Below are 114646 nucleotides of genomic sequence, written 5' to 3'. Positions count from 1 at the left end.
CCATGCGCGTTTGCTGGTCAATATACTAACCCGGATTACCGGGCATCTGGGGCAGGCTGGAGTCGATTTCCACCCAGTTCTGTGAACTTTTGGTCCAGAAATGCACTTGCGGATTGAGGTGGCTGGTATCATCCAGCGTCCCTGCTTTCACAAAGGTCATGCCTGGCTGAGTTGGCAGGGTCGAAAACAAGGGCGATCCGCATTTGCCACAAAAGTGGCGCTCAACAGTATTGCCGGTGCCACTCGTATCCTCATAAGTGGTTAGCTCACCTTCCACCGTCAGCTGATCATTGGCAATTGCGAACAATACCGAATAAGCACTTCCGGATTGACGCTGGCAATTCTTGCAATGGCAAACGCCTTCCATTTGCGGTTCACCACTCACACTGTAGCAGACTGCTCCACACAGACATTGCCCTGTCATCGTCATCCCAACACTCCTTCTCAGCCTACCTTCTGCACAAAAACCGTGCCGGCAGAATAGCCTGCACCGAATGAACAGATAAGTCCAATATCTCCATCTTTGAGATCTCTATTGTGTTTGTGGAAGGCTATAATCGAGCCAGCGGAAGAGGTGTTGGCATAGGTGTCGAGTACGGTCGGACTTTCATCATCATTGGCCTCGCGACCCAGCACGCGATGAGAAATCATGCGGTTCATGCCTGCATTGGCCTGATGCAGCCAAAGCCGCCGCAAATCGCTACCCTCAAGCCCCACAGCGTCAGCCTGATCGATGATCATCTGGGCAACCATCGGAACCACTTCCTTGAATACCTTGCGCCCTTCCTGGACAAAAAGCTTGTCCGCATCATCCCGGCTCTCCGGGTGGGTGCGATTGAGGAAACCGAAATTGTTGCGAATATTATTGGAAAACTGGGTTTTGAGCTTGGTGCTCAGAATCTCCCAATGGCTGGCCGGAGCAATGTCCTTTGCTTCCACCAATATGGCCGTTGCAACATCACCGAAGATGAAGTGGCTGTCACGATCGCGCCAGTTGAGATGGCCGGAACAGATTTCCGGATTGATCACCAGAACCGACCTGGCACTTCCCGACCGGATATAATCAGCAGCTGTCTGCAGGCCGAAGGTTGCGGAAGAACAGGCCACATTCATGTCGAAGCCAAAGCCGTCACCCATGCCCAGCGCGTCCTGAATTTCCACCGCTATCGCCGGATAGGCGCGTTGCAGATTTGAACAGGCGCACAATACCGCATCAACGTCTTCCGGCTTCCGGCCGGCTTTGGCCAGCGCCTGCTGCGCGGCCTTCACACCAATCTCGGCGAGGATCGAAATCTCGTCATCTGGTCGTTCTGGAAGCCTTGGACACATGATTTCAGGATCCAGGATAGGCTCTTTCGACAGTACAAAACGCGATTTGATACCCGATGCTTTTTCAATAAACTCGACGGAACTCGGCTGTAGTTCGGCAACGTTCCCCGCCGCTATCGCATCGGCATTTTCCCGATTGTGCAGCTCAACATAGGAATTGAAGCTGGCCACCAGTTCTTCATTGCTGATGCTGTTTTCAGGGGTGAACAGGCCGGTGGTGGATATTACGGGTACAGGGGTATCGGACATGACATTGGATCTCTTGTTTTTCAGCCTTTCAGGATAGCGGTTTACTGCAATGGGTAAAGACGGATTTTTCAAGTCACGAAATTGGATTCGCAAGTTTGCCAATGAGGTGGGGTTTGCTATCGAAAAATCATGACAAAAAATGATCAGGTCAAATTGCATGACAGCTGGAAAATTCCCCTCAGTGAGGAATTTGCCAAACCTTATATGGCCGGACTGAAAGAGTTCCTGATCACCGAAAAAGCCGCAGGGAAACGAATATTCCCGAAAGGTTCGGAGTATTTCCGCGCTCTCGACCTGACCCCCCTTGGTGATGTGCGTGTGGTGATTCTCGGTCAGGATCCCTATCATGGCCCGGGTCAGGCTCATGGACTGTGCTTCAGTGTACAACCCGGGGTGAGACCGCCACCCTCACTCGTGAACATCTACAAGGAACTGGAAAGTGACCTCCATATCCCGAGACCAGGGCACGGATATCTGGAATCCTGGGCACGGCAAGGTGTCCTTCTTCTCAATAGTGTTCTGACCGTACGCAATGGGGAAGCAGCCTCGCATCGTGGCAAGGGGTGGGAACAATTCACCGATGCTATCGTGAACCTTATCGCTGACAAGGCCGAGCCGGTCGTTTTCCTGCTGTGGGGCAGCTACGCACAGAAAAAAGCTGCTTTTGTCCGGAGTATCGATCAGGGCGGTCAGCATCTGGTACTGCAGGCACCCCACCCATCGCCATTGTCTGCACATAACGGATTCTTCGGGTGCCGGCATTTCAGTCAAACCAATGCCTTTTTGGAGTCGCGAGGAATGGCACCGATAGATTGGGCTTTGCCGGAGCTGGATGCTCAGCTAATATAGACTTCTGGAACACATGACAGGGACACCAAAAATGTCAGAAAACCGGAAAAAAGAGCATCAGAGTTTTGAAACATTCTGGCCTTTTTATCTCCAGGAACATGCCAAGCCCGCTACCCGGAACATGCATTATGCGGGAACAAGCCTGGTCGTGGCAATTGCGGTATATGCCATTGTCACGGCAAGCTGGTCGCTACTTTGGCTGATGCCCTTGGCCGGCTATTTTTTTGCCTGGCTGTCGCATTGGCGCATTGAGAAGAACCGGCCTGCGACCTTTACCTATCCGCTTTGGTCGCTGATTGCCGACTTTAAGATGTGGGGGCTCTGGTTGACCGGCCGGCTGGATCCGGAACTTCGCAAGGCTGGTGTCATAGACCACTAGCCTGCTTCCGCTTCGGTGGTCGCTGACTCAGTGGAGGCTTCAACCTCGTCAATCCATATTCGGATATCTCGCGCAACCTGCTCGGGCGTTTCTTCCATCGGAAGATGTCCCGCATCATCGTAAACGATCAGTCTGCAGCCAGGGATTGCCTTTCTAAAGGCCTCGCCATGGGACACCGGTATCACCCTGTCCTGGGCGCCCCAAAGCAATAGCACCGGCATGTCCAGCGATCCGACCTGGTTCCACATTTCCGGTTGTCGCGGCGTCTTTCCGCGCTCAAGCGTAGCGTATCGGTTTCCCGGGAAATGCAACATGTCATGATATCTGGTTACGATTTCGTCGGTGAGACGCTCAGGCTGAGCATAATTTTCCTCCAAAGAAGATCGTACCAGGAACTTGGGCGTGATCTGCGGAAGCAACCACTGACCAATGGTCGACTGGGCCAGTCTGGCACCAAGATATGGCTTGATCTTCTCGCCTGTCTGCGCGCCGGATGAATCGATCAGGACCAGACCGGAAACGCGGTCCGGAACGGCAAGCCCGGCTCTCCAGCTAACCCATCCGCCCATGCTGTTGCCAATCCAATAGGCTTTGTCCACGCCCGTCACATCGAGAATTTTTACAACTGACGCTATGTTGCCATCGGCACTATAATCCCCATTACTACTCGGGCCGGTCAAACCGTGGCCTGGCAAATCCAGAGATATCAGTCGGAACCGATCCCCAAGCAGCCGGACAATCTCTTCCCAGGTTTGCAAATGGCTGTTGGAGCCATGGATCAGCAAAATTACCGGTCCGTCCCTGTTTCCTTCATCACGGTAGTGAATTTCTCCTCCCGCCCCGTCCGGCGCGAAGCGGGATGCCTCGGATCCATATTTGGCGATCATCTCCGCTTTGTCCGCATCCGGCGTCCTGAAAAGGAAGAAGGCCCCAACGAGAAGAATTGCGAGGCCAAGAGCAAGGCGGACTAGAAGCTTCATTATGGGATTCCCATTTGATGATCCTGGCCGCAATTGCACAGGCAATGTGGATCAGACAATAAAAAAGGCGGGCCTGCAATGCAGTCCCGCCCTTTCAGCATTTCTTGCAGCTCAAGCCTGTTGAAGGTTGACTGCAGCTTTTTTGCCGTTGTTGCCGGTTTCAATATCATAAGTCAGACGCTGTTCTTTCTCCAGAGTCTGCATGCCGGCTGCCTGTACGGCAGTGATGTGAACGAAGCTGTCATCACCACCGTCTTCTGGTGCGATAAAGCCATAGCCTTTTTCAGTGTTGAAAAATTTAACTGTGCCTGTGGGCATATTCTTGTTCCAATTCATAGTTTAGTTATGCCCGAACGCTGGCCAAATGGCACCGCTCGAGCGGTAAGGCCAATTTCGAGAAAGGGGAAAAAGAAGTATGCGGATCCACAGGGATGCGCGAAACTGAAATTTCGTCAAGACGCGATGATTAGCTGGCAGGTCATTAGCAGCGTGATCGCCGATAAGCAAATGGCACACGGTCGTATGACTCAGCATTGCGATGAATGTCGTGTGAGAAAAAGCGCAGGTAACGATTTCAACTTTCCTGTTGATCGTGTAACTCAACCAGAATGGGGAACAAACTTTCACGCAGCATCCTTCTGTTTTCAGCGATCATCACGTTGTCGGCATGCGAACGCACACCGCCTGAACCGCCAACACCCTCCCCCCATGACATCTTCTTTGAGAGGCTGTCCCTGCTCTGCTCCAAAACCTTTTCCGGACAACTGGTTTCCAGTGATGCTGCTGATGAGGAGATGCGTGACAAAAAAATGCTCATGCATGTGGCGGAGTGCGGGCCTTCGAAAATCGAAATTCCCTTCCATGTTGCGCTGGACGACGGAGACTGGGATAGATCTCGTACCTGGATTATCACACGAAATGATGAGACCCTAACCTTGAAGCACAGGCATTTGCATCAGGACGGAACACCCGATGACATCACCAATTACGGGGGTACGTCCATAAATCGCGGCACGGACCAGGAACAGGCATTTCCGGTTGATCAGGAATCGATCACATTGTTTCGAGAACAAGGACTTGATCAGTCGATCACGAATATCTGGTCACTGGAATTGAGCCCTCCAGGAACACCGAAAGCAATTTTTGCCTATCAGTTAAAACGCACGGATCCGGAACAATCCCGGAATTTTCGGGTAGAATTCGATCTTTCCAGTCCTTTGGATGAACCGCCGCCAGCCTGGGGACAATGAACCAGAAATGGGTGTGCCGGTTATCACTGGAACTTTTCTTGTCCTGCTGACGGTGATTATCTTTGCGCCGGGGTTTTTCGGGCAGGGTCGCTTTATGCTTGGCGCGGTGGCCACATCAGGTGAAGCGGACTGCTTTTTGACTATCGCCCGTTCGGCAACAGGGTACAATAATGATGGTTTTGCCAAGCAATGGCAGAAGATTGCTGCCATGGCAGGCTCGAATGACTTCTTGCCGCTCTGCCGGTCAGCAGTATTTCCTGCGACCGACGTCACCCGATTGGGCCGTCAGCCGTGACATCCAGAAGCACGCAAGACAGCTATGCGATCATTTTTTTCCGGCTTCTGTTGTCTGTTTTCTATATCGCTGCGGGAATTTTGCATATCAAAAGCCCGGCTGGCTTTCTGGCGATCACACCGGACTGGGTTCCCTTCCCTGAACAGGCTGTCTTTTGGACCGGAGTTGCAGAACTGACCGGAGGTCTGGGGCTTCTCGTATCGCCAAAGTGGTGGCCCGGCATAAGATATGCGGCAGGGATTGGCCTGGCTGTCTATGCGGTTTGTGTTTTTCCGGCCAACATCAACCATGCCATTAACGATATCGCTATAGACGGTACTGCATTGGGCTGGGCCTATCACGGTCCGCGACTCCTGTTTCAGCCGGTTTTTGTTTGGTGGGCGCTGGTCGTCGGCGGCGTAACCCGTTGGCCGTTCAAATAAACCTGCACTGCAAAAACCGGCAGCAATGTGCTATGTTCCGGCGTGGGGCATGCGGTTAGATGTCAGGAGCATCCGATGAACCAGCGAAATGCCGAAATCCGGATCAATGAACGCGACGCAAAGGCGGGATCCCGACCTCAGGGGATGCGATGGGTTCTGGGCATATCTCTTTTTGCGGCTTTGGCCGCGATGTCGCTTGTCTGGATTATTCCCGCCTTGAATTAGACCCGGATCCCTTAAAACAGGGCGACACGCTGCGACATTTACCGGCTGTCGTCATGCACATCACTCATGCAATCCAACGTTGTTGTAAATTTTTTTACTTATTTACAAAAGATATGATCGCCGATCAGACAACAGCACAGGATTATTTGCGGGTTTTGCTCGCAATTCAGCGCGACTCATTTATTTTGATGATCAGCAGATGAAAAATTATTGACATCATACCAATCCAACTACTCCCCAAGAGGAACATCAAATGACCTATCAGGAACAAATCGACAGCAACAGCAGCCTTATCGAAAGCAAAGGCGGGACATGGGGCGGCATTGACGCAGAGTCCGTATCCCGAATGCAGCTGCAGAACCGGTTCAAGACCGGACTGGATATTGCCAAATATACTGCAGCGATCATGCGCGAAGACATGGCGGCCTATGATGCTGACCCCGCGAATTACACGCAGTCCCTTGGATGCTGGCACGGGTTCATTGCCCAGCAAAAAATGATTTCGATCAAAAAGCATTTCGGTGACACCAAGCGTCGCTATCTTTATTTGTCCGGTTGGATGGTCGCGGCCCTGCGCAGCGAATTTGGCCCCCTGCCCGATCAGTCGATGCACGAAAAAACATCGGTCCCGGCCCTGATTGAAGAGCTCTACACATTTCTCCGTCAGGCAGATTCCCGTGAGCTGAACCTCTTGTTCCGCGGAATTGATGCGGCACGCGAAGCTGGTGATACGGCCAAGGAAAAGGAACTTCTGGATCAGGTTGAGAACTTCCAGACCCATGTTGTTCCGATCATTGCCGACATTGACGCTGGGTTCGGAAACGCAGAAGCCACCTATTTGCTGGCGAAAAAGATGATTGAAGCCGGTGCTTGTGCCTTGCAGATCGAAAACCAGGTGTCCGACGAAAAGCAGTGCGGCCACCAGGACGGTAAGGTTACGGTCCCGCATGAAGACTTCCTTGCGAAGATCCGTGCCTGCCGTTACGCCTTCCTTGAACTCGGTGTGGAAGATGGAATCATTGTCACCCGTACAGACTCGCTCGGCGCAGGCCTCACGAAGCAGATCGCGGTGTCCAACGAACCTGGCGATCTCGGTGACCAGTATAACAGTTTCCTCGATTGTGAAGAGATTGATCCGGCAACGGCACAAAATGGCGATGTCGTTCTGAACCGCGATGGCAAGCTGATGCGTCCTAAGCGCCTGCCTTCCAATCTCTTCCAGTTCCGTCCCGGCACCGGAGAAGACCGCTGCGTTCTCGACAGCATCACCTCGCTGCAAAATGGCGCGGATCTGCTCTGGATCGAAACCGAGAAACCGCATGTCGAGCAAATTGCCGGCATGATGGACAGAATTCGGGAAGTCGTTCCGAACGCCAAACTGGTCTACAATAATTCGCCGTCCTTCAACTGGACGCTGAATTTCCGTCAGCAGGTTTATGATGCGATGGTTGAGCAGGGACTGGATGTCTCGGATTACGATCGCGACAATCTGATGAGTGCCGAATATGACGATACCGAACTCGGCCACGCTGCCGACAAGAAAATCCGCACCTTCCAGGCGGATGGGTCGAAACGGGCTGGTATCTTCCATCACCTGATTACCCTGCCCACCTATCATACGGCTGCCCTGTCCACCGACAATCTCGCGAAGGAATATTTCGGTGACGCTGGCATGCTCGGTTATGTTCTTGGCGTTCAGCGCAAGGAAATCCGAGAAGGCATTGCCTGTGTGAAGCATCAGAACATGTCAGGCAGTGACATTGGCGATGACCACAAGGAATATTTCGCCGGTGAAGCCGCTCTGAAGGCTGGTGGTGTCCACAACACCATGAATCAGTTCGGCTAGGCACCAGACAACAAACAACGCTATTCCTGGGGAGGAATACACTATCCGTCGGCAGCAATGCCGGCGGATTTTTCTTTTGCACCACAGTTTTTTTGTCTTGCTTTCCAGTGGCTTGTTCGTTTTGTTGCGTGCATGTGACCGGCATCACCGGCCCTGACCGTCCGGCCATCCATAAAGGCTCCGAAGTTCAAGCAATGGAGACCAAAATGACCAGCAGCAAAACCGCCAGACTGATTACCACCACCCTCGTAATTGCCCTCGGAATTTCCGCCCAGGCCGCTCAGGCCAAGGGCACCGGTCAGTATAAATCCAATGGCAGCGAGCAGCGGGTGGGCCTGCTTCTGCCGGCCGTTCAGGCAGCCCGGCCTTCGTCTTCCAGCAGCAGTCAGGATGGCAGCGACTTGCTGATCGTCAACAATGGCGATGGCAGCGACTTTTTCGAGTTGGAGATCCGAAAGTTTTTCCGGAACCTCGCGCCGCGCGAATAGACTGCCGGGCAGAAAAGCTCTTCCCCTCTTCCTCCCCGACTGGCCCGGTCTGCAAAAAAGCAGGTCGGGCCGTTTTCATTCCTCCCGCTTCATCTCGGTGAAGGCGCCGGCCGGAGTGCCCCAAAGCTGTGTGCCATTCAGATCGAATCCGCGTTCAGCCTCCAGCAGACTATTCGCCGACAGTCGGGTTTCCGATCCGATACCTATGCGTTTCTGACGACGTTGCGAGTAGATCGTACATTCAACCGGATCGACCCGTCCACGCCAGGTACCGCTCTCACCGGCACCGGCTTCGAAAAGCCAGCGCTGCTCACATCCGGCCTCCATCGTCAGTTTCAGCGCCTTTTTGTCGAGCGCTTTCAACACGCCTGGATGGCGGGGTGCAGAAGCAAACAGTTCCGGTGCTTTCAGGCTCCATGTAATCTGCGATACGCCGCCCCCGGGTGCCGGTACCAGTTGCAGGACACGCTGCCGATAGGCCCGCCGCTCGTTGCGGGTTGCGGGCCCCTGGTTCCGCTGAAAATAGATCCATTCCCCCGGCCCCATGGCTTCGACAGGAACACGGAAGTCTTCCACCAGATTGCCGTTTTCGTCGGGATCAGAAGCGAACCGGCCGGTCATCGCCTTCGCCAGTTTTTCCGGCGTGTCAATTTCGGTTCCGGCCCCCTTTCCATCAGAAAAATAGTTGCACGCGGACAACAGAAAAACCGCAAAAAGTGCTGCAAAACTGGGGCGAAGTTTCATTGCTGCGGCTCCTGCAGACGTCGGATCTCTGCGAGATTGTCCGGCGGATTCTGCCAAAGCGGCGCTTCTGCAACAATGTAACTGCGCAAACTGTCCGGAACAGCGGCGAAACTGTCCACGCGCCAGGTGACGAGATGCATGATGCTTGGACCACCGCCAGCCCAGGGCGGTGCCGCTCCGTAGCGGACCCAGCTGAGCTGGTGAGGCCGGCTGACGGATCCTGCAGGTTGAACAAAGAAATCATAATTTTCGAACGCCTGATAGCGAGAGACGATGCCATCTTTGGGTGGCCCGACCGGAAAATCGAGATAGATAGGGGCGGTAAAAACCGCGGTATCCCCGATCATGCGAACGGTTATGTCCCGCCCGGGGCCAATGCGGTTTTTGCGCGATCCGCGACCTTGTTCGACAAAGGTTTCTACCGCACCGTCTTTGAGCTCATAGCTGATAAACTGATAGGGATAGGCGACTGGCTCAACAGGAACATCGTTCACCTCACGAAGCACTTCTCCAGTTTCCGGATCGCGGAAAATATAGATCTTGCGATTATATTGATGCACCAGCGGCCGCGCCGGATCCGGCCAATACATTCTTGCAGTATCATACCCTTCCATGCGGGCCAGAATCTTGCCGTCCGGATAGCTGCGCATGGTACCGATACTGTACCAGTAGACCGGTTCACCGGTACCGATCCGGGAATCGATCCAGCGCTCAAAGAGTTCCGGCGTGAAGGTTTCGGCCCGAACCGGCAAAGCGATGATCAGCGCCGCTGTCAGCATGATCATCAGGCTACGCAATAGCTGCGACATGTTTATGTCCTCCACCCTCTTCTGTTTCCGGTCTCTTTGTTTCGGCACAGTCTGGATCACAGACCATGCAAAATCAATCTGTTCACCCGTCATCTTCGGCATAAAATAACGGGTGAAACTCAATCACCACATCGGGCTCCGCGACGCCCAGCGGCAATATCTGGAAATAGTCTGCTGGCTGGCGGTCCGGACATAATTCGGGGAATCCCTGAAAACCAAACCGCTGGTAATATTCGGGATTTCCCACCAATATGCAACCAGCCGCCTCGCGGTTCCGTAGCTCTGCCAGTCCCGCTTCGATCAATTGCTGCCCAATGCGCTGGCTCTGAAGTTCCGGTTCCACGGCGACCGGTCCCAGCGCGTACCACCCGGTTGAACCATCGGCGGCAAAGGCACGCGTGAAGGTCACCTGGCCGACAACGGCACCGTCCTGCTCCGCCACCAGTGACAATTCCAGCGCACCGGCATTGCGGAACCGGTCGATGAGCTGCTGTTCGTCCCCGTCGGAATATGGCATCGGCGCAAATGCACGTGCGGTAATATCGTGAATGACCGCCTCATCCGCTGGTTTTTCGCCGCGTATCAAAATTTCCATGTGTTGCTCACTCTTCGCGATCCAGCTGGTTTCGTCATATCTCGATAAATCCGAAATACATCATTGCGAGGACACCCAGCAGCAAAAGGATCAGAACCAGCCGAAACGACCGCCACAGCGACTCGCCTCTTGTCAACGGGGCAGGAGCGGCTTCTGCAGGGGTCAGCATTTCCAGCGCTGCCTGGTCATCATCGACCGCAACGACACCGGAAGCCCATGCCCGCATCAATTGCGTCAGGCGCCAGATGCCACCCAGCGAATAGTCCTCCTTGTTGGCGTGGCGCTGCACATGTCCGGCATAGAAGGCGTCCAGCATTTCGGCCCCGACTGCCGGCTCTGTCTGAAATTTCCCATCGTCCAGCAGCGGACCCTCATAGGTCGCTTCGGCGCAAAAATTCTCCCAGATTTCTTTTTCCTGCTGTGCCGCACGCGCAATGGTCAGAAGCAGCTGCGGCGCCGGTTCCGGGCCATGTAAACCCGGCTTTCCCCGACCGGTTCGCGGTTCCCAGTCATACCCTTTTTGGGAGTGCGGATATTTCAGATCGGGGTAATTCGGATCCATGTCATCACCATGCGGAGACTGTCACGCCTCTGGCCTTTCGTTCATTTGTCGCATGCGCAAAAGCAGATACAGCGCAAAGCCGACCGCCACGCCGGGAATGATCCCGAGCAAGGCACAGATCCAGCCATGCCGGATTCCCAGCGATCTCGCTTCATAGGCAATCCAGGCAGCGAGGATCACCCAGCAGGCCAGTACGTCGGTCGAATATCCGCTGGCATAGGGATTGACGAAGCCAGCAGCGAAAGCACCTGCAACATCTCCGCTGACCAGGACCGGTGGCAGCACGACCAGACAGAATACCGCAAGAAATATCGCGGCTGCGGCGATGATCGTGGCCTTGAAAAGAGGTCTGGACATGAAAATTCCCTGTGACTGCAAGTTGATAAAATCAGGCCGTTATGGGTCCGCAGCACCAGTCCGGCATCGGCGCTTCGCCGAGAGCGACCGCAACGGCAGCCCTTGCCTGCAGCCGGGTACTGTCCAGAATGGGTAGCGGCGAGACATCTTCGGTCACCAGCAGCGGGATTTCGGTACAAACCAGCGCCACGCAATCGCAACCCATGTCTGCCAGCTCACCGATAATCCGCACAAAATCCTGTCGCGTGTCCTCGCGAAATTCGCCAAGGCACAGTTCGCCGAATATCGCGTCGTGGATGACCCGGCGATCTGCGGCATCGGGAATGGTCCGCTCCAGGCTCCGCCGTGCCAGCACATCCCGGTAAACGGGACCCTCCATTGTCCACGACGTGCCCAGCACGCCGACATGTTTTCGCCCGTCGGCCTGCGCCCGGGCTGCGACGACTTCGGCGATGTGCAGGCACGGGATCGGGAAATCCGGACCCGGCTGTTCCAGCGCGATATGGGCGGTATTGTCGGGCAGGATGAAAAAGTCTGCACCTGCCGCTGCAAGGCGTTCGGAATCTTCCAGAAACAATTGCCGCAGTGCCACGAGGTCCCCCCTCTCCCAAAGCTCCAGCGTCGGCGCCATCGGTCCGCCGCTCATCGTGATCTGCGGATGGTCATGCTCGCCCATCCGGCGGATGCCTTCCTGCCAGACCGTGCGGTAGGACAATGTCGCCCCTTCGGCGCTGTGCGCCAAAATGCCGATATGCAGTGTCACAAGCGCCGGCTCAGGCCGCCTGCTGCGCGATGCGGCCGGTGGTCATGTCTTCCAGCGTAATCGTCGTCAGCACCTCGCCATCGGGCCCCAGAAAATCCGCCAGTTTTCCATCGGGCGCGTAGAGATGGAACAGCACCACCGCCCCGTCCGGTCCACCATGTTCCATGTGGACATCGCCGGGATCCTTGGCTGCATAGTCTCCCGCCATGCGCACCCGCTTTTCTCCCGTCTGCCCATCCGCATCGACGTCCGTTACATGCAGCTCGCCCTGCAATACCGTCGAAGTGGTGTGACAGACATGCCGGTGAAAATGGCAATAGCTGTCCGGCTCCCACCGGTAGAGCAGGTCGATATGCCCGTCATCCTGCACCGACAGGACAGCCCCCGAATAATTGATCGGGTAATCAAAGCGCCCTTTGTCATCAGTGAAGTGGATCCATTGGAGATCGGAATTGTTCCGCAGATTCATGTGATTGTCCTGTTTGTCTTCCCGGGAAACTGTAACATAATCTGCCCTGTCTCCGAACCGGAATTCAGACCTCGCCTGCAAAAGGGACCCTGCCGATGAAAATCCACCGCACCAATCTGCCCCTCTCCGGCCTGCTGGCCTCCAGCCTGTTTCTGGCCAGTGCCTGCGCCCAGGCGCAAAGCGATCCGGCGGCAGAGGAACCTGCCGCCCCGGCCGAATCCGGCGAACAATCCCTCACGCCCGAAGAGGAATTTGCCCAGAGTGATCCCGGTCAGACTTCGCGCGAACCCAGCGAGGAGGCGAAAGCCGCGCTGGCAATGATCGGCGCGGCGCTGAAGAAAATCGACGACGAGATCGAACCCGACGGCAACAACTGGCAGTTCCAGCTCGGCGAACATATCGTCCTTGTCGTCACCGACCCAATCGCTGAACGGATGCGGATCATGATCCCGATCATCCCGTCGGAACAGCTGAGCACCGAGCTGCTCCAGCGGCTAATGCAGGCCAATTTCGACAGCGCGCTCGATGCCCGTTACGGCGTCGCGCAGAACCTGCTCTGGGGCACCTATATCCATCCCCTCACCAGTCTCGAGGAAGCGGAATTTCTTTCCGGGCTGTCCCAGACGGTCGCCATCGTCAAAAATTTCGGCACCAGTTTCTCCAGCGGCGCTGCGGTCTTCGGTGGCGGGGACAGCCAGGGGATTATCGAGAACCAGCTCGAGGAGCTGATCCGCGAGCGCGAGAAGGCGAACAGGATCTGAGCCTCGCCACCGGCCCCCGCGCCTGACCCCGGCAAACAGGGTGACAAAGGTGACAGTGTGTCACCCTGCCTCGGTTCCTCGAAAACCCGTGGAAGAGCAGGCTTTTGCACTCGCCGGGTCAGGGTGACAGTTTCATGAAACAAAATACCCCCTCACCGCCGGCCCCGTTCTTCCGGCGCATATTTGGCCTTGAGAAAGTCCAGCAGATTCTCCTCTTCCCTCTCGCGGTCGCTGTCATCGCCCCCGCCCTCGCGCTCCCAGTCCGCCGGGCCGCAATGCACCCGTTCGAGCAGTGCATCCCAGTGCTCGCCATAATATTCCGCCGCCGCGCCATAGCGCCCCATCAGCGGCGCGCCCGACCGGTTGCGCATCGCCAGCAGCGCGACGGTCAGCCGCTCGTCATAGCGGCGCGACGTCCCGACCAGCTCGCCGCGATAATAATGCGGCACCTCGACCCCGTTCAGCGCCCGCTCCAGCGCGGCATGGGCGAGATTGTCATAGCCGTGGCGAAAGGCCGCCTCCCACGCGATATCAAACGGCGCCCCCTTGAGCCGCGCGCGAAGCCTGTACGCGCTCTGCCGCGACATCCCGACGGATTTGGCGGCGACCGAAACATTCTGCGTGGCCGCGAGCATGCGCAGAAAGTCCGCCATCTTGCGCTTGTTCCAGCGCGGGCCGGCGGGGATGTCAGGTGTGGGATCAGGAGTAGTTGAAGGCGGGACGGCGGGGGATCGGGGGGAGTCTGTCATGGGGCAGACGGTAGAGGGGATTGGGGTGTGTAGGAAAGGGTGGGTTGGATGGGTAGCCGTGGAAGATTTCAAAGGGGACGACTATGCTCTAACGTAATATTGTTGATTTTAACTGAGCGCACCGAAAAGAATAAAGTATAGAACCAATGATGCGCGATAGACCTATAGACACACTTGTGGATTCGCTTCTAGCCAATCGGCCAAAAGGATGGGCGAAGGCTGTTTTGTTTAGGTCGGCTTGCCGCTCAGTTCCATTGGCACTTGGAAAACAATCTATTTCCGTATCAGACTTAGATCACTGGGGTAAGATGATCTTCAGACCCCTGGTCTTGGCTTGGGCATCCCGTTTTTCTGAGAAAATTTGGCCCGAAACAGAAATCACTAAAAACCTAGTGGATGCAAGCAATCCAGTTTCTTTTGAAGATCAAGATCACATGTTCTTACCCGTAGCACTTTCAGCAGCACGGACAGCATATGTATTCGGGGACACGGTGTTTCCAGATCCGAAGGACGCTGATGATGCGTCTTATTTTGAATTCACGGCGCAATCGGCAAGCTTCGTCGCAAAATTGACTGTGGATCATGCAGTCAAGGAATGCACATCAGAGGATACTCCTCAAAAATACGGAGCTGACGCTGATAAATATCTGCAGGCAATTTTTGATGATATCGATTTCCTGATTTCAAACAGATCGGAAAAGGGCAACGAAATTTTCAATCAACCATTGTGGCTTCAATCGGCACCAGCCGTTTTTGATGACTATTGGAAGCGAGCGAAAACTGATTTCCAAAGCGAAAATTTGGGCTTTTGGACATCTTGGTTTGACCGTCGGATCAATGGCATGGACCGCGGTTTTGATCAGAACCCCAATAGCGATATGGCTATCGGAGAGTTCTTGTTGGAGCAAGTCAGTACTTGGTGGGATCAAAAATTTGCAAATGTCTCTGCGGCTATTGACCAATTCAAAAATGAGCTAACTGACCCAAACTTCACATCCAATTTATCCAGCGAGAGTGGAATTAGGCCGGAAAAGCAAAACCCCTATTCGGCTATTTTTCAGACTAGCAATGACCAAAAAATCACTATTGCGTTTGGAGCGGGCAAGGATCGACTTCGAAAGGATACAGAAGCCAACAATCGCTACAACGAAGCAATAAGAGAATCTAACCATTTATTAGATTTATGTAGAGGAAGTAACTCTGCAGGTGATGCTCCTGCAATTGTTGAATTATATTTGGAAGCACTCGGACAAGATTTAGATGATGCTAAACCCTCTTTAATTGTGCTGAGAGGCGAGAGAATTCGCAAATATCTATTCGCATTAATATCAGAAAATAGCGATAGTCTGACCCCTTACGTAGATGACGCAATCATTTTGCAGCTGTCCGTCTTACAAGACGCCCATAACCTGCTAGTGGGTTTAGATCCCTATTTAGATCGGATGGATCGCGCTCGTCTTGGTCCCGACATCGATGCCACTTCCGTATCACCTCGTGAGCTAAGGGATCGAATAAAAGAACTACACGAGCAAGAAGTGGTGAGTGATGAGACCAAGGAGTTTATCGATCAGGCGGTAGAACTTGCCTTGCCACCCCACAAATTTAGTGAACGATTGTCAGGGCGAGTGACTGGATATGCTGAAAATTTCTTAAGATACTCAATCGAGTTCGTGGCTACCTATCCGTTGGCAACGGTGACGAGTGCAACTATTGCTTCCATGATGACCTTTGGTGTGGTCGGTACATTGTTGGCTGGTAGCACGGCCATCACAATCATTTACCATCTTGGCCGGAACATCCTTGCTAACGAAGAAAAATATCGCAAATGGGCTGGAAATTCGCCAGCCAATCAGGCCAACTATGAAAAATTGCTAAAGCTGTTAAAAAAGTTGCCGCTCAATTCCAATCCGAATTGAAACTTGATCTATTATCAAGATCACAGAATACTTCCTCCAACAATTAACCCCCCACAAACCAATCCCCGCTACCCTCCCCGCATGGACCAGCCGCTCCTTGCAGCCTTCGTTGGCGCTCTTTTCAGCCTCATCGGCTGGGGCTCGCTGCTGCATTTTTCCTGGATTGTGCGTCACTGGCCGGTCACGCGGGGGCGGGTTGTCGGAAACATTGGCGAGTGGCGCAAGTCGGGAGCGGCGGACGCTTCGGGCAACCGCAATGTCTGGTTTGCCGAGATCGAATATGCCGTCGGCGGGGCCACGCACCGTTCGAAAGGCAGTGTCGGGAAGTCGGCGCGATGGGACGTCGGAACGCTCATAGAGCTGCGCTATAATCCCGCAAAACCAGAGCAAATTTTCGATTTCAACACTTGGCAGCGCTATCTTTTTTCAGCCGCCTTTATCCTCTTTGGCGCCGCCGGACTCGCTGTGGCTGCCGGGGTGATCGGTTAACTGGGCACCCCCCCCCTCACCCCACCGAAATCCTCCGAAAATTCGCCGCCGCCCTGTTCCTTGCGAAGATGCTGTTGGCGATCAGCCAGACCTTGACCACTTTCTTCGGCCGCTCGCCCGGGATCGCGCGGGGATAGTCGGCCCACAGGTCGCGGGTTTCGCTGTGCCAGTTGCCCAGTCCGTCCGTCCCGCTGCGCACGACCCAGTGGGTTTCGCGGTCGCACCAGCCGTCGAGCGGGCACTGGAACACGAATTCTTCGGGCAGCTCGGCGCTCCACATATAGGTGAGGTCGAGGCCGTTATCGAACTCGACCGCGATGCTGAGATAGTCGTGGGTGAAGACCATGTCCTCGGCGACGGCGGAGGGCAGGTTTTCGATCAGCCAGTCCCAGCCGAGCGTCAGGCCGGGGGCGAAATCGCGTTCCATCTCGCAGCATAATATGCCGACATCGCCATGCGTGTCGACGCGCAGTGCGGTGTCGTCGGCGGGTGCGTCCGGCTCGGCCGTGGCGGCGCGATAGACGCGGCCCTCGCCAATCTGCCAGTGATGATGCCAGCCGGGCGGCAGGTCATGCGTGTCGGCGGCGGCGGTCGTGGCGCCGACCCGCACGCCGACCTGTCCGGCCGAGGCCTTGCGCTTGGCCGGGGTGTAGGCGCCGCTGTCCGATGTCCAGAAAGAGAGCCCCTTGGCCATGACTTCCACGGCTCCGTCGGCCCAGGCAGTGAACACCGTCTCTGGCCCGTGCACCTTGCGGATCGGACCCTTGCCGCCGATCCGCAGCCAGATCACCTGATCCGCATCAAAGCCCAGCGCCAATGGTTTGGCGAGCCAGAGATGGCCGCTGACCGCGACCTGAAAATTTTCGCCGCTCGTGGCGACAAAGCCGCAGTCCTGCCACTCCGCCTCGCCGCCATTAAGCGCCAGCGCACCGGGATCGAGCGGCGACAATTCTCCTGCAATCCGCCCGGCATTGCGCCGCTGCCCGCGCGCGAATTTCAGGAACGTGCCGAATTTCGCGAACATCCCACGTGATCGCAGGGCGTCTGGTGCTGTCATGTTTCTGGTCCCCCTATTTGTCCCAATGGTGGGACAGCAATTTGATGGTCACTTTCCCGGTCGCAACCAGCGTCCCGTCGGCGTCGTGCATCGGGATCTTGGCGAGATAGCCGGCGCTGCCCTTGCGCTCTAGATCGGCGAGCAGCGCAGCGATCTGTTCCTCGTCCAGCCGGTATTCGGCGGTGACATCGCTGGCGGCCATGCGGTGAAAGTCGACCGCGATATCCTTGACGATGGGAAAATATTTCGCCGTATCGAGTATCGAAATCCCCGGATTGGCGGCGGTCGCCTCGGCCAGCACGGTGAACGCGCCCATATACATGACATCGACATGATTGGCATTGGGACCCAGCGGCATCAGCAGCTTCGCATGGCCCCGCTCGAGCACCAGCGTCTGCATCTCCGTGCGTTCGACAAAAGGCACCCGGTAGGTCTTTTTCTCTGCTGTTGTCGTCATGGCTGCCTGTCTCCCCCTCTATTTGTCGGCGAGCCTGACAGCGATCGGCCCGCCTGGCGAGGATCGGCGTCAGGCGGTCCTGCTCACCAGATGCTGATGGTCGGATTGAACGTGCCGTCCTTGCTGCTGTGCGTCGCTTTCATCAGAATGCGGCTGGGAATAAAGCTGTCCCCCTTATACTCCGCATCGACGGTCAGATTGTCGATCAGGCCTTCCTCAAAATACCTGATCAGCGTGCCGGTTGACAGATCCTTCGCCCTGGCGGCGTCAGGCGGGACATAAACGACATTGCCGGGCCTATCCTCGCCGCCAAATTCGGCGGGAAACAGCAGGATCTTTACGAGCTTTCCTTCCGCAGCGAGGGCGCGGGCCGCCGCGGCGGACGTGACATGGCTATAGTCGGGCAACACCATCTCCCCTTTCGCCGTTGCTGCCGGGATCGGGGACAGCGGCACCGCCAGGGCAGCGCATGTCAGCGAAAGTCTGCGCATGTCCTTCATCTGGCTTCCTCCAGCACCTTTGGCGTCGCCACAAAGAGCGCCCGACAGGTCTTCCTTTCTGTTGCTGTCATCATGGCTGTTTTCCTTCCCGGTCCGGTTGTCCCGTACCCTTCTATCAGCCCCGGGCGGCGCGGTACATGGGTGTCACCACGGGGGCCTTGCCCGACCGGATCTCGCCCATCACCTCGAACCCGTGGCGTTCGTAGAGCGAAATATTGCGCGGGTTGGAGCTTTCCAGATAGGCCGGCTTGCCGTCCTGATCGATCCGGGCGCAGGCATATTTCATCAGCGCGCCGCCGAGACCGCGACCGAGATAGGCGGGATCCGCGGCGATCAGCGGCAGATACCAGTGTTCCTCATGCGGGTGATAGCTGTCCATGCCCTCGAACACCCCGAACATGTCGTCCTGATTTTCCTCGGGCACGAGGCCGGGGAGCAGCTCCATCATCGCGTCGCCGTCGGGCTCGACGCCCGGCGGCAGCCACAGCGCCACCGCCTGCCCGTCATTGGCGATCCAGGCGCCCTCATGATCGAAGGCGCGACCACCGAACAGCGTCATGAATTCTGCAAAGCCCTCGAGATAGACATCCGCACCGGGCGTCGAAAAGCGGACCAGCGGATCGGTCGCAAAACCGAGGATGATTGTGTGCATGAACCGCTGGCGCTGATCCGGTGCGGCGATGGTGATTTCCGGCGGCTGATCTGGATCGGACATGGGTCAATGCTCCCAAAAAGGAAAGACGACCCGGGGCAACCCTAGTCAGAGGGCGTCCGTCCGTCCACCCGTCGGTTTTGAGGACAGGACCGCCCAGGCGGAGAGGGTGCTCCCGGCGCTACCCAGCCGGCTCCAGCACCCGCGGGGTTGCCACGAAAGGCTGGTTGTCGAGCGCGTGCAGGCAGTTGGCAATCCGCGTCCGGTCGCTGATCAGGCGGACATATTGATAATCGCAGCCCGAAATCGGATGGGGATATTCGGAAATGTCCTGCTGCAACAAGGCCCGCGCCTTTTCCAGTTCCGCCCGGGCGGCGGCGAGCGCATCTTCATAGGGTTCCTGCATGGTGCTTCTCCTTTGGTAATTCCCAGCTAACTCACCTCATGTCCATATGATGCATAGATCTCCAGCAGCTTCTCAGCGCTAATTCCATCCTCCTGTGCCATAGCCAGCGGATGGGCATCATTGTCGATTACAAAAGTCGGCCGCTGCCGGTCCGGCTGAGGATAAACCCAGCACTCGAAGGGGACTTGATCGACATAGCCCTTGATCCAGGTGGAGAACCAGCCAAACCACGGGCCATCATCTGCATAATGGCCGCCGTCGTCAAAACCCGCCACGTAAATGTCGAAATTCTTGCGTGACAATGTCGACCAGCTGCCAAAGCCAAATTTTTCAGCAGCGCCGTGCACCGGTATTTCCAGCACACCCCGTACGAAGAAATCCTCTCCCGCGAGGATACAGAAATCATCCGAAAGAAAATCGCCGTCGAACCGAATGGCCGAGTTCGGCTCAATCGGGATATCCTCGCCGCACTGCGCTGGCCGGTCTGCAGCAAGGTCAAACATGCCATGGTGCTCGACGTCGCATTGCGCACACTTCCATGACCCACCATTCAGTAACTCCAGCACCGGCGGACCACGGCGAAAGAACCTGGGAAGTCTCACTCCGCTGGCAGCCCCTCCCCCTTCGGCGACACGCGCGCGGTGATCTTGATTTCGACGAGCCCGTCCGGGGAAAAGAGCCGGTCTATGTCGATCGCGGTCCAGGCCGGAAATGGCGCTTTCACATAGCGGTTCTTGACCGCCGACAGCACCGGCATCGATTGCTCGATATCGACATGATAGGTGGTCATGTCGATGACGTCGTCCCAGCTCGATCCGGCGCGTTCGAGGATCTTGCCGATATGGGCGAAGACCCGGTCATAGGCCTGCTCTTCGGTCATGCCTTCCCGCGGCGGGCCGACAATGATTCCCGACAGATAGACCGTGCCATTGTGGATGGTGGCTTCGGAAAAGCCGAACTGATCGAAAAAGACCCGGTTCTCCGGTTTTTCCGGCATGACGGTCTGTTTCGGTTCCGCGGCGGCGGGCGCGGACAGCGCAAGCATTGCTGCCGGTGCGGTTATGAGTGCTTTTGCCAGCGCGCTTTTGTCGAGCAGTCGTGCCATGATGTATCTCCCTTTGGCGGGATGTTTAGCAGGGTAGTGATGAGAGCACCAGATTGGGAGTAGGTGGCGGCCCTGTACTTACCCGCCCTCGGCTCTTTCCTCTCCCACCGATCACAAAGCCGCCCGGAACACATCCGCCAGCCGGTAACCGCCCGTCACCACTCGGCGTTTGGACAAAGCCACGGTGAAGTGGTTTTCCCATGCGGTCATGACCGGAGCATCTTCTCCTTCCGGCACCGCTTGCAGGGCTGTGCCGCGATAGGCGCCGCGTCCGGCCAGCAGCATGCTCTCGTCGAGCCAATTGGCAAATTGCTGTTCGATGGAACCACTGTAAACGAGCCCCTTGATTGCGCCGCGCGGGATCTCGGTTTGCAGTGGCCTGGCCCACTTCACCACGGTCGCCTCCGGTTCGCCTTCCGCATCCAGGGCATAGTCCCAATATTCATGTAGCGACGTGGCTTTTTCACCGGCAGTGCTGCGCACAAAGGCTTCAAGCCCTGCACGGTCGGTGCCGATGAAATCCCAGGTGAGCTGGTGTCCGGCGTGGAGCGGCTGCTGGATATCGCCGACGATGTGCGCGATCCAGCCGACGGCAATAGCGCGGTCACGCAAAGGCGCTTCGGTATCGGCCAGGATGGCGAAATGCCGGGAAAAGGCTTCGCTGGCCTGCCCGTTGCGGAACGGCCAGAGCCAGGTCCATCCGGACACGACCTGCAATTCATAATGGCATTCATAGCAATCGAATTCCGGATCATCGCGAATATCATCCGGCCAGCGCGCCAGCCATTGCAGCAACACACGGACCCGTTCCGGTCCCTCTATCCCCTCGGCATGCTGACGGAGCCGGTCAATGTGCGGATGGGCCGCAATGATCCTGTCCAGTTCGACAAGCACATCCCCGTCGCTGCGCGCCAGATCATCATAGGCAATTGCGCCGGTGGTCATATGCGCTCCGTGCGACCAGGCATGGGCAGGAGCAGCGAGCGGCAGCGCGCCCGACGCCCACAAGACTGAAATCCACGCAGCGACAATGCGGCTTACGCGCAGGCTTTCAATCATTCCACCTCGTCCGCCGGCAGATAGAGCCGGTCGCCTTTCTCCTTATATTTCTCCGCCATTTCGCGCATGCCTTCTTCCGCGGCGGCCTTGCTTGCTGCGGCCGTATCGGCACCGAGTTTCTCGCTGGCGATAAAGCCTTCCGCGCTCTGGTTCTGTTTGCCGGCAAATTCGCGGACTTCCTGACTGATCTTCATGCTGCAGAATTTCGGCCCGCACATCGAACAGAAATGCGCCGTTTTCGCGCCTTCTGCCGGAAGCGTCTGGTCGTGAAACTCTTCCGCCGTGTCGGGATCGAGTGACAGGTTGAACTGATCGCGCCAGCGGAATTCGAAGCGCGCCTTGCTGAGCGCATCGTCGCGAACCTGCGCCGCCGGATGGCCTTTGGCGAGATCCGCCGCATGGGCCGCGAGCTTGTAGGTCACCACGCCGACCTTCACATCATCGCGGTCGGGAAGACCCAGATGCTCCTTGGGCGTGACATAGCAAAGCATCGCCGTGCCGTACCAGCCGATCTGCGCCGCGCCGATGCCGCTGGTGATATGGTCATAGCCGGGCGCGATATCGGTGGTGAGAGGTCCCAGCGTGTAGAAAGGCGCCTCGCCACAGACTTCGAGCTGCTTGGTCATATTCTCCCTGATCTTGTGCATCGGAACATGACCCGGCCCTTCGATCATCACCTGGACATCCTCTTTCCACGCCCGGTGGGTCAGCTCGCCCAGCGTGTAGAGTTCGGAGAATTGCGCCTCGTCATTGGCATCGGCAATCGAGCCGGGACGGAGGCCGTCGCCGAGGCTGTAGGCGATGTCGTAAGCCTTCATGATCTCGGTAATGTCGTCGAAATGCTCGTAGAGGAAACTTTCCTTGTGATGCGCGAGGCACCATTTCGCCATGATCGACCCGCCGCGACTGACGATGCCGGTGACGCGCTTCGCCGCCATCGGTACATAGGGCAGTCGGACGCCGGCATGGATGGTGAAATAGTCGACGCCCTGCTCCGCCTGTTCGATCAGCGTGTCGCGGAAAATTTCCCAGGTCAGATCCTCGGCAACGCCGCCGACCTTTTCGAGCGCCTGATAGATCGGCACGGTCCCGATCGGCACCGGCGAGTTGCGGATGATCCATTCGCGCGTGTCGTGGATGTTGCGGCCGGTAGACAAATCCATCACCGTGTCCGCACCCCAGCGGATCGACCAGACCATCTTGTCGACTTCATTGGCCACGTCAGACGCGACGGCGGAATTCCCGATATTCGCATTGATCTTGACGAGGAAATTGCGGCCAATCGCCATCGGTTCGGTTTCCGGGTGATTGATGTTGGACGGAATGATCGCCCGGCCCCGCGCCACTTCGTCGCGAACAAATTCCGGCGTGACATAATCCGGGATGGACGCGCCAAAGCTTTCACCATCACGGACATATTCCTTGAGCCGCTCGCGACCGAGATTTTCGCGCTCAGCGACATATTCCATTTCCGGAGTAATGATCCCCTGTCGCGCATAATGCATCTGGCTGACATTCTTGCCCGGCTTCGCGCGCAAAACCTTGCGGCGGACATTGGGGAACGGATCGACACCGCCGCTGCGGTCGGGACCGAGCTGGCCATTATCTTCCGGCTTTACCTCGCGCTGGGTGACTTCCTCGACGTCATCGCGGCCGCGAATCCATTGCCCGCGCAGTTCGTTGAGGCCGGTGGAAATATCAATGAGCGCTTCGGGATCGGTATAGGGACCCGAGGTGTCATAGACTCTGACCGGATCTTCCCCGCCCTCGAGGAGGATCTCGCGCATCGCCACACGAATGCCACTGCCGCTATGGGCCGCGACGTGAATCTTTTTCGAACCGCGGATCGGGCCGGTTGTGACACCAATTTCGGTTTTTGCGGGGAGATCAGCCATGGATATTTTCCTTATGTTGCAACTTGTAGCCGCCACAGGGCGACGAAAATGATGAGGATGCCGAGGACCAGCGAAAGGATTGCCCAGATGCGCAGACCGCTGCCCATCATCTTGCCGGCAAAGTTCAGAAACCAGTCCCCAAACGCAAAGATCAGCACGCCTTCGAGGAAGATCCACACACCGAGCACGGTGATCAGGATCGACAGCCAGTCGGTGGGGTTGAAGGGGTTGACCAGAAATATCGTCGCGCCGAGCACGAGCGTGATCATGCCGGTGAGAAACTGCAGCGCCCGGCTGCGCTTCACATCGGACAGCATATCGGCCCAGAAACCAGGTTGGCGCAATTCGCCCAGACCCGCAGCAAAGGCATAGAGCCCAAAGAAGAATGTGATCCAGGCAGTGATCGTGTCTGCATTGGCCATCATGTCTCTCCTCTTGCAAGGAAGAAAGCGCTGGCCGGAATTTTTCCGCGAGGGAATATTCAAACTGCCGCTCCCTCCCTCCGCCGATATTAATCGGATCAGGTTCAACGGGTCGCGGTACACTCCGCTCTCAATCCCTGCGTAAACAGGGACTCCCCGGGGATGCCCACCATGGTAGGGATTTCGCCGCGCCTTGTCATGAAGAATCTGCCGACCCGGAGTGATAGACAGCGACAATGGTTCGCAGGCAACCCTCCCACAGTTAAGAGTTATGGTCTGGTCAGGCCTTGTGCTAGCTTTTGAACAAACACGGCCACAGAGTCGCAAGATGGAGCGGAGAATGACTGAAATGCCCAAGAAAAACCTGGATGTTGTCGTTGCAGGCGCCGGCTTTGCCGGGCTCTATCTGCTGCACAAGTTTAGGGAAATGGGCTTGACCCCGCGCGCCTTTGAAGCCGGAGATGATGTCGGCGGCACCTGGTACTGGAACCGGTATCCCGGCGCCCGCTGCGACATCGAAAGCATCGACTATTCCTTCAGCTTTGATCCGGAGCTGGAGCAGGAATGGCAATGGACAGAAAAATATGCCACCCAGCCGGAAATCCTGAGCTACGCTCAGCATGTTGCGGACCGCTTCGACTTGCGGAAAGACATCACCTTTGCCACGCGAGTGGAGAAAGCGGTCTGGGACGAAGACGATGCCCTCTGGACAGTGACCACCGACCAGGGCGAAACCGTCACCGCCCGGTTCTTCATCATGGCCACCGGATGCCTTTCCGAGCCCAAGGATATCGACATTGACGGCGTGGAGAATTTCTCGGGGGAGATTTATCGCACGCACAGCTGGCCGCATGAAGGCGTGAATTTTACCGGCAAGACGGTCGGCGTCATCGGCACCGGATCTTCCGGTATCCAGTCGATCCCGCTGATTGCGGAGCAGGCCGAAAACACAACGGTGTTCCAGCGGACCGCCAATTATTCCATTCCCGCCGGAAACGGTCCGATTGCGCCGGAAAAGCTCGCCGTCACCGAACATTATCAGGACTATCGCGCCGAAGCGCGCAAGACCCGTGTGGGCGTGCCCGGCAAGGAGGCCATGGACTTTGCGCTGACGGTTTCGGAAGAAGAGCGGCAGGAGCGGTATGAAGAGCTCTGGGCCAAGGGTGCCATTCCGCATCTCGGATCCGAATTTGCCGATATCCTGCTCAACGAGGAAGCCAACGAAACACTGGCGGAATTTGTCCGCAGCAAGGTGCGGAGCAAGATCGAGGATCCGGAGCTCGCCGAAATACTGACGCCGACGGAGTTCCCGATCTGCACGAAACGTGCCTGCCTCGACACCAATTATTACGAGACGTTCAACAAATCCAATGTCGACCTCGTTGATATCAGGAAGAACCCGATCCGGACGATCACGGAAAGCGGTATCGCTACACAGGACAAGGAATTTGATTTCGACGCGATTGTCTTCGCGACCGGATTTGATGCCATGACCGGGGCACTGATGGCTGTGGATATCCGGGGCCGGGATGGCCAGAGCCTCCGCAAAAAATGGGAGCATGGCCCGCTCAATTATCTGGGCCTCACAGTTGAGGGCTTTCCCAATTTCTTCATGATTACCGGTCCGGGCAGTCCGTCCGTGATGACCAACATGGTCCTGTCAATCGAGCAGCATGTCGAATGGATTGCAGATTGCCTGGGCTATATGGCCGACAATAATCTGTCCGTTATCGAACCCACGGCAACGGCGGAAAATGGCTGGGTCGACTATGTCACGGCAACCGCCGACATGACTCTCTTTCCCAAGGCCAAATCCTGGTACATGGGGGCCAATGTTCCAGGCAAGCCCCGCGTGTGCCTGCCCTATCTCGGAGGCGCGGCGGCCTATCGCCGGGCCTGCGATGATGTCGCGGCAGACGACTATCTCGGTTTCCGGTTTGATGGCAGCGAAGGCTCGCAGTGCAACGACGGCCTGGTCCGGCGGCAACAACCGGATGTTGTCGCCCTGCTTGAAGCGCTGGCAGAAATGGAACTGCCACCCTTTGAAACCCTGTCCGCGCAAGACGCCCGCGAAGTTTCTGTCGCGATGAATGCCGCCAACCCGCCAGGGCCAGCGGTTGGCGAAGTGGCTGACGGGAAGTTCCCGGGTGCAGCAAGCGAACTGGATTATCGCCTGTACCGCCCCGACACGGCCGGTCCGCATCCGGTTGCCGTTTATTTTCATGGCGGTGGCTGGGTATTGGGCGATCATGCGTCCGATGACGCCTTCTGCCGCGATCTGTGCGTCAATTCGGATAGCATCATCATATCTGCCAACTATCGGCACGGACCGGAGGACCGGTTCCCGGCGGCGGCGGATGACGGTTTTGCCGCCCTGCAATGGGTGGCTGACAATGCCGAAAGCCTGGGCGGTATTCCGGGAGAACTGGCCGTTTGTGGCTGGAGCGCCGGCGGCAATATCGCCGCCGTCGTCAGTCAGCTGGCCCGCGACGCCGGGGGCCCCGCGATCCGGGGTCAGATCCTGATCACGCCCGTGGTTGATGGCACGGATGACAGTCCTTCGATGACAGAAAATGCCGAAGGTTTTGTTTTGACCAAAGCGCTGATGGACTGGTTCTGGGATCACTATGCCGACCCGTCCGAGCGTAGCGACCCCCGGGCCTCCCCCCTGCTCGCGGACAGCCTCGCCGGCCTGCCTCCTGCGTTCATTGTGACCGGGGAATTTGATCCCCTGCGCGATCAGGGCATGGCCTATGCCGAGGCGCTGGCGGCGGCAGGAACACCGGCGCGAGGCATTGTGGCACCCGGCCAGATCCACACGTCATTCACTGCTGTCGGGGCCATTCCTACGGCGAACGGAATCCGCGCGGAAATTGCAAACGAGCTGAAAAGTTGTTTCCGGGCACTGGAAACCGTCTGACCGCAATGTCGGTTCGCCGATCTATTGCATCCCGTCCCGGTTGCGGACGGCAATAATCTGTTCGCGGAGCTCCGGCTCCCACTCTTCCTGAAGCTGGCGGACTTTCGCGAGCAGGGCTTCATTCTCCCAGGACGGAATATCGATGTCATATACGTCGGCAAATTCGATCATCGACTTGCGATCCGCATCCCGGAATATGTCGACCATTTCATCTGCCGTTTCGCGCGATATGCCGATCGCCTCAAAAGCCGATCGTCCCATGCGCAGCGAACTGTCATAGGTCTCGCGGATAATGTCCCGGCAGCCGACTGACCACAGCGCATAGACGTGATCGCGATCCACCGCCCGCGCCATGACATGCAGGTCGGGATAATGGTGCACCGCATATTGCACGAGCTTCGTGATCTGCTCCTTGTCATCGATCGCGACGATCAACAGCTTCGCTTCCTCGACCCCCGCGGAGCGCAGCAGGTCGGGTCGGGTGGCATCGCCGAAATAGGCATTGATGCCGAATTTCTGCAATCGGCCGAGCTGTTCGGAGCTGAAATCGATTACGGTGGACTTATATCCCGCACTTTCCAGAATCCGGTCCACGATACCGCCGACGCGCCCGCGTCCGGCTATGATGATCGGGCTGATATCGTCAATCTCATCCGCTTCCCGGTGCTGCTCACGATTGTAGCGCGGGGCGATCACACGGTCATAGAGAATGAACAGCAGCGGAGTCAGCAGCATCGACAGCGCCACGATCAGCAGCAGCTTGTCAGCCAGCGCTGTTGGTAAAATCCCGTTGGCGTCCGTGAAGGCGAGCAGGACAAAACCGAATTCCCCAGCCTGGGCCAGCCCGAGCGAAAACAGCCAACGATGGGCACCCGGAATGTTGAACAGCATGGACAGCACCAGCAGCACGATGATCTTGATGGCTATCAAGCCAAGGGTCAGCGCAATAATCGGCCCGGCATTATCCATCAGCAAGGCGAAGTTGATACCGGCGCCGACAGTCATGAAGAACAGGCCGAGCAAAAGCCCCTTGAACGGTTCGATATCCGATTCCAGTTCATGGCGATATTCGCTGTTGGCGAGCACGACACCGGCGAGGAAGGTCCCCAGTGCCGGAGACAGCCCGACCAGCGACATCAGCAAGGCGATGCCAATGATCATCATCAATGCAGCGGCCGTAAACAGCTCGCGTAACTGTGCCGCGGCGATGAAGCGGAAGATGGGCCGGGTCAGATAATTGCCGCCCAGAACCACAAAGGCGATGGCTCCCAGTGTGACCAGCGCGGTTTGCCAGGCATTAAGATCGGCGACCAGACTGAGACCTTCGTCATGCCCGGCATCTGCCGTGGCCGCCAGTTCCGGAATCGCCAGCAAGGGCAGCAAGGCCAGCATCGGGATAACCGCGATATCCTGGAACAGCAGCACCGAAAAACTCGCCTGTCCGCCATCGCTGCGCATCAGACCCTTTTCATTGAGTGTCTGCAGCACGATAGCGGTGGAAGACAAGGCGAGGACAAGGCCAATCGCCAGTGCAACATGCCAGGTCTCGCCGAGGACCATCGCCAATGCCATGATCGCAGCGGCAGTGCCGATAACCTGCCCTCCGCCCAGACCGGCGAGCCGTCCGCGCATCTCCCAGAGCAGTTTCGGCTCCAGCTCCAGTCCGATAAGGAACAGCATCATCACGACACCAAATTCGGCAAAATGCTGAACCGCCACGACATCGACACCCAGGAAATTGAGGGTCGGACTGATCAAAATGCCGGCGATCAGATAGCCCAGAACCGATCCGAGCCCGAGCCGCGACGCGATCGGAACAGCAATTACGCCCGCAATCAGAAAGATGAAGGCGAGCAGCAGAAAATCGGCCATCAGCCGGTCTGTCCCGATACGGCAGCGCCAGCTTTCCGCTGCATCGCCTCCAGCGGCGGGGACTCCGGAAGCGGATGAAACAGCTCGATACGTTCAAAGCCGAGACTGTTGTAAAAGCCGCGGTTGGCCGGGTTGGAGTTTTCGAGATAGATCATCGTCCCGGTGCGATCGGCGGCATCCAGAACCGGGGCCAGCAACTTGCGCCCCAGCCCGCGACCGCGCCCGGTTCCCTTCACCCCGACGGTAAACAGATAGGCGTGCGGTTCGCTCGGATGATGGGCCTCCATCGCTTCCCCCGCCGCCTTGCCGCGTTTCAGGGCTCCCAGTCCGCCGTTGAAAAAGAGCCCGCCATAAAGCGCCGGCAATGCCCTGAGCGGCGTGTCCAGATTGCCACCGGGCAGCATCCACATCGCTGCGGCCTGGTCCTCGCCGTCCTCTTCCAGTATCTGGCAACAGCCGTCGCGGCCATAGACATGGCGTGCCAAAACCTCGAATGTCCGGTGCATTCCCTTGTAACTGGCAAACAGCCAGTTGTTGAACGGATCGTCGCGAAAAGCATCTGCGGTGATGTCCGCGAGCAGCCTCGCCTGGCCCTGATCCACGTTGCGGATACCCTGGGACGCTGCGATATCCGCCGCCTTCATGTGGCGCGGAACCTAATAGATCCCGCCCTCTTCCTGGAGGAACTCATTGTCGTTGCGAGCCGGTCCGGTGCTGCGAAGCCCGGCGTCAGCGGCGCGTGCGCGGGCAGCCGCCTGCTCAGCCGCCAGCTGGGCCTTGCGCGCTTCCAGACGGGCCAGAAGCTCTTCCTTGCGGATCGACCGCCGGGGCTCGGTTTCGGGCTTGAACACATCCCATATCACCGGCGAACGGGGGTCATCGCTTGGCCAGCCGCCAAATACGCGCTTGCCGCTCTTGCGATCAACCCGCACCATGCGGATGCCCCTGGGCGCGACAAATGGCGTCTTCGGCATGCCCGCCATGGCTTTCTCTGCAAACTGCCGGAAGATAGGAGCTGCCAGCGTGCCACCCTGAGCATAGCCACCCATGTTCCGCGGCTGGTCAAATCCCATGTAGACACCCGCAACCATGTCGGGAGAACCGCCAACAAACCAGACATTGGTCGGTCCGCTCGCCGTGCCCGTCTTTCCGAACAGTGGCCGGTTCAGGCTTTTGAGGTTTTGAGCGGTCCCGCGGGTAATCACACCTTCGAGAATATTGACCATCTGATAGGCGGTCATCGGATTCATCAGCTGCTTGCCTGCCGGACGCGGGCGCGGCATCGGCTGGCCGTCCCAGTCCGGCATGTTGCAATTCTCGCAATTGCGCGTGTCGGCCCGCAAGATCACCTTGCCGCTGCGATCCTGGACATAGTCGATCAGCGTCGGCTGCAGTTCACGGCCATGATTGACCAGCATCGAATAGGCGTTGGTCAGCTTGGTCACCGTCGTGTCCCCTGCCCCAAGCGCAAATGCCAGATAAGGCTGATAGTCCCCGATACCCATCGTCTTGATCGTCTTGACGACATTGTCCATGCCGGCGTCATTCGCGGCGCGGACGGTCATCAGGTTACGGGATTGTTCGACACCCCAGCGCAGGGTCTGCGCTCCGGCCCCGCGCGAACCGCCGAAATTGCGGAAGCATTTCCGCCCCAGAGCCGCCGACTGATACACACAGAAGGGACTGTCGACGATGATCGAAGCCGGCGTCATGCCCTGATCCAGCGCGGTTGCGTAAACAAAGGGCTTGATTGTTGAACCTGGCTGCCGTTCCGCCTGTGTGGCCCGGTTGAAACTGCTCATCCGGTCGTCAAACCCGCCCTGCATCGCCCAGACCCGTCCATTGCGCGGATTCTGCACGACCATGCCGCCAGAGACTTCCGGAACATTTTCGAGCCGGTAGCTGCTGCCGCTCACCGGGCTGACGGCGATGATGTCGCCAGCTTTCAATCTGTCGGGCACGCTCGCAACCCGGCCGGTCGTTCCGTCGGAAAAACCGATTTCCGCACCGTTACCACTGCGGGAGATGGCAACCGCCACCCGCCAGTTGGAATAGTCGGTCGCGATAAAGGTTGATGCCAGGCGCTGTGCCCAGTCCTCATCAATTTCGATGGTGTTAATCGGGCCGCCCCATCCCTTGCCGCGGCTGTAGCGAAGCAGGCCGTTACGCAGCGCGGTCTTGGTCATTTCCTGCAGCTCGGGATTGAGCGAGGTCCGTACCCAGAGGCCGCCCGAATAAACGCTGTAGGGGCTTTCGCCATCTTCGTTGGCCTCGCCAAAGCGTTCGATCAGTTCCCGCCGGACTTCCTCGATGAAATAGCCACCCACTCGCTCGAACCGCGGACCGGAGCGCCGCACGGTCCCCAATGGTTGTGCCCGGGCGGAATCGTGCTGGTCTTCCGAGATCCAGCCATTTTCCAGCATTTCACCCAGCACCCAGTTGCGCCGGTTGACTGCCCGTTGCGCGTTATTTTCCGGCCGATAGTTGGACGGGCCCTTCGGCAGGATCGCCAGATAAGCCATCTCGTGCAGCGCCAGTGCGTCCACGTCTTTTGCAAAATAGGCCTGGGCTGCGGCCTGGACACCATAGGCATTCCGTCCCAGGAAAATCTGGTTGAGATAGAGCTCGAGAATCTCTTCTTTCGTGAGAACTTCTTCAATCCGGTAGGCGAGCAGCGCTTCGCGCACTTTCCGGCGATAGGAAACCTCGTTGGTCAGCAGCAGGTTTTTCGCCACCTGCTGTGTGATGGTGGACGCACCCACGGGCCGGCCACTGTTCGAAATATTGGTGACGATGGCCGTGGCGATACCGGGATAGTCGAGCCCGCCATGTTCAAAAAAGGTGCGATCTTCTGCCGCCAGATAGGCGCGAACGAGCAGTGCCGGATATTCGGCGAACTCCAGCTGCACCCGGCGTTCGCGGGCATAGCTGTGAATCGGTTCCCCGTCATAAGCCCGTACTGTGGTTGGCAGCGGCGGCTCATATTGCTGTAGCGCCGCTGCATCCGGAAGGTCCCGGGCGAAGAGCGCCCAGATCGCAAGCCAGCCAAGCAGACACAGGGCCATGAACCCCAGAAACAGCCGAAACCATTTCTTCTGCCAGACCCGTTCCAGGGCAGCTACCAGACCTCCGGTATTGCGCTCCAGCTTGTAGGCCAGGCTTTCGCTGGCAGTATTTTCGCTTTCATCGACCATATGGAGCGGGTTCTAGCACCGTTGAGACGATTTTCCAGCCAATAACGCGTAAATTTTTGCAGCTTCTACCGGCCGTGCCAGATGCAGGATCCGGTGCGGGATTTTACCGTTGCGCCAGTTTCCGGGCGAAATGGGTCTCGATCGCCGTAGCCACTCCGTCGGCCACGCGGGCCCGGCCGTCCAGTGAGCTCAAAAACGCCGCATCATTGCGATTGGTCAGGTAACCCGCCTCAAAAAGAACGGACGGGGTGTCGGGCGCCTTCAGAACCACGAACGAGGCAAAACGATGCGGATTGTTCCGAAACGGCATCTTTCTGCGGCCCTCGCGATGGAGCAATTTGGCGAAATCCGCGGAGACGTTCATCGTTTCTCTCTGCGTCAGATCAATCAGGATTGATGATACCTCGCGATTGGCACCACCGAGGTTGACACCATTGATAATGTTCGACTTGTTTTCCCGCGCGGCCAGCTTTGAAGCCTCGCGGTCGGAAGCCACTTCGGATAGCGTGTAAACGGTAGCTCCAGATGCCTCTTCATTGCCCGCAGCATCGGCATGCAACGAGATGAACAGATCCGCACCCAGCCTGCGGGCGATGCCGTAACGCTCCTCCAGCACCAGAAACTTGTCGGTTTCGCGGGTCAGTGCCACGCGCACTCGGCCACTGTCGACCAGCCGGTCGCGGATCGCCTTGGCAATGGCCAGCGTCACGTCCTTTTCGCGCTGGTTCCCGTGCGGGGAAATGGCGCCCGGGTCATGCCCGCCATGGCCCGCATCGATAACCACCAGCGGCCGTTCGGGATCGTCAGGCCCGCTGATTTTCGGCAGTTTCACACTGTCTTTCGGCCGGCCGAGCGGCACTTTGACAGAATAGGTGTTTTTCGGTGGCTCGGCCCGGAATTGTGCCGGCGGCAGAAAATTTTTCCGCACGCCAGTCCCGGCCACACCCGACACCGGTTTGAGTTTCAGACGCAGACTTTTTCCATCGGCAGAGAATTGACCTCCGGTGACAATCGCGGGCTGCTTGAGGTCGAAGACGATGCGCGCGGTCTGCGGATCAAACTGTCCCTGCCGCACCGCTTTCACAATACCCGAAGCCCTGCCGCCGCGACCTGCCTGACCACCCCGGACATCAATTGCAATCCGGTCAGGACCGGCGAGCGTGAACGTGGAAGCCCCTTCCACGAGACCATCAAAAGCCACGAATATCTCGGTGCTGCCGGAGTCTATCCGCTTGATGCCCGCTGCATCCGCTGGCTGCGTGGCAAGGACTGAAGCTGCGAGGAGGGAGACCAGACTCATGCCGACCTTATGCATTGATGCCGTCATGTCGGTCCAGTCAAAATTCATATGGTACGTCCCCGCCGCAATCGTGATGAACAGGTCATTAAGCATGAACCGGTAAGGAGCCGTGAAATGACAGGGTTAACAGGATGTTTACCATAAACCCGGAGAAGGTGGTGTGGGCCGGGGACAAACATGAGTGTCACACCCTTTGACAGTTTGTGTTGCCGATCCCCGATGACGGTGCTAGCACCAACGCCATGTTGACCGGATTTATCCGCTGAACATCACAAGATACCGGGAATTGACCCGGTACTACCAGGTTGACGCGACATGAGACATGACATTTCCGGCTTAGAAAGACATGCCACTGGCAGTGCTTTCATGATCGGACAGTCCCCGGCTGACGGCTGGGGCCATGCAGTTGTTGCAGACACATATTTTTCACAAACCTTTCCAAACAACCGGATGACGCCGCCCGCCCCCCTATTCGGGGTATTCGGCAAGAAGACGTTGTCCCCAAATGATCGCATGGCCCCACCGGGCTCCAGCCCGCCGCGCCATGCCAGGAGTATATTGAATGACAACGCGCATGTTAATCGACGCGCGCCACCAGGAAGAAACCCGGGTGGCGGTCGTAAAAGGAAACAAGATTGAGGAATTCGATTTTGAATCTTCCGAGCACAAGCAGCTCAAAGGCAACATCTATCTAGCCAAGGTTACCCGGGTCGAGCCGTCACTACAGGCCGCATTTGTGGACTATGGCGGCAATCGCCACGGTTTCCTCGCCTTTTCGGAAATCCATCCCGACTATTACCAGATACCCAAGGAAGACCGGGAACGCCTGCTGGCCGAAGAAGCCGAACATGCGGCCGAAGAAGCCGCATTGCGGGCCCAGGAAGAAGAAGAGGAAGACGCGCCCGCCGACATGGTGCGCAGCGAAGCCACCGAGGAGCTGGACACCGCGCTGGTGGAAGTCGAAAAAGACGAAAGCGTGGACACGATCGACGTCACCGAAGGCGAAATACCTTCGGAAGACGCATCAGATGATGATGATGACGAAGACGATTCCGATGATGGCGAAGACGATGGAGATTCCGGATCCGACGACGCCGATGAAGACAAGGACGGCGAAGACTCCGACGAAAACGACGCGGCGGAAGGCAAAAAGGGCAAGGGACGGCGCGGACGCGGTGGCAAAGGCCGGCGGGGACGCGGCGGACGCGGCAAGGGCAATGTCGCCAAGGCCAGCGATCAGGCGCGCCAGAAGCGCATGGCTCTGCGCAAGCGCTACAAGATTCAGGACGTTATCCAGCGCCGCCAGGTGGTCCTGGTCCAGGTCGTCAAGGAAGAACGCGGCAACAAGGGTGCCGCCCTCACCACTTATCTGAGCCTCGCGGGTCGCTATTGCGTCCTGATGCCCAACACCTCGCATGGTGGCGGCATCAGCCGGAAAATCAACAATGCCGGCGACCGCAAGCGCCTGAAATCGATCATCGCGGATCTGAAACTGCCGCCAACCATGGGCTGCATCGTTCGCACGGCGGGCCTGTCGCGGACCAAGCCTGAAATCAAGCGGGACTTCGACTATCTCGCCCGGCTGTGGGACGAAATTCGCGAGAATACCCTGGGTGCGGTCGCGCCCAGTCTGATCCACAGTGACAGCGACCTGATCAAGCGCGCCATCCGCGACATTTATAATCGCGAGATAGAGGAAGTGCTGGTCGAAGGGGCGGACGGTTACAAGGCCGCCAAGGATTTCATGAAATTGCTGATGCCGAGCCACAGCCGGCGGGTGAAAAGCTATGCCGATCCGGTGTCGCTGTTCCAGCGCTATGGCGTGGAGGACCAGCTGTCCGCCATGTATCAGCCGGAAGTGCAGTTGAAATCGGGCGGTTATCTGGTCATCAATCCGACCGAAGCGCTGGTATCCATCGACATCAACTCCGGGCGTTCGACCCGCGAGCACGGCATCGAGGCCACGGCGGTCAAGACCAATCTCGAAGCCGCGGCAGAAATTGCCAGGCAATTGCGCCTGCGTGATATGGCCGGACTGGTCGTGATCGATTTTATCGACATGGATCGGCACGGCAATATCCGCAAAGTCGAACGGGCGATGCGCGATGCGCTCAAGAATGACCGGGCGCGGATTCAGGTTGGCCGGATTTCCAGCTTTGGCCTGCTCGAAATGAGCCGCCAGCGCCTGCGCACCGGTGTGCTGGAGGCCTCGACCAAGGTTTGCCCACATTGCGAAGGGACCGGCCTGGTCCGGACCGCTTCGTCCAGCGCTCTTTCCGCGCTGCGGCTGATCGAGGAAGAGGCCGCCAAGGGCAAGGCTCGTCAGATCACGCTGACTGCCAGCCAGGAAGCCACCATTTATGTGCTGAACAGCAAGCGGCACGAGCTGGAAGAAATCGAGAAACGCTATGGCGTCTCGGTCCAGATCACGCCCGATGGCCAGGATGAAGGCGCCCGGATGGAAGTCTCCGGTACCGGCGGACCGCCGGCCAATGCGCCCAAATTTGAGCCCATTGTCGATGAGGATGACGAGGACGACGGTCCCGAGGCCAGAGACGATCGGTCCGGTGACGACAAGCCCAAAAAACGCCGCAGACGCCGGGGCCGCCGCGGCCGCGGTGGCGACCGGGCGGAAAAAGGGCCGGATCAGTCTGATCAGGATACGGACAGCAAGCCCGAAGACTCCGGTGAGGCGTCATCCGCAGACTCCGATGAAAAGGCGCCCGCAAAGACCCGGGCCCGCAAGTCGAAGAGCGATGATGATGACGGTGAAGAAAAGCCGAAACGCAAACGTCGTTCCAGGAAGGCTGAAGACACAAAGGATGAAGCCGAAACGGCTGATGCCGGGACTGCCGAAGCCGAAGCGGAAGAAAAGCCCAAGCGGCGGCGGGCACCCCGCAAGGCTGCAGCGGTAAAAGAGGAAACGGCAGAGGCATCGGATTCCGCAACCGAAGAAAAGCCGAAGCGTGCATCCCGGTCCCGGGCCAAGAAAGCGCCGGAAGCGGAAGCAGACAAGGAAAAGCCGGCAAAGAAGGCGCCCGCGTCCAGGTCCGCCAAAAAACCGACGGAAAAATCCGCTGCCAAAACCGCTGCCAAAACCGCGGCAAAATCTCCCCGGAAAAAGTCGGAAACGACAGAGACTTCGGCTGAAGAATCCGGAAGCCCGGAATCGTCCGACGGCGCACCGCGTCAGGGGTGGTGGCAGCGGACCTTCGGCTAGAGCTGTCGAAACAGGGATTGCGTGAAACCGGATCATCTCCGCGAGGATTGACCCGGTTTCATTTCATCACAGGTTCAGGCTACCAATGCCAGAGGAAACCGTGTAAATTACCGGGAATCCAGGCAAAGGAAATTCATGACCTCCGCGACCGCATCACTGCCAGCCTCCCCTTCCAGCCGGCATTTCGCCAGGCTGCTGTATTTCTTTTTCGCGCTACTCGCGCTGGCCGTATTCGCCGCGCAACCGGTGGCGGCGCAATCGATCCTGCGCGACGCAGAGACCGAAGAACTGTTCAGCGACATGGTCGCGCCGCTGGTGGCAGTGTCGGAGCTTGATGCCGACGATGTCGAAGTCATCCTGATCAACGACAAACAGATCAATGCCTTCGTTGCTGGCGGCCAGCGCATGTTTTTCTATTCCGGGACAATTGCGGCCGCAGACAGTGCGGTCGAAATCCAGGGCATCATGGCGCACGAACTCGGCCATATTACCGGAGGGCATATCATCCGCTTCAATGAAGGGATTGAGACTGCCACCGGGATCACGATCCTGAGCCTGATCCTCGGCGCAGCGGCCATTGCAGCCGGCGCGGGTGATGCGGGCGCAGGGATTCTGGCTGCCGGGCAGCAAGCGGCGCTTGGCAAGTTCCTCGCCTTCAGCCGCGTCCAGGAACGCGCAGCAGACGCGGCCGGAGCGCGTTATCTGTCGGCTGCGGGCATCACCGGTCGCGGCTCGATCGACTTTTTCAAGAAGCTGCAAAATTATGAGTTCCGTCTCGGTATCCCGCAGGAAGACAGCTACGGCCGGACCCACCCGCTGACCGGTGAACGCGTGTCCCTGTTGCGCGAAGTCTATCAGGCCGATCCGGCATGGGACACCCCGCCGGATCCCGAAATTGAGCGACGCTTCCAGCGGGTCAAGGCCAAGCTGCTCGGTTTCACGTCGGAGCCCGCGGTCACGTTGCGCGAGTTTCCGGAGAGCGACCGGACGATTCCGGCGCGCTATGCGCGGGCATACGCCTGGCACAAAAGTGCTTATCCTGACCGCGCCTTGCAGGAGGTTCAGGAACTTCTCGCAATCGATCCCACGGACCCCTATTTCCTCGAACTCGAAGGCCAGATACTTCTGGAATCCGGCAGACCGAGAGAAGCTCTGAAATCCCTGCGTCGGGCCGTGAACCTGACCAACAACCATCCCCTGATAGCCAGTCTGTTCGGGCACGCGCTGATTGCCACGGAGGATGATCAGCATTTCGACGAAGCCGAAAAGGTGCTGAAGGCTGCCGTGATCAAGGACAATCGCAATCCCTTTGCCTGGTATCAGCTCGGCGTGGTCTATTCCCGCAAGGGGGACACCGCTCGCGCCCAGCTGGCGACGGCCGAAAGCGCCTTGTTGCAGCGCAATTATGGCGGCGCCATCCGCAGTTCCCAGATCGCCATGGCCGGCATCGACGAAAACACACCGGACTGGATCCGGGCACAGGATATCTCGCTCATCGCAAAGAGCGAGTTCGAGCGGGCTGCAAAACGGCGCTGAACTGGTTCTCTCCTTTTCTCCTGACAATCATGGACAATTTGCCCTTCCTGCGACAAAGGGAGAAGAAAATACGGTGTTGCACACATGACTGAGAAACAAAACGGAAAGTGGATGATTATGGCAGGTGGCACGTTGGCCATTGCAGCGGCGGCAGCCGTATGGTTTTCGCAATCGGGCGGGACGTCGGGAACAGACGCATCGCAACAGGCGGCGGCAGCCGGAATCAATGCCGACGAACAGGCCGCCATTGAAGCGATCGTGCGTCAGTATATTCTCGAAAACCCGGAGATCATTCCCGAAGCGGTCGAAATTCTGCGCAGCCGGGAAAAAGCCTCTGCCATCAATCAGGTACGCGAGGCTATTGAAACACCCTTTGCCGGGGCGGCTTTCGCCGGCAATCCCAATGGTGATGTCACAATTGTGGAATATTCCGATTTTGCCTGCCCCTATTGCAAGCAGACCACCGCGGACATCGACAGGTTGCTCAAGGAAGACAAGAATATCAAGGTGGTGTTTCGTGAACTTCCCATTTTGAGTGAGGCCAGCAATGACGCCGCACTGATGGCTCTGGCCGCCGCGAAACAGGGCAAATATTTCGAGTTCCACAAAACCATGTTCGCAACCGGTCGTCCTTCCCCGTCGACCATCGAGGCCGCAGCAACAGAAGTCGGCCTGGATCTGGCAGCCGCCCGCGCCTTCATGGCCACGCCGGAAGCGCGCGAGGAAATCCAGCAGAACCTGGAAATGGCCCGCAGGTTTCAGTTTACCGGCACCCCGGCTTTTGTCGTCGGCAATGAATCCGCCGTTGGCGCGATTGGCTATGACGGGCTCAAAGAGTTGATCGCCGCCGTCCGCAGCGAAAAATAAGGCGCCTCAATCGGCGCCCTGACGCCCCTTGAACCCCTGTGCCACAACATACCATTCCGAAGACCCCTTCCGGCTCGCCGGGGGCTTGGCATGTTTGACGGTGGAAAAATGCTTTTTCAGCATCTGGAGCAACTCGTTATCGGTGCCACCGGCGAGAACCTTCGCGACAAAAACCCCGCCCTTTTGGAGATTCTCAATGGCAAACCAGGCGCCGGCCTCGACCAGAGCCATGGTTCGCAAATGATCGGTCTGCTGATGCCCGACGGTATTGGCCGCCATGTCCGACAGCACAAGATCCGGTGAACCACCCAGCGCGTCAATCAGCTTGTCCGGCGCCGCATCATCCATGAAATCCATTTCGAATATGGTCACGCCATCAATCGGATCGACCGGCAGCAAATCAATCCCAACCACCGCAGCATCGGGCACATATTTGCGCACAACCTGGGCCCAGCCACCCGGTGCGATGCCGAGGTCGACAACCGCCCGGGACTTGCGGACAAATTTGAACCGTTCGTCCAGCTCGAGCAGCTTGTAGGCCGCACGCGACCGGTACCCGTCAGCTTTGGCCTTTTTGACATAGGGATCATTGAGCTGCCGTTCGAGCCAGCGGGTTGAGCCGATTTTGCGGCCCTTGGCGGTCTTGACACGTTGTCTCTGGCCGGATCGTCCTCTGCTCATGGCTCCACCCCTACCTGACCGGCCGGCGTTCGTTGGATGACATCAGCGAGCGCAATATGCCCTCGCGGATACCCCGGTCTGCAACACCGACGCGCGTTGCCGGCCAGATGTCGAGAATGGATTCGAGGATCGCACATCCACCAACGACCAGGTCGGCCCTCTCTCGACCGATACACGGGATTTCCGCGCGTTCCTGTGGGGACTTGTACGCAAGCATCGTGCTGATTTCACGCATCGACTCTGCGGGCACGATCAGTCCGTCAATGACGCGGCGGTCATATTGGGGCAGTTTGAGATGCAGGCTGGCTAGTGTGGTGACCGTTCCGCTGGTACCCAGCAGCCGGAAATCGGAGTCCGCATCCATCGGCAGCCGTTCGGCAAACTCTGCAAAACTGTCCATGACGCGCGCGCGCATGTTGGCAAATGCCAGTTCCCTGCCCTCCGGGCTCTGATGGTCAAATCGTTCGCTTTCGGTCAGCGAAACCACACCCCAGGGTGCGCTCAGCCAGTCAATGATTTCGGGCGCGGGACCCGTCGTGTCAACCAGCACCAGCTCGGTAGATCCGCCGCCAATGTCGAATATCAGCGCCGGTCCGTTACCCGGTTCGAGAAGGATCTGGCACCCCAACACAGCGAGACGCGCCTCTTCTTCGGCGGTGATAATATCCAGTGCGATGCCGGTTTCCCGCCGCACCCGTTCAATAAACTTGTCGCCGTTGCTGGCCCGCCGGCACGCTTCGGTGGCAACCGAACGCGCCAGCGTGACATTGCGGCGGCGCAGCTTGTCGGCACAGATGGATAGTGCCGCGACGGCACGGTCCATTGCCCTGTTGCTGATCCGTCCGGTTTCCACCAGCCCCTCGCCCAGCCGGACAACGCGGGAAAAGGCATCGGTTACGATAAAGCCGTCAGCTGATGGCTTGGCGACCAGCAGCCGGCAGTTGTTCGTCCCCAGATCAATGGCCGCATAGGAGCGCAATTTCGGCCAGCGGCCGGTATTTTTTCGTGAGAAAGCCGGGTTTCGACTCCCGTTTCCATGTGTCGCCGCACGTTTCGGGCGGGTCATCCGATCGGGATTTCCGCCGTTTTTGCTTTGCGGCGATGGGGATGCTTCATCCACCATGACCGATACTCTTATGTTCTCCGGATCGGGTAATACCGCCGGTACTTGCCCATAGAGATAACTCTGGCCCGGCTATTGTGCAAGGGAATAGAAAACTGCGGACAACGGAGCACCGGTAGCGGGTAATATGTTCGTCCAGCCGGGCAATGATGCCGCTTTGGCTGGCGAAAGACTGCCTGGCGGCACCGGATACCCGCAATTTCCCTTGACGGACTTTTGACCGGGCATTACACGCGCCTCACATCGCTCCCCTGTCGTCTAATGGTAAGACTACGGACTCTGACTCCGTCAATTGAGGTTCGAATCCTCACGGGGGATCCAGCAACACATTGCCATCTTGTTGCCGACCGATCCCGGTCAGCATTCATGTGCGCCTGTCACAGGTCTGCGGAATAGCATACCCTGTCCCCCTGCCCCGATTGCGCACACTCCTGTCACCGCAATAATATCAGTCGACCTTTCCCGTTTTTTGCGTCACTGTCAGGCAAAATAACGGAGAGAATCTCATGGACAGCTACGAACAGAATTACATCAATGGCCAGTGGGTGGATTCCGATGGCGGGACGCCGCATCGGGTGATCAATCCGGCGACGGAAGAGCCGGGAACGCAGATCGTCCTGGGGTCGAAAGCCGATGTTGACGCTGCTGTCGCTGCAGCGAAGGAAGCCTTCAAGACATACAGCCAGACCAGCCGCGAGGAACGGCTGGCGCTGATGGGTCGGGTTATTGAGGAATATCAGAAACGCATGCCGGACATCGCCAAATCACTGGCGGTAGAAATGGGTGCCCCGGTGAGCCTCGGCAATGCCATGCAGGCGCCATCGGGACTGGGCGGGTTCGCCGGAACCATGGAAGCGCTGAAAGACTTCCGGTTTTCCGAGAAACAGGGTCCCAACACCATCGTCTATGAACCCATTGGCGTGGTTGGCATGATCACACCGTGGAACTGGCCGCTCAACCAGATCGCGCTGAAAGTCGCTCCGGCACTGGCGGCGGGCAACACCATGGTGCTCAAGCCGTCGGAAGAATGCCCCGGCAGTGCCGCCATTCTGGCCGAAGTCATGGATGCCGCCGGTGTTCCGGCCGGTGTCTTCAATCTGGTGCAGGGTGACGGCCCAACCGTCGGTGCCGCAATCTCCGCGCACCCCGATGTCGACATGGTCAGTTTCACCGGCTCCACTCGCGCCGGAAAACTGGTGGCCAAGGCTGCCGCGGATACGGTCAAGCGCGTGCATCAGGAACTGGGCGGGAAATCACCCAATGTGGTTCTGCCCGGATCGGATCTGGAACAGGTCTTGCCCGCCTCTATCGGCGGGGTGATGCTCAATTCCGGTCAAAGCTGCATCGCGCCGACGCGTGTGCTGGTTCACAACGAACAGACCGCAGATGCGGTGAATGTGGTGAAGAATATCGTCGAGGCGCAGGAAGTGGGCGATCCGCTGGAAGAAGGTCAGCATATCGGACCAGTGGTCAACAAGGCCCAGCATGACAAGATTCAGGATCTGATCCAGTCAGCCATTGACGAAGGCGCCACGCTCGAAACCGGCGGCACCGACCTGCCCCAGGGCGTCAACCGCGGCTATTATATCAAACCAACCCTGTTCAGCGGAGTTACGCCGGACATGCGGATCGCAAAGGAAGAAACTTTCGGGCCAGTTGTGACGCTGATGAGCTATGATGATCTTGATGAGGCCATCGAAATCGCCAATGACACGGAATATGGGCTGTCGGCCGTCATCTCCGGCGATCCGGCAGAAGCGGCGGAAGTTGCGCCCAAATTGCAGGCCGGCATGGTCATTATCAACAATTGGGGCCCCGCACCGGGTGCGCCTTTCGGGGGCTACAAACAGTCGGGCAATGGCCGCGAAGGCGGTGTCTATGGCCTGAAGGACTTTATGGAAATCAAGTCCATCACCGGCCTGCCGGACTGATTCAGCCTGTGTCCCGCCCTGCCCGGATCAGCTGAAACTGCCATACCAGAAGCGGCGCATTTCGCCCGAAATATTGCGTTCTACCGGGAGCGCAAGAACCCGTCGTTCGCCGGTTTTTTGCGCGATGGCATCCCGGATGGTGACCGTCATGTCGAGAATTTCCCCGTGTTCCAGGCAGAAGGACCATTGGTCGAGAAACGCGGCCATCGATTCTTCTGCGATGACATCCGCATATTCCATGCCGACAGCCGGCGTGAGACCGGCATGGTCGTACCAGGCCTGATTGACCTCAATCAGTTTCCCTTCGTCGTCCGCCACCCAGGTGATGTGCGGCAGGCTGTCAATCCGCTGCCGCAAATGATCTGCCGTTTCTGCATGCTGCCGCTGCTGGTTTTCCGCTACGGTGATATCCACACTCAGCGCCGCAATTCCCACCGAACCATCCGGAAGGGGCAACGGCACCTTGGTTGATTGAAAATAACGGGTGTCCGCACCCGGCAGGGTCCAGCTCTCCCTGAAGGTCATCGGACGGCGAACAGCAAGCACTTGCTGATCATGTTCTGCAATGGCCGCGCCTTCTGCCGTTTCTGCGGTCAGGTCATCAACCATTTTGCCGGTTACTTCTTCCGCGCGGCGCCCGATGACCGACAAGCCTGCGGCATTGGTGTAGATGAACCGCCCCTCGGCATCCTTGGCATAGACCACGAGATCAGCCGAGCTTTGCAGCGCTTTCAAGATCGCTTCGGACTGCGATTTAATGCTGATATGTGCGATCAGGTCCTGAATGTCGGTTGCCGACCCGATCCAGCGGACAACATGTCCCTGCGCGTCCAGAACCGGTTCGCTGCGCACCAGATGCCAGCGATATTTCCCGTCAAAACGCCGGACCCGGCATTTGGTGTCCATGCCCTCGCCAGTCGAGAGTGAACTGGACCAGATTTTCCGGGCCATGTTCTGTTCGTCCGGATGTACGGCATCCAGCCATCCTTCACCCAGCAAGGCCTCCATGCTCATGCCGGTAAATCTTTGTACCTGGACATTACTGTAGATATTGGCACCGTTGCCATCACTGACAAAAACCATCGCCGGAATCGACTCCGCCAGCGTGCGAAACTCGACTCCCCCGTACCAGGGATGTGCGCGTTCCCGCTCGCCAGTTCTGCCTGTGCCGCTTTCCGTTGCCATTTCTCACCCTGTTTGGCCTGATCGAATTCCATCAAGGTCGCGTCACGATTCCGAGGATATTGTCAGGCGCGCGGACCATGGCGGGATTTCGGCAGACCCGCAAGTCTCCGGGCCAGGAAAGTGACCCAATATGGCGTAAATTTTGTCCGGCTCCGGAAAGCATCTGCCTCCGGACAAGCGCACGGCCGGGGTCAACGCAAAAGCATGACCGCGAGAATAATCAGCATCGTCCAAAGGCTTATCGAAAGCCCAATGATGATCAGCACACGAACGGCGAGAGTATATTTTCCAGATCTTCGCCTGCTCTCTTCATCCGCGGAAGTGTCTATGGGCGGATCGATTTTCACATTCCGGCAGGGACGGTCACGACAAGTACAAGCAACATGTGCAGGATGATCAGCGCCGGTAGCACCGCACCCTGACGCGACGCGTCAAAAGGTTTCCGCAACCGCTTGAGCAAAAAACTGGCCATAAGTGCCCCCTGAATCAGCCAAAAAGCCGATATTCAAACTGGCACGCTTGCCTATCGAGAGCTTGCACCGCGGCTGCATTTTGTCGCGATTTCGGATAATCTTCGTTCAGCCGAACGCATTGCGCTCCGCCGGGCGCTTTCTCTTTGAATTTCGCATTTTCATCCCAGTTCTTCGGCTCTCAGTGCTTTCCGATCCAGTTTTCCGATCATGGTTTTCGGCAGAATTTCACGGACCACAACATCGGAAACGCGCTCATGTTTGCCGAGTTGCGGATTGAGCCAGTCCTTCAGTTCACCGCCGGTGACCTGACCCGCTTCTTCCAGCGCCACAAATGCCTTCGGGCTTTCCCCGCGATAATCGTCCGGCACACCGATAACCAGGGCTTCCTTCACCGCCTCATGGCGATACAGCACTTCCTCCACCTGGCTGGGAAAAACCTTGAAACCCCCAACGGCAATCATGTCCTTCAGCCGGTCGACAATGCGGATATAGCCATCTTCATCGATTTCAGCGACATCCCCTGTCCGGAGAAAACCGTCGACATAGACCTGGTCATCCTGCTCCGGCCGGTTCCAGTATCCCTGCATCACCTGCGGGCCGGAGAAGATAAGCTCACCGGGTTCTCCTTCCGGCACTTCGCGCGTCGGATCTTCCTTGTCGACCAGCTTGACCAGTGTTCCCGGAACCGGTTGCCCGATCGTGCCGGGCTTGTTGAGGCCGGCATAGGGATTGGCGCTGACCACGCCCGAGCTTTCAGTCAGACCATAGCCTTCCACCAGCTTGGCACCGGTCTTGGCCTCGAATTTCTTTTTGAGTTCGAGAGGCAATGGCGCTCCCCCCGAAACGCAGACTTTCAGCGAAGAGAAATTGGTCCTGTCGATATCGGGATGATCGAGCAGCGCCTGATACATGGTCGGCACACCCGGCATCGCCGTGATCCGGTTCCGGGTGATCGCTTTCAGCGTCTGTTTCGCATCGAAACGGGGCAACATCACTATTTCCCCGCCGCGCTGGACAGTGCGATTGAGCACCGCGCTATTGGCGAAAACATGAAAAAAGGGCAGCACCCCCATCAGCCGGTCTTCATCATCAATATAGGGATCAATGCCGTTGATCTGCCGGGCATTGGCTGTCAGATTCTGATGGCTCAGCATCGCGCCTTTGGGAGTTCCTGTGGTGCCACCGGTATATTGCAACAGCGCGATGTCCTTCTCCGGACGGATATTGGGCGCAACATATTTGCCGTCATTGTCGGTCAGATCGGCAAACGGAATGATCCGGTCATCATCCGGCTGAGGCGCATTTTCCTTGCGGCGGAACAGGCTGTAGAACAGCGCCTTGCCGGCCGGGAGGGCGCCGGCGACGCTGCCGACCACGAGCTTCTCCAGGCTGGATTGCTGCAGCACTTCATAAGCGGTGGGAAAAAGAGCTGTCGCCGACATGGTGAAGAGGATTTTCGTCCCGCTGTCTTCAACCTGGTGATTCAGTTCTTCGACCGTATAGAGGGGCGAAAAATTCACGACCGTGGCACCAATCGCCATCGCGCCATAATAGGCAGACACATAATGGGGGACATTGGGCAGAAACAGGCCCACCCGGTCGCCCTTGCTGACACCCATTTTCTGTAATCCACTGGCCACCCGCACAACGCCCGCAGCGACTTCGGCATAGCTATATTTGCGCCCCATGAAATCGAGCAGATTATTCTCACCCCGACGACCGGCCGAACGAAAGAACATCCCGGGCATCGACAAGGGAGAGTAAAACTGATCCCAGCTCGTGGGATGATTATATCGGGATTTCCAGATGGGGGCACTGGAGTCAGACATGAGAATAGCTTTCAGGTGAATTTTTCGAGAGAGATGAGTTCATTGACAAGAGTGTAAGTGAATGCTCCTGCACTGACAATCCAAAAGACCATCACCAGCAAGACCCGAACCCGATTGACGGCATCCGGTTTTCCCGGAAAAAACCCTGACAGTTTTCGGATGTTCTGTTGGTATTCCCGGCGACTATTCCATATAGACAATCCAGATTACTGACAGGAACCTCCCGGATCATGACTGAAGACAAGCCCGCACCGGTGCCGGCCGCCAAATCATCGATCCTCTTTGTATTTCTTGTGGTCCTGATCGACATGATCGGATTCGGGATCATCATGCCGGTGCTGCCGACGCTGATCACCGAAATCACTGGTGACAGTCTGGCCGAAGCCGCGATTGATGCCGGCTGGCTGGCTTTCGCCTATGCCGCGATGCAATTTGTCTTCGGACCAATCATCGGCAATCTCTCGGACCGTTTTGGACGCCGGCCCGTTCTGCTTGGGGCCCTCGGCGGCTATGCCATTGCCTATTCGCTGATGGGCTTCGCACCCTCCCTGCTGTGGCTGTTCATCGCGCGGATTGTCGCGGGTATCATGGGCGCCAGTTTCAGCACTGCCTACGCCTATATAGCTGATGTCACACCCTCCGAGAAACGGTCCCAGAATTTCGGCCTGATCGGAGCGGCCTTTGGACTGGGCTTCATATTTGGCCCGGCAATTGGTGGAATATTGGGCGAATATGGCACCCGGATTCCGTTTTTTGCTGCCGCGGCCCTCGCTGCCGTCAATCTGGTTTTTGGTTTTTTCATGCTGCGCGAAAGCTTGCCGAAATCCAAGCGGCGGAAATTCAGCCTCGCGCGCTCCAATGCCGTCGTGGCGCTTCGGGGACTTGGCGGACAAAATCCGGTCGTCCTCTGGTATGCGGCCGCCCTCACCATCTGGATGATCGCCCATGTCGTCTATCCGGTGGTCTTTGCCTTTTACGCGATCGAGAACTTTGGCTGGAGCGGCTTCACGGTCGGACTGGCCCTGGCTTTTGTGGGAGTGGGTGCAGCTGTGGTTCAGGGTGTCCTGATCCGGGTGCTGATCCCCCGCATCGGGGAACGCAATGCCGTGATTATCGGGGCGCTCGGCATGGCCCTTAGCACAGTGGTCTATGTTATAGCCGGACCAGGCGATGGCTGGATGCTCGCGATTGCAATTCCGATCGGCGCGCTGCAGGGACTTTATCAACCCTCGATCAATGGCCTGATGAGCAAGGCGGTGTCCGATGACACGCAGGGAGAACTGCAAGGTGCGGTTGCCAGCCTGCAGAGCATCGCGTCGGTGATCGGGCCGCCGATTTTCACGGCGGTGTTTGCTGCATTCACCATTCCCGGTGCGCTTGCCTACCTGCCCGGCGCACCTTTCGGGCTGGCGGGCATCATATCACTGGTGGCCCTGATGGTGTTCCTGCGGGGCTATGGCTTGCATTGCCACACCAGGGGGCTGGTGCATCCCGATGCGGAACCGGCTGCGCCCTAGCTGGCGCGGTACCAGGCGGTGCCGTCCTTCACCTCGTGCACGGCACGACCGGTATATTCCAGATGCCGCAGCGTCGCCATGGCTTCGCCGGATGCCATGCCGATCACATCTTCGCCAATCGGCCGCGAAAACAGCAAGGGAAAGCTGTCGACCACCCGCATCGGTTTTTCAGCGAGCGCATCAGCAAGATCATCGAGCGCCTCGTTGTGCCGGGCCGCCAGCGTATCGAGCCGCTGCAACGCCCCCTTGAACGGACGTCCGTGCGCCGGCAGGACGAGCAGATCGGGATCCAGTTCGGCGCGGAACCGTTTGATGCTCTCCAGCCATTCGCCCAGCGGGTCAGCCGTCGGTTCGCTGAGCATCACCGAAATATTCGAGGTGATCCGCGGCAATATCTGGTCGCCCGAAATCATCACGTGATTGCGGTCATCGACCAGGCAGGCATGTTCGGGTGTGTGGCCCTTGCCGATCATGATCCGCCAGTCATTGCCGCCGATTGGCAGGATATCCTCCTCGTCGAGACGAATATGCCCCAGCGGCAGACGGGAAACGGCGCGAGCAAAGCGGCCCCAGCCCTTTTTCTCGAAATTGTCAATCAGGTGCTGGTCCCACCCGGCAAATCGCCATTGTTCCAGCGCCTCGGCCGGCACTTCTTCGCCATTGTCGGCAATCAGCATCCGCGCCATCAGCCATTCGGTCCGGTTCATGTACAGCGGCGCCTTGAACCGGTTGGCCAGCCAGCCTGCACAGCCGACATGATCGGGATGATAGTGGGTGACGACGATCTTCGTCGCCTTGCGCCCGTTGAGACCCGTTTCGAACAGTTTCTTCCAGGATTCGATGACAGCCGGCATGAACAGGCCGGTGTCGACAATCGCGAAACCCGGCTCGCCATTTGCGTGGACGTCATCCAGGATCCAGTTGTTGATATGCCCCAGCGGCCCCGGAACCGGAGTCCGGGTCCAGCCGATACCCGGCATCAACTCGAAATATTCCCCATATTTGGGTTCAAAGTCGCCGAGCGGATAGGTCAGCCCCTCGGCTTCCACCGGATCAAAACCATGATCCGCCAGAGTTGCGTCATAGGCCGGTGTTTTGCGAGGAGCGTCCATATCTGCAACTGTACACCCGTCGCAGACAGGCGCAACCGAATTTAATCGGTTAGTTAAAACAGCACGCCATCACTCCGAAGCGATGGAAAAGCTCAGCTGTCCTTAAACAGATTGTCTGCCGTCAGCTCTTCGGCCGGCTCTTCGCCTTCACCGGATTCTGCTGCCAGTGCCGCTTCTGCATCGCGTTCGGCCTGGGCTCGTTCTTCCTGCAGTTCGGCAATCAGGGCTTCCTTGTCGCCGCCCAGTTTGCGATCTTCGGGCACTTCGGGCTCAATTCCGGCCTTCTTCGCCGCCTTGGCCACCACGGCGTCCAGTTCACGTTGCGAACAGAGGCCGAGCGTGACGGGATCCTTGGGCACGATATTGGCGATATTCCAGTGCTCGCGATCGCGGATGGCGTTGATCGTCGTGCGGGTCGTTCCGATCAGTTTGCCGACCTGGGCATCCGAAATTTCGGGATGGTTGCGCAGCAGCCAGGCGATGCCATCGGGCTTGTCCTGCCGCTTGGATACCGGGGTATAGCGCGGGCCTTTGGTCCGCCGGACCTGTTCCGGTCCCTTTTGCAGCACCATGCGATATTCCGGATCGGCTTCCGCCTTGGCGATTTCCTCGTTGGTCAGCTCGTGCGCCTGCACGGGATCGCGTCCGGTATATTTGGAACCGGCAAGATCATCTGCCATCGCGTTCACTTCGAGAATGTGAATGCCGCAAAATTCGGCAATCTGTTCAAAGCTCAATGCGGTATTGTCGACCAGCCAGCTTGCGGTTGCATGCGGCATGAGCGGGGTAAGGTTTTCGGTGCTGTTTCCTGCGGCCACGGCCAATTCTCCAATAAATAAGGGCCGCCCCCTTGCGGAGACGGCCTTTGTTGCACCCTATGTAAGCGATCCGGACGCCATCGGCAAGATATTTGCGCCAAACATTGACCAGGATACCGGATTTCAGGTCAATTCCTTGTCCAGCCAGGCCTGCAGTCGCTGTCGCAAATGCGGAACAACCTCCATGCTTTCAAGAAACTCCGGAACCGGCATCAGGTGCCAGCCCTGCCCTTCATCACCAAAGCGGATTGCGCCGATCTGATCGGATGTCAGCTGACCGGTAAAGAATAGCGCGCCAGGACCCGCCCCGCGCCAGTTTTCATAGCTCTCGGCAAATTGCAGGGATTGTGCATCGATGTTGATGCCAAATTCTTCCCGGGTTTCGCGGACCACACATTCCCGGCCGCTTTCGCCATTTTCCCTGCCGCCACCAGGCAGGTCGATCATGTTGGGAAACGGAATGTCCGGATGGTCATCCCGGCGATATACGAGCAATTCATCTCCGAAAAACAATGCCACTTTCGCGCCGTGAAAATCGGTTTCGGCAACCATCAGTCGTCGACGGTCAGGATGATCTTGCCAATATGATCGCCCGCTTCCATCCGCGCATGGGCCTTGGCGGCATCGGCGAGCGGAAAGCTTTCGTCCATCACCGGCTTGAGCCGTCCTGCTTCGACGTCGGGCCAGACATAGCGCGAAATTTCGTCGCACAGCAGGGCCTTGCGCTCGGCCGACTGGGGCCGCAGCGTCGTGCCGGTCAGGGTCAGCCGTTTCATCATCACCTGCGCCATGTTGATCTCGGCTTTCAGTCCGCCCTGCACGGCGATGGTGACATGGCGGCCGTCTTCCTTCAGGCAATCCAGGTTGCGCTGCACATAATCGCCGGCCACCATGTCGAGCACGATTTCGACACCTTCTCCACCGGTGATCTTCTTGATTTCCTCAACAAAATCTTCGGTCTTGTAATTGATCGCGTGATCCGCGCCGATGCTTTTGGCCGCGGTGCATTTCTGGTCGCTGCCACAGGTGACGATCATTTTCAGACCAACCAGTTTGCCGAGCATGATCGCCATCGTGCCGATCCCGCTGGTGCCGCCATGAACCAGCACGGTTTCATCCTCGCGCGCAAAGCCGCGATTGAACAGGTTTCCCCAAACGGTAAAAACGGTTTCCGGCATGGCCGCCGCCTCAGCCATGGTCAGACTGTCCGGCACGCCCAGGCACTGGGTAGCCGGTGCCACACAAAACTCGGCATAGCCGCCGCCATTGGTCAGAGCGCAGACATTGCGGCCAAGCCATTCTGGCTCCACGCCGCTGCCGAGGGCGACCACCGTTCCGGACACCTCCAGTCCCGGCAAGGGCGAGGCACCTGGCGGGACCGGATAAAAGCCCATGCGCTGTACGACATCGGGGCGATTGACGCCCGCTGCAGAGACCCGGATCAACAATTCCCCCTCGGCCGGTTCCGGCACCGGCATGGTCTGCGGCTGGAGGACTTCCGGGCCACCCGGTTCGGTAATTGCGATGGCCGTCATCTCGCTCTGCAACACTTCGGATTCCGTCATTTCCCCGCTCCCTCAACTCTGCAGACGGCATATTGACAGCATCCGCCCCCCGGTCAACACTGCTCTGCGAGATTTGACAGACGACTGGGAGATGAAAGATGGACATGGATGACGACCTGCCCCGTAGCAGCACGGATCCGCTGGCGATGCTGGTCAAACAGGATCTGGATCCTTTTTCGGTGGACGAACTGGACGCCAGAATTGCACTCCTGAAGGGCGAGATAGACCGTTGTGAATCCCGGAAAAAATTCGCCATGTCACATCGTGCCAGTGCCGATGACCTGTTCCGCAAAGGATAATGCTGGCAATCTGGTAAGGATTTGTTAACCCTGTATGTTAATAATCAGGTTCCAGCAGCGAACCGCCGGTTACCAAGGAGAGAAACCGCCGATCAATATTCATCCAGTCAAAGATAAACTTGGCCCGATCCTTGCTTTTCCTTTCTCGGCAGCCCTTGATGTTCAACGGTCTGCGCATAGATAGAAGAAGAACAGATACGAAACACAGGATCACGGCCGGGATGCAGGAGAGCAACCGCCACGATCATCGGGACGCCCTTTGTCCCCACAAGGAGTTAAATGCATGCCATCATTCGCTGAATCACTGGAAAAGACCCTGCATCAGGCGTTAAAGCATGCCGCCGACCGGTCTCATGAATATGCCACGCTCGAACATTTGCTGCTCGCGCTGATTGAAGATGCCGATGCATCCCAGGTGATGAATGCCTGCGGCGTCGATATTGGCGAGCTGGAAGATGCTGTCGTCATCTATCTCGACAGCGAACTCGACTCGCTCAAGGTTGAAAAGACCATTGATCCCTCTCCAACCTCCGGTTTTCAGCGGGTTGTACAGCGCGCAATCCTGCACGTGCAGTCGTCTGGCAAGGATGAAGTCACCGGTGCCAATGTGCTTGTCGCCCTCTTTTCCGAGCGCGAAAGCTATGCCGTCTATTTCCTTCAGCAGCAGGACATGAGCCGGCTTGATGCGGTGTCCTTCATCAGTCACGGCGTCGGCAAGGGCGGCCAGACGATGGATCCGGCCGAGTTGTCAGGCAATGACGAGACCGATGAGAAAAAGGATGCGAAGAACAAGAAAGAGACGGCGCTCGACCAATTTACCGTTAATCTCAACGAAAAGGCCCGGGATGGCCGGATTGATCCACTGATCGGCCGCCAGGCCGAAGTCGACCGGACAGTCCAGATCCTGTGCCGCCGCTCGAAGAACAATCCGCTTTATGTTGGCGAACCCGGCGTGGGCAAGACCGCGATTGCCGAGGGCCTGGCCCTGCGCATTGTCGAGGAAACCGTCCCTGACGTGCTCAAGCCCGCCGTCATTTATTCGCTCGACATGGGCTCTCTTCTCGCTGGAACGCGCTATCGCGGCGATTTCGAAGAACGGCTGAAGCAGGTCGTATCGGAACTGGAAAAGCTGCCCGATGCGATCCTCTTCATTGACGAAATTCATACGGTGATCGGCGCCGGCGCCACCAGCGGCGGCGCGATGGATGCATCGAACCTGCTGAAACCGGCCCTGTCCGGTGGCATCATCCGCTGCATCGGGTCCACCACCTACAAGGAATTCCGCAACCATTTCGAAAAGGACCGCGCCCTGCTGCGCCGGTTCCAGAAGATTGACGTCAACGAACCGAGTGTCGAGGACACGATCAAGATTCTCGCCGGCTTGCGCGGTGCGTTCGAAGAGCACCACAAGGTGCGCTATGCACCGGACGCGCTGAAATCCGCGGTTGAACTGTCAACGCGGTACATAAATGATCGCAAGTTACCCGACAAAGCCATTGATGTTATTGATGAAGTCGGAGCCATGCAGATGCTGTTGCCGCCCTCGCGCCGCAAGAAGATGATCACCACCCGGGACATCGAGGCGGTCATCGCGACAATGGCGCGCATCCCGCCCAAATCGGTTTCCAAGGATGACAAGAAGACCCTGGAAAATCTCGACAAGGATCTCAAGCGCGTGGTCTTCGGACAGAATGCCGCAATCGAGAAACTCTCGAGCGCCATCAAGCTTTCACGGGCTGGCCTGCGGGAACCGAACAAACCAATTGGCAACTATCTCTTTTCCGGCCCTACCGGCGTCGGCAAGACCGAAGTTGCCCGCCAGCTGTCGTCGATCATGGGCATTCCGCTCAAGCGCTTCGACATGTCCGAATATATGGAACGCCATAGCGTGTCCCGTCTGATCGGCGCCCCTCCGGGCTATGTCGGCTATGACCAGGGCGGCCTGCTGACCGACGCGGTTGATCAGAACCCGCATTGCGTGCTGCTGCTCGACGAGATCGAAAAGGCGCACCCGGACCTGTTCAACATCCTGTTGCAGGTGATGGACAACGGCAAGCTCACCGATCATCACGGCAAGACAGTTGATTTCCGCAATGTCATCCTGATCATGACGACCAATGCCGGAGCCTCCGACATGGCGAAAGAAGGCATTGGCTTCGGCAATGTGTCGAAGGAAGATGCCGGCGACGAGGCCGTCAAGAAGATGTTCACGCCGGAATTCCGAAACCGTCTGGATGCAATCGTACCCTTTGCCTATCTGCCGCCGGAAGTTGTGGCACGCGTGGTCGAGAAATTCATTCTCGAGCTCGAGCTGCAGCTGGCCGACCAGAATGTCCATATCACGCTGGATGAAGACGCCACCAAATGGCTCACCGAGCGCGGCTATGACAAGCTCTATGGTGCGCGTCCGATGGGCCGTCTCATCCAGGAGAAGATCAAGCAGCCTCTCGCCGAGGAACTGCTGTTCGGCAAGCTGATGAATGGCGGCGAAGTCAAGGTGCATCTGAAGGACAATGAACTTTCCTTCGAAATCTCTCCGGCCGCGCCCAAGGCGAAAAAGAAAAAGTCTCCGAAGAAAAAATCACCTTCGAAGACCAAATGATTTTACCCTGAAGGGTCAGCGACCCCTCGAACATTTAAAGCGGCGTGACTGGTCTCACGCCGCTTTTTTGCACGTGTACGGGAGCATTTTAATGGATTTTGGAGCTATGCATCACTTTTGCTACTGTTCAGGAGCATTACAACAGATTTTGGAGACTCCCTAATAATTTGTTCCCGTTAAGGATCAAAGTATTGACTTTTTCTGGAATTTACCTATAATGATCCCGTAAAGGTGCATTATGTCAGATTTTGATTCCCCATCAAACCGTTTGCGAAAAGCAATGGGTGGACTTCCAAGTCACCGCAGTCCTGCCGAAAAAGCATTGAACGAAATCGCAGAGCTACGAATTCATAATGAAACAATTCAGAATGAAATTGAGAAGATCCTTGCTCCATTGGGCTCCACGAGACTCAGCAATTTGGCCCGCGGTTTATCCGAATCCGACCATTTCGATAAAACCGTTGGAAAACTTGGAGAAATTGAAGATCTAAAAAAAAGGGCAGGCCTGACATATAGGGATCAAGAAATTGCCGAAAAATTGGCACATGCATTGCCAACTACTCTGCCCGCCGCACAAAGTGACGTGGATGGCATTTATAAAAATGGCTACAAATCCGGCCAGGAATTCGCTCAACGCAAACTCGACAATTTTCATTTTAACAATGTTGGTGAGCTTGGAAAGCGCATCCGTACAGCGCGCAAGGCGATGAAGCTCAACCAGCAACAATTTGCCGATACCGCCGGTGTTGGCAGGCGATTTGTGTCAGAGTTGGAAAATGGCAAGGAAAGTCTGGAAATCGGCCTTGTCCTGGCTTGCTGTGCTGCCGCAGGTATCGACCTTTTCGCAAAGCCTCGGAACAACTGATGCTTGCTCTTCAGGTGCGACTGGAAGAAGTCCCAACCCCGCTTGGGTATTTGCGGAGAGATGATCATGGTGTGACGAGTTTTCTGTATGATGAAGACTATATTGCTTCAGGAACAACACTACCACTCAGTCTTTCACTTCCTATCTCATCCACAGCCTATAATGATTTCGCCACCCGTGCCTATTTTGGCAATCTCATTCAGGAAAACGACCAGCTTGATCAAGTCTTGAACCGGCACAGGCTGGGTCGTGAGGATATTGTGGGGCTACTTGAACATCTTGGAGCGGATTGCCCGGGCGCAATATCTTGCCTGCCGCTTAATGCCGATCCAGTGAAGGTTCCAGGAAATCTTGCGGAGGATTACGAGAATCTCGACCAAGGCCTTCTGGTGGAGATTGTGGATCGATTGGCCAACAAGGAGCCATTGCCGGAAGCAGTTCGAGATCCGTCTCCCCTTGCAGGTGTACAGAACAAAATTGCGATTTGCGCTCATGGCGACGGAACATTTTCGATGCCCAAACCGGGCCTCGGTGTACCAACCACACACATATTGAAAGTTCCTTCAATTGCCGACTACAACGACGCCAAAAGAGAGCAAATCTCGGCGATGCTTGCCAAAAGCGCAGGCCTTGACGTTGTTGTTCCCGATGTACTTTCAATTGGGGCTCATAAAACACTGCTCATTCAACGCTTTGATCGCCGCATTTCCAAAAACGGCCTGGTAACGCGAATTCACCAGGAAGATTTCATGCAAGCAGCCGGCTTGCCGCATGATCTAAAATATGAGCGCCGGGGGAACGATCGACTTAAGTTCAATTCCGCAGTCGTCCGTTCCATTCTCAAAAAATCCGCACAACCAGCATTGGCAATCCGAAACTTCCTGCTCACTACCTTTTTCAACCTAGCCATTGGCAACAACGACAATCACGGCAAAAATCATGCGCTCCTTTATGATCAAGGTTCTGTACCTCGCCTGGCTCCGATTTATGACTTGCTCCCGATCCTGTTGAGCAGTGAATATACGCACGAACTCGCCTTCAATATTGGAGAAGCCAAATCTGCGGATGAAATCAAGAACACAGATATTGCAATATTCCTCGCACAGTTTGGTCTTGAGGAGAATCGTGCATCCCGCTTCCAAAAGGAGGATGTTGCGAAACTACTCAGCACAGTGGATCAAGCTGCTTCCGAACTGATAAAGGACAACGACAAGAACTTCGATGATTTGGTCGGACACGAAATCAGCAGGCTCTCCAGCATAATGGAACTGGATTTGCCAATTCGTACAAGAGATTTCCATGCCATCGCCGGTGGCGGCTGGCAGCTAAGCTAGCTGCCCGTTCGTGACTGGTCTCACGCCGCTTTTTTTTGTGGATCTGTAAATCGTCCCGCTGAAATGTTATTGTCCGCCGCCGAAGGAGATGGATTATGTACATTCAGGGATATATCGTGCCTGTCCTGCCGGGCAAGAAAGAGGCCTATCGCGCCATGGCCAAGCAAGCGGGCGAAATGTTTGCGAAATACGGTGCGATCGAGATTGTCGAGACTTTCGAAGACGACGTGCGCGATGGCGAGCACACGGATTTCCGCAAGGCCGTAAAAGCGGAAGAAGGCGAACATATCGTCTTTTCCTGGGTCGTCTGGCCCGACAAGGAAACCTGTGAAAAAGCCGAAAAGGACATGCAGGAAAACGAAGAGATGGAACCGCCGGAAGAGATGCCGTTCGCTGACAAGCGCCTCATCTGGGGCGGGTTCACACCGATTTACACGCTCGGCCGAAAGGACTGATCATGGCTGACAAACATGGTGATTTCACCTGGTATGAGCTGACCACCAGTGATGTGGCTGCCGCACAGGATTTTTACAGCGCGCTGACCGGATGGACCTGGGAGGAATCCGAAGGCCAGCCGGGCATGCCCTATCATCTGTTTTCCGCCGACGGCATCCAGGTTGGCGGCATGTTGCCGTTGACCGAAGAGATGAAAGCCAATGGCGCACAGCCGGCCTGGATGGGATATGTCGGCGTTGATGATATTGGCAAAAGCGTTGCAGGAATTTCCGCGGCCGGCGGTTCCATCCATATCCCGCCAACCGATATCCCCGGTATCGGTCAATTTGCGATGGTGACGGATCCGGCCGGTGCCTATTTCTATGTCATGCAGGACACGTCCGGCGAGGAAAGCCACAGCTTTGCCAAGACCGAGCCCAGGGTCGGCCATTGTGCCTGGAACGAACTCATGACCAGCGACCCGGCAGGCGCCCTCGCCTTTTATGGTGGTCAGTTTGGCTGGACCAAGGCCTCGGAAATGGACATGGGGCCGATGGGCACATATCACCTGCTCGACCATGGCTATGGTTTGGGCGGCATCATGCAAAAGCCGGATGACTTCCCGATTTCCGCCTGGACATTCTATTTCCGCGTGCCCGACATCGACAAGGCGGTGGAAACGATCAGGGCCAAGGGGGGACAGACGCTGACCGATCCCATGGAAATTCCCGGTGGCGATTTCACGGTCGGCGGCTTTGACCCGCAAGGCGCCCATTTTTCCATCATCGGAACGCGAAGCTAATCAAAAAACGGCTGCCCGGAGAACACTCCTGACAATATGCTGTCAGGAGGGGTATGATAATCATCCGCTTGTTCAACAGGAAAAAGGAACAAGATGATGACTGACACGGAACGCGATCGCCTCGTCTGGGTGGAACTCCCGGCCACTGACCTGAACCGGGCGAAGACCTTTTACGAGACGGTGCTCGAAACCACGCTCGTGACCGATGACAACGGACCGCAGACCATCCACATGATCCCGAGCAAGGGCGAAACCATGTGTGGCCACCTCTATGAGGGCAAGCCGGCAACAGCAGGCGATGGCTCCACTCCGCATTTCTCGGTAAGCGGCGAACTGGATGCGGCAAGAGAGCGCATCACGGGCGCGGGCGGAGAAATTGTCTCCGACGATATCCCCCTGCCCATGGCCAAATTCTTTTACGCCAGGGATACGGAAGGCAATTCGATAGCGCTGTTCCGATATAACGACTGATGCGCAGAGCCGACCGCCTGTTCCAGATCGTCCAGTATCTGCGCGGCGGTCGGCTTGTCACTGCAGCCTCCCTGGCCGAACGGCTGGAAGTGTCGGAAAGGACGATCTATCGCGACATTGCCGATCTCCAGTCAACCGGAGTACCGATCGATGGCGAGGCCGGGATCGGCTATGTGATGCGGAGCGGCTTTGACCTGCCACCCCTGATGTTTACTCGCGAGGAAATTGTCGCGCTTGTCACCGGCGCCCGCATGGTCAAGGCTTGGGGCGGAACCGCGATGATCGCAGCCGCCGAAGAAGCACTGGTCAAGATCGAAACCGTGCTGCCCGAACCGGAACGGGCGCGCGTCGCCGGAGCCACCGTCTTTTCTCCCCAAATGGGTCTCGCCGATGAAACCCGCACGATGATCGATCGATGCGAAGCCGCGGTGGATTCCCGGGCCATCCTCGCCTTTGACTATCGCGATGCCGAAGATGTCGCGACCAGACGCACTGTCCAGCCACTCGGCCTGTGGTTCTGGGGCAAGGTCTGGACCCTCGTCGCCTGGTGCGAATTGCGCGAGGATTTTCGCATGTTCCGGCTCGACCGCATATCCGGCATGGAGCGAACCGGCCAGACCTATCACCCGGTTCCCGAACGGTCGCTGGCCGAGTTCCTGCGCCAGATCGAAGCCAGATATGGAAAGCAGAGCTAGCGGGCTGCTGTAACCTTTTCCGCCCGTCCTTCGAACCGGAGCATATCATCCGGCGGAGGTTTCTTCATGCTCATGCGTCTGTTTTTGGCCATTGCGGTCCTGACATTGTCATTCCCGGCTCTCGCGGCACATGACCATTCCGCCTGGGATGCCTTGCTCAAACGCAATGTCGTCTCGATCGGCGGCGGTGCCTCGACTCAGGTCAACTACAGGAAGTTCCAGACCGATCGGGCCAAACTCAAGGCCTATCTCAATGGTTTGTCCGCCGTGAAGCAAAGCCAGTTCAACCGGTGGTCCAATGATGATCAGCTCGCCTTTCTGATCAACGCCTATAATGCCTGGACCGTGGAACTGATCCTGACAAAATATCCGGATCTGAAGTCGATCAGGGATCTCGGCTCGCTGCTGCGCTCCCCCTGGAAGAAGTCCTTCATCCCGCTGCTCGGAAAGACCGTTTCGCTGGACGATATCGAGCATGGCATGATCCGCGGCAGCGGCAAATATAACGAGCCGCGCATCCATTTCGCGGTCAATTGTGCAAGCATTGGTTGCCCCGCCCTTGCCCGCACCGCCTATCGCGGCTCCAATCTTTCCGCACAGCTTAATGCCGTCACCAAATCCTTTCTCCGCGACCGCAGCCGCAATCGCCTCAAAAATGGCCGACTGGAAGTGTCCAGCATTTTCAAATGGTATCGTGGAGACTTTGAGAAAGGCTGGCGCGGGGCAAACAACCTGCACCAGTTTCTCGCCATCTATGCCAATGCACTCGGAATGACAAAAGCGCAGCAGGCCGCACTCCGGTCGGGAAAGACCCGAATCTCCTATCTGAGCTACGACTGGCGGCTGAACCGGACCCGATAGCGTGATGAAATGGCCCTCTCCTCCTCTGACTGTCCGCGTCGTCATCGCCCTGTCGCTCAGCATGGGTTCAGCCCCGGACGCGCTCGCAGAACCGCTCCAGCAGATCAGCCGCTTTGATGTGGGTACACAGGGCTGGCGCGCCGTTCAGATCGACCGGAAAGTCCCGGCAACACGCTTTGCCCGCAAGACAATAGACGGAGTTCCAGCAGTCGAGGCCCATGCTCGCAACAGCATGGCGCTGTTCACAAGACCTGTCATGGTCGACCTGAAAAAGACGCCTGTCCTATGCTGGCGCTGGCGAGTCAGCAATGTGGTCAAAAACGCCGATATCACCAAAAAGTCCGGCGACGATCAGGCGGCCCGCGTCTATGTCGGCCTCGATCTGCCGAACAGCAAATTGTCGCTGGGCACACGCGCCAAACTCGCCATTGCCCGCTCCCGCGGCGGTGCCGAAATTCCGGATGGCGCGATCAACTATGTCTGGGACAATCGCCTCCCCGTCGGAACGGCGCGCAAAAATGTCTTCACCGGACAGGCCCGGATCATCGTCGCCCAGTCTGGTTCTGCACAGGCGGGGCAGTGGATCACGGAACGCCATGACCTCGCCCGCGATATTCAAAAACAGTTCCGGACCGACAAGGCCCGGATCACATCCGTCGCCATCTCGAGCGACACCGACAATGCGGGCGGAACGGTGACGGCAGCCTTTGCCGATATTCACATGGTCGGCGCCGGAGCCCGCTGCCGATTCTGAGCGCTGCCCCGCCGGAAAAATTCGGCATCGGAAATTGACAAATTTTCTGTTCTGTATATGTTCTCATTCCCCAATCCGGAGAGAGGAACCCCCGTCATGACAGTCACCTTCTACACCAATCCCATGTCCCGCGGCCAGATTGCCCGTTGGGCCCTGCACGAAGCCGGGGCGGAATATGACCAGAAGATCCTCGCCTATGACACCGAGATGAAGGCCGAGGAATATCTCGCGATCAATCCGATGGGCAAAGTCCCCGCCATTGTGCACAACGGCAAGGTGATCACCGAATGCGCGGCGATCTGTGCCTATCTGGCCGAGGCTTATCCGGCGGCCGGTCTGGCGCCGACGGCAGAAGAGCGTGCCGACTATTATCGCTGGCTGTTTTTTACGGCCGGTCCGGTGGAACAGGCGATCACCGACAAGAATTTCGGGCTCGAACCAGACGCGGAGCAACAGCGCATGGCGGGCTATGGCAGCTACGACCGGGTCATGGAGGTGCTGGAAGGCGCCCTGACCGACCGCGATTATGTCTGCGGGGACCGCTTCACCATGGCCGATGTCTATGTCGGGTCCCAGGTGGACTGGGGATTACAGTTCAAAACCTTCCCGGAAACCGACAATTTCACGGGCTATGCCGAACGGTTGAGGGAACGCAAAAACTACAAGGCATCCAAGGCGATCGACATTGCCCTGATGCCGGAAAACCTCGAAAACTGATCCGCCTGACCGATCAGTTTTTCCTTATTGAGATGTTTTTTCGATAAATTTTTTCGGTCCCTGTAACCAATCTCGCCATTGCGTCGAAATGCCTTGTGAGACCAGCGAGCCCCCACTCGCTGAAACCAAGGAAGGACGACATCATGACCAAAGCCATCGCATGGACCGCTGCCACCCTTATGGCACTGACCAGTTCGCCAGCCCTCGCGGACGACTCGGCCATCGACACGAGCAGCATGATCGAAGCCGCTGCTGTTACGCCCCCTACGTACCAGGCGGCAGACCTCCCCGTCTCCGGCTTTGATCTGGCTGCCCTGAACAGCCAGCAAAGCCCCCGTTTCATGGCAACGATGGAAAGCCAGTATCAGGCCGGATATCGCATTGCCAATATCACCGCACCTGACCTGACCGACAATAGCCCCGGTCTGGCCAGCCTGATCGTTCCGGAGGAATTTGCCTACCGGTCGACCGAACAGGACAGCGGTGTCGACGCCCTTGTTCCCGGACAGTTTATCAGCAGTTCGGTACGCGGCGAGTTGCAATCGGATACCGGGCCCGCCGCACGTGACAAATCGTCCGTGGGTCTGCGCCTGCCATTCTAACCCTATCCCCCGATCTTTCAGCCCTCTCTCTCATCCTCGTAAGCTGAAAGAAAACTGGCCAGATGGACATGTTCCATCTGGCCCTTTTTTTTTGGCTTGGTCGTGGTGGTCGCGGTCACCGCGGACCGAACCGGCAAAGCTTAGCGGCTGGTGCCGCCATATTGGACGCGCCAGGCTTCCAGATCGCGCTCATATTCCTCAAAAGCGGAATAGAAGTCGTTGAACGGTTTTTCGAGCTGGACAAGCGCTTCGGCGCCGAATGCGGTCAGATCGTCACTCTTGGTGACAATCGCCCGCTGACTGACCTCGACGGCCTGATCACAAAAGGGGCGACGCAGGGGCGAGAAGGACCAGTAGTTGTAGAGCCTGGTCATATGCTGGTCATGCGCCTGCTTGTAGCCGCTGCCAATGTCCCGGCGGAACTTGCGGATGATGGCGTTATTGGCGTTGCGCAGGAAGCTTTTGTTGTTGGTGATGAACGCATTATAGTCATCGACCAGTCGCTCATATTGCGGTGCCGTGCAACTCAACGCCGCGACATTCAGCGCAGCACGCACATGCCACAAAGTCTGCAACGGCCCGATATCGCGATTGATCGTCTGACGCAGGCCATCCGCACGAACGGTCGGCACGATGGTGGTCGCGGAAGCGCCAAATGGCGGGGTCGGGGCACGCGGTGTATATTGTGGCTGTACCACCGGAGCGGTCGCTGGCGGCGGTGGCGGGGCCGCCTGTTGGCAGGCAGCAAGCACGGCTAGCGAACCGGTGGCTATAATCAGGCGCAAATGACGAAAACGGGGCATCAACTCTTCTCCCAGAACACGATTTTTCTGTCCTATGAGTCAGGATTCCGCTTGTCCAGCCAATACAAGGCTGAATCGGTCAAATGCCCAAAAGAAAAGCCCGGCGGTTTCCCGCCGGGCTTTCTGTTTTGTCGGTACTACCGCCAGTAGCGGCAGATTTCCGCCTATTCCTGGCTGCCCATGAAGCTGAGCAGGAACTGGAACATGTTGATGAAGTCCAGATAGAGGCTCAGGGCGCTCAGAACGACGGTCTTTCCGACCATGTCCGTTCCGGCGACATATGCATACATGCTCTTGATCCGCTGCGTGTCATAGGCCGTCAGACCGGCAAAGACGAGCACACCGATCGCGCTGATCACGAGGTGCATCATGCTCGACTGCAGGAAGATGTTGATGACCATGGCCACCAGCAGGCCGATGACACCCATGATCAGGAAACTGCCCCAGCCGGACAGGTCTTTCTTGGTCGTGTAGCCATAGAGGCTCAGACCCAGAAACGCCGCCGAAGTGGCGAAGAATGTCTGCGCTATCGATGTTCCGGTATAGACCAGGAAGATCGTCGACATGGACAGGCCCATCAGGGTCGCGAAGCCCCAGAACATGGCCTGCAATGCCGTGGTGGAAAACTTGTTCTGGCCGAAGCTCATCGCAAATACGATGGCCAGCGGGGACAGGATGATCAGCCATTTCAGCGGTCCGCCGCCAAACATGATCTCTGCTGCCATGCCCGAGCTTGCAAACAGCATGGCCACAATGCCGGTCAGCAATACGCCACTCGCCATATAATTGTAGACCTTGAGCATGTAGGAACGCAGGCCGGCGTCATAGGCGACGTCCGACTGGGTCGTGGTCGTGCCGATCTGCGCACCCTGGATTGTTGTTCTGGGATCTGGCCAGTTAGCCATGACTGTCTTACTCCTCAATGATGGGCCACCAAAAGGCCCGATTAGCTATAATATCGGTTGATTCCGCATATTTTTCAAGAGAAACCGCATGCATTCGCAAGAAAACATCCTTCCCGCCTGATAGATATTATCTATCGAATCGCGGATAATCTTTTGTTAACCAATATGGAAACTGCCCATGGCTGATCCCGCACCCAGCATTACCCTCTATGAATATGGTCCATCCCGCTCGGCACGCTGCCGCTGGACATTGCTGGAAGCCGGATTGCCGTTCACGTCCGTTGATGAAGGGCCTTCACTGGTCGGCAGCGAGCGGCTCAAACCCTTTCACCCGCTGAAGAAAGTCCCCGCCGCCGAAATCAACGGCAAGCCACTGTTTGAATCCGCTGCCATCTGCACCGCCATCGCCGATCTGGTGCCGGAACACCAACTGGTTGGCGCATCGGGCAGCTGGGCACGGGCTGAACATGACCAGTGGGTCAGCTTCACCCTTTCCGAAATGGAATGCTGGGTCTGGAATACCGACATGAACAGTCGCGTGTTGCCGGAGGAAAAACGGATCAGCGCGCATCTCCGACAAAACGGCGCGCTGTTCCGGCGCGGGGCCCGGGTGATGGACAGCGTCCTGGCGGACCGCGAATATCTGGTCGGGAACCGCTTCACAATCACGGATATCATCGCCAGCTTTGCAGTGAAATGGGGACAAAGCCAGGGACTGATCGACGATTTCAACCATTTGCAAAACTATCTGGAACGGCTCGACACCCGGCCACACAGCACGCTGAACAGGATCGGCAATTTCCAGACCTGATTCGCTGTCCTAGGCCTGGCGCAAGCGGGCGACGAGATTTTCTGCCGCGGCCATAACCTCCTGCCAGGTCCGGTCAAAGGCACTGTCATCTCCATAGTAGGGATCATCGACATCCTGCCCTGACCTGCCCTTCACATGGTCGAGCAATAATGACAGCTCCGCGCTGGCGTCCTTTGGCCGAAGCGCCTGCAAATCCGAAAGGTTCTGGTTGTCCAGCGCGATAATATGGTCAAAGTCCCGAAAATCGGAAACACGCACCTGACGGGCGCGCAGATGGCTCGCTTCCACCCCGTTTCGCGCAGCCACGGCCACGGTGCGGTCATCCGGTGGCCGGCCGGCATGCCAGTCGGCTGTTCCCGCCGAATCCACAATCATCGCGACGCCGCTGCGGGCGCAGACCTCGCGCAAAGCCACCTCTGCCAGCGGCGAACGGCAGATATTGCCGAGGCACACGAAAAGAACCGAAACTGTCATAAACGCCAACTACTCAAAACCTGCCCCTGTCGTCGTGCTGCCGGTCACTGCATTCCTGTTATTCGGCCGCCCTGTATTTCTGCAACGCAAAAACCCCGCAGGCAATCCGCGCGCCGCTATTGCCAGACGGGTCAGTCACAAAATCATCCGGCCCCTCGTGGACAACAAAGGCCGCGCCATCTTCGTCGAGCAGGGCGTTGGGACCTTCCTTCAGGGTCGCGCCGTCCACCGTGCTTTCCAGCATGCCGGTTCCGTCCGGTCCGACGTCCAGATTCACGATGTCTCCCTTGTGCGCGCCCCGGGGATTGTCAAAGCCATGTTCGGACCCTTCGGGGTTCCAGTGCCCGCCAGCCGATGTGAAATCCGGGCCTTCGCACTGGCCGACGGCATGAATATGTACGCCCTTGGCACCCGGGGTCAGCCCGGTCGCGTCAATCCGCAGGATCAGTCCGCCGTCGCCCTCGGCGACAATCACTTCGCCATAGGAGCTGCCGTCAGCTCCGGCCAGTTGCGCACGGGCAATGCTGTCTGCACCGACTTCCACCTCTTCTTCGCTCGCACCGCATGATGCCAGCGCCAGCGCGCCCAGCATGATCAGCGATGCCTTTGCTTTCAGGCCATCCATTGCGTTTCTCCTGGTTCCCCTGCAAGAAACTTGGTGATACCAGTGATTTTCCCGGCTTCAAACAGTTAGTTGGAACAGTGTCAAAATCAAACATCCGCCCGTTCAGGCCATGACGTCCAGCCACTATCTCATTGCGCTGGGCTCAAACCAGCGCCACGCGGCAATCGGATCGCCCCGATCCATCATTGCGGAGGCGATCGCACGATTGAAGCGCAGCGACCTGGTCGTGGAGGCGGTATCGCCGATTATTGGATCCCGGCCTGTCGGTCCTTCAAGCCGGCGCTATGCCAACGCCGCCATTATCGCGCGCACCGATCTTGACCCTGCAGAATTGCTGGGCTTGCTGAAGTCCACCGAAGCCGAATTTGGCCCGCGTCGGGGACAGGACTGGTCCCGGCGGGTGCTCGATCTCGACATTATCTTGTGGGGCGGTGGCCTCTGGTCGAGCGACCGCCCTGCCCTTACCATCCCCCATCCACTAATGCGCGAGCGATCATTCGTGCTCGGCCCTGCCGCCGCAATCGCCCCCGACTGGCGAGACCCGGTAACCGGCCTTCGCCTGACCCATTTGCGGCACCGCCTGAATCGCTTTCGCAGCTCCTGACAGGATCACAGAAAAATCCCGCAAAGCCGCTTGACCACAGGCCCAAGCCCCACTAGGGAAACGCTTCCGCAGCACATGACGGTTTGTGGGCCCTTAGCTCAGTCGGTAGAGCAACTGACTTTTAATCAGTAGGTCGCTGGTTCGAACCCAGCAGGGCTCACCAATATTTCAATGATTTTTGGATGGTAGAGCAGCAATTTCTGCCGCCGAGATCCGATCAGGTAGCAGATTGTGTTCCTGCAAAATAAGAACCAAATTCGATCACCCTCCCGGTCGTTCTGATCATCTGGGGATTCGTCCATTTTCTGCGAAACCGGGTGATGAAGAACAATGATGGAAAAAGTGACCTAGATATCAGGACGTTGGGCCGCTACGCCAATGGACACTTTCAAAAATGGCCATTCTGCGCTATGCAGGTAACATATTGAATATCTTGTCAATATAGGAGGAATGGAGAGACTATGGTCAGGATGAAATCATTGGTTGGTGCCGTCGCCATGTCAGCATTGGTCGCAGCGTGTTCAGGTGGTGGTTCCGAGTCCGCCGAAGCACCGGCGGAAGAGGCCGCAGCTCCCGAGGAAGCGCCTGCTGAAGAAGCTGCCGCCGAGGAAGCCGCTCCTGAAGAAGCCGCCGCAACGGATGATCCGATGGCCACGGAAGACGGCGTCGCCTATGCCAGCCTGACCGGAGATGCGGCAGCCGGAAAACGGGTATTTGCCCAGTGCCGGACCTGTCATGTTACGGATCCAGGTGTTAATCGCATCGGGCCTTCCCTGGCTGGCATAGTCGGCAGCGAAGCCGGACTGGTTCAAGGATTCAACTATTCCCCGGCGAACGCGAACAGCGGCATCACCTGGACCGAACAACAAATGTACGTTTATCTGGAAGATCCGCAGCGGACCATTCCAAAGACCAAGATGATCTTTGCTGGCCTGCCAGATGCGCAGGCTCGGGCAGACGTGATCGCCTATCTGAAAGATCCGCAATGATCTGATCACAGATATCCAAAAGACCAGGGCCGGGATATTCCCGGCCCTGGTCTTTTGTGCATCTTAGTTTCTGCTAGACCACAATATCCCGGCGCACCAGGTCACATTGTGACCAGATTTCGCTGAGTGTCCTGATCAGCCGGTCGATGTCGTCATCGCCATGCACGGGTGAAAGGGTCAACCGTAGCCGCTCTGTGCCACGCGGGACCGTGGGATAGTTGATCGGCTGCACATGGATTCCGTGGTTGTCCATTGGCCAGTCAGAAATAAACTCGCACTTGTGCGGGTCACTGCAACCAATGTTCCTTAACAAGAGAGGTTGGCTGGCGTTCGAGACAGTCCGGCCTGCTTTTTTTGATTCATCAAACGTCCTCGGCATTCAATCGCGTTGGAGTCTCACCGAAATTCAAATTGAATTCTACCGCCAGAAGCCGAGGTTCTCCTGCTCGAGTCAATACAAGAGAACTTTAGAGTCGTGGCTGTTTAATCCCGAAAGCGGAATTTCGTTCAGCAACCTCATATTCCTGAATCAGTGCATTCTGATTGATTGATGGGTAACCGGGGGGAGGTGTTTAGACCAAAACCCGCTGCCCAATCACAAACCTGGTCTGGCGCGACATGGCCGGATTATGCTCGCTTTTGGTCCATTTCCGCCGGAAGTGGAGTGCAGAGCCGGTCTTATTTGGAAACCGGCACGGCCAGGCGATATTTCGGGCAGTCGCTGCGGCATACACCGTCATGTGACCATTCCGGTGGCTTCCACAAATAGGCCAGCTTGTCTGTCCAGCGATCCGCAACCGCCATGCGCTCGAAAAGCTGACGGAAACCGGCAAACTGGGCGGTCAGCGGATTATTGTCATCCACCGGTTTCACCAGTCCGACCACAGGCGGTTCGTCATAGGCCTCAAAAGTCCCGAACCAGCGATCCCAAAGGATCAGGACCTGGGAGAAATTCTTGTCGATATACTGGCTTTGATTGGCATGGTGCACCATGTGATTTCGCGGCGTGGCAAAGATCCGCTCCATCCAGCCCAGATCCCCGACATAACTGGCATGGTTCCAGATCCCGAAGATACTCTTCACCACCACGATTGCCAGATAGACGACCGGCGAAACGCCCAGCATGGATGCCGTTATCGCGCCCACTACCTGCAATTTTCCATCCAGGAAAAACCCGCGCGCGGCCGTTGAATGATTGAACTCGTTGGACGAATGATGGATCGAGTGAAAGGCCCAGAACAGGCCAACGCGGTGGCCCAGCCGATGCTCCCAGTAATAGGCAAGCTCATGGGCCAGAAAGGCAATCGCGAGACTGAGCCACAAGGAATGGGTGGTGAATATCCGGAAATTTTCATAGGCCCAGACCGACAGGGCAAGCGGAAAAGCGAGACCGATGATCAATCCGATAACACTGTTCATCAGGTTCAGGCCAATACTGCACAGCGCGTCCGCGTCGTTATATTTTCCGGGCCGCGCAAAGACGAAGTACAGACGTTCCGCCAACACCAGTCCGAAATAACCACTGGCAAGAATCCAGAGACTGGCCTCTCCGCCGACAACACTGACAAATTGCTCCAGCACCCGTCAATCTCCTGATGGACAGGGCAAGACTAGCTTGCCGACATGACGAAATGCAAGGGACGACAGGAAACTTGCCTAATCCCGCTTTGCATCCAGCGGCACCATCCGGGTTTTCCCTGGAGTGTAGATCGTAACGGACCGCCGACTGCCACGCCGTCTCCGTTCAATCGTTTACCGGGTTCAGAACCAGCAACAGCCTTTGTTCTCCGGTTCCTTCAATCGGCGGTGAGCGGTGGATCGCCGGATCTCCATTGCCGAGACGCCCCTTGAACAGGCCGACATCTCCAGGGCGCAACTCGTGGATGGTCTCGGGATCGAGTCCCCGGGTCAGCCGGTCCGCATTCCGCCGGTCGAGCCACTGAGTGCCCCGTCCCGCATAAGTCGTAATCAGGCGCATCTCGACATAGTCGCAATGGAATTTCCAGCAAGAGTTGCCGGTCACCAACTCCAGCCGGATTTCTATGACCGGACACGATGTCAGCTCACGAAACACATCGCAAAGCATCACGACATCTTTCACCAGTTCCTGCCGGGCGCTTCCCTGCGGAAAACGGCATGTATCGAGCGCCTGAAGCAGGGCCGGTGCCGGACAATCGGCAGGCACCGATATGCGCAGATTTTCCGGATCACCTTCCAGCAAACTGCCTGCATCCAGTGGTTCGGGCCGCTCCCAGACCGCAAGGCTGCAGTCAGCGGAACCGATGTCCTGCAGGCATGACTTGCTGGAGGACAAGACAAAGGGATCTGACTTGACGAGGGACATTTCGATGAGGTGCTCCAGATATTCAGGATATGTTATATCATTATTTGATGAGTCGAAAAGGTTATAAAAGTCAAGACCTGAGTGGGCATGGCGGGGGACCAGGCGCCAACAGAATCCACGGGCGAATGCCGGTTTTCCTGGAAGGCGGAACGACGAAAAACGGGGCACCCGCAACCAGTTGATGATCTGGCGAGACGACCGTCTGTTTCCTGCCCCTCCCCGCTGGACTCCCTTGATGATTTGTTATATCATTTCGACCAAGGAGCAGATTATGCGCGTATTTCTAGGTTTTCTTGCAATGTTGTCCATGTCCCAGCCGGCCATGGCCTGTGCCATGGATGGCATGTTTGGTGGCGCACATCGCTTCAATCCATTCCTGGCCATGCAGGCCGGTTCCGGTGATCTGTCTGTCAATCAGAATGACGATCTCTATGACAGTCAGGACGATTATTCGGACAATGCTGATGGTTCCGAAATGGAAGATACGGGACAGGAGCCGGCGGAAGACAATCCGCTTGATCTCTAATCTGCCGGGAACACAGCTTCCCGATTTATCGCTTGTCTGAGAGTAACCGGATTTCGCACCCCCCATGCAGCTACAGGTTGACGCTATAGGAAAGTCTTACGGCACGACCGCAGTTCTCAAGGGCGTGTCCTTTTCCCTGTCGGACGGTGAACAGGCACTGTTGCTGGGCCCCTCCGGATCCGGCAAGTCGACACTCCTCAATATTATCTGCGGGCTGCAGCGACCGGACCAAGGAAGTGTCGCGATTGACAATCAGGTTATCGCTTCGCCCGACTCAACCGCGAAAAGCGACGAGGTTCGCCGGACATCGCTCGGCATTGTCTTCCAGACGCTGCGTCTGGTGTCCGCCCTGTCGCTTCGCGCCAATCTGGAGCTGGCGCAAAAACTCCAGACCGGCCGGGTGGACTCCGGATTGATCGATGAAAGCCTCGATCGTCTGGACATATCGCACCGCGCCGGTGCGCGACCGTTCCAGCTCAGCCAGGGTGAAGCGCAGCGCGCGGCAATTGCGCGTGCGGTCGTGGTTTCACCGAAACTTCTGATCGCCGATGAGCCGACCTCCGCACTTGATCGTGAGAATACCCGGCGAGTGGCGGAACTGCTAATCGAAATGGCGAAAACCGTGGGCGCCGGCTTGTTGATCGCGACACATGATGACAGGCTGGGCGACTTTTTTCCGCAAAACTACGCGCTCGATCAGGGTGAGTTAAAGTCATGCTGACGCTGGCCATCGCCTATTTGCGGGACCGGCCGCTGACCACGATCCTCAACGTCCTGCTGCTCGCGATATCCGTGGCCATGCTCGTTTTGCTGCTGCAATTCGGATCGCAATTCGAAAAACGTTTCGAAAAGGATGCCGAGGGTGTCGACCTGGTGGTCGGTGCCAAGGGCTCGCCACTGCAGCTGATCCTGTCCAGCGTGTTCCATATTGATCAGCCGACCGGCAATATCCCGCTGAGCAGCCTCGAGCTGTTGCGCGGCGATCCGGCGACGGGGCGGGTGATCCCGCTGGCGCTGGGAGACAATTTTGAAGGATATAGGATCGTCGGCACGGATGAGACGTTTCTCGACTTGCATCAGGCGGAAATCGCGCAGGGTGCGATGTTCGAAGCACCAATGCAGGCGATCATGGGTGCCAGCGTTGCTGCCGAAACAGGTGCGGATCTTGGCCAGCAATTTATCGGCAGCCATGGCCTCTCTGCAGATGATGGCGCCGATACGGGCCACGACCATGCGCCGTTTGAAACTGTAGGAGTCCTGGCCCCCACGGGTACAGTGATCGATCGTCTGATCCTGACGTCGGTCGAAAGCGTATGGGATGTTCACGGGATTGCTCATGACCACGATCATGACCATGGCTCAGACGCCGATCATGCCGATCATGATCATCACGGAGAGCATGGCCATGCCGATGATGGTCACGATCATGCCAAGGAAGATGCGCAGCAAACCGCACGGCTCCAGAGTGTACAGTCCGAACTGCAGCCCGAATTGACTGCCCTTCTGGTCTCATATCGCAATGCATCCGGTGCCATTCGCATTCCGGCCATGATCAACCGGCAGACCGAGATGCAGGCCGCGGTGCCTGCGGTGGAAACGGCAAGACTTCTGAGCCTGCTGGGCGTCAGTCTGGAAGGCGCGCGCATTTTTGCCTGGTTGCTCGCCGCAATTGGCGGGCTCGCGATTTTCGTTGCCCTGTTCTCGATGGCCCGCAGCCGTGAGGGTGATCTGGCCCTGTTGCGGGTCATGGGCGCTACCCGCAGGCAGCTGTTCAGCACAATTCTGCTCGAAGGACTGGTCACTGCCGCCGCTGGCGCCGCACTCGGCTGGCTTCTCGCCCATAGCCTGCTGACTGTGGCAAGAAACAGCTTTGCAACCATGCGCGATCTGGGACTGTCGGCTTGGCAACCCGTCTCTCAGGAAGGATTAATCATCCTTGCCGTACTGATCATCGGCATGGTGGCTGCCATCATTCCGGCATTGCGGGTGATGCGCGTTGACCCGGCCGCGATATTGTCGCGTGCCGGTTAGTTTTTGAAAGGACCTGAACATGGAAAAACCGGGAAACATGATCAAGATCGGTCTGGCGGCCTGTCTGTGCATGACGCCGCTCACAGGCACGACGCTTCATGCCGCGATGCAGGATGGTGGCAAGGCAGCAATCAAGGATATCTGGAAACCCGCCAAGACCCCGAAAGGCGGTGTGTCATGGAAAACCCTGGAGGCAACCGGCGAGAAGACTCGCAAGGACAAAAATGGCTATATCGTATCCAAGCCGGTTTTCACCCCCCGAGTGAAAGCGCTGGCCGGAAAGCGGATCAAGGTGGCCGGCTGGATGATGCCGCTGCAAAACTCACCCAAGCAGACCAATTTCGTTCTTCTCGCCTACCCGCCGGGATGCCCGTTCCATTTCCATGCCGCACCCAACCAGTTTATCGAGATTGAAGCCGACATTCCCTTTCCCACCAATGAAACGAAGGTACATGTGGTCAGCGGTATTCTCGAACTGACCGGCCAGGATGAAAGCGGTATTTTTTATCGGCTCAAAGCAGCCAGCCCCAGCTAGTCCGGATATTTGTCTGATCTGCAGAAAATTCGGCTTTACGATGATGAAAGCCGGTTGACACCATCGGATTGATTGAATAACTCGATGTTATATCATCTCATGGATTTCTCTATGCAGTCAGCCTTCTACAAAGATGGCGCAGCAATTGCGCTTAGCACAGCCTGTATGGTGCACTGCGTTGCCCTGCCCGTTCTGGCGATTTCTTCTCCTGTTTTTGCAGCAGTGGCGGAAGCGGAATGGGTCCATTGGTCGATGGCTGTGCTGGCTATCCTGGCATCGACCAGCGTTGTGTTGTCTTCGCCATCCTCTCGCGTCCCTGAATTTCTCGTTCCAGCCGGACTCGGTGGTTTGTTGATAACCGCCGCACTGTTCGCCGAGCGGTTCGGCATAGGAGAGACTATACCCACTGTGGCCGGAGCTGTCCTGATTGTCTCTGCCCACCTTCTCCGCTTGTACAAAATCAGACGATCCTGACTGGACTGCGGAAACGAACTTCCTGAAATTGTCGAATTCGGTTTTGCTACCGTTTGGCCGCTTTTCTCTATTTTCCGACCACTTCGCGTGCCTGCGTCCTCTTCCGCTCGAACACGGTCGCAAACGGCTCCAGATCACTATTGACTTTTTGTACAATAAGAATAATCCATGAGGTTATCACGCGCTCCCCGAAGCGCCCTTTGAAACAGATTATCGGAACAAACATGTTTGATCTTTCCGGCCATGTTGCCCTCGTGACCGGCGGAAACGGAGGACTTGGTCTTGCAATGGCCAAGGGTCTTGCAAAAGCCGGCGCCAGTATTGCGATCTGGGGACGGGATGACGCCAAAAACGCATCTGCCTGCACTGAATTGCGGGAAATGGGCGCGGACGCTGAAGCATTTGTCTGTGACGTAACGAACGCCGAGGCCTGCCAATCGGCCTTTGCCGCAACGACCAAGAATTTTGGTCATGTTGACAGCTGTTTTGCCAATGCCGGAGGATCAGGTCCCATGGGCATGTTGCACCAGCTTGATCAGCACGCCTGGAAGTCAGTTCTTGATCTCAATCTCAACAGCGTCGTCAACACCTTCCAGCCTGCGATCGGGCACATGCTCGAGCAGCAAAAGGGTGGCAAGCTGATTGTCATGTCTTCTGCCGCGGCGCTGGTTGGCACACCGTTGAGCGCCGGATATGCAACCACCAAAGCCGCGGTTGTCGGTCTGATCCGGTCCCTTGCCCTCGAACTGGGACAGGCAGGCATCCAGGCCAATGCGATATTGCCCGGTTATATCGAAACCGAAATGTCGGCCCGGACACCTCAGACATTCAAGGATGCATGCAAGCGGCGGTCGGCGTCAGGGCAGCATGGTACGCTCGAGGACATGGAGGGCGTGGCCGTATTCCTCGCCTCCCCGGAAAGCCGTTTCATGACCGGCCAGTGCCTCGTGCTCGATGGTGGTCACAGCATCCACCCGATGTAGGAAATTGCCGCGGTCCGGCATACCGCCGCGAAATCAGCGGCGCTTCAGTTTCCTGAACCTGATTCCATGCTCATTCTTCAGTGCAGCAAACGTGCCCAGGATCATCGTGACGGTAATATTCTCGATATCTTCGCGGGACATGCTGTGGTGCAGATAATAGGCGCCGGCCGTCGCCGGGAGCCCGAAGGAGATGTCTGTCGCGGCATGTGCAATTTCATAGGGCACATCAAAATTGGTTTCGACCAGCTCGGCCAGATATTCAACCGCCGCCTCCCGGCTGAACTGCGTGGGATCACTGCCTCCGGCGACACTCGGTTCCGTCTGCAAACGCTCAATGATCAGACCGCGCTCCTCGATATATTTCAGATATTGATGCGTCACGCCGCGCACCAGCTGTTCAAAGGTTTCGGCAGCTTCCGCTTCCTGCTGTTGCAGCTGGCGGAGACGTTTCATTTCCCGGCGCAGCAGCGTCCGGAGCAATTCCGTGAGATTGTCGTAATAGGTGTAGACCAGCGATTTGCTGATTCCCGCTTCCTTGGCTATTCGGTCCATCGAAAGGGCCGCCACCCCTTCCCGCGCGATCATTTCGGCGGTGTGGTCGAGGATCAGCTCCTTTCGCTTTTCCGGACTGAGCCGACGGCGCTTGACCGGGGTCGGATCGTTCATCAGATACTCCGCCTTGTCGTTGGTCCGGTGGTTCTACAACAACGCATGGAAACTTAAAACACTGTTGGATCGATCCACAACAGATCATCGATTGACTGATCTTCCGGAGCGGACAGATTCTGCTGGATCGAAATGATGTTTCCGTCCGGATCGCGAGCATAGAAGATCTTCCAGCCCTTGCTGGTTTTTGCCGGCCCGATCATCTCGATACCCAGTTTTTCCAGCCGATCCTTTTCCGCATCAACGTCGGTCACCTCAAAGGCATTCATGCTGTATCCAATCCGATCCACCATCGGTGTCGGGCGCTGGCTGGTCTCCGGACTGACAAATTCCCAGAATTCCAGTTCCAGATTTCGGACCACAAACCACGAGCTCTTCAATGACAGATTGTCGATATCGGCAATCGCATCGATACGCGGGTTGCCGGAATACTCCCCGCGCCGGCGAGCTCCATAGCCGATGAATTTCGTGTAGAATTCGGTCATCCTGTCGGCATCAAATGTGGCGGCACCGATATGGGTGATCCAGGCGGCATCGCCGCGCCGCGGCCGGTCGACAACTTCATTCTCGATCATTGTGCCATCCGGATCGCGGCCATAGGAATAGCGCACGCCATAACCGCCCAGATCGATCAGACCGCTTCCGCGCGACACCAGCTGCAAACCAGCGTTCCGGAACTTGTCGAAAGCGGAATCAGAGCTGGGCGACTGGAAGCAGATATGGGTGTATCCCGCCTCATTGACCGGCTTCGCATTGGGGGGCGTTGCCGCATCCGGATCAAAGTCGACCAGCTGCAGAAAAACCGTTGGCGTCCGAACCAGTGCGACCTCGATTTCGCCCGGGGAACCGGACAGCATTGCCGGCAAATACAATTCGTCCGCCGGGATGCGGTAACGGCTCACCAGTTCCATCGGCACAGACTTTCGGTAAAAGTCGAGGGAGCGGTCAATACTGGACACGGTTTTGCCGAGAAAGCGAACTCCTTTCAGCCGCGTATCGCCAAGCGAGGCCGGCCGGAAAAATCCATCGGATGAGTTTTGTGCCGCCTGTGAAGCCGGCTGTACGGCGGGCGCCTGTGACATGCAGGACAAAAGAAATATCGAAGCCAGAGCCCCGGCAACAAGCGATCTCAGCATTTTCTTCTCCTCAGTCGATCCCGAACGCCAGCAGGACATTCCCGGGAATCTGACGAAACTTGTCATAGCCACTGTTCACGTAGAGCATGCCTCCGGCGACCACCGGGCCGGCAGAATCTATTGAGCCGCCACGTCCTGCGACGCCATTGACGGTCGCAAACTCCCGGCGGGTGTCCGTGCTCCAGAGGGGCGTCCCGTCAGCGGCAGAGTAAGCACGGAGCAGACCATTCAGCGCACCCGCATATATGACTCCGGCCGCGATGGTCGGTGGTGCCGACAAGGCGGTCATGCATTTGTGCTCCCGTTCCTTGCAGACATTGGGCTCCAGCCTGCTCCACAGGGCCTCGCCCGTTTTGGCGTCATAGGCGTGCAGTCCCTGGCGTGGCGGCCCTTCCGCAAATTCGTTGCCCGGGGTATCTGCAATGCCGACAAACAGGGTCTTGCCATCGCTCGCCATGCCCCAGTGAACTCCGCCATTAAAGCCGCCCATGCCCGCGCGCACCTGCCACAGAATTTTGCCGCCATCATCCGGATCCATGGCATAGATCATCCCGGATTTCTGGCCGGCCAGGATGATGTCTTTGCCGTCTGCCAGCGTTGTCAGTATCGGCGGCGCACCGAAATCGAAATCCGGACCATTTTCTTCCGGACAATTGACTTGCGATCCAAATCTTCCGCAAGCCCCGTTCCAGGCATCCCCTTCAATTGTCTGCGTAATCCATTCGACGGTGCCTGTCTCCAGGTCGAGCGCGATGATGGAATCGCTCTTGTCATTGGCCGGAGAGGAATAATTTTCTCCGGTTCCCACGTAAATCAGCTTCCGCTTGCGATCGATGGTGGGCGTCGACCAGATCGGGGCACCGGAGGGACCGAAACGATCCTTGCCCACGCTGTTCTGTCCGGTTTCGCGGGGCTCATCTGTGGTATGGAACCGCCAGAGCTGCTCCCCGTCACTGGCATCGAGCGCCAGCAAACCGCCGCGGAATGTACAGCATTCATATTCCGGATTGAACGCACTGACGACTTCGGTCGAGGACATCGGAACATATAATCGTCCCTGATAATGGGTGATGGAACCGGTTATCGTGCCCGCCGGATGATCACGCACGGATTTTTTCCAGACCAGTTCGCCAGTCCCGGCCTTCACCGCATAGACAGTGGCGTTAAAGTCGCCGAAGTAGAGCAGCTCGGGCCTTCCGCGGGCATCCAGCCTTATGGTCGGAGCATTCCGGACTTCGGCTTCCGCTTCGTAAGTCCACCAGACACAGCCCGTCCGGCTGTCGAGCGCATAAATGATTCCGGGCTGGCTGCCCATGAACAGCGCTTCCCTGGTAACCGCCGGTTGCGACCTTGCGCGCGCGCCGCCCGGGATGCCGAATGCCCATTTGAGCTTCAGTTTCGGGGCATCGCCATGACCTATTCCGGCCCGCTCTGCTGTCTGGAACCGGGAGTTGCGCAGATTATTGCCCCAGCGGTTCCACAGAGGGGCGGATGTCAGTTCCAGCTTTCCCTCGCACTTATTGGCATGGGCGTTGGCCAATGCATCCTCGCCAGTGGGTCCACCGGTATATTCTGCCACAAGCCGTTTCTCCAAATCCGTCAGAGCGGCACCCTGCTCTTTCATCACGCCCGTGGTCAGTGCGGTGATTATGGCATCCCTCGACTGCAGGCTCAGCGCCGCACGCCTGGGCGCTTCCACCGCGGCATCACTGTCATGACAGGCGGCACAATGTTGCTGATAAAGCGCTTCGCCGGGATCGCTGGCCAGGGTCTCTGTCCCGGACCGAATTGGATCCGCCGCCGCATCAGGCTGGCTTTCGGGTGTGCAGCCTGAGATAGTGCCAGCAACCAGCCAAAGCGATGTCATCGCAAAAAACCGCCGAACCTTAAGGGTCACCTTGCTGCTTCCTCTTGTTGACTATATTTACAATAAGGATGTAAGCCGGGAATGCAAATTGTTCCGAAGCGAAATGTGAGGTTTTCATGCGCCGACTCCCCATCCTGTCGACACTTGCCAGTCTCAGCCTGATCGCCTGCGCTCCGGCATCCGAAGACTCCGGTACCATCAACGCGAGCGCCGCCGAGCAAATCGATCCGGCGGTGGCATATGCCAATGCCAATCGCAGCGGTGCCATCGGTTACAAGCAGGGGTATTTCGGCAGTGGCGATACCCGGCTCCACTATGTCGAGGCCGGAGAGGGTCCGCTGGTCATCCTCCACCATGGCTGGCCGTCCTTCTGGTATAGCTGGTATGACCAGATGGAGATGCTCAAACCGCATTTTCGGGTTGTCGCTGTCGACGGACTTGGCGCCGGTCATTCAGCAAAGCCGCATGATCTGGAGCCATACAAGCTCCCTGCCCTCGCTGCACAACTTGATGACCTGGCCCGGCATCTCGCCGGAGAGGAAAAGTTCATCCTGATCGGTCATGACTGGGGCTCTGTTCTGGCATTGTCCTATGCCCAGGCCTATCCGGACCGCCTCGAAAAAGTGATCGGCATGAACGCACCGCCGCTCAACATGTTCCTGAAATTTCTCAAGGACAGCCCCGAGCAACAGCAACGGTCAGACTATATGGTCCGGATCAAGGACGCGAAACTGTGGCAGATGAAAGCCTTCGGTGCCGGGCTCTCCATCGCCAAGCGCTCCTATGATGGTCTCGTCCGGCGCGGCCATCTGGAGGCAGAGGAAGCAAAACTGTTTCACAACGCCATGTCGGGCGCCGACAGAATGTACGCCATGATGAACTGGTATCGCGCCAATATCCCGGCCTTCGACAGCATTGCCAAAACCGACATGTGGCCCGGCCCCGACGCCGAAATCACGATTCCCGCGCTGATCATCTGGAGCGAAAAAGACACGGTCGTCATACCGGAGCTGGTTGATGTGCTGGCTAACGGACCCGAAAATGTCGAATTCGTCAATCTGCCCGGTATCAATCACTGGACATCCATGGAAAAGCCGGAACTCGCCAATCGGGTGATTGCGGAATTTCTGAACAAAAAGGGCGAGTGAATCGCTTCACTCGCCCCATGGTGATCCAGATCGGGAGAAGTGGATCAGAACTTGAACTTGACCGCCCCGCCATATGTGCGCGGGAAGTTGCGATAACCGGACAGTGAACCGCCTTGCGCCACACTCGGGAAAACCGTTGTGTTATAGACGTCATTGGTAAGGTTCCGGCCCCAGATCGAAAATTGCAGACCGTTTTCCAGCCCGAAGGTGATCGAACCGTTTAACTGTTCGACCGCGCGCCGGAACTGCGGCAGGCCTTCGGCAATCTGCGTATTGCTTTCCATCAGATAATCCGCATGCAAGGTCAGGAAACTGCCGCTGTCGAAATTGTGGGTATAGGTAGCGCCAGCGGTGACATTCCACTCCGGAATACCGGCCGGGCGCAGACCCGTCAGATTTGCCGGCACGACACCCAGAGTGGCGGGGTTGAAAGCTGAACCATCGTCAAAGCTGTCATACTGGGCATCCAGATAGGTGACCGCGAAAGTAAAGGTCAGATCCGGAATGGGTGAAATCGAGGAGTCGAACTCGAATCCCCTCACCGACTGTTCATCCGCATTGCCGAGAACAAAGCCGGTGCCGGTGAAGATATTGCTCTGGAAGCCCTCCAGCGTCTGATCAAATATCGCCAGGTTGAACGCGATTCCTGGCCACTGGCCCTTGATGCCGATCTCATAGACCTCCGCTTCCTCGGGTCCGGCAAATCGCGTGCCCGAAGTCAGATTGGTCACGGCGAGGCCCGCATCACGAATGGGCGAAGCGGCCGGTGCAGGCGACTGGAACGGCGATCCGGGAATAAAGTCCGCCGGGAACGGGCGACTGTCGGTAGACAGGTTGAAGGACGATGCCTTGAAGCCCGTGGCATAGGTCGCGTAGACACTGATATTGTCCGGGAAGTCATAGGACAGCCGGAAAGTGTAGGACAGGTCATTATCCTCGGTACGCCCGTCTTCCACGGCATTGGGGAAGTTCAGGTAAGGCGGAATGAACTGCAGTCCGCGCAACCCCAGGAACGGGTTGGTCGCCGGATCAGAGGCCAGGACCGCTGCCACATCCGGGGTCGCGCCCCCTGCGACGGCGGCATTGAATCCCGCCTGAATCAAGTCGATCCCCGAGAACACATCTGTGCTCACATTATTTTGCACCACCGATTTTTTGTCGTTGGTGTAATTCCCGCCAACCGAAAATGTCAGGCCTTCAAGAATTTCAAAATCCAGCTGTCCGAAGATCGAGATGGCTTCGTTATCATAAAGGAAGTTGGTCATCCGGCCCTGCCCCTGACCACCAAAGGCGCCGGCCGGAATACCCGGAACCAGTGCGCGCAATGTCGGTTCCAGCGAGCTGTAATTGCCGTTGGTCAACAGATCCGCATAGGCCTGAAAATCAGCTCCATATTCGAGAGCACCATTGGTCTCGATATCTTCCTTGAAGAAATAGCCGCCGATCAGGAAATTGAAAAACCCGTCAAAGTCAGAAGCAGCCCGCAATTCCAGCGTATAGGTATCAATCTCGCCCCGCCCTTCACTGCGCTGCACAATGTCTGCCGAGGTGAAGTCAATATCCTGATCACCGAAGGAACTTACGGCGCGGTATGACGTGATCGCCGTGACATCAATGGCATCCAGTGCCCAGTCGGCCTGAAGTGAAACGCCATAGTTTTCAATCTCGTTCACCGATGCGAAATTCAGCGCATTTGTATCACCGAAGCGGTCGTTGGAAATGATCACACCGCCCAGGGCACGAATGGCGTTCCCGGTCGGCCCATCGACAATATTCACAACCGAACAGCAATTCTCGTCAATCTTGTCATAGTCCGCAATGAACCGGAAGCTGAGGTCAGAGCTGGGCTCAAACAGCAATTGTCCGCGCACACCCCAACGATTGCGCTCGTTATTGTCGATTCCCAGGTTAAGATCCTCGACATAACCGTCGCGCTTGTTGATATTTCCGGAGAGGCTGAATGCAACATTATCGGAAAGTGGTCCGGTGATATCGGCCTTGGCAACAATGGCATCGAAATTCCCGTAGGAAAGTTCAGCCGAACCGCCAAATTCGAATTGCGGCGCCTGCGTCACGATACTGATGATACCGGCAGAGGCATTTTTTCCGAAAAGAGTAGATTGCGGTCCACGGAGTACCTCGACACGCTGCACATTGGGCAAATCACCAATCTGCGCGGCGGAACGTGACCGGTAAACGCCATCGATAAAAACGCCGACAGAAGGTTCGATACCCGCATTATTTGCGCCATTGCCGAACCCGCGGATGATGAAATTGGTATTGGCCGAAGACTGCAACTGATTCACCCGCAATGACGGAACCAGCGTCTGCAGGTCAAGCAGATCGCGGACCTGCGAATCTTCAATCTGCTCTGCGCTGGTGACCGAAACGGCAATCGGCGTTTCCTGCAAAGTCGCTTCGCGCTTCGATGCGGTGACGATGATGACATTGTCATCAGCACCATTTTCCTGAGTTTCCTGCGCTATTGCAGGGGCCGTCATGACCAGGCTGCCGATAGCAGTGGTCGCTAGCAATTTTGCTGTGTTCATCCTACTCCCCAGTATTTTTTTCTTATTGACTATATTTCCAATAGCGAGATTTTGGAGCGACTGCAATATGACATTTTTGCAACGCTTCTGATGTGGGGGATCATGAACGGGATCGCCGGGACGACAAAAATACCGCCTGAAAAATCTGTCCTGGTCCGGGACGCCCGGCCACTGTTCGCCGCAATATACACTCGGATTACCCTCAAAACCCATGGTGGTGTCATGTGTGTTAATGTGTCAGAAAGGATGGTCTGAACACTGAGGGGGTTCATGCTGCACATCTTGTATTGCGAATTGATAGGGTCTCTGACCGTGGGCCACGCCAATACCGGGCCTGTCGGTCGAACTGCAAAAACGCAGGGGTCGCACGTATTGAATGAAGGGATAAAATAATGGGATTCATTTACAAAAAACGCACAGCACTTGCTTTGCTTGCTTCGGTTGCAATCGCAGCACCGGCCAGTTTGTCGGCGCAGGAGGAAGAAAAGCCCCTCCTGACCGTTTACGGGACACCACCGGCAGACCTGACCGGCCTGACCGAAGGACCGGAGATCAAAGGTTTCATTTCTGCTCGCGGCGACGCCCGGATGCAGGTTACCGGAGAGAATGGCATCGGCACCGTTGTCATGCTCAGCCAGGGAACCGAAATCCGTGCGCGGAAGGGTCTGCTGGGCCTTGGACGCGCGCGACTTGGCGAAGACGCGCTGCTTAATGGTCTGCCGGTTACGGTCAAGACCGTGGAATGGGGCGGAGGATTGGTCGCCAGTCACATCGCTCTGAAAAACAAGGACCTGAAAACGGCCAGCATGATCCGCAACGGAACGGCTCAGGGCTTTGCCGAACAGACGGCAGCCACCGAAGCGCTGCGCGGCCGGATGGGCGACATCGACAAATATAATATCAAGGGCACGACAAACGTGTATTTCGATACCGGCAAATGGAAATTGTCGTCCCAGGCCGAAGGTGAGCTGTGCAACACTGCGGCTCAGGCCGAAGCAATGGATAATGCCCTGTTGCTGGTTGTCGGTTATACCGATTCAGTCGGAAGCCAGGAATATAACCAGGTCCTGAGTGAACGCCGCGCCGGACGCGTCGTCAACTATCTGCAACAGGCCTGCGGCTGGAAACCTTATCGGATGCTGACTCCGACGGGCATGGCTGAAGCCGATCCTATGGCGGACAATACGACCGCGGAAGGCAAGGCGCAAAACCGTCGCGTTGCGGTCAATGTCCTCGTCAGCAAGAGCGTTGACGGCCTCTAGGATATCCGGAGCGGGCCTCGCTCGCTCCGCGATTTCCATCGGAAATTATCGATGATCTGACTACGCCTCTCTGCACCCTGCAGGGAGGCGTTTCTATTTGCGGCGGCTGACATTCCGGTCCGCCTATCCATGTGCTCCGAAATGATTGGCAATCGCCGTGGAAATGCGCAGCATCAGACCATAGGCATCTTCAATCACGTCTATATAGTCCGACCGGATCCGCGCATATTCCGGCGCGCTGCTGCGCGAGGCCTGTGCGGGTTCATCCATGTCAAAATCATCGATTTCCGGAGCTTCCACCGGATAGGCATCCCGCAGCAAGCTGACCGCATCGGGAATACGCAAGGCGAAGACCATGTCCAATATGTCATCGCGGCTGATATCATTACGGCGGGAAAATGGCGGAATCTGAACCGCCTTCAGGAAAATATGCTGCATGAGTGCCAGCCGCAGCGCGTGCAGAACGCCGAGCGTGCGACGGCGTTCCTCATCGGCGTCCGGAAGTGATTTGGCAGGCAGAAGGTCGAGCAAACGCCGCAACATCAGTCCGTCTATGCGGAGCTGTGTTGCCAGTTGACGGAAGGACTGTGCGCGATTGTCGACCGCCAGACGCTCAGCCAGATCCAGACAGGCCGCTTCCACTTCGGGTTCCGCGCCGCGATAGGGTCGGGTCGCCCAGAATGCGCCGTTAAAAATCTCGCCATAGGCGCCGAGCGTCTTGATGCTGGCCCGCTGGTTGGAAAAGGCCACCAGACGCATCAGGCATGTCGCCCGGTCCGAGCGGGTGAACAGGTCGGCAAAGCGTTCGCGGTCTTCGTTCACCGCCTCCCCGATTCCCGCGATCACGTTGACCGGGTAACCCAGCTGCTGAAGGACGGAATTGTGCGGGATCGCACGAATCCGCCGGAGACTGAGATCCCGCTCCGTAGCGATGTCCGACTGGCGTCGGGATTTGCGGGAACCGGTTTCGTTGAGCAGCGAAAGACCGAACGCCATCAACGCCCGATTATAGCTTTTGTCCTGGAAATAACGTGCCTGGGTCCGCCGGACATCACGATAGAAATCCAGCGAAACATCCGTTTCGGCATAGAAGGGATCCTCGTTCTTCCCGTCGGATTCATTGGCCAACTGGGCTTCCATGATCCGGGTCAGCAGCGCCAGAGCAGTTTGTTCATTGCCAAAATAGACATATCCGTCACCGCCCTGAAAACTGGCTTCCTGAACCAGATCAAGATTGCGGCGGGCAAATTGTGCCCTCGCCCACTGGCTCATCGGGTGCAGCAACCGTTCCCCGATTCCTCCGGGATGCGAGCCGCGTCCCATCGACTCGCCATGAGTGTTGAAGATCAGACCTTCGACATCTGACAGGCCATGCTTGGCCATCGACTGGGCCATCCGTCCCTGCAACCGTTCGATCGCGAGTGCCGCCGGTATCTGACCCAGAAACCGCCCCGCATCGGAAAAGCCCGTCTGGATAGCGATCACTCCCCGAACCCGGACATAGTCCTGATAGGCCGGTTCGGCGAACAGTGCGTCGAGGAAACGACCACCATGCTCCAGCGCCGACTCTGTTTCGAACAGAGGGGAAATGTCGATGCGGTCCTCTATCCCGAATAATTTTGCGAAATAGAGCGCGCAGAGCACTGTCGACGGTTGCTCGCATTCGGCGATCAGCATGCGCACGGGATTGTCACCATCAATATGCTTGATGATCTGGGCGATAGCGAGGAACTGCCGGACAGCGGTGGTATTCTCGATGGCGAGGTTGGCAAAGTTAACGTCAACGGGCTTTGTTCCGGCGATCAGCCGTCGCAAACTGGCCATTGCGCTGCGGCTTTCGACGGCCAGCGACTCCTTGCTGCCCAGATGCCTGCGAATGGCATTGTGCAACTGGGAAGAGTTGATCCGGAAGTGAACGGTTCCGGTTCCCAGTCCCTGGTTCTTCATCGCGGAAACGACGGGAATCAGAGCAGATGCCGTCTTGTCATCCGCCTTCGAAATGACTTTTTCGAGTTTGCTGACGAGGGGTTTGATCGACAGCAATTTTGCTGCGTCCGAAGCGGTCAATGCATTTGCAGCTTCTGAAAGCGCTTCGGTTGAAGAAAGGTCCGCGGAAAAATTGTCCAGCATCTGCTGACAATGAGCCTCAGCCTGTTCCAGCTTTTGACAAACTGTCTGGATATTCTCGTCAACCTTTGCGAGCGGTTCCAGAGCAGCTTTATAGCGCTCTATCTGATTCAGCTTTTCCGAAAGCCGGAACCGCACGGAAGTGGACCAGGCAATATCCGTCCGGCCATCCATGTCATAGCCCACCCATGTCCCGAAGGCGAACGGAGCCGGCCGCAGCTTGCGCCAGTCCTTGGGGTACGACTTGCGCGCCACATCGACCAGCAAACCTGACATCTCTGCCTGCGCATCAGCCGCCGAATTGATCGCACTGACGGCGGCCTGGTGTTCGTCGTCGATCGTGGGAGCCGAATTGGGTTTCAGCGCCGTCGCAGACACTTTTTTCTTCGGGCTGGCAGCCAGCGATGCAAGTTCGGCATATCCATTGGGGTTAAGCAGAAATGTCGGATGGGCGGTAAACACGCAACCGAGCAGCGGCCGGGACCAGCGTGCAGAAAACGTCCGGAAGCTGCTCTCCGCACTCTGCCTCGCTAAACTACGGATTTTCTTCTTGTTCGACGCCGGATCAATTGGCCCGATCAACCCGCTCAAATGCTTCGCGCGCTTCCGAAATGCATCGCGTTCGAGATTGCGGAGTGTGGCATCAAAACCGGCCAGATCGAGAGCATTGCCTTCCAGCTCGCGAGAGAGTTCGAAGCCCAGTTGAAAAACCGGATTGGACATCGGACTCTCGCCGGTATGCGCGTAGAGGGATTTCAGCCGGTCAGTAAGGCCGGTGATGGGTTTCGTCTTTTTCACTATCTGTTTCTTGGCCACTGTTCGGGGTAATCCCTCCAAGTTCTCGGTCTATGCATTTCTCGAACAATATCTGTTCGCGGGACGGGTTGTCATTGGCAACATGTTGGGTACTGCGAGCGCGGCAAACGGCCGGCCTGCCGAACGTCACATTGAATCTGGTCAGTAACATGATGCTGTTACCTTTGCACGCGTCCCGAGCCATCTCCGGCCATGAGTTTTTCGACTTCGGCGACGGACACTCTGTTGAAGTCGCCGAGGATGGAGTGCTTGAGACAGCTGCCTGCAACCGCAAACTCGAGCGATTGCTGGCGGTCTTGATAAGCGTTGAGGCCGTAGATCAGCGCCGAGGCAAAGCTGTCACCGCCGCCGACGCGGTCGACAATGTCGGTAATCTCATAGCGCCGTGACAGCCTGAAGTCGCCGCCCCGCTCGCGCAAACAGGCCGACCAGCCATTGCGGTCCGCGCTCATGCTTTCACGGAGAGTAATCGCAATGGTTGTCATGTCCGGATAAAGTTCGAGAACCTTTTCCGACAGCGCTTCATATTTCCGCGTGTCCAGCTCGCCCGCCTCGACATCGACATCGACGCTGATGCCCAGCGACTTCTGGCAGTCTTCCTCATTGGCAATGCCGACATCAACATGCTTGACCAGCTCGGTCATTACCTCTGGTGCCGTCTTGCCATATTTCCACAGCTTGCCGCGATAGTTGAAGTCACAGGACACCGTCACCCCGGCCGCTTTGGCCGCCTGGACGCACTCAATGCTGAGATCGGCCGAGGCCTGGGTCAGCGCCGGGGTTATACCGGTTATGTGGAGCCATTTGGCGCCATCAAAAATTTCCGCCCAGTCAAAGTCACCGGGCCGGCACTCGCTGATCGCGCTATGCGCCCGGTCATAGATCACCTTCGACGGGCGCTGGTTGGCGCCGGTTTCGAGAAAATAGATTCCGACCCGGTCACCGGACCGGCGCACGTGCGATGTATCGACACCAAAGCGCCGCAGCTCTCCGATCGCACATTCGCCGACATCATTGGCCGGAAGAGCTGATACAAAGCCTGAGTTCAAGCCATAGTTGCTCAGCGCCACGGCAACATTGGCTTCGCCACCACCAAAGGTCGCCTCGAATGCGGGCGACTGGAAAAAGCGCTCGTTGCCGGGCGTTTTCAGCCGCAGCATGATTTCGCCAAAGGATAGATATTCCGCCATGTCTAAGTCTCCGAAGGGCGCGTCTGCTGGCCAATGGCAACCGCTTCGCGCGCCAGTTGTGTTATTGCTTCAAAATTGCCTGCCGCAATCTCGGACGCAGGGGTCAGCCAGCTGCCGCCGCAGGCAATCACCGAGGGCAGCGCCAGAAACTCTGCCAGATTTGCCGCCGAAACGCCGCCGGTCGGCATGAACCGCATGTCCCGGAATACCGAGGACAAGGCTTTCAGCATCGGCACGCCGCCGGCCAGCGAGGCCGGAAAGAACTTCACCGTGCGCAGGCCGAGCGCATAGGCGCGCTGGACCTCGCCCGCGGTCATCGTCCCGGCATAAAGCGGCACCGACCGGCTCAGGCAATATTCGGCCACCTCATCCACCAGGCCCGGACACACCACAAACTCAGCCCCGCGCGCGATTACTTCTTCCGCCTGCGCCACCGTCAGCACCGTGCCGGCACCGACAATACAGCCCGACGTCTCCTTCACGATCGCTTCCATGCAGTCGACCGCTTCGTCAGTGCGAAGCACCACCTCGATCACGCTCAGACCGCCTGCATCGAGTGCACGTGCGGTTTCAACAGCTACCCCGGTGTCGCTGGCTCCGATGAGCGGTACAACCGGTGCAGCAGCGAGACGGCTTTCAAGATCCTGAATGATGTCCATGGCGTTTCTTGCCTCCCTCTTGTCAGGAGAAAAACAATCCCCCGTTGATGTCGATATTCGTCCCGGTAATGAACGATGCTTCATCAGATGCCAAATAGACCGTCGCGTCTGCCGTCTCTGTTGCCATGCCCTGGCGGCGCAGCGGGGTGGAATTGGCGACATTCTCGCGCACGGCATCTGCGGTGAACGTGTCGTGGAACGATGTGGCAATCATGCCCGGACACAGGGAATTGCAGCGGATCCCCTTCGGTCCCAGATCCTTGGCCATGGCTCGCGTAAATGTCATGACAGCGCCTTTCGAGGTGGCATAGGCTGCTGCCCCGGGCCCGCCACCATCACGGCCGGCGAGCGAAGCAAAGTTCACGATCGAACCACCTTCCTTCATATGCGGCGCGACGGCCTTGGTCGCCAGGAAGGTGGATGTCACATTGAGGCGCATGACATGCTCGAAAAACTCCATGTCCATCTCGTCCAGCCCTTTGCGCTCGACCAGGCCGCCGGTGACATTGACCAGAATATCGATGGTATCGCCGAACGCCGCCTGTGCTGCCGCAACCAGACCGTCAACATCTTCCGGCTTCGTCATGTCGCCCTTGCAAGAGATCGCCGTCCCACCGGCAGCTTCAATCTCGGCCAGCGTGTCATTTGCAGCCGCCTCGTTATTGCAGTAATTCACCACAACCCTGGCACCTTCGGCGGCCAGTTTCACCGACACAGCCCGACCAATATCCCGGCTGCCGCCGGTTACAATTGCTACCTTGTCTTTCAATCTAGTCATGTCTTCCCCTGTCAATAAATGAGATGAAAATTCTATGCAGTTGCGGTTTCGGTTTTCGGCTGAAGCGGCTTGATGCTCGGGCAGAGCACGAAGACCGACACCACGGTGAGGATTGCCAGTGCAGCCCCGACCGCGAAGGCCGGTGCATAATTGCCGTCAGCCGTAATGATCGGGATCAGGAAATTGAGCAGCACGACAGCCAGCTTGGCGGCTGTTCCGGCATAACCGGCCAGCGTTCCCACCGACTTTCCGCTGTAAAAGTCACTCGGCAATGTCTGGATATTGCCAACCGCCGTCTGGAAGCCGAACAGAATCACCGCCATCAGCATGACCGCCACCAGCGGCGTGGCAGCCACCGTCGTCGCGAGCAACGAAACCAGCATGATCAGCCCGCCCAGCGCGATGACCGATTTGCGTGTCTTGTTGACCGTCCATCCGGCCTTGATGCGGTTCTGAGCAAGCAGACCGCCAAACCAGGCGCCGAACATTGCACCGATATAGGGAACCGCCGCATAGGTGGCGATTTCCTCGACGCCAAAGCCATATGTTTCGTTGAGATAGAGCGGGAGCCAGCCGACGAACAACCACCAGATCGGATCGAGGAAAAAGGATGCCATGATGACCCCCCAGCTTTCCTTGCGCGTCAAAATCTCGCCAGTGCCTGGCGCATATTCGGCAACTTCGCCGGCTTCTTCATTTCGCTGGCCCGTGAGGATGAACTGGCGCTCTTCCTCCGAAATCCAGGGATGTGCATCAGGACCGCTCTTGTAGACAATCAGCCATGGTATCAGCCATAACAGCCCAAGCACACCAATGGCGATAAACGTCGCCTGCCACGAACCAAGAAACACGAAGAGCAATCCCACAATTGGCGCAGAAACGATGCCGCCAATGGCCGCACCTGAATTGAAGATCCCCTGCGCCAGAGCGCGTTCATTGATCGGGAACCACTCGGCATTGGCCTTGGTCGCGCCAGGCCAGTTGCCCGCTTCCGATACCCCGAGCAGCCCCCGGAAAACCGCAAAGCTCATGAGGTTGGTCGCGAAGGCATGGAGAATGGTCGCTACTGACCAGGCCGCGATGGCGAGCACAAAGCCCAGCCGCACACCGATCCAGTCAAAAATCTTGCCGAACAGTGTCTGTCCGAAAGCATAGGCGAAGGTGAAAACATTGATGATGATCGCATATTCGACCTTGGTCATGCCCAGTTCTTCGGAGATTTCCGGCCACAGAACGGCAAGTGCGCCGCGGTCAATATAGTTGATGATCGTCGCCAGCGCGACAAGACCCACGATCCAGAATCGCAATTTACCCTTCGGCATTATATCCTCCCCCTTCGAGAAAATCTTCACGCACGGGATTGAATATGTCGAGCAGAGAGCCTGCTTCCATGCATGTGATTCCGTGGTCCGTATCCGGTGTGATCATGACACTGTCACCGGCCGCCAATTCCTTTTCCCTGCCGCCCATCATCGACCGAAACCGGCCGGATTCGATGTAGGTGATCTGGCTGTGCGGATGCTGATGGACGGTGCCGGACACGCCCGCTTCGAACCAGAGACGGCACAGCATCAGATCCGGGCTGTAGCTCAAAATCTGCCGCTTGATGCCGGGTTCGAGGGCTTCAACCGGCGCATCGTGTGCGAGAACAAATGCCTCGCTGTGCTGATCCTGCATTGCGGTATCCGTCATTGCACACCTCCCCCGAGCCGGACGTGAGCAGCAAATCCTTTCCAGCTGATTTTCTCTCCGCCAATTATGACGGAATGCGTTCTCGAGCGATCCTGATCATAGGAAATGGCGAGCACGGATTTCGCACCGGCGAGCGTTTGGATCAGGAGCAGGTCTGCGTCTCCGTGCCGGACATGCCGGATCGTTCTGATCTGACTGTCGCTGGCGGTGGTGCGCTCCGCCGCCCCGTCATAGCGCCCATGGCCTTCAAGGATGCCGGCAAATACCGTATCACCCCCGCTGGCCACTCGCTGAACCAGTATTTGTTCGCGGCGCAGGTTGAAATCCGGATCATTGGCGCCGCTTTCGGCCAGGATGGTTTGGCTTCCGGCCTGCGGCACCCATCGGGTCGTGTAAAAGCGGTCATCGGTTATCCAGGTGACAAAAGCCTTGTCGGCACTGGACGGCTGGCCAGTCGCATCGACCCAGATATGCTGATAGCCATTGCCCTCGCCAAGTACCGGCCGGTCAGCGACGTTTGACTCCAGCTCAAAGCCCACCCGCATGATATGGCCGTTATAGTGGAGCGGCAGGTCATATTGATGATCATTCCCGCCATCGACGCGCATGACATCGGCAGCAACGGGCCGATCCAGTCCTTCGATATCGAGCAAGGCCAGGGTACGAGTAAATTCGACACCGGGATAGGCGCCGGTCATTTTCGCAGTGCTGATCTGGCTGCCCATTTCGTCAGAGAAATACAGCTGCTGCGGTGCCAATTTGTCCGCCGCCTTTCGATCCCCGTTGAAATGGCTTTTCTCGTCCACCACAAGGCTGTTGTGCGCGATGCTCTGCTTCGCCCAGCTTTCGTTTTCGGGCAGATAGCGCCCGCCCTGCTTGGCCTCGATGTTCAGAAAACGTGCCGCGCCGTAATCACTGACAATCTCGTGGCCGTTGTCATAATATTGCCAGCTCAGCTTGTCGAAATGGCCATGCCCCATGCCTTGCGAACTGTTTTTGGCCACCAGCGCCTGCCCGGTCCAGCCATCGCCCTTGCGCATAATCGCTACCGCGCCCTGCTTGCCTTCCGGACCATCGGACAGAAGCAGGGAGCGAAACGGGTAGGCCTTCGCCTTCCCGGCGGCGAGATCACGCGCAACGCGCATGCCGTCATCGGTTAGAACGGTCCGCCCCTGCCATTCGGCAATGGAAAGCAAGCCGGGGTCGCGGGTCTTGCTGTAGGCCACCGCTACCCCGTGATAGAGCTCGTCCGTCTTCAGGCTCTTGTCGCGGATCGCATCGTTAAACGGGAAAAAACGTCCGGCATAGGTCAGCTGGATCGTCGTCCGGAGCGCTTTCAGCAAGATCCCGTCGCGATGATCGAAAATTTTGCGCGACGGGTCGTTCTTCTCGATCGCCCCGGCAAAAACAACAAATGGCTTGAGCGCAAACCGCTGATAATAGGGGCCTTCCGTATAATAGCCGTCGGGAGAAAAGAGCAACTCGCTCTGGCGGAGGAATCCGGTCTGACCGCTTTTGTCAAGCCCGAGCAAAGCGATATTGACCAGTTCCGGATCCCCGAGAACATAGCCGGTCATCCCGACACCCGCTGTCGCCCATGTCGCGTGATTATGGATTTTGCTGAACGTGACCGCCGAACCGGTCGAAAGAAACTCTGCGGCCTTGCGGAACAGATTGTCATCAATGTTTTTGCGATCTGCCGCGGAAAGACTGGACCGGATCGCCTCATAGCCCTGAATGCTGTCCACCAGCCACATGGCGTCGTTCAGCACCTGCCAGAACAACCGGCCCGAACTCTGGCTGTTCTTGCGCGCCGGGTGATCGCCCAGTTTCGGATAGAGTTTTGCATAGGCAAGCAGCACATCACGAACATAGTCCGCATATTTCTGTTCGCCCGTCAGCTTGTAGAGCTGTCCGCCCTGGTAAATGACCTTGAAATTCTGCTTGTGCTGTTCGTGTGTGTAGCCACCACCCGGGTCTTTCGGAAAAGGCACCACAACCCCCGCCTTCATCATCCGGTCAACGAACGCGCGTGCACGGTTGAGTTCGCTGGCAAATAATGGTGCGGAAATCTGCGCCGTCGTGGCGGAACCGGCCTGGGAGTACTGGGCCGGCCCGGCCACGGCGGCGGAAGACACAGCTCCCCATAAAGCCGCGGACAGGAGCGCACCCGTCATGGCTTTACTGCGCCTTCAAATTGATTGCCGGAGAGAATGGCGCGATGGGCGCCTTCAAAATTCAGTTCCTCGAGAATGGGCTCCGGCATGTTTGCGGATTTATTGCCCGAGATCCGCGTCTGCGGGCGCCCCACCGTATGGACGATTTTGATCGGTGCCGCGTCGAGGAAATTATTGCCGCTGATATCGGCATGCTGGACACCATGCAGGACCATGGACGCACCGGTGATGTTGTTCTTGCTCAAACCCACATTCAAGAAATTGGAGCCGGTCAGCGAGAAATGCGGGCCAAAGGTGCTTTCATCCCTGCCCCCGCGATAGACGTTAAAGATCTCGCCACCAATATCCTGGAAACTGGATCCGGAGATTTCAATATATTCCGCGTTATACTGGCCATAATCTTCCGTCTCTGCCGCTGCCTGCAGAATCGAACCGGAGATATTGAGAAAATTGCTGTTCTTGATGCTGACGCGATCGGCAAAGGAGCTCTTTCCGAGACTGATCACATGGAAAGACCGGTTAACGTCGAGGTTCGTCACATTGACGCCATCCAGATCGATCAGGAAATTGGACTGGATCGGGAAAATCGTCGTGCGGATCACGGCATTGCCAACTGAATCCGGAGCCATCCCGCCATCGATCGTGAGACTGGAAAGGCGCAGGCTGCCACCTTGCCGGATTTCTACCAGAGACGGACGCGCGAAACTGATCGTCGCAACCCCGTCTTTTGGCCCTTCAATTGAGACCGTTTTGTCCAGAGGCAGGACCTTGTTCACCAGATAGTCGCCCGCTGCGAGGACAAGCTGATCGCCGTCAGCAGCGGTTGCAAAGGCTTCGGTCAGGCTGTCCTCACCGGGCGCGACGGCTATGGCCTTGCCCGTTCCGAAGCGCCCACCGACCGGTGGCTTGGCATACCATTTGACGCCAACCTCTTCACGCGTGACAGGCTTCAGATCACGAGAGGCTCCCAAAGTCAGGCCCTCCGGATAGAGCAAGCCGTTTTCGGCACGAACGAGAGCCACATCGGTTTCCGAGATTCCCTGGACCGGCTTTTCCGTCCGGCCTTTGCTCAACAAATTGTCGGCAAATGCAATGCCGCTGATGTCGTCCTGAATCTTGATGAATGTACCCGAATCCGTGCCAGTCAAAAGATTATCCCGGAACCGGCTGTCGACCGGCGCAGCAGATCGCTCGGTATCGGCACCGGCACTAAATGTAATGCGGCTGCTGTCCACGACACTGTTATTCTCTATGGTGGCGTTGCTCACCTCGACATAGCGGTTGACCGGAGAATTGGGCACGCCGTTCATAACAGTCAGCGCGCTGGCAAAACCGGTTCCGCGCAAACCCTCCATGTAATTGTTGCGCACGGTCTGGTCGCGATTGATCACGCGAATACCGCCGGTATGGTCCTTGCCATTGCCGAAAAAGACATTGTTTTCAACAAGATTGCCATCACCATGGCGCAGCGTCAGCGTTCCGCTCGATTCAAAGAATACATTGCCGCGAAACACGTTTTGCCCGGCCTTGGAGGAGATAATTTCCACCTCACCGTCGCAGCGGTCGAAATAATTATTCTCGACCGTGGTGTGCGAATTGAACATCGAATATTTGCTGGTGCCGATGCGCAGGGTTTCCCCGCCATTGGATCCCAGAACCGGACGGGGCCCGAAATAATTATGATCAATGCGGTGATAATTTTCCTGGCTCTCCGATGAATCGAGCCGCACGGCAAAGGTCACGCCTTTGTTGGTTTTCCCGACCAGATGATTGTGATCGAAGCGGTTATGCTTGCCATACATGCCGACCCAGTAGTCACTCTCGTACCGATCGGGCTTGCTGAAGTGATCGATGACCACATTTGTGACCCGGCTGTGATACGCCAGATCCTGTTTGGACCGGCGAAACGAAATGACTTCGCCGGTTGGACTGTAGCCGTTCTTGAAGACCAGTCCGGCAACGATCATGTACCGGCCACCGATGCGGAGATTGGACTGACCGGACAGGATCACCTTGCCGGCATTTTGCGGACGGAGCGTGATCGGCTTCGCCTTTGTTCCCTTGCCGGAAAATTTGATTTCGAAATCTTTCCAGACACCATTGGCCAGAACGATGGTGTCTCCCGCGACCAGTTTCTTCTCGGCGGCGAAATAGGTCTTCTGGTCTTTGACAAAATAGACTTCGGCGGAAACTGGCGTTGCCGCCAGAATGCATGCTATCCAAAACAGGCCGCGCCTGAACACCATCCCCAAACATCCTTTTGTTCTATAAGTACCGGGTATCAAGCCATATTCAAATTGTCAACCAGTTTATATTACCAAAATAGTATACCAATTATGGGTGACCCTAAGACGCAGGTTTTCCGGGACCAGATCGGCGCGGCCGGGATAACCCGTGCCGCGCCATCCCAGGAATCGGAATGACAAATCCCAAACTGTTGATTTGTCATTCCGAGCACACCCGGCCCATTTTTTTGCCTGCGCTGCCCCTTCGTGCCTGAGGCAATATGACAAGCGGACGGACCGGGTTTTCGGTAGTGCGACCCGAACTAAAAGCTCATTGTGGCACCAAATGTCAGCCGACGATCCGGAAGACCCTGGTTACAAAACAACGCACCGGAATTGATGCATGATTGCGTAATGTCGGACTTGAGCAGATTCACGCCTTCCACACCGATGTTCAAATAGTCGGTCACATCGTACGTGATGCTGGCGTTCAGCTGCCCGCGGGCCTCCGTAACTATCGGAAATCCTATTGTACTGCCCAACGAAGCACCAGCAGCCGTATCCAATGTCCGGAATGCATCGCGCCATGTGTAACGCGCACGAGCCGAAATTCCATATTTCTCGTAGTACAACGTCACATTGTAGGCATGCGGCGAAAAGTCCAGCAGACCGCGTGTTGCCGTGAAGGGCCCGGCAAGACCACTGCTGGATTCCAGGATTTCCGTACCACGGCTATCGGCATCAGATGTGTCCTGAATCAAACCGCCGCCAAATTTCTGATAGGTATAGTTGGCAATCACACCGAAGCCGGATGCAAATCCCAGCGCATCCTCGAATTGAGAAAGATCATATTGGAATGCAATCTCAATACCGGTTTGAGTGGTTTCACCAGGGTCGTTGACGGTTGTGTTAATTGGAACACATAGTCCGTTCCCGGGGACATCGGACAAGACATTGCGATCAGGTACCGGATTAAAGATTCCTCCGCCTTCGCAAGGATCGGTTATGTCGCGGAAACCGTTGGCATCTTCGACAGCTGCTTCCGTCAGAGTCTGGAACAGATTTGTGCGTGTTTTGTGGAAGAAGCCGACACTGATTACGGACGATGGCGCAAAATACCATGACAGCGAAGCATCAAATGAGGTGACGGTTTCTGGTTGCAGATCGGGGTTACCGATCACCACAGCATTGTTCGGACCGGTTGGAAAACTGATCGACGTGGACAGCGCGTTGAAATTTGGACGGTTAATATCTTCGGTCCAGCTGGCACGCAAAGCCAGATTGTCGGTCAGGTCTGCGACGAGATTTACACGCGGCAGAATCTGGTCGTAATTGCCAGATGTCGTCACCTGAGAAACCACGCCATTGGCAATCTGGTTACCAATCGAATTGACCCTCGAGCTGACATAACGAAGGCCCACATTTCCGCGAACCTGGCCGAAGTCAAAATTCGCCTGCCCGTAAACGGCATGCGTTGTTTCGTTGATGCTGAACGAAGCCGCAACATTGCCGGCATCGTTCGGGTCTAGATCAGATAATAATCGGCCACCGTTGGCAATTGCAGCCATTCCACCCGGGGTCGCATCAAGCGCAGCCTGCAACGCATTAAATGTACCCTGCCGGTCATTAAATGCCAGGTTGGGATTGATCGTAATGAAATTCCGAATAGCCAAAGTCCGGCCATCCGCGTCTCCGAAGTTATTTGGTCCCACAGCAAGAAGATCAGAGAATGTGGTACCGAACGGGCTGTTATCCAGGTTGCCGGTGCTAAAGGTTGACCGAAGTCGCGTGAAGTCAGATTCCAGTCTGTTGTAGCGATAGCCCCAATCAAATGAGGTGATAAAGTCGCCAATATCTTCGAGATCCAAGCTAAGATCGATACGCCCGGCTATTTCATCATTCTCCGTCCTGTTGTTGCTGGCAGTTACCGCATCCAGCACCACATTCGCGCCGCTAAGATCAGTCAGATCTGCAACGGTAGGCGCAAAGGGTGAATCGAAGTTGATGCCGAATGCTAGCGCACCGCCAGTCAAATCATAGACGAACGGGACGGCATTATCGTTACTGCCGTTTCCAGCCAGAAACGGATCCAGCGCAAGCGGATTGGGGTTGATGAAATTCAGCGTAGTATCAAGCTGCGGCTGTGAGGTTTTGGCACTTGTTCGTGACGCCTCTACCCGAGCTGAAAGTCGGCCGGTTTCGTATTCCCCACCAATCCTGAACAAAGTGCTTTCAGTAAGACGGGCACCCGTATCGCTCGAGAAGCGCAGATTGGGATCATCATCATCATCGGCGATATCCGGCTCGATGAAGCCGGTCAATGCCGCCTGGATTGTGCCCAGGTTCACACCGCCCAACGAACCAAAATTTACCGTCTCAAAAGTTGCCGGAACATTGTGGTCACGCAAGCTACTGACACCCGAAGCCTGGATACGCGAACTATCCTGACGACGCTCCTGGTCGTTGTAGAAGCCATCGAAGAAGAGTTTCAGATTGTCACTGGGAGCCCATTCAATCGAACCAGCAATATTGATTGTGTCATACTCAAAATTCTCGAGCTCCTGATTGAGAAACTGAATTCCGAGATAGTCAAAATCCGGGCCCGGAGCACCAGTTCCGGCCTGCACGCTTTCGCCGACCTCAATAAGGGTATCGCGGTCAACGCGGGGACGGAATGATGTTGCTTCTTGCTGAGTATAACTACCAGCAATCACAATGCCTATTTCGCCCGCACCAGTATCCCAACGATCCCCAAAGCTCCCTGCAATCCTGGGTTTGATGCTGTCGGAAAGCTCACTATACTCCCCTTGCGCCCGGATCGTTGTCAGACGTTCGGTCAAGTCAAGTGGGCGAATTGTGCGCAGATTGATGGTACCGCCTACCGAACCCTCGATAGTGTCCGCTGTTGGCGACTTGGTAACTTCAACGGCAGCAATAATCGCTGCATTGACATCCTCAAAGCTAATACCACCGCGGCCCGAAGCTGGATTGCCGGTAAAGTCATTTCCCGTGCCCGATCCAATGGTGCCGACACCATTGATCTCGGTACGGTTTGCGCTGGTGCCACGAATTTGCACACCTACACCTACACCACCTCGACGGGTGATCTGAACACCAGTGACGTTTTCCAGAACCTCAGCGAGATTTTGGTCCGGCAGTTTTCCGATATCCTCGGCCTGAATAATTTCCACAAGACTGTCTGCGGATCGCTTCTCTTCCAGCGCACTGGCGAGCGAACTGCGAATGCCGGTGACGACAATCACGCTGTCTTCCGCGTCTGCCGTTTCAGACGCCTGCTCGTCCTGCGCATGAACAGGCGCAGCGACCATGGTCATCGCCGTGCCCGCCATGAGGGCTGCAGACAGCTTCAGTTGTGAAAAGTTTTTGCGCGCGGAAATGCCGGCGTGATTCATCGATTCCTCCCCAGTAGATTTTTTATAATTGTGCAATTTACTGGACAGAACAAACCAAAGAGTCAACCTTTAAAGCATACCTTTAATGATTTTATTGTCATACCAATAAGATATTCCAATCGACATGCCTCCTCTGGTTTCAGCCGAAACCTGTTCTGGCCTTTTTGGGTAACAACCAAAGTCCAATTCGAGTTCGGTGAAGGCCGGTGATTCCGGACAGCGCCAGACGCAAGCATTCCCGCTGTCGGAATCCCACCGCCACATTCTTCCAAAAAGGCGCGTCAGAAAGAGTGGGTTAGCCCATCCGGGCGACGTCGAGAAAGCGCTCGCGACTTTCGATCGCGCGTTGCTGAACTTCGCGCATGGCTTCCTGTTCGGTGACATCCAGCATCGAACCGATCAGGCGGAGAAAATGCTCGCGCATTGCCCGGCGCGCGGCCGACGGGTTACGGGCCTTCAGTGCATCAAGAATGGCCTGATGTTCTTTCGCCCGTGCAGCGGCATCTTCCTCGCACACCGCATCATAGCTGTGTTTCACTTCGGGGAGCTCTTCCCGCATCCGCCAGAGGGACTCGATCGCATATACCATCGCCCCGTTGCCGGAAGAGCGGGCAATGGTCGCATGAAACTCGCGGTCTGCGGCCAGCGATGTTTCCTCGTCGCTCTTACCCATGGTCTCGATCAGCTCATCGAGTTTTTCGAGATTCTCATCGGAGATGATCTTGGCAGCCAGAGCCGCAGCCTCGGCCTCGATCAGCGAGCGCGCCTCGGTGACTTCAAATGCGCTGACTTCGGGCAGCTGTCCCGGATGATGGGGCTGCTCTTCGCTGACATAGACGCCGGAGCCAGTCTTGATCTCGATACGGCCGATGGCCTGCAAGGCGATTTCAGCTTCGCGAATGGTTACACGACTGACTTCAAATCTTTCGGCCAGCTCTCGTTCGCCAGGCAAACGCGTGCCGGGCGGAAAAACGCCTTCATCGATCAACTGACCAATCTGTTCGGCAATACGGTGAAAAAGCCTCTGCTCAGCCATATTCCAGCGAACTCCCTTTCATGCAGTTGCGACCCGTTGATTTCTGTAACTAACGCAAAACCCTGTAATTTGTCGACCGCTTTGGTCTAATAATTGTAAACATGCTGGTGCAGCGGTCCAGGGGACCACTGCACCAGCCCCCTGTTGGAACTAGAACTTGAACCGGACACCGGCAAAATAGCGCGGTCCGTACACCTGGATGGCACCGAAATCATCCGGAGCCCCGCGGAAATTGGTGCGTGGCTCATTGAACAGATTGATACCCTCCAGTGTGAACCGCACATTCTTGTTAAGCTGATAAGAGATCCGCGCTTCGAATACCCCCACATCGTCAACATAGCGCACGCGGCCCGGGGTCGATACGAATTGCTGGAAATAGTTGCTCCGGTATTTGTAGACGCCTTGCGCGCTGAATCCGCCGATCTCGTAGTAGAGCTGAGCCGCCAGAACATGCTTCGAAAATCCGAAGAGGTTTGAAGGCGGGATAAGTCCGTTGAGAGTGAACGGCGTTGTGGAACCGTCAGGATTTACGACAAAATCTGTGATCGTTCCAAGCGTATCGTCGTCGAATTCAAAATTCGAATCGGCGTAGTTATAGCTAAGCTTGAACCCCAAACCATCAAGCGGTTTTGGCAAGTAACTGAAACGATGAGCCGCCGTAATTTCGACGCCATAAATGGTGCTGGTCTCGTCACTAGTCTGGGTAGTCCTGACCACAGTAGGAAGATCCTGCCCATCAACTGTAAAAATTTCGGTTCGACCGACGGTCTCAAAACCGCCATTGAAGCTCTTGTAATAAGCGTTGAGGGCGAGGATCGTATCTTCGTTCGGGTACCACTCGATACCCGCATCGACGTTCCAGGAAAGCAATGGTTCGATAAAGGGATTGCCAGTGGCATTAGCCGTCCCGATTGCATCTGCAATATTGGTGACGGTCTCATCAGCCAGTGCGGTGAATGTCCGGCCAAAGCTCAAATCCGAAGGATCAGGCCGGGACAATGCCCGATAAACAGCAAACCGACCGAGCAGATCTGGCTGGAATTCTGCAACGACATTCAAGCTTGGCAGGAACTCGGTGTAAGAGATACCGCCGACTACCGGGACAAGAGAATCCGTGTCTTCAGTAATGACCAGTTCGCCCTGCGCATTAAACGATGCAGAAAGCGTACCACGGAACCCCATTGACTCGACATCTGTATGGATCACTCGCACACCAATATTGCCGCGAACAGGCGTACTGCCCCACTCGCTGTCAAAATTGGCCTGAACATACCCGGCCCAGGTTTTCTCTTTCAAATCCGTGTTTTGAATGGAGTCAAAGTCACCCGTCGGGAAGATGACATTGCCATCAGAATCAAACTGGAGCCCGGATGGATCCTCGCGCTCCAGCACCTGAGCAATACAGCGCGCGTCAAAAGTGGCAAAGGTGTTGGTAGTACTTATAACATTGCCTGCAGCATCGACATTGGTGACCAACGGGTTCCCACCTGACACCGACCCAAGAAAACCGCTTTCCGGAAAAGACGTCCTGCACTCCTGATTGGCAACAGCCAGTGCGCCAGTTGTGCTTGTATCATCATAATTGATCTGCAGCCGGCTCGTCCCGTTAGCCGCTCCCGGCACGTCCCGATATTCCAGTTCCTGGAACCGGAGGCCAGCCTGCAATGATGAAAAGAAACCATCCATCTCATATTCGGCATCGCCACGAACCGCCCAGATACTGTTGTAACGATCCTGTTCCAGATCGGCTCGCAATCTGGGATCGTTAGCAAACAGGTCGTAGTTATTCACATCAAAATCCTGAACGACAAAATTCAGGCCTTGCGAACCGTTACGACGGATTAATACTGCCGTCTCAACGCGGTCATCCTGCGTACTGCCGTCGCTTTCCAGGCTGGGCGTCCAGGCGCCGGTGTTGCCGAATATGTCCTCGTCATCCTCGGTCCGGAATCTTATCTGTACGGCTTCCTCAATCCGCTGTGTCTGGGAATAAGAGGCATCAAAACTGAGTTTCAGCCGTTCGCTGGCCTGGACGTCAATTGACAATCCGCCGCCATAATATTCCTCATCCCGCTCCAGATATTCGCTGACCGCTTCAATCCGCTGTTCATTGGTGAACTGTCGCAGCGCTCCGGTCTCGGTAAAAATCAGATCGAGATCGATACGGTTGGGATCACCCGGACCATCAATCCGGCGTCCTTCCGCGAAGTTCAAGTCGCTGCGCTGTTCGCGGAACAGGCGTTTGGAATATTGAAAATCGGCATTGATATCGACATCGGGGCTGGGCTTGAACTGAATCGCGCCAAAGAAGGAATCTCGCGTATCGTCGGTAATGTTCGAGCGAAAGGCATAGCTGTTCCGCGCAATCACGAAGTCATTGGTGATCGAACCGTCACGCAAGCCTGCGATGGTATCGCTGCTCGTGTCGCAGTTTCCGTCATCGAATACGCCATCGCTGGTGGTTGTCGGATCAAGCACACAGGCGCGTATCGTGTTGGAAACGTTCGCTTCCTGTTCGGGATTGGTCGTTTCATTGCGCGAATAACCCAGCGAAATACCCAGTTCTCCACCATTTCCCAGTTCAAACTGGTCAACATAACTGACCGTGGCGCGATATCCGTATTTCTGGAACCGCTGATCCGAATCAATATCCAGATTATCGGGATTGGCATTCAGCTTGAAATCGCCCTGGAACCGGCGTTTTCCATAATCCAGCGGCCTGATCGTTTCGAGAGCGATCTGACCTGCCACACCGCCTTCGATATAGCTGGCCGCCTGGGTTTTGTAGATTCCGATCTTGTTGAACAGTTCCGACGGGAACTGGCTGAAATTAACCGAGCGATCACCACTGCCATTGGATGCGATCCGGCCGTTGATCACCGTTGATCCCAGAAACGGTCCCAGACCGCGGATGGAGATTTCCGTCGCCCCACCCTGCTCGCGATGCGATCCCGCACCGGTCAGTGTTTCCAGTGCCTCACCGATCGAAAGCGCTGGCAGGTCGCCAATTTCCTCAGCCGAAAGCGCATCGAAAACTTCGGTGGCGATTCGCTTTTCCTCGATCGAATTCTGGATCGTGCCCCGGATCCCGGTGACGACGATGACATCGCCTTCCTCTGCGCCGGCTGCCTGATCCTGTTCCTGTGCGTGCGCCGGAACGGCCAGCGCAGCGGTTGCACATCCTGCCATCAAAAATTTTGTGATTGACGAACGGCGCCGCGATTGCGCGCCTCTCATAACGTGAAGCATCCCTGTTCTCCCTGATCTTTATTTTCTCGCGGGAAAAATGCAGGGTGAATTTCAATATGTCAACCTTTTATATATGCCAATGCCAATTTATTGTCATACCAATTATATGCACCATATGGAATCGCCGGCTTTCCCGTCAAACAGGCTTGGGCGCTCCAATTTACAGCTTTGCCGATATGCCGTGCCAGCTGGCAATCTTCTCCGGTTCCTCGAAGCTGGTGGTTGGTGACCCTGTTCAGCAGCCCGGCCCGCGGCGAACCATCCAGTGAGTTCAGTGCCGCCAAAGAGAGGCGTGGCTATCGACCTCCGGTTGCTCAGTTGTTTCCCAGCGCATAGGCGATGACATAACCGCCCTTGCCATCCCGCACATCCTGCGAATCAATATATTCTCCGGTGGCCGGATCTCTGGGATAGCGCCAGGTGGGGTTGGGTACGGTAACGATCAGATATTGCCTGCCATCCTTTCCGGAACGGTAGGACATGGGTGTTGACTGACCATTGCCCGGCAAACTTGCGGCCCATTTTTCTTCACCGGTACGTACATCAAAAGCGCGGACCTTGCTGTCCATGGTCGAACTGAGGAAGGTCAGTCCGCCACGTGTTGTCAGCGTTCCGGCGCGAATCGCCGTGCCGACGTCATAAGGAATGCCGGAACGGAGATTGAACGGTCCGGAGTCACTCATGTCCCCGGCTGGACGGCTCCACAGCAGTTCCTTGGTGTTCAGATCAATGACCGCAATCCGCGACCAGGGCGGCTCGAAACAGGGCACCTGTGTTCCCAGTCGCGACATGAACGGCGCCGGCACGCCATAATATTTAATCCGGCGATGGTCATAGGGATTGTCTGCATCCGGCTCTCCCATTTTTGGCATCGGACCTTCAGGATCCATGCGGACTGCGGGATGATTTTTGCCGAGCAGCAAGCCACCAAGCGGACCGGCTTCGGCAACCTGTTCGGGCGTGAAAAGCATGAGCCTGTGCGCCAGCATCATCGGTGCTGCAACCAACAGGCCGTTGTCGGCATCTACCGATACACTGCCCCAGTTGAATCCTCCGAAATTGCCGGGGTACAGCATGGTACCCGTCTTCAAGCCTCCCGGCATGGTTGGCGGCGTGAACATGCCTTCATACCGCATTGTGCGATATTCGATCCGGCAGATCATCTGATCGATCGGCGTCAACCCCCACATGTCCTTTTCATGCCGGTAAGGATGGAAATGGGGCAGCGGCGAGGATGGCTGCGTCGGTGACACATATTCCCCCGGCTCCGGATTCTGCGGCGCAGGTTTCTCTTCAATCGGATGTACCGGAGATCCGTCGCGGCGATCGAGCAGAAATATCGAACCCATTTTGGTTGGCACGGCCACTGACGGAACGCTTTCACCATTGCGGGTCACATCCACCAGCACGGGCTGGGCCGGCAGGTCATAGTCCCAGACATCATGGTGCACGGTCTGGTATTTCCAGCGCGGCGCCCCGGTTTTGCCATTGATGGCAACCACAGCGGAAGACCATTCATCATCAAATTCCCGGCGTGCGCCTCCGAAATAGTCCGGGGCCGCATTGCCGGTCGGTGCATAAATGAGGTCCAGTTCCGGATCATAACTCATGATCGACCAGACATTCGGCGTGCCCGGGGTATAGGTTTTGCCCTCCGCAGGCTCGCCATTGTCCCCCGGATTGCCCATGTCCCAGGCCCAGACGAAGTCACCGCTGGTGGCGTCAAAGGCCCGCACCACGCCCGACGGCAGGCCAAGATCCTGGGAGTCGAGGACAAGCCCGCCAACGACCAGATTGTCTCCGGCGACCAGCGGGGGCGAGGTGAGATAATATTCGTCCCGTTCGTGCGCCCCGAGCCCGCTGCGCAGATCGACCGCACCATTTTCTCCGAAATCGGTGCACAACTCACCGGTCATTGCGTCAACGGCAATGATGCTGGCGTCGACGGTGGCGGTGACCACCCTTTTGGGGCACTGCCCGGAATAGCCTTCTTGTGCTTCATGATAAGCAACTCCGCGGCAGGTCCGGGCATATTGATGGGCCGCCGGTGGCTCGAGACCCGGATCATGGCGCCAGACTTCTTCTCCGCTGGTGTCGTCGATCGCGATGACAACATTGAGAGCCGCGCAAATGTAAAGCATGCCGTTGACGTTGAGCGGTGTCGCCTTGAAATCTTCCTCTATACCGGTCCGGTACCGCCAGACCTCTTGCAATCCGCCAACCGTGTCCACATTGATATCCGTCAGCTGTGCAAAACGGGTGCCTCCTTCGTCATTGCCATAGTGCCGCCAGTCGGTGGCGGCTTCACCCGCCGCCAGGGCACTCTCCGTTCCGGTGCCATTTTGCACATAGCCCTGCATGGATGCGACGATAAGGGCGACGACAGCTGCCAGAGACGGCGCCCCCACCCACCAGCGGGAAGGCAATGCCGGTTCTTCACTGTCCGGCTCGCGTCGGAAGGAGTTGCGGTACAGCGGCGTCAGAAACCACAGCCCCAGACCAAGCCAGGCCGCCAGCCGCGGAAGCAGACCCAGAAAATGCAGCTCGGCCTCAAACAGGGACCAGATCAGCGTGGCCAGCAATATGCCGGCATAGACTTTTGGGGCTTTCGCATTTCGACGCGTCACCAGAAAGGCAACGGCCAGGGTGGCGATGCCGGCGAGCAGATAATAGGGACTTCCCCCGAGATAGACGAGAAAGCCACCCGGTATCGTCAACAACAAACCAATCACCCACAACAGGATGACGAAAATCCAGTGCATGATCTTGGAGATGTTCATTTTGTCTTTCCTGTCCCGGCCGAAATGGCCTTGCGTGATATGACTTATAGCGGGAAAATCGAATGGCCACCGTCCAGAATAACGGCCTGGCCGGTCATGAAATCGCTTTCCCGCGAGGCGAGGAAAGCGGCGATACCTTCCATGTCTTCCAGCCTGCCATTCCGGCCAATTGCCGCCCGACGCCTTGCCCCGTCCTTGAACGCCTGCGGCGTATCAAGCGACATTTCCGTTTCTATATAGCCGGGCAAAATGGCGTTGACCCGGATCCCGGCTTGTCCCAGTTCCACGGCCAGTGCCCTGACCAGCCCCAGCACGGCGGCCTTGGTGGTCGAGTAGCCCGCCGCGCCGGCCATGCCGACAATGCCCGCGACCGATGACGTCACAACAAGCCGCCCGGGTGCTCCCCGCTCCAGCAAATGTTGCGTGATCGGCGACCATGTCTGCACAACGCTCATCAGGTTTAAATCGATCGTATCGAGCCACGTCTGCCGCTCGGTCATGTGGGACATGCCGCGAAATCCGCCACCCCCGGCATTGGCAAAGCAGCTGTCGACCTTCCCAAATCGCTCCAGCGTGCCGGAAAAGGCCGTCGCGATCTGCTCCTCGTCGGTGACGTCGCAGGCAAAGGCCGTCACGTCGCCACCCATCGCCCGCAATTCCTCGACCGCGACCGCATTCTTGTCGGCGTTCCGTCCCCAGATCGCAACTCTGGATCCCTGCTTCACAAGACCGCGACAAAAAGCCAGCCCGAGACCACCATTGCCGCCAGTCACAACGGCAACATCACCAGTTAAATCAAACATGCAGGCTCCTAGGTTCCGTTGTCTTTGAAATTTCGGGAAGAATAAACTGAGTCTGTCGCAACAGTCTGCAAACCGATCAGGTTGCCGTCCGGATCACGGCCATACATGATCTGCCCACCGTCCAGCGGACCGGATTCGGTGACCACCGTCCCGCCGGCATCGACCAGCCGCTTTCTTGCCGCTTCCATATCGCTGACATCAAAAACGATCATGTTATAGCCCGGCGCATCTATCGGGCGCGGCTCGTCGCGGTCTTTGGTGGGATGACTGTGATACTGGAAAATCTCCAGTTCAAGATTGCGAACTTGAAACCAGGCCATCTCAACCTCGCTCCCCGCCAGCCCGGAGACCTTGTCGATATTTTCGCTCTTCACCGCAAACAAGGTTCCGACCCTGCGGGGTTCGGGCTGGTTCAGAAACTTCGCATAGAAATCGACAATCCGGTCAATGTCGGAGGTTGCCAGAGACACATGCCGGATCCGGTACTGGTGTTTTGGTGGCTCTGGTAGTTCCAGCGCACTGATATCCACATGCTCGATTTCGGATATGAGGCCGTCAAAATCACGGGCATAGGCATAGTAGACGGGGTTTTGGGGGTTAATCTGAACCATTTCCCGGTCACCGATATGCTTCGCGCCTCCGGCCAGAAATTTTTGATAGGCCTGCGTCTTCTCATCCACCTGATAGCAGACATGCGCTATGCCTGGGCCCTGAACATCCATGGGAGAGGTGGCCTGTGCTTCGGCCGAGGGATTGGCGAAGGACATGAAACGCACCTGGGCATTGACGCTGCGCATCAGCCGGGTTTGCGCCGCTACGCCGGTTCGGCCGGCGAGAGTATCAAACTGGGCGCTTTCGGAAATCCCGGCGTCGTCGACCGTTTGCAGCTCAACCGATGCGTCATACAGGCCGGCTGTCCGATCCAGATCGCTGACCGTTGCACCAATATAGTTCACGCCCTTGATCACGCTGTCGGTTGGTATCTTGGCGTTTGGCGGGGTGCCGCCACAGGCGCTTAACAGCGCGGTCATACCCAAAATGGTTGCGACCCTCAGCATATGCCATCTCCCTTTTCATCTTCATCATTCGATGCCTGAACCGGGAAACGCAAGTTGTGAAGTCAGGCACGTACTTCAACGCTGCAGTGGATGCGAATCCTAATACCCTCTCTAAGCACTTAATGTACGTTTAGTCAATTAAATGACTATGAAAATCGCTTTGTTCGATATATAGAACCTCTTAATAGACTGTTTGTCTACTTAATAATGGAGTTGCAGGGAGGATTTTATGCAGAACGTTCAATCATTTACGCCGAATCATGCGTTATCAAGGATTCGGACAGCCGTATCAGTGGGCGCACTGGTCCTGGCAGGCCTGAGCCATACTGCCTGGGCGCAGGATATCTCGGAAGAAGCCGCCGACGAGAATATCATCATCGTCACGGCCCAGAAGAAATCTCAGGATATTCAGAATGTTCCGCTCGCGATTTCGGCTTTTGACAGTGGCACCATTGACGACAAGGTCATTGACGACGCCGTCGATCTCAGTTTTTCGGTTCCGAACCTAACCGTTGACATTTTCGGCGCTTCTTTGCGTGGTGTCGGGAATTTGGCCATTTCGGCCACTTCGGAATCCGGCCTCGGCTATCATGTGAACGGAGTGTATCTGGGATCGGCGGCGACCGAAGCGGAATATTACGACATCGAGCGGATTGAAGTCCTGCGCGGCCCGCAGGGCACTTTGTACGGCCGCAACACAACGGCCGGTGTGCTAAATGTTATAACCCAGAAAGCCACCGACGATTTTGAAGGCTATGTCACAGCCGGTTATGGCAACTACAATTCGGTCAAGTTGCGCGGTGCCATCAATCTGCCCATCACCGACGGACTTTCGACCCGTGTGGCGGGATTCTTCCTCGATCGCGATGGTTATGCGACCAACCTGTTCACCGGCAATGACGTCGATGACCGGGAGATGTTCGGACTGCGCAGCAGCACAAAACTGGAATTTGGTGACACCCGGGCTGATCTCGTCATTTCCTATTTTCGGGAGGATGACCGCCGCCTCGCCCGCACCAAGGTTCTTTGCGCCAAAGACGTGACACTCGGCTGTTCGCCGCTCAGTGTGGGTTTCGAAACACCGGATTCGCGCAACACGCTTTACAACACACTGGGCGCGGTGACTGGAATCATCGCGACCGGATTTGGACCGGCCGCCGTCGATTTCAATGCCAACAGCTTCAATCCGGCCGATACACGACTGATCAACGAAGATGTTGATCCCACCTATTTTGTCGAGGAATGGAGCGCTTCACTGGAGATCACCCATGATTTCGGTGGCCTGACACTGACTTCGCTTTCCGGCTATCAGGAAATCGAACGCGAGCTGTTCAAGGACTTTGACCGGGTGGTCCCTTCTCAGGGCCTTACCGCACCAATCACCTTTGATTTCTTCGCCAACGGCAATCCGATCACGACAGACATGATCCTCGCCGGACGACGCGACCTGAGTGAAGCCCGGGAATATTACCAGGAACTCCGGCTGGCATCCGATTTCGAAGGGCCGCTCAATTTTATCCTCGGCGGAAATTATTATAACCGTCGCAGCTCAGGCTCGGCCAACTTCACCCATGTGACGATCGCCGCCCGGCAACAGCAACTTGGGCTGCCCGATACATTTGATTCCGTTGTCACCGAGTCCAATCCGGTCCGGACGAAGAGTTTCGGTATCTTCGGTGAAGTCTATTTCGATCTGTCAGAAGACACCCGGCTCACTGGTGGACTGCGCTATTCGCATGATGACAAGACCATCATGACCCGGCAGATCTTCTTCAATCCGCAACCCGATCTCAGCCCGCCCGATTTCACATTTGGAGAATTCTCCAAGGGCGTATTTACCGGACGAATTGTCCTTGATCACAAGATCACTCCGGATCTGCTCGGCTACATTAGCGCCTCCCGCGGCTACAAGGCCGGCGGCATCAATCCGGGTGAAGTCGGAGTGGAAACGCAGGGCTTTGATCCGGAATTCCTCAATGCGATCGAAGTCGGATTGAAAGGCTCGTCGGTTGATGGTGCGTTCACCGGCAGTCTTTCCACTTTCTATTATGACTACAAGGATCTGCAAATCGGCCAGACAACCGCAACCGCAGCATTGACGATCAATACCGATGCCACGGTCTGGGGTGTCGAAGCCGAGTTCGCTGCCCGGCCCAGTAGCCGCTTCCAGATTGACGGCAGCTTCTCCTACCTGAACACGCAGGTGAAAGACTTTGCGACAATTGACGAAACGGATCCGTTCGGCACGGCCCCCAATACGGTCGTGGCAGAGGTCACGGCAGCCGGCGTATTGAAGGACGTGGACGGAAACGCCCTGCCCTTCTCGCCCGACATCAAGATCGCCATTGGCGCCCAATATGAGATCCCGGCAGGAAACTGGACAATCACACCGCGGATCGACCATTATCTGCAAAGCGAATTTGCAAGCTCGATCTTCAGCAAGCCGATCGATATTTTTGATGGCTATAGCCAGACGGATATCAAACTGCTGCTGGCGCCGGATTCGGGCAGCTGGGAACTTCGCGGCTATGTGAAGAACCTGTTCAACAATGACGATATCACCCGTGTGTTGCCAGCCGGCCGTCTGGTCGGCCGCTTCCGGGAAGTGGTCATTCTGGAGCCGCGCACATATGGCGTGGAAGCAACGTTCCGCTTCTGATTTCCAAGTTTAGTGATTTCTCCCCGCGGTCCCGGCCCCCTCCAGAGGGTCGGGGCCTTTTTCTTTCCACTGGACGCGCTGGATGTCAGCGCTTCAGCTTGCGCTTGCGGATCATATAGTCATCCCGGATCCCGTTGATTGATCCGATGATCATGGACACCGTGATATCTTCGAGTTCTGCCTTGTCCACATCGTTCCGCAAAAGGTAGGAGCCGGCGGCGGTCGGAACCCCGAAGGAAATATCCGTCACCGCCCGCGCGGTTTCCATCGGGATGTCAAAGTTCCGGTTGACGATCCCTGCCAGGTATTCAACCGCCACATCGCGGTCAAAGGCCGTCGGGTCGTCCGTTTGGGAAATCGCCGGATCGGCCTGCAGCTGCTCGATCAAAAGTCCCTTCTCGGAAATGTTACGCAGAAAAGTCTTGGTGATCCCGCGCACCAGTTCTTCGAATGTATCCGCCTCCTCCGCCGCGGCAAACTGGGTATGTCGCAGATGTGCCAGCTCGCGCTTCAGCAGCTCCCGCAGGAGTTCGTGGATATTATCGAAATATTTGTAGATCAGGGATTTGCTGATATCCGCATGTTTCGCCACGCGTTCCATGGTGATCTGCCATATCCCCTCGCGTTCAACCATCTCGGCCGCCGCATCGAGGATCATTGATCTCCGGACTTCCGGCGAAAAACGGCGTTTCGGCTTCGGTTTCGGCTTCGCACCCGATCTGGTTTTGGCTTTGGTCTCGGTCATATAACAGGCTTCTTGTCTGGTCCTTGCAGACTATAGCCTTTCGGTTCCGGGACTTGGAAGGGAATAATGCGAACAGTTCGCCCGGGAGGAAATTTGCCTGGGAGGAAATTTGATTGCCGCCGGGTTCCGGCTATATCGGGTCCAATCAGGCCTGGTGGCGCGCTGAGGAAAAAGACGATGAAGATCAAGACATTCCTGCTGATCGCAATTGTGAGCCTCCTGTCCTTTTCCGGCATCCGGATGTGGCAGGAAAGAACCTTTGGCACCGGGTCGATGGAATCCGCGACCGCGCTTGCTGCAGAAAGCCGTGAAGTGGCCTTTGTCGCCAATGCGGTCGGCGCTACGGTCAGCATCCTGGATGTCTCGACCAGACAGGTCGTCGACGAGATCGACGTGACGCCGGATGGCAAGACAGTCGGATTCTTTCGCGATCCGGTCCAGTATTTTGCACAGTCCCTCGTCGAAGAAAGGGGTGGGAAAAATTATGCCCAGGATACGGATCTGTCCCGGGATGGGCGGGTGCTTTTCGTCTCCCGGGGTTTTCTCGCAGATGTCGTCGCTATTGATCTGAAAAGTCATGATATAATCTGGCGAACCCCGATTGCAGGACTTCGCTCGGACCATATGGATATCACACCGGACGGAACGCGACTATTTGTGTCTGCAGTCATCCGCGGGGGGAATATTGTGGAGGTTCTCGACACCAGAACAGGGGACAAACTCGGGCATTTTCAAACCGGCGACTGGCCCCATGACGTGCATGTCAGCAGTGATGGCAGCAAGGCCTATGCCGCCAGTCTTGGCGATATGGAGGTCGATGTCCGCGATCGCAATCCCGATGGCGATGCGTACCGCATCACGGAGGTGGATGCGAATTCTCTCTCCATCCTCCGGGAATACCGCTTTGATGCCGGGATCCGCCCTTTTCAGATATCCGGGTCAAGACGCCGGCTTTTTGCGCAACTTTCCAACACCCATTCTCTTGTCGCCCACGATCTGCAAAGCGACACACCGGTCGATCGTCTGGACTTGCCAGTGAAGGAAGGCGTTTCCGAAGAGGATTGGGACTTTGAAGCCCCGCATCACGGTCTGGCACTGTCTCCGGACGAGAACAGTTTGTGCATTGCCGGCCGGGCCTCCGACTATGCCGCTTTTGTCGACGCCGGCAGCCTGTCCCTGCAAGCCGTCATCGACGTTGGCAATGCGCCCAGCTGGTCGGTCTTTTCTGCAGACGGATCGCTCTGCCTGCTTGCCAATACCCGCAGCGATGATGTGTCTTTCGTCTCCCGTGACAGCCAAACGGAAATCGCGCGTGTGCCCACAGGTCGCGGTCCGAAGCATATCACTCTGGGCCAAGTGCCTGTTGACCTGCTCGACAAATGATCAGGCTGATGCAAAGGTTTGTGTCTTTGCATCATGATTCGGTCGTCCAAAAAAAAATTGCGCGGAAAATGAAGGAGCCTGGAGCATGACAAATTTGTTTATCTGGGTTGCCCATCCGCGAAAGGAATCCTTTTGCAAGGCACTGGCTGATGCCTATGAGGATGGTGCACGAACCGCAGGGGTCGGGATCAGTCGACAGGACCTGTCAAACATGCAGTTTTCGACGGCATTTGAAGGTTATCGTGCCGGCCAGAATGAGCTGGAACCTGACCTCCTCGCCTGGCAGGACAATATCTCCGGAGCCGATCATTTGTTATTTGTCTTCCCCTATTGGTGGGCGGCAATGCCGGCGCGTGGCAAGGCCGTGCTGGACCGCGCATTGCTACCCGGATTCGCATTCAAATATCATGACAGCGGTCTTGGCTGGGACAAGCTGCTCAAGGGAAAAACCGGGGATGCCATCATAACTTCGGATACACCGCCCTGGTATGACACGCTGATGTTTCGCAAACCCTCCCGCAACATCATCCGAAATCAGGTATACGGATTTTGCGGGATCAAGAGCCGGAAAATTGTACAGATGGGATCGGTCAAGACTGCGACTCCCGAACGCCGAGAGAAGTGGCTGGATCAGGCCAGAGCATTGGGGGCCAGCCTAAGCTGAAACCGGTTAGTCAGACATGCGCTGCTTAACCGGAAGCGGCGCGTTTTCCCGTCAATCCGGCTTCGGCCTGGATCCAGCGGGAATTGAAGCTGTCTGCGGTGACGGGCTTTGAAACAAACCAGCCCTGCCCCACGTCACAGCCATATTCCCGCAACTGGTTCATGCATTCCCGATCTTCGATACCTTCTGCCACCACCTTGAGTCCGAGACCATGCGCCAGTTCTACTGTTGACCTGACCATCAGCGCGTTCGCCCGGTCTGTAGTCAATGTCCGCACGAAACTCTGGTCAATCTTGATTTCATCCACGGGCAGTTTTTGCAGATAGCTCATCGTGGACTGGCCGGTGCCGTAATCGTCGATCGAAATCCGGATACCGGCGGCGCGAATCTTTTCAAGCGCGGCAATAGAAGCCTCCATATCTTCCAGCGCCGCTGTTTCCGTCACTTCGAACACGACCTGACTGTTGTCGAGACTGGCCAGACCGACCCTGGCAATGGCGTCGTTGATAAAATCCGGATCGTGCAGCAGCTGGGCGGAAATGTTGACCGAGCAGACCAGGCCGGGTCGCTCTGCGTCGAAACGCGAGAAATCCCGAAGCGCCCGGTCGAGTACATACAGGGTGAGGTCCGCGATCCGGTCGGCTTTTTCCAATATGGGAATGAATATATCCGGGCTGATATTGCCACGTTCCGGATGGGTCCAGCGCACCAGCGCTTCGGCACCGTCCAACCGGTCCAGCGGAATGTCCCATTTGGGTTGATAAACCGTCCAGATTTGGCCCTTTTCAAGCGCCGTATCGAGTTCCGCGAGCAGATTTTGCTTCCGGGAGATCGCGGTATCTACTTCGGCATCATGCCAGGCCCAGCGACGCCCGGTCTCTTTCGCATGATCCGCTGCCACCTTTGCCTGATCGATGGATCCTTCACTCACGCCAAATGTCGCGCTAAGCCGGATATTCGCATCTCCTGCTTTTACAGGCGCCTGGAACAGAGCGGTGGCGGTGTCAAAATGCCCAGCAACGTCCTCCACATAATCCTGCTTCACGATCCAGGCGATAATATCGCTATCGACATGGTAGATTTGCTCATCTCTGGCGAGAAAGCGCAATCGATCGGCCAAACTGGAAAATAATGACTGGCGCGAATGATCGGTTGTCACAGCCAGCAGTTCCCGAAGGTCCAGCAATCTGGCCACCGCCACCAGATTCCGTTCGCCTTCCGGCATCTCTTTGCGCATCGCGGCTTCATTGGGCAGGAAGCTGACCCGGTCGACAAACCGGCTCTGATCGAGATCGATGTTCAGGCTGAACAGCTGGCTGCTGAGGAGGAATATCCCGAGGAAAAGGAATGCTGGGAAATTCGACCATGTGATCCATCCGAGAAATTCGGATGCCAGCAATGCCCCAAAAAGCGCGAAACCTGTTGCCAGGGTGGCAATGTTGCGCTGGGATGTTGAAAAATGATTCCCGGTTACGGCAAGAATCACCAGTGCTGCCACCAATAGCGCGGGTATAAATCCGTAATAGGGAATGTTGCGCTGCTGCATCAGCGTTTCCGCTGCCAGCGCCTGAATCACCACACCGGGGACCACGCCAAAGCGACTGATCGGATAGCGGTCGCCCAGTTCGATTGCCGTGGCCCCGATCAGAACCTTTTTGCCGCGCAGTTCACTCAGATCCGTCGTGTGATCGAGCATATCGACAAAGCTGCGGGCGGGAATAGTGGCGGGATTGATCGATTGATCGATCATGAATTTCTCGCCAATCGCGCCGGACGATTCCGCAATCATGCTTGCCAGAGATGGACGCACTTCGCCGCCCGTTATGGTTCCGTAGCTATAATCGTTCAATTGCCCGTTTCTGCCGGGATGCACATTGACGGACGCGAGAAAAGCATGTGCGCGCAGGGATTCAATGGGCAGGCTCTCGCGATATTCACTCGAGGTGGAGGAAGCGGCCTGTTTGAACGTTGGCAACAATATTGCCGTATCAGATCGGGCCAGCGCCTCCGCGAAAATGGCATCCTGCGCCGGGACCGAGGATGAGGAAAAGTCAACATCAAAGGCAATCTGGGAAATTCCGGCGGCGGACAGTCGATCCACCACTTGGGCATAGTTTGTCCGCGGCCACGGCCACCGTTCCATCGCCTGTATCGACTTTGCGTCAATCTCTACGATGACCAGATCACCGGTTGCCGGTCGGTCCATCAGGCCTGCCCGCATATCGCGCAACTGCCGCTCGACATTTCCGCCGATGCCGGAAACAGCGAGCGCCGTCGCCGTCATCAGTGCCAGTATCCAGGCCGCAATCGGGCGCTGAATATTTTTCGGCGAAAATATGGACAGGACAGATTTCAAAAAAAACTCCGCGATAATGCCACTCAACCGGCATATCGCGGAGTGTTGTAGATTTTGTTAACCACGAAGCGGCAAACACGCCATCGGAGCGCGATCCGGATCCCGGGAATTAGTTCCCCTGACCACCACCCTGCTTTTTGCTCTCAATATAGTTGCCCACACCTTCGATAACGGCTCGCAATATCGGGAAATCCCAATTCTTTCCACCGCTATTCGTGGCGCCCTTGGCATTGCCGTTATTTCCATTGCCGTTACCGCCACCATTGGAACCGCCATTCCCATTGCCGTTCCCGTTGTTGCCGGCCCCGTTGCCGCCGCCATTGCTGGCCCCGGCGGCATTACCATTGTTCCCATTGGAACCGCCATTGCCGTTCGCACCGCCATTTGCGGCACCATTGGCGTTGCCATTGTTCCCGTTGCCGTTACCGCCACCGTTGGAACCGCC

The 114646-nt window shown here is 56.9% G+C and carries 107 protein-coding genes, 2 tRNA genes, 1 pseudogene and 1 riboswitch (1 of these 111 cut by a window edge); of the genes and pseudogenes, 45 read left to right on the top strand and 65 right to left on the bottom strand.

What is annotated here, in order from left to right:
- The 3 genes in view from BUQ90_RS10105 to BUQ90_RS10095 are tightly spaced (at most 14 nt apart) and all read right to left on the bottom strand, a layout consistent with a single transcriptional unit that may run on beyond the window.
- A protein-coding gene (locus BUQ90_RS10105; RefSeq protein ID WP_159437086.1) for an alpha/beta hydrolase fold domain-containing protein crosses the window boundary here: on the bottom strand, positions 1-21 show its 5' portion. Its footprint begins 879 nt before the window's first position; 21 of the gene's 900 nt are visible here — the first part of the coding sequence; the start codon lies at positions 19-21; its stop codon lies beyond the left edge, outside the window.
- Between the two features lie 4 nt (positions 22-25).
- On the bottom strand, positions 26-430 hold the full coding sequence (locus BUQ90_RS10100) for a GFA family protein (protein ID WP_074205114.1): 405 nt from the start codon (positions 428-430) through the stop codon (positions 26-28).
- Positions 431-444: 14 nt separating this feature from the next.
- On the bottom strand, positions 445-1578 hold the full coding sequence (locus tag BUQ90_RS10095; protein WP_074205113.1) for a beta-ketoacyl-ACP synthase III: 1134 nt from the start codon (positions 1576-1578) through the stop codon (positions 445-447).
- Between the two features lie 129 nt (positions 1579-1707).
- On the opposite strand from BUQ90_RS10095, the gene ung reads away from it, so the two are divergent.
- Entirely contained in the window at positions 1708-2427 is a 720-nt protein-coding gene (ung, locus tag BUQ90_RS10090; protein WP_074205112.1) for a uracil-DNA glycosylase, read from the top strand.
- 31 nt (positions 2428-2458) lie between these two features.
- On the top strand, positions 2459-2806 hold the full coding sequence (locus BUQ90_RS10085) for an Mpo1-like protein (RefSeq protein WP_074205111.1): 348 nt from the start codon (positions 2459-2461) through the stop codon (positions 2804-2806).
- On the opposite strand, the gene BUQ90_RS10080 is transcribed toward BUQ90_RS10085, so the two are convergent.
- From BUQ90_RS10080 to BUQ90_RS17880, 3 genes are all read right to left on the bottom strand, one after another.
- Entirely contained in the window at positions 2803-3786 is a 984-nt protein-coding gene (locus BUQ90_RS10080; protein ID WP_074205110.1) for an alpha/beta fold hydrolase, read from the bottom strand. The genes BUQ90_RS10085 and BUQ90_RS10080 overlap by 4 nt on opposite strands.
- Before the next feature lie 111 nt (positions 3787-3897).
- Positions 3898-4104 carry a cold-shock protein gene (locus tag BUQ90_RS10075; protein WP_074205109.1) on the bottom strand — a complete coding sequence of 69 codons (207 nt, stop codon included), beginning with the start codon at positions 4102-4104 and terminating at the stop codon, positions 3898-3900.
- Positions 4105-4360: 256 nt separating this feature from the next.
- Positions 4361-4591 carry a hypothetical protein gene (locus BUQ90_RS17880; RefSeq protein ID WP_239447408.1) on the bottom strand — a complete coding sequence of 77 codons (231 nt, stop codon included), beginning with the start codon at positions 4589-4591 and terminating at the stop codon, positions 4361-4363.
- Here BUQ90_RS17880 and BUQ90_RS10070 point away from each other — a divergent pair.
- From BUQ90_RS10070 to BUQ90_RS10050, 6 genes are all read left to right on the top strand, one after another.
- A complete protein-coding gene (locus BUQ90_RS10070) occupies positions 4581-5036 on the top strand; it encodes a hypothetical protein (RefSeq protein ID WP_239447407.1) in 456 nt (151 codons plus the stop codon). The two genes, BUQ90_RS17880 and BUQ90_RS10070, sit on opposite strands and share 11 nt — an antisense overlap.
- A 7-nt stretch (positions 5037-5043) precedes the next feature.
- Complete coding sequence (locus BUQ90_RS10065) at positions 5044-5331, top strand: hypothetical protein (protein WP_074205107.1); 288 nt, start codon at positions 5044-5046, stop codon at positions 5329-5331.
- On the top strand, positions 5328-5753 hold the full coding sequence (locus BUQ90_RS10060) for a DoxX family protein (protein WP_239447406.1): 426 nt from the start codon (positions 5328-5330) through the stop codon (positions 5751-5753). The genes BUQ90_RS10065 and BUQ90_RS10060 overlap by 4 nt, the downstream gene beginning before the upstream one ends.
- 149 nt (positions 5754-5902) lie before the next feature.
- Complete coding sequence (locus BUQ90_RS17580) at positions 5903-6181, top strand: hypothetical protein (protein ID WP_143182833.1); 279 nt, start codon at positions 5903-5905, stop codon at positions 6179-6181.
- A gap of 50 nt (positions 6182-6231) precedes the next feature.
- Complete coding sequence (locus tag BUQ90_RS10055; protein ID WP_074205106.1) at positions 6232-7824, top strand: isocitrate lyase; 1593 nt, start codon at positions 6232-6234, stop codon at positions 7822-7824.
- A gap of 206 nt (positions 7825-8030) precedes the next feature.
- Entirely contained in the window at positions 8031-8312 is a 282-nt protein-coding gene (locus tag BUQ90_RS10050; protein ID WP_143182832.1) for a hypothetical protein, read from the top strand.
- A 75-nt stretch (positions 8313-8387) separates the two neighbouring features.
- Here BUQ90_RS10050 and BUQ90_RS10045 read toward each other — a convergent pair whose 3' ends face one another.
- From BUQ90_RS10045 to BUQ90_RS10015, 7 genes are all read right to left on the bottom strand, one after another.
- A complete protein-coding gene (locus BUQ90_RS10045; RefSeq protein WP_074205104.1) occupies positions 8388-9056 on the bottom strand; it encodes a chromophore lyase CpcT/CpeT in 669 nt (222 codons plus the stop codon).
- Positions 9053-9865 (bottom strand): DUF1838 family protein, encoded by an 813-nt coding sequence (locus BUQ90_RS10040; protein ID WP_159437085.1) that lies wholly within the window; start codon positions 9863-9865, stop codon positions 9053-9055. Before BUQ90_RS10040 ends, BUQ90_RS10045 begins: the two co-directional genes overlap by 4 nt.
- 82 nt (positions 9866-9947) lie before the next feature.
- On the bottom strand, positions 9948-10460 hold the full coding sequence (locus tag BUQ90_RS10035) for a GNAT family N-acetyltransferase (protein WP_074205102.1): 513 nt from the start codon (positions 10458-10460) through the stop codon (positions 9948-9950).
- A gap of 34 nt (positions 10461-10494) precedes the next feature.
- Positions 10495-11022, bottom strand: a complete 528-nt coding sequence (locus BUQ90_RS10030) for a hypothetical protein (RefSeq protein WP_074205101.1) — start codon at positions 11020-11022, stop codon at positions 10495-10497.
- A 21-nt stretch (positions 11023-11043) separates the two neighbouring features.
- Complete coding sequence (locus tag BUQ90_RS10025; protein WP_074205100.1) at positions 11044-11379, bottom strand: DUF2834 domain-containing protein; 336 nt, start codon at positions 11377-11379, stop codon at positions 11044-11046.
- Positions 11380-11410: 31 nt separating this feature from the next.
- Positions 11411-12142, bottom strand: a complete 732-nt coding sequence (locus tag BUQ90_RS10020) for an aspartate/glutamate racemase family protein (protein WP_074205099.1) — start codon at positions 12140-12142, stop codon at positions 11411-11413.
- A gap of 10 nt (positions 12143-12152) precedes the next feature.
- A complete protein-coding gene (locus tag BUQ90_RS10015; protein WP_074205098.1) occupies positions 12153-12611 on the bottom strand; it encodes an SMP-30/gluconolactonase/LRE family protein in 459 nt (152 codons plus the stop codon).
- A gap of 95 nt (positions 12612-12706) precedes the next feature.
- Between BUQ90_RS10015 and BUQ90_RS10010 the strand changes: the two genes are divergently transcribed.
- Positions 12707-13372, top strand: a complete 666-nt coding sequence (locus BUQ90_RS10010) for a hypothetical protein (RefSeq protein WP_074205097.1) — start codon at positions 12707-12709, stop codon at positions 13370-13372.
- Between the two features lie 152 nt (positions 13373-13524).
- Here BUQ90_RS10010 and BUQ90_RS10005 read toward each other — a convergent pair whose 3' ends face one another.
- Positions 13525-14025, bottom strand: coding sequence for a hypothetical protein (locus BUQ90_RS10005; protein WP_074205096.1), 501 nt, complete (start codon positions 14023-14025; stop codon positions 13525-13527).
- A 245-nt stretch (positions 14026-14270) separates the two neighbouring features.
- On the opposite strand from BUQ90_RS10005, the gene BUQ90_RS09995 reads away from it, so the two are divergent.
- Positions 14271-16037: a hypothetical protein gene (locus BUQ90_RS09995; RefSeq protein ID WP_159437084.1), complete on the top strand. Its 1767-nt coding sequence runs from the start codon at positions 14271-14273 to the stop codon at positions 16035-16037.
- An 81-nt stretch (positions 16038-16118) separates the two neighbouring features.
- Positions 16119-16526 (top strand): DUF3592 domain-containing protein, encoded by a 408-nt coding sequence (locus tag BUQ90_RS09990; protein ID WP_074205093.1) that lies wholly within the window; start codon positions 16119-16121, stop codon positions 16524-16526.
- Positions 16527-16542: 16 nt separating this feature from the next.
- Here BUQ90_RS09990 and BUQ90_RS09985 read toward each other — a convergent pair whose 3' ends face one another.
- The 10 genes from BUQ90_RS09985 to BUQ90_RS09940 all read right to left on the bottom strand — a co-directional run bounded on the left by BUQ90_RS09985 (position 16543) and on the right by BUQ90_RS09940 (position 24082).
- Complete coding sequence (locus BUQ90_RS09985; protein WP_084192660.1) at positions 16543-17583, bottom strand: DUF3047 domain-containing protein; 1041 nt, start codon at positions 17581-17583, stop codon at positions 16543-16545.
- Between the two features lie 13 nt (positions 17584-17596).
- The gene (locus BUQ90_RS09980; protein WP_074205091.1) at positions 17597-18040 is read right to left on the bottom strand and encodes a PaaI family thioesterase; all 444 of its coding nucleotides are present in this window, start codon (positions 18038-18040) and stop codon (positions 17597-17599) included.
- 83 nt (positions 18041-18123) lie between these two features.
- Positions 18124-18540: a hypothetical protein gene (locus BUQ90_RS09975; protein ID WP_143182829.1), complete on the bottom strand. Its 417-nt coding sequence runs from the start codon at positions 18538-18540 to the stop codon at positions 18124-18126.
- A 115-nt stretch (positions 18541-18655) separates the two neighbouring features.
- Positions 18656-19255: a GNAT family N-acetyltransferase gene (locus BUQ90_RS09970; protein ID WP_074205090.1), complete on the bottom strand. Its 600-nt coding sequence runs from the start codon at positions 19253-19255 to the stop codon at positions 18656-18658.
- Positions 19256-19373: 118 nt separating this feature from the next.
- The gene (locus BUQ90_RS09965; RefSeq protein WP_074205089.1) at positions 19374-19598 is read right to left on the bottom strand and encodes a hypothetical protein; all 225 of its coding nucleotides are present in this window, start codon (positions 19596-19598) and stop codon (positions 19374-19376) included.
- A 26-nt stretch (positions 19599-19624) separates the two neighbouring features.
- Entirely contained in the window at positions 19625-20164 is a 540-nt protein-coding gene (locus BUQ90_RS09960; protein WP_074205088.1) for a DUF2199 domain-containing protein, read from the bottom strand.
- Positions 20165-20196: 32 nt separating this feature from the next.
- Complete coding sequence (locus BUQ90_RS09955; RefSeq protein WP_074205087.1) at positions 20197-20703, bottom strand: RidA family protein; 507 nt, start codon at positions 20701-20703, stop codon at positions 20197-20199.
- Between the two features lie 111 nt (positions 20704-20814).
- Positions 20815-21762: a S1/P1 nuclease gene (locus BUQ90_RS09950; protein WP_074205086.1), complete on the bottom strand. Its 948-nt coding sequence runs from the start codon at positions 21760-21762 to the stop codon at positions 20815-20817.
- Positions 21759-23657, bottom strand: coding sequence for a phosphomethylpyrimidine synthase ThiC (thiC, locus tag BUQ90_RS09945; protein ID WP_074205085.1), 1899 nt, complete (start codon positions 23655-23657; stop codon positions 21759-21761). Before thiC ends, BUQ90_RS09950 begins: the two co-directional genes overlap by 4 nt.
- Positions 23658-23668: 11 nt before the next feature.
- Positions 23669-24082 (bottom strand): hypothetical protein, encoded by a 414-nt coding sequence (locus tag BUQ90_RS09940; protein ID WP_084192658.1) that lies wholly within the window; start codon positions 24080-24082, stop codon positions 23669-23671.
- A gap of 55 nt (positions 24083-24137) precedes the next feature.
- Positions 24138-24248: riboswitch (TPP riboswitch) on the bottom strand.
- Between the two features lie 171 nt (positions 24249-24419).
- On the opposite strand from BUQ90_RS09940, the gene BUQ90_RS09935 reads away from it, so the two are divergent.
- Positions 24420-26999: a flavin-containing monooxygenase gene (locus BUQ90_RS09935; RefSeq protein ID WP_074205084.1), complete on the top strand. Its 2580-nt coding sequence runs from the start codon at positions 24420-24422 to the stop codon at positions 26997-26999.
- Positions 27000-27020: 21 nt separating this feature from the next.
- Here the strand turns inward: BUQ90_RS09935 and BUQ90_RS09930 are convergent, their stop codons facing one another.
- The 4 genes from BUQ90_RS09930 to BUQ90_RS09915 all read right to left on the bottom strand — a co-directional run bounded on the left by BUQ90_RS09930 (position 27021) and on the right by BUQ90_RS09915 (position 33413).
- Positions 27021-28871 (bottom strand): monovalent cation:proton antiporter-2 (CPA2) family protein, encoded by a 1851-nt coding sequence (locus BUQ90_RS09930; protein ID WP_074205083.1) that lies wholly within the window; start codon positions 28869-28871, stop codon positions 27021-27023.
- Positions 28871-29515, bottom strand: a complete 645-nt coding sequence (locus BUQ90_RS09925; RefSeq protein WP_074205082.1) for a GNAT family N-acetyltransferase — start codon at positions 29513-29515, stop codon at positions 28871-28873. The genes BUQ90_RS09930 and BUQ90_RS09925 overlap by 1 nt, the downstream gene beginning before the upstream one ends.
- Before the next feature lie 12 nt (positions 29516-29527).
- A complete protein-coding gene (locus BUQ90_RS09920) occupies positions 29528-32065 on the bottom strand; it encodes a penicillin-binding protein 1A (protein WP_074205081.1) in 2538 nt (845 codons plus the stop codon).
- 103 nt (positions 32066-32168) lie between these two features.
- The gene (locus BUQ90_RS09915; RefSeq protein WP_074205080.1) at positions 32169-33413 is read right to left on the bottom strand and encodes an N-acetylmuramoyl-L-alanine amidase; all 1245 of its coding nucleotides are present in this window, start codon (positions 33411-33413) and stop codon (positions 32169-32171) included.
- 514 nt (positions 33414-33927) lie between these two features.
- Between BUQ90_RS09915 and BUQ90_RS09910 the strand changes: the two genes are divergently transcribed.
- The 3 genes from BUQ90_RS09910 (at position 33928) to BUQ90_RS09900 (ending at position 38988) form a co-directional block, all read left to right on the top strand.
- A complete protein-coding gene (locus BUQ90_RS09910; protein ID WP_074205079.1) occupies positions 33928-36585 on the top strand; it encodes an Rne/Rng family ribonuclease in 2658 nt (885 codons plus the stop codon).
- 135 nt (positions 36586-36720) lie between these two features.
- Positions 36721-38121, top strand: coding sequence for a M48 family metalloprotease (locus tag BUQ90_RS09905; RefSeq protein WP_074205078.1), 1401 nt, complete (start codon positions 36721-36723; stop codon positions 38119-38121).
- Positions 38122-38205: 84 nt separating this feature from the next.
- Positions 38206-38988, top strand: coding sequence for a DsbA family protein (locus tag BUQ90_RS09900; protein WP_074205077.1), 783 nt, complete (start codon positions 38206-38208; stop codon positions 38986-38988).
- A gap of 6 nt (positions 38989-38994) precedes the next feature.
- On the opposite strand, the gene BUQ90_RS09895 is transcribed toward BUQ90_RS09900, so the two are convergent.
- Both BUQ90_RS09895 and BUQ90_RS09890 read right to left on the bottom strand, forming a co-directional pair.
- Entirely contained in the window at positions 38995-39669 is a 675-nt protein-coding gene (locus tag BUQ90_RS09895; protein WP_074205076.1) for an RlmE family RNA methyltransferase, read from the bottom strand.
- Positions 39670-39679: 10 nt separating this feature from the next.
- A complete protein-coding gene (locus tag BUQ90_RS09890; RefSeq protein WP_074205075.1) occupies positions 39680-40792 on the bottom strand; it encodes a Ppx/GppA phosphatase family protein in 1113 nt (370 codons plus the stop codon).
- Positions 40793-41039: 247 nt separating this feature from the next.
- On the opposite strand from BUQ90_RS09890, the gene BUQ90_RS09885 reads away from it, so the two are divergent.
- Positions 41040-41113 (top strand) — tRNA-Gln (locus BUQ90_RS09885).
- Positions 41114-41298: 185 nt separating this feature from the next.
- The gene (locus BUQ90_RS09880) at positions 41299-42723 is read left to right on the top strand and encodes an aldehyde dehydrogenase family protein (protein WP_074205074.1); all 1425 of its coding nucleotides are present in this window, start codon (positions 41299-41301) and stop codon (positions 42721-42723) included.
- 27 nt (positions 42724-42750) lie between these two features.
- Here the strand turns inward: BUQ90_RS09880 and BUQ90_RS09875 are convergent, their stop codons facing one another.
- The 3 genes from BUQ90_RS09875 to BUQ90_RS09870 all read right to left on the bottom strand — a co-directional run bounded on the left by BUQ90_RS09875 (position 42751) and on the right by BUQ90_RS09870 (position 46210).
- Positions 42751-43908 carry a PAS domain-containing protein gene (locus BUQ90_RS09875; RefSeq protein WP_074205073.1) on the bottom strand — a complete coding sequence of 386 codons (1158 nt, stop codon included), beginning with the start codon at positions 43906-43908 and terminating at the stop codon, positions 42751-42753.
- 343 nt (positions 43909-44251) lie between these two features.
- Positions 44252-44380, bottom strand: coding sequence for a hypothetical protein (locus BUQ90_RS17925; RefSeq protein ID WP_275425813.1), 129 nt, complete (start codon positions 44378-44380; stop codon positions 44252-44254).
- Between the two features lie 159 nt (positions 44381-44539).
- On the bottom strand, positions 44540-46210 hold the full coding sequence (locus BUQ90_RS09870; RefSeq protein WP_074205072.1) for a long-chain-fatty-acid--CoA ligase: 1671 nt from the start codon (positions 46208-46210) through the stop codon (positions 44540-44542).
- A gap of 230 nt (positions 46211-46440) precedes the next feature.
- Here BUQ90_RS09870 and BUQ90_RS09865 point away from each other — a divergent pair, with 230 nt between their 5' ends.
- Entirely contained in the window at positions 46441-47727 is a 1287-nt protein-coding gene (locus BUQ90_RS09865) for a TCR/Tet family MFS transporter (protein ID WP_074205071.1), read from the top strand.
- On the opposite strand, the gene BUQ90_RS09860 is transcribed toward BUQ90_RS09865, so the two are convergent.
- The 4 genes from BUQ90_RS09860 to BUQ90_RS09845 form a co-directional block, all read right to left on the bottom strand.
- Positions 47724-48839, bottom strand: a complete 1116-nt coding sequence (locus tag BUQ90_RS09860; protein WP_074205070.1) for an MBL fold metallo-hydrolase — start codon at positions 48837-48839, stop codon at positions 47724-47726. The two genes, BUQ90_RS09865 and BUQ90_RS09860, sit on opposite strands and share 4 nt — an antisense overlap.
- A gap of 92 nt (positions 48840-48931) precedes the next feature.
- Positions 48932-49618 carry a DUF1013 domain-containing protein gene (locus BUQ90_RS09855; protein ID WP_074206333.1) on the bottom strand — a complete coding sequence of 229 codons (687 nt, stop codon included), beginning with the start codon at positions 49616-49618 and terminating at the stop codon, positions 48932-48934.
- Between the two features lie 162 nt (positions 49619-49780).
- Positions 49781-50209: an NUDIX hydrolase gene (locus tag BUQ90_RS09850; protein WP_074205069.1), complete on the bottom strand. Its 429-nt coding sequence runs from the start codon at positions 50207-50209 to the stop codon at positions 49781-49783.
- Entirely contained in the window at positions 50209-51222 is a 1014-nt protein-coding gene (locus tag BUQ90_RS09845) for an NAD(P)H-quinone oxidoreductase (RefSeq protein WP_074205068.1), read from the bottom strand. Before BUQ90_RS09845 ends, BUQ90_RS09850 begins: the two co-directional genes overlap by 1 nt.
- Before the next feature lie 98 nt (positions 51223-51320).
- Between BUQ90_RS09845 and BUQ90_RS09840 the strand changes: the two genes are divergently transcribed.
- The 12 genes from BUQ90_RS09840 to BUQ90_RS09785 all read left to right on the top strand — a co-directional run bounded on the left by BUQ90_RS09840 (position 51321) and on the right by BUQ90_RS09785 (position 61659).
- Entirely contained in the window at positions 51321-51521 is a 201-nt protein-coding gene (locus BUQ90_RS09840; RefSeq protein WP_074205067.1) for a DUF1192 domain-containing protein, read from the top strand.
- A 283-nt stretch (positions 51522-51804) separates the two neighbouring features.
- Positions 51805-54123, top strand: coding sequence for an ATP-dependent Clp protease ATP-binding subunit ClpA (clpA, locus tag BUQ90_RS09835; RefSeq protein ID WP_074205066.1), 2319 nt, complete (start codon positions 51805-51807; stop codon positions 54121-54123).
- Between the two features lie 238 nt (positions 54124-54361).
- Positions 54362-54988 carry a helix-turn-helix transcriptional regulator gene (locus BUQ90_RS17475; RefSeq protein WP_084192657.1) on the top strand — a complete coding sequence of 209 codons (627 nt, stop codon included), beginning with the start codon at positions 54362-54364 and terminating at the stop codon, positions 54986-54988.
- Positions 54988-56322 (top strand): HipA domain-containing protein, encoded by a 1335-nt coding sequence (locus tag BUQ90_RS09825; protein WP_074205065.1) that lies wholly within the window; start codon positions 54988-54990, stop codon positions 56320-56322. The genes BUQ90_RS17475 and BUQ90_RS09825 overlap by 1 nt, the downstream gene beginning before the upstream one ends.
- Positions 56323-56417: 95 nt before the next feature.
- Complete coding sequence (locus tag BUQ90_RS09820; protein WP_074205064.1) at positions 56418-56777, top strand: DUF1428 domain-containing protein; 360 nt, start codon at positions 56418-56420, stop codon at positions 56775-56777.
- Between the two features lie 2 nt (positions 56778-56779).
- Positions 56780-57559, top strand: coding sequence for a VOC family protein (locus BUQ90_RS09815; protein WP_074205063.1), 780 nt, complete (start codon positions 56780-56782; stop codon positions 57557-57559).
- A gap of 96 nt (positions 57560-57655) precedes the next feature.
- Entirely contained in the window at positions 57656-58030 is a 375-nt protein-coding gene (locus BUQ90_RS09810; protein WP_074206331.1) for a VOC family protein, read from the top strand.
- A complete protein-coding gene (locus tag BUQ90_RS09805) occupies positions 58030-58725 on the top strand; it encodes a helix-turn-helix transcriptional regulator (RefSeq protein WP_074205062.1) in 696 nt (231 codons plus the stop codon). The genes BUQ90_RS09810 and BUQ90_RS09805 overlap by 1 nt, the downstream gene beginning before the upstream one ends.
- 66 nt (positions 58726-58791) lie before the next feature.
- Entirely contained in the window at positions 58792-59586 is a 795-nt protein-coding gene (locus BUQ90_RS09800) for a DUF547 domain-containing protein (RefSeq protein WP_074205061.1), read from the top strand.
- A gap of 4 nt (positions 59587-59590) precedes the next feature.
- Positions 59591-60340 carry a DUF3047 domain-containing protein gene (locus BUQ90_RS09795; protein WP_074205060.1) on the top strand — a complete coding sequence of 250 codons (750 nt, stop codon included), beginning with the start codon at positions 59591-59593 and terminating at the stop codon, positions 60338-60340.
- 96 nt (positions 60341-60436) lie between these two features.
- Positions 60437-61057 carry a glutathione S-transferase family protein gene (locus tag BUQ90_RS09790; RefSeq protein WP_074205059.1) on the top strand — a complete coding sequence of 207 codons (621 nt, stop codon included), beginning with the start codon at positions 60437-60439 and terminating at the stop codon, positions 61055-61057.
- Positions 61058-61200: 143 nt separating this feature from the next.
- On the top strand, positions 61201-61659 hold the full coding sequence (locus BUQ90_RS09785) for a hypothetical protein (protein ID WP_074205058.1): 459 nt from the start codon (positions 61201-61203) through the stop codon (positions 61657-61659).
- Positions 61660-61799: 140 nt separating this feature from the next.
- Here the strand turns inward: BUQ90_RS09785 and BUQ90_RS09780 are convergent, their stop codons facing one another.
- Together BUQ90_RS09780 and BUQ90_RS09775 are read right to left on the bottom strand one after the other, a co-directional pair.
- On the bottom strand, positions 61800-62462 hold the full coding sequence (locus tag BUQ90_RS09780; protein WP_074205057.1) for a hypothetical protein: 663 nt from the start codon (positions 62460-62462) through the stop codon (positions 61800-61802).
- A 164-nt stretch (positions 62463-62626) separates the two neighbouring features.
- A complete protein-coding gene (locus BUQ90_RS09775; protein WP_074205056.1) occupies positions 62627-63367 on the bottom strand; it encodes a Bax inhibitor-1/YccA family protein in 741 nt (246 codons plus the stop codon).
- Positions 63368-63545: 178 nt separating this feature from the next.
- On the opposite strand from BUQ90_RS09775, the gene BUQ90_RS09770 reads away from it, so the two are divergent.
- On the top strand, positions 63546-64178 hold the full coding sequence (locus BUQ90_RS09770; protein ID WP_074205055.1) for a glutathione S-transferase family protein: 633 nt from the start codon (positions 63546-63548) through the stop codon (positions 64176-64178).
- Between the two features lie 9 nt (positions 64179-64187).
- Here BUQ90_RS09770 and BUQ90_RS09765 read toward each other — a convergent pair whose 3' ends face one another.
- A complete protein-coding gene (locus tag BUQ90_RS09765) occupies positions 64188-64652 on the bottom strand; it encodes a low molecular weight protein-tyrosine-phosphatase (protein ID WP_074205054.1) in 465 nt (154 codons plus the stop codon).
- A gap of 58 nt (positions 64653-64710) precedes the next feature.
- Entirely contained in the window at positions 64711-65127 is a 417-nt protein-coding gene (locus BUQ90_RS09760) for a superoxide dismutase family protein (protein ID WP_420812013.1), read from the bottom strand.
- A 259-nt stretch (positions 65128-65386) separates the two neighbouring features.
- Here BUQ90_RS09760 and folK point away from each other — a divergent pair, with 259 nt between their 5' ends.
- The 3 genes from folK (at position 65387) to BUQ90_RS09745 (ending at position 66870) form a co-directional block, all read left to right on the top strand.
- A complete protein-coding gene (gene folK / locus BUQ90_RS09755; protein ID WP_074205052.1) occupies positions 65387-65881 on the top strand; it encodes a 2-amino-4-hydroxy-6-hydroxymethyldihydropteridine diphosphokinase in 495 nt (164 codons plus the stop codon).
- Between the two features lie 87 nt (positions 65882-65968).
- A tRNA-Lys gene (locus BUQ90_RS09750) sits at positions 65969-66044 on the top strand.
- Between the two features lie 307 nt (positions 66045-66351).
- Positions 66352-66870 carry a c-type cytochrome gene (locus tag BUQ90_RS09745; protein ID WP_074206330.1) on the top strand — a complete coding sequence of 173 codons (519 nt, stop codon included), beginning with the start codon at positions 66352-66354 and terminating at the stop codon, positions 66868-66870.
- Positions 66871-66943: 73 nt separating this feature from the next.
- Here BUQ90_RS09745 and BUQ90_RS09740 read toward each other — a convergent pair.
- From BUQ90_RS09740 to BUQ90_RS09730, 3 genes and pseudogenes are all read right to left on the bottom strand, one after another.
- Positions 66944-67159 (bottom strand): annotated as a pseudogene (locus BUQ90_RS09740) (5-aminolevulinate synthase); the annotation flags it as partial.
- A gap of 389 nt (positions 67160-67548) precedes the next feature.
- Positions 67549-68451 carry a sterol desaturase family protein gene (locus BUQ90_RS09735; protein ID WP_074205051.1) on the bottom strand — a complete coding sequence of 301 codons (903 nt, stop codon included), beginning with the start codon at positions 68449-68451 and terminating at the stop codon, positions 67549-67551.
- 163 nt (positions 68452-68614) lie between these two features.
- A complete protein-coding gene (locus tag BUQ90_RS09730; RefSeq protein WP_074205050.1) occupies positions 68615-69214 on the bottom strand; it encodes a DUF1826 domain-containing protein in 600 nt (199 codons plus the stop codon).
- A 271-nt stretch (positions 69215-69485) separates the two neighbouring features.
- Here BUQ90_RS09730 and BUQ90_RS09725 point away from each other — a divergent pair, with 271 nt between their 5' ends.
- The 6 genes from BUQ90_RS09725 to BUQ90_RS09700 all read left to right on the top strand — a co-directional run bounded on the left by BUQ90_RS09725 (position 69486) and on the right by BUQ90_RS09700 (position 73763).
- The gene (locus tag BUQ90_RS09725; protein ID WP_143182826.1) at positions 69486-69740 is read left to right on the top strand and encodes a hypothetical protein; all 255 of its coding nucleotides are present in this window, start codon (positions 69486-69488) and stop codon (positions 69738-69740) included.
- Between the two features lie 64 nt (positions 69741-69804).
- Positions 69805-70461 carry an ABC transporter ATP-binding protein gene (locus tag BUQ90_RS09720; RefSeq protein ID WP_074205048.1) on the top strand — a complete coding sequence of 219 codons (657 nt, stop codon included), beginning with the start codon at positions 69805-69807 and terminating at the stop codon, positions 70459-70461.
- Positions 70455-71771: an FtsX-like permease family protein gene (locus BUQ90_RS09715; protein ID WP_074205047.1), complete on the top strand. Its 1317-nt coding sequence runs from the start codon at positions 70455-70457 to the stop codon at positions 71769-71771. Before BUQ90_RS09720 ends, BUQ90_RS09715 begins: the two co-directional genes overlap by 7 nt.
- 19 nt (positions 71772-71790) lie before the next feature.
- On the top strand, positions 71791-72306 hold the full coding sequence (locus tag BUQ90_RS09710; protein WP_239447405.1) for a DUF3299 domain-containing protein: 516 nt from the start codon (positions 71791-71793) through the stop codon (positions 72304-72306).
- 84 nt (positions 72307-72390) lie between these two features.
- Entirely contained in the window at positions 72391-72780 is a 390-nt protein-coding gene (locus tag BUQ90_RS17990; protein WP_084192655.1) for a MerC domain-containing protein, read from the top strand.
- Between the two features lie 224 nt (positions 72781-73004).
- The gene (locus tag BUQ90_RS09700) at positions 73005-73763 is read left to right on the top strand and encodes an SDR family NAD(P)-dependent oxidoreductase (RefSeq protein WP_074205046.1); all 759 of its coding nucleotides are present in this window, start codon (positions 73005-73007) and stop codon (positions 73761-73763) included.
- A gap of 33 nt (positions 73764-73796) precedes the next feature.
- On the opposite strand, the gene BUQ90_RS09695 is transcribed toward BUQ90_RS09700, so the two are convergent.
- Genes BUQ90_RS09695 through BUQ90_RS09685 form a run of 3 tightly spaced genes read right to left on the bottom strand, consistent with a single transcriptional unit; the run spans position 73797 to position 77462 of the window.
- Positions 73797-74429: a TetR/AcrR family transcriptional regulator gene (locus BUQ90_RS09695; protein ID WP_074205045.1), complete on the bottom strand. Its 633-nt coding sequence runs from the start codon at positions 74427-74429 to the stop codon at positions 73797-73799.
- A gap of 53 nt (positions 74430-74482) precedes the next feature.
- A complete protein-coding gene (locus BUQ90_RS09690; RefSeq protein WP_074205044.1) occupies positions 74483-75565 on the bottom strand; it encodes a VOC family protein in 1083 nt (360 codons plus the stop codon).
- Between the two features lie 10 nt (positions 75566-75575).
- A complete protein-coding gene (locus tag BUQ90_RS09685) occupies positions 75576-77462 on the bottom strand; it encodes an outer membrane protein assembly factor BamB family protein (protein ID WP_143182824.1) in 1887 nt (628 codons plus the stop codon).
- A gap of 86 nt (positions 77463-77548) precedes the next feature.
- Here BUQ90_RS09685 and BUQ90_RS09680 point away from each other — a divergent pair, with 86 nt between their 5' ends.
- A complete protein-coding gene (locus BUQ90_RS09680; protein ID WP_074205043.1) occupies positions 77549-78580 on the top strand; it encodes an alpha/beta fold hydrolase in 1032 nt (343 codons plus the stop codon).
- Between the two features lie 44 nt (positions 78581-78624).
- On the opposite strand, the gene BUQ90_RS09675 is transcribed toward BUQ90_RS09680, so the two are convergent.
- The gene (locus tag BUQ90_RS09675) at positions 78625-81129 is read right to left on the bottom strand and encodes a TonB-dependent receptor (protein ID WP_074205042.1); all 2505 of its coding nucleotides are present in this window, start codon (positions 81127-81129) and stop codon (positions 78625-78627) included.
- Between the two features lie 392 nt (positions 81130-81521).
- Here BUQ90_RS09675 and BUQ90_RS09670 point away from each other — a divergent pair, with 392 nt between their 5' ends.
- Positions 81522-82391, top strand: a complete 870-nt coding sequence (locus BUQ90_RS09670; RefSeq protein WP_074205041.1) for an OmpA family protein — start codon at positions 81522-81524, stop codon at positions 82389-82391.
- Between the two features lie 123 nt (positions 82392-82514).
- Here BUQ90_RS09670 and BUQ90_RS09665 read toward each other — a convergent pair whose 3' ends face one another.
- From BUQ90_RS09665 to BUQ90_RS09595, 14 genes are all read right to left on the bottom strand, one after another.
- On the bottom strand, positions 82515-85316 hold the full coding sequence (locus tag BUQ90_RS09665) for a phosphoenolpyruvate carboxylase (protein ID WP_338044526.1): 2802 nt from the start codon (positions 85314-85316) through the stop codon (positions 82515-82517).
- 176 nt (positions 85317-85492) lie between these two features.
- Positions 85493-86524: a sugar kinase gene (locus BUQ90_RS09660; RefSeq protein ID WP_074205040.1), complete on the bottom strand. Its 1032-nt coding sequence runs from the start codon at positions 86522-86524 to the stop codon at positions 85493-85495.
- 2 nt (positions 86525-86526) lie between these two features.
- The gene (locus BUQ90_RS09655; protein WP_074205039.1) at positions 86527-87183 is read right to left on the bottom strand and encodes a bifunctional 4-hydroxy-2-oxoglutarate aldolase/2-dehydro-3-deoxy-phosphogluconate aldolase; all 657 of its coding nucleotides are present in this window, start codon (positions 87181-87183) and stop codon (positions 86527-86529) included.
- A gap of 22 nt (positions 87184-87205) precedes the next feature.
- Positions 87206-87961, bottom strand: a complete 756-nt coding sequence (locus BUQ90_RS09650; RefSeq protein ID WP_074205038.1) for an SDR family NAD(P)-dependent oxidoreductase — start codon at positions 87959-87961, stop codon at positions 87206-87208.
- 32 nt (positions 87962-87993) lie between these two features.
- A complete protein-coding gene (locus BUQ90_RS09645; RefSeq protein WP_074205037.1) occupies positions 87994-89283 on the bottom strand; it encodes an MFS transporter in 1290 nt (429 codons plus the stop codon).
- Positions 89270-89653 carry a cupin domain-containing protein gene (locus BUQ90_RS09640; RefSeq protein WP_204244787.1) on the bottom strand — a complete coding sequence of 128 codons (384 nt, stop codon included), beginning with the start codon at positions 89651-89653 and terminating at the stop codon, positions 89270-89272. The genes BUQ90_RS09645 and BUQ90_RS09640 overlap by 14 nt, the downstream gene beginning before the upstream one ends.
- Positions 89650-91830 carry a heparinase II/III domain-containing protein gene (locus tag BUQ90_RS09635; RefSeq protein WP_074205036.1) on the bottom strand — a complete coding sequence of 727 codons (2181 nt, stop codon included), beginning with the start codon at positions 91828-91830 and terminating at the stop codon, positions 89650-89652. The genes BUQ90_RS09640 and BUQ90_RS09635 overlap by 4 nt, the downstream gene beginning before the upstream one ends.
- Positions 91827-94076 carry a polysaccharide lyase 6 family protein gene (locus tag BUQ90_RS09630; RefSeq protein WP_074205035.1) on the bottom strand — a complete coding sequence of 750 codons (2250 nt, stop codon included), beginning with the start codon at positions 94074-94076 and terminating at the stop codon, positions 91827-91829. Before BUQ90_RS09630 ends, BUQ90_RS09635 begins: the two co-directional genes overlap by 4 nt.
- Before the next feature lie 302 nt (positions 94077-94378).
- Entirely contained in the window at positions 94379-97468 is a 3090-nt protein-coding gene (locus BUQ90_RS09625) for a TonB-dependent receptor (RefSeq protein WP_074205034.1), read from the bottom strand.
- A gap of 295 nt (positions 97469-97763) precedes the next feature.
- Positions 97764-98504, bottom strand: a complete 741-nt coding sequence (locus tag BUQ90_RS09620; RefSeq protein WP_074205033.1) for a FadR/GntR family transcriptional regulator — start codon at positions 98502-98504, stop codon at positions 97764-97766.
- A gap of 150 nt (positions 98505-98654) precedes the next feature.
- Entirely contained in the window at positions 98655-101693 is a 3039-nt protein-coding gene (locus tag BUQ90_RS09615) for a TonB-dependent receptor (RefSeq protein WP_159437083.1), read from the bottom strand.
- Positions 101694-102067: 374 nt separating this feature from the next.
- Positions 102068-104533, bottom strand: coding sequence for an outer membrane protein assembly factor BamB family protein (locus BUQ90_RS09605; RefSeq protein ID WP_074205030.1), 2466 nt, complete (start codon positions 104531-104533; stop codon positions 102068-102070).
- Positions 104534-104577: 44 nt separating this feature from the next.
- Complete coding sequence (locus BUQ90_RS09600; RefSeq protein WP_074205029.1) at positions 104578-105336, bottom strand: SDR family NAD(P)-dependent oxidoreductase; 759 nt, start codon at positions 105334-105336, stop codon at positions 104578-104580.
- An 8-nt stretch (positions 105337-105344) separates the two neighbouring features.
- Complete coding sequence (locus BUQ90_RS09595; RefSeq protein WP_074205028.1) at positions 105345-106394, bottom strand: VOC family protein; 1050 nt, start codon at positions 106392-106394, stop codon at positions 105345-105347.
- A 292-nt stretch (positions 106395-106686) separates the two neighbouring features.
- On the opposite strand from BUQ90_RS09595, the gene BUQ90_RS09590 reads away from it, so the two are divergent.
- Positions 106687-109053 (top strand): TonB-dependent receptor, encoded by a 2367-nt coding sequence (locus BUQ90_RS09590; protein WP_074205027.1) that lies wholly within the window; start codon positions 106687-106689, stop codon positions 109051-109053.
- 85 nt (positions 109054-109138) lie between these two features.
- Here the strand turns inward: BUQ90_RS09590 and BUQ90_RS09585 are convergent, their stop codons facing one another.
- Positions 109139-109798 carry a TetR/AcrR family transcriptional regulator gene (locus BUQ90_RS09585; RefSeq protein WP_074205026.1) on the bottom strand — a complete coding sequence of 220 codons (660 nt, stop codon included), beginning with the start codon at positions 109796-109798 and terminating at the stop codon, positions 109139-109141.
- Between the two features lie 177 nt (positions 109799-109975).
- Here BUQ90_RS09585 and BUQ90_RS09580 point away from each other — a divergent pair, with 177 nt between their 5' ends.
- Positions 109976-111181, top strand: a complete 1206-nt coding sequence (locus tag BUQ90_RS09580) for a YncE family protein (RefSeq protein WP_074205025.1) — start codon at positions 109976-109978, stop codon at positions 111179-111181.
- 85 nt (positions 111182-111266) lie between these two features.
- Entirely contained in the window at positions 111267-111845 is a 579-nt protein-coding gene (locus BUQ90_RS09575; protein ID WP_074205024.1) for an NAD(P)H-dependent oxidoreductase, read from the top strand.
- Between the two features lie 25 nt (positions 111846-111870).
- On the opposite strand, the gene BUQ90_RS09570 is transcribed toward BUQ90_RS09575, so the two are convergent.
- Positions 111871-114201: an EAL domain-containing protein gene (locus BUQ90_RS09570; RefSeq protein ID WP_143182823.1), complete on the bottom strand. Its 2331-nt coding sequence runs from the start codon at positions 114199-114201 to the stop codon at positions 111871-111873.
- Positions 114202-114310: 109 nt separating this feature from the next.
- Positions 114311-114646, bottom strand: a 336-nt coding sequence (locus BUQ90_RS17790) for a hypothetical protein (protein ID WP_204244786.1), incomplete at its 5' end; no start/stop codon positions are given.

Origin of the sequence: Parasphingorhabdus marina DSM 22363 (assembly GCF_900128895.1) — a bacterium.
GTDB classification, from domain to species: Bacteria; Pseudomonadota; Alphaproteobacteria; order Sphingomonadales; family Sphingomonadaceae; genus Parasphingorhabdus; species Parasphingorhabdus marina.
The sequence above is the reverse complement of the archived record's forward strand: the minus strand, read 5'-3'. Positions and strand labels throughout refer to the sequence as shown.

Excerpts from the sequence above, each read along its gene's own strand:
- BUQ90_RS09775 (WP_074205056.1), bottom strand. The coding sequence starts at position 63,367 with ATGGCTAACTGGCCAGATCCCAGAACAACAATCCAGGGTGCGCAGATC.
- BUQ90_RS09710 (WP_239447405.1), top strand. The coding sequence starts at position 71,791 with ATGGAAAAACCGGGAAACATGATCAAGATCGGTCTGGCGGCCTGTCTG.
- BUQ90_RS09600 (WP_074205029.1), bottom strand. The coding sequence starts at position 105,336 with ATGTTTGATTTAACTGGTGATGTTGCCGTTGTGACTGGCGGCAATGGT.
- BUQ90_RS09640 (WP_204244787.1), bottom strand. The coding sequence starts at position 89,653 with ATGACGGATACCGCAATGCAGGATCAGCACAGCGAGGCATTTGTTCTC.
- BUQ90_RS10055 (WP_074205106.1), top strand. The coding sequence starts at position 6,232 with ATGACCTATCAGGAACAAATCGACAGCAACAGCAGCCTTATCGAAAGC.
- BUQ90_RS09700 (WP_074205046.1), top strand. The coding sequence starts at position 73,005 with ATGTTTGATCTTTCCGGCCATGTTGCCCTCGTGACCGGCGGAAACGGA.
- BUQ90_RS09895 (WP_074205076.1), bottom strand. The coding sequence starts at position 39,669 with ATGAGCAGAGGACGATCCGGCCAGAGACAACGTGTCAAGACCGCCAAG.
- BUQ90_RS17925 (WP_275425813.1), bottom strand. The coding sequence starts at position 44,380 with ATGGCCAGTTTTTTGCTCAAGCGGTTGCGGAAACCTTTTGACGCGTCG.
- BUQ90_RS17990 (WP_084192655.1), top strand. The coding sequence starts at position 72,391 with ATGTTATATCATCTCATGGATTTCTCTATGCAGTCAGCCTTCTACAAA.
- BUQ90_RS09655 (WP_074205039.1), bottom strand. The coding sequence starts at position 87,183 with ATGGACATCATTCAGGATCTTGAAAGCCGTCTCGCTGCTGCACCGGTT.
- BUQ90_RS09935 (WP_074205084.1), top strand. The coding sequence starts at position 24,420 with ATGACTGAAATGCCCAAGAAAAACCTGGATGTTGTCGTTGCAGGCGCC.
- BUQ90_RS09940 (WP_084192658.1), bottom strand. The coding sequence starts at position 24,082 with ATGATGGCCAATGCAGACACGATCACTGCCTGGATCACATTCTTCTTT.
- BUQ90_RS09625 (WP_074205034.1), bottom strand. The coding sequence starts at position 97,468 with ATGAATCACGCCGGCATTTCCGCGCGCAAAAACTTTTCACAACTGAAG.
- BUQ90_RS09845 (WP_074205068.1), bottom strand. The coding sequence starts at position 51,222 with ATGACGGAATCCGAAGTGTTGCAGAGCGAGATGACGGCCATCGCAATT.
- BUQ90_RS09855 (WP_074206333.1), bottom strand. The coding sequence starts at position 49,618 with ATGCCGCATGCAACCGCAAGCTGGCTGGTCGACAATACCGCATTGAGC.
- folK (WP_074205052.1), top strand. The coding sequence starts at position 65,387 with ATGACGTCCAGCCACTATCTCATTGCGCTGGGCTCAAACCAGCGCCAC.
- BUQ90_RS09950 (WP_074205086.1), bottom strand. The coding sequence starts at position 21,762 with ATGATTGAAAGCCTGCGCGTAAGCCGCATTGTCGCTGCGTGGATTTCA.
- BUQ90_RS17580 (WP_143182833.1), top strand. The coding sequence starts at position 5,903 with ATGGGTTCTGGGCATATCTCTTTTTGCGGCTTTGGCCGCGATGTCGCT.
- BUQ90_RS10095 (WP_074205113.1), bottom strand. The coding sequence starts at position 1,578 with ATGTCCGATACCCCTGTACCCGTAATATCCACCACCGGCCTGTTCACC.
- BUQ90_RS09820 (WP_074205064.1), top strand. The coding sequence starts at position 56,418 with ATGTACATTCAGGGATATATCGTGCCTGTCCTGCCGGGCAAGAAAGAG.
- BUQ90_RS09965 (WP_074205089.1), bottom strand. The coding sequence starts at position 19,598 with ATGCAGGAACCCTATGAAGATGCGCTCGCCGCCGCCCGGGCGGAACTG.
- BUQ90_RS09815 (WP_074205063.1), top strand. The coding sequence starts at position 56,780 with ATGGCTGACAAACATGGTGATTTCACCTGGTATGAGCTGACCACCAGT.
- BUQ90_RS09695 (WP_074205045.1), bottom strand. The coding sequence starts at position 74,429 with ATGAACGATCCGACCCCGGTCAAGCGCCGTCGGCTCAGTCCGGAAAAG.
- BUQ90_RS10075 (WP_074205109.1), bottom strand. The coding sequence starts at position 4,104 with ATGCCCACAGGCACAGTTAAATTTTTCAACACTGAAAAAGGCTATGGC.
- BUQ90_RS09765 (WP_074205054.1), bottom strand. The coding sequence starts at position 64,652 with ATGACAGTTTCGGTTCTTTTCGTGTGCCTCGGCAATATCTGCCGTTCG.
- BUQ90_RS09660 (WP_074205040.1), bottom strand. The coding sequence starts at position 86,524 with ATGGCGGAATATCTATCCTTTGGCGAAATCATGCTGCGGCTGAAAACG.
- BUQ90_RS09805 (WP_074205062.1), top strand. The coding sequence starts at position 58,030 with ATGCGCAGAGCCGACCGCCTGTTCCAGATCGTCCAGTATCTGCGCGGC.
- BUQ90_RS09890 (WP_074205075.1), bottom strand. The coding sequence starts at position 40,792 with ATGGTGGATGAAGCATCCCCATCGCCGCAAAGCAAAAACGGCGGAAAT.
- BUQ90_RS09585 (WP_074205026.1), bottom strand. The coding sequence starts at position 109,798 with ATGACCGAGACCAAAGCCAAAACCAGATCGGGTGCGAAGCCGAAACCG.
- BUQ90_RS09730 (WP_074205050.1), bottom strand. The coding sequence starts at position 69,214 with ATGTCCCTCGTCAAGTCAGATCCCTTTGTCTTGTCCTCCAGCAAGTCA.
- BUQ90_RS10100 (WP_074205114.1), bottom strand. The coding sequence starts at position 430 with ATGACGATGACAGGGCAATGTCTGTGTGGAGCAGTCTGCTACAGTGTG.
- BUQ90_RS09690 (WP_074205044.1), bottom strand. The coding sequence starts at position 75,565 with ATGCTGAGATCGCTTGTTGCCGGGGCTCTGGCTTCGATATTTCTTTTG.
- ung (WP_074205112.1), top strand. The coding sequence starts at position 1,708 with ATGACAAAAAATGATCAGGTCAAATTGCATGACAGCTGGAAAATTCCC.
- BUQ90_RS09790 (WP_074205059.1), top strand. The coding sequence starts at position 60,437 with ATGACAGTCACCTTCTACACCAATCCCATGTCCCGCGGCCAGATTGCC.
- BUQ90_RS09675 (WP_074205042.1), bottom strand. The coding sequence starts at position 81,129 with ATGAACACAGCAAAATTGCTAGCGACCACTGCTATCGGCAGCCTGGTC.
- BUQ90_RS10070 (WP_239447407.1), top strand. The coding sequence starts at position 4,581 with ATGCGTGACAAAAAAATGCTCATGCATGTGGCGGAGTGCGGGCCTTCG.
- BUQ90_RS09850 (WP_074205069.1), bottom strand. The coding sequence starts at position 50,209 with ATGGTTGCCGAAACCGATTTTCACGGCGCGAAAGTGGCATTGTTTTTC.
- BUQ90_RS09770 (WP_074205055.1), top strand. The coding sequence starts at position 63,546 with ATGGCTGATCCCGCACCCAGCATTACCCTCTATGAATATGGTCCATCC.
- BUQ90_RS09995 (WP_159437084.1), top strand. The coding sequence starts at position 14,271 with ATGCGCGATAGACCTATAGACACACTTGTGGATTCGCTTCTAGCCAAT.
- BUQ90_RS09975 (WP_143182829.1), bottom strand. The coding sequence starts at position 18,540 with ATGAAGGACATGCGCAGACTTTCGCTGACATGCGCTGCCCTGGCGGTG.
- BUQ90_RS09900 (WP_074205077.1), top strand. The coding sequence starts at position 38,206 with ATGACTGAGAAACAAAACGGAAAGTGGATGATTATGGCAGGTGGCACG.
- BUQ90_RS09955 (WP_074205087.1), bottom strand. The coding sequence starts at position 20,703 with ATGGCACGACTGCTCGACAAAAGCGCGCTGGCAAAAGCACTCATAACC.
- clpA (WP_074205066.1), top strand. The coding sequence starts at position 51,805 with ATGCCATCATTCGCTGAATCACTGGAAAAGACCCTGCATCAGGCGTTA.
- BUQ90_RS09615 (WP_159437083.1), bottom strand. The coding sequence starts at position 101,693 with ATGGCAGGATGTGCAACCGCTGCGCTGGCCGTTCCGGCGCACGCACAG.
- BUQ90_RS09575 (WP_074205024.1), top strand. The coding sequence starts at position 111,267 with ATGACAAATTTGTTTATCTGGGTTGCCCATCCGCGAAAGGAATCCTTT.
- BUQ90_RS10040 (WP_159437085.1), bottom strand. The coding sequence starts at position 9,865 with ATGTCGCAGCTATTGCGTAGCCTGATGATCATGCTGACAGCGGCGCTG.
- BUQ90_RS09800 (WP_074205061.1), top strand. The coding sequence starts at position 58,792 with ATGCTCATGCGTCTGTTTTTGGCCATTGCGGTCCTGACATTGTCATTC.
- BUQ90_RS09880 (WP_074205074.1), top strand. The coding sequence starts at position 41,299 with ATGGACAGCTACGAACAGAATTACATCAATGGCCAGTGGGTGGATTCC.
- BUQ90_RS09865 (WP_074205071.1), top strand. The coding sequence starts at position 46,441 with ATGACTGAAGACAAGCCCGCACCGGTGCCGGCCGCCAAATCATCGATC.
- BUQ90_RS10005 (WP_074205096.1), bottom strand. The coding sequence starts at position 14,025 with ATGGCGGACTTTCTGCGCATGCTCGCGGCCACGCAGAATGTTTCGGTC.
- thiC (WP_074205085.1), bottom strand. The coding sequence starts at position 23,657 with ATGGCTGATCTCCCCGCAAAAACCGAAATTGGTGTCACAACCGGCCCG.
- BUQ90_RS09915 (WP_074205080.1), bottom strand. The coding sequence starts at position 33,413 with ATGAATTTTGACTGGACCGACATGACGGCATCAATGCATAAGGTCGGC.
- BUQ90_RS17475 (WP_084192657.1), top strand. The coding sequence starts at position 54,362 with ATGTCAGATTTTGATTCCCCATCAAACCGTTTGCGAAAAGCAATGGGT.
- BUQ90_RS09645 (WP_074205037.1), bottom strand. The coding sequence starts at position 89,283 with ATGCCGAAGGGTAAATTGCGATTCTGGATCGTGGGTCTTGTCGCGCTG.
- BUQ90_RS10010 (WP_074205097.1), top strand. The coding sequence starts at position 12,707 with ATGAAAATCCACCGCACCAATCTGCCCCTCTCCGGCCTGCTGGCCTCC.
- BUQ90_RS09875 (WP_074205073.1), bottom strand. The coding sequence starts at position 43,908 with ATGGCAACGGAAAGCGGCACAGGCAGAACTGGCGAGCGGGAACGCGCA.
- BUQ90_RS10025 (WP_074205100.1), bottom strand. The coding sequence starts at position 11,379 with ATGTCCAGACCTCTTTTCAAGGCCACGATCATCGCCGCAGCCGCGATA.
- BUQ90_RS10030 (WP_074205101.1), bottom strand. The coding sequence starts at position 11,022 with ATGGATCCGAATTACCCCGATCTGAAATATCCGCACTCCCAAAAAGGG.
- BUQ90_RS09840 (WP_074205067.1), top strand. The coding sequence starts at position 51,321 with ATGGACATGGATGACGACCTGCCCCGTAGCAGCACGGATCCGCTGGCG.
- BUQ90_RS10015 (WP_074205098.1), bottom strand. The coding sequence starts at position 12,611 with ATGAATCTGCGGAACAATTCCGATCTCCAATGGATCCACTTCACTGAT.
- BUQ90_RS10065 (WP_074205107.1), top strand. The coding sequence starts at position 5,044 with ATGGGTGTGCCGGTTATCACTGGAACTTTTCTTGTCCTGCTGACGGTG.
- BUQ90_RS09785 (WP_074205058.1), top strand. The coding sequence starts at position 61,201 with ATGACCAAAGCCATCGCATGGACCGCTGCCACCCTTATGGCACTGACC.
- BUQ90_RS09605 (WP_074205030.1), bottom strand. The coding sequence starts at position 104,533 with ATGAACATCTCCAAGATCATGCACTGGATTTTCGTCATCCTGTTGTGG.
- BUQ90_RS09870 (WP_074205072.1), bottom strand. The coding sequence starts at position 46,210 with ATGTCTGACTCCAGTGCCCCCATCTGGAAATCCCGATATAATCATCCC.
- BUQ90_RS09920 (WP_074205081.1), bottom strand. The coding sequence starts at position 32,065 with ATGGTCGATGAAAGCGAAAATACTGCCAGCGAAAGCCTGGCCTACAAG.
- BUQ90_RS10045 (WP_074205104.1), bottom strand. The coding sequence starts at position 9,056 with ATGAAACTTCGCCCCAGTTTTGCAGCACTTTTTGCGGTTTTTCTGTTG.
- BUQ90_RS09630 (WP_074205035.1), bottom strand. The coding sequence starts at position 94,076 with ATGGTGTTCAGGCGCGGCCTGTTTTGGATAGCATGCATTCTGGCGGCA.
- BUQ90_RS09725 (WP_143182826.1), top strand. The coding sequence starts at position 69,486 with ATGCGCGTATTTCTAGGTTTTCTTGCAATGTTGTCCATGTCCCAGCCG.
- BUQ90_RS10085 (WP_074205111.1), top strand. The coding sequence starts at position 2,459 with ATGTCAGAAAACCGGAAAAAAGAGCATCAGAGTTTTGAAACATTCTGG.
- BUQ90_RS09595 (WP_074205028.1), bottom strand. The coding sequence starts at position 106,394 with ATGCTGAGGGTCGCAACCATTTTGGGTATGACCGCGCTGTTAAGCGCC.
- BUQ90_RS09715 (WP_074205047.1), top strand. The coding sequence starts at position 70,455 with ATGCTGACGCTGGCCATCGCCTATTTGCGGGACCGGCCGCTGACCACG.
- BUQ90_RS10035 (WP_074205102.1), bottom strand. The coding sequence starts at position 10,460 with ATGGAAATTTTGATACGCGGCGAAAAACCAGCGGATGAGGCGGTCATT.
- BUQ90_RS09795 (WP_074205060.1), top strand. The coding sequence starts at position 59,591 with ATGAAATGGCCCTCTCCTCCTCTGACTGTCCGCGTCGTCATCGCCCTG.
- BUQ90_RS09780 (WP_074205057.1), bottom strand. The coding sequence starts at position 62,462 with ATGCCCCGTTTTCGTCATTTGCGCCTGATTATAGCCACCGGTTCGCTA.
- BUQ90_RS09745 (WP_074206330.1), top strand. The coding sequence starts at position 66,352 with ATGAAATCATTGGTTGGTGCCGTCGCCATGTCAGCATTGGTCGCAGCG.
- BUQ90_RS09580 (WP_074205025.1), top strand. The coding sequence starts at position 109,976 with ATGAAGATCAAGACATTCCTGCTGATCGCAATTGTGAGCCTCCTGTCC.
- BUQ90_RS09910 (WP_074205079.1), top strand. The coding sequence starts at position 33,928 with ATGACAACGCGCATGTTAATCGACGCGCGCCACCAGGAAGAAACCCGG.
- BUQ90_RS09825 (WP_074205065.1), top strand. The coding sequence starts at position 54,988 with ATGCTTGCTCTTCAGGTGCGACTGGAAGAAGTCCCAACCCCGCTTGGG.
- BUQ90_RS09970 (WP_074205090.1), bottom strand. The coding sequence starts at position 19,255 with ATGTCCGATCCAGATCAGCCGCCGGAAATCACCATCGCCGCACCGGAT.
- BUQ90_RS09810 (WP_074206331.1), top strand. The coding sequence starts at position 57,656 with ATGACTGACACGGAACGCGATCGCCTCGTCTGGGTGGAACTCCCGGCC.
- BUQ90_RS10080 (WP_074205110.1), bottom strand. The coding sequence starts at position 3,786 with ATGAAGCTTCTAGTCCGCCTTGCTCTTGGCCTCGCAATTCTTCTCGTT.
- BUQ90_RS10050 (WP_143182832.1), top strand. The coding sequence starts at position 8,031 with ATGACCAGCAGCAAAACCGCCAGACTGATTACCACCACCCTCGTAATT.
- BUQ90_RS09860 (WP_074205070.1), bottom strand. The coding sequence starts at position 48,839 with ATGGACGCTCCTCGCAAAACACCGGCCTATGACGCAACTCTGGCGGAT.
- BUQ90_RS09620 (WP_074205033.1), bottom strand. The coding sequence starts at position 98,504 with ATGGCTGAGCAGAGGCTTTTTCACCGTATTGCCGAACAGATTGGTCAG.
- BUQ90_RS09905 (WP_074205078.1), top strand. The coding sequence starts at position 36,721 with ATGACCTCCGCGACCGCATCACTGCCAGCCTCCCCTTCCAGCCGGCAT.
- BUQ90_RS09670 (WP_074205041.1), top strand. The coding sequence starts at position 81,522 with ATGGGATTCATTTACAAAAAACGCACAGCACTTGCTTTGCTTGCTTCG.
- BUQ90_RS09680 (WP_074205043.1), top strand. The coding sequence starts at position 77,549 with ATGCGCCGACTCCCCATCCTGTCGACACTTGCCAGTCTCAGCCTGATC.
- BUQ90_RS09985 (WP_084192660.1), bottom strand. The coding sequence starts at position 17,583 with ATGACAGCACCAGACGCCCTGCGATCACGTGGGATGTTCGCGAAATTC.
- BUQ90_RS09650 (WP_074205038.1), bottom strand. The coding sequence starts at position 87,961 with ATGACTAGATTGAAAGACAAGGTAGCAATTGTAACCGGCGGCAGCCGG.
- BUQ90_RS09635 (WP_074205036.1), bottom strand. The coding sequence starts at position 91,830 with ATGACGGGTGCGCTCCTGTCCGCGGCTTTATGGGGAGCTGTGTCTTCC.
- BUQ90_RS09720 (WP_074205048.1), top strand. The coding sequence starts at position 69,805 with ATGCAGCTACAGGTTGACGCTATAGGAAAGTCTTACGGCACGACCGCA.
- BUQ90_RS09980 (WP_074205091.1), bottom strand. The coding sequence starts at position 18,040 with ATGACGACAACAGCAGAGAAAAAGACCTACCGGGTGCCTTTTGTCGAA.
- BUQ90_RS09925 (WP_074205082.1), bottom strand. The coding sequence starts at position 29,515 with ATGAAGGCGGCGGATATCGCAGCGTCCCAGGGTATCCGCAACGTGGAT.
- BUQ90_RS09930 (WP_074205083.1), bottom strand. The coding sequence starts at position 28,871 with ATGGCCGATTTTCTGCTGCTCGCCTTCATCTTTCTGATTGCGGGCGTA.
- BUQ90_RS09990 (WP_074205093.1), top strand. The coding sequence starts at position 16,119 with ATGGACCAGCCGCTCCTTGCAGCCTTCGTTGGCGCTCTTTTCAGCCTC.